We start from the raw sequence: 115,343 nt of genomic DNA, 5'->3' as shown, positions 1-115,343 counted from the left end.
AAATGCCACTGGTTGGGTTGCTCATGGGGATCCAGACGGATTTGCTGATAGTTCGGCTTGGCATCACGTTCATTGGGAATAATCCAGATCTGTAACAGATGGACCTGTTCATCACCCTGGTTCATTTCACTATGTCGTACACCTGTTCCGGCGCTCATGAGTTGCCATTCACCCGCAGAGATTCCGCCATGATTGCCCATGCTGTCCTGATGGGTAATGGTTCCCTTCAGCACACAGGTCAGGATTTCCATATTGTCATGCGGATGTGTGCCAAAACCCTGATGTGCATCAATTAAATCATCATTAATCACGCGTAAGGCACTGACTCCCATGTAGTTCGGATTATACCAGTTACCAAATGAGAAGCTGTGTTTAGACTCCAGCCAGCCCATTTTTACATGACCACGATTTTCACTCGGATGTAGAAAAGCTTTCATGATTTAATCTCGATATTATTTTGAACTTGAGATCATCATACTGTCGTTTTAAAGCTGAAAAAATCTCAAATAGGCGACAGATCATTGCATTTTTGCAACGACACAGCTCAAAGCAAAAACTCAGGAATAAAAAAGCCCGCTCAAAAGCAGGCTATTCTATTTTAACCGGTAGAGAGGTCATTATTCTAGGAAACGGACCGTCACACCAGATTTCACTTTACGGCCTAAGTCATTGGCATCCCAGTTGGTTAGACGGATACAGCCATGCGATGCAGTTTTAGAAATTGCAGACGGGTTTGGCGTACCGTGAATACCAAAGGATTTTTTACTTAAACCAATCCAGATATTGCCGACCGGACCATTTGGACCAGGTGGTAAAGATAACGGTTTCTTGTTATTGCCCTGAACAAAGTTGCTTGGTGAGTAGCTATACCATGGGTTTGGAGCTACTCCAGTCACTTTATAAGTACCGGTAGGAGATGGAGTGTCCGAACTACCAATAGTGGCAGGGAAAGAGCCGATCATCTGGTTACGGTTATTAAATAAATATAACTGTTTGGCACCTTTATGCGCCACAATTAAATGGATGTCTTCAGGAACTTCGTTACGGATATTGGCAACAATCAGTTTTTCCCCGGCTTTTTTAAAGGTCGCTTTCGGATTTAACTTTTTCAAAAAGTCTTCATCCATATGGAACTTTTCGCCCAACATTTCAGATACACGGGTGTAATACAGGCCTTTCATTTTAGCCTGCAAGGCGTAATCATGCGGAATAGACTGGGCATATGGACCTTTCAGGTCATCCTCAGTGATGGTGTATTCAACAAAGGCAGGTTTAGAGCCCTGTTTTGCTACCAGCGCATCCCAGGTTTCTTTAGTCAGTGTGCCAGTAGGCTTGATGCCGTTCATTTGCTGGAAAGAAGCAATCGCTTTCAGCGTATTTTTACCGCTGGTACCATCAATTGCACCTGGAGAAGCATGTGCATTATTCAGCATGACATGAGCACGTGCATAGACAGGAAATTGACCTTTACCGATATTTTCATACCATTCCGCATTATTAAGACCGTCTAAGGTCCAGGAAGCTTTGGCTGCAGCCGAGCTGGCTGGAGTTTTACTGGTTGGAGCGGCGCCAATATCAGCAGTCTGGTCTTCAGTATTTTGTAGTACATTCAGAGCGTCAGAAGCTTTCTTCAGGTCTTGTTGTTCTTGGGCAGTAATTCTGGTTTCAGCCTGGGCTGCCGAAGCTTCAGTCGCCAAAGGATCAATCGGATCCTGTACTGAAACATCAGTTACTACTTGGGGGTTTAATGGTTGTTCAGCAGTAGACGCAGCGAAAACAGTACCTGCGAAAATGCAACCTAGACTCACAGCGAGCATTGTGCGAACGAACATGTAACTCAACCTTAAAATATTTCTTAACTATGTGAAAAAACACTATAAGTATTACAGAAAAAATGTGGAGATGCAGTAGTTGTTTTGTGTAATTGATCACATTTGATCACGACATATGATCGGTTTTAAAAGTCGGCAGAAGTTATTAAAACTGTAGCCTTTTTGCTATGATGTCGGCAATGTCAAAGAAAGATGGGAATGTGAATGACGACCTTAAAAAATGATCGTTTTCTGCGCGCACTGTTGCGTGAGCCTGTAGATGCTACACCCGTATGGATGATGCGTCAGGCTGGCCGTTATTTACCAGAATATCGTGAAACACGTGCCAAAGCTGGAGATTTCCTGTCTCTTTGCAAAAATACAGAATTTGCCTGTGAAGTGACCTTACAGCCTTTGCGCCGTTATGATCTGGATGCTGCGATTTTATTCTCAGATATCTTGACGGTTCCGGACGCTCTGGGATTGGGACTGTATTTTGAAGCCGGGGAGGGTCCTAAGTTTCATAAAACTGTACGTACCGAGCAGGATGTCGCAAACCTGCCTGCATTTAATGCCAAGTCCGATCTCGACTATGTGATGAATGCAGTTTCGACCATTCGTTCAGCCTTGGGTGGTCAGGTGCCTCTGATTGGTTTCTCGGGAAGCCCTTGGACTTTAGCGACATATATGGTCGAAGGCGGTTCAAGCAAAGATTTCCGGTTTACCAAACAGATGATGTATGCGCAGCCTGAAGTTTTGCATGCTTTACTGGACCGTCTGGCTGATGCAGTCACTGAGTATTTGAATGCGCAGATTGATGCGGGTGCGCAAGCGGTACAGATCTTTGATAGTTGGGGTGGGGCATTAGCACATCGTGAGTATATCGAGTTCTCGCTGAACTATATGCAGAAGATTGTCGCTGGCCTGCAACGTGAGAAAGACGGTCGCAAGATTCCGGTGATTCTGTTTACCAAAGGTGGTGGTCAGTGGCTGGAACCGATGGTTACCACAGGTGCAGATGCATTTGGACTGGACTGGACGACACCATTGAATGTTGCTCGTCAGACCATTGCTGGACGTGCAGCACTTCAGGGTAATCTGGATCCTGCCACTTTATATGGTTCATCAGAAACCATCATGAAAGCGACCAAAGCCATGCTGGACGATGCCTATGCCAATGGGGAAAAAACCGGTTATGTCGCCAATCTGGGGCATGGTATTACCCAATGGGTCGATCCGGCCAAGCCTAAGGTATTTATTGATACCGTACATGAGTACAGTGCTAAATATTTTTAGGATGTGAACTTTGATTGACCTACTTAAATCAGGGTTTGAATTTACCTATAAGGCAGCTTCGGCTGCCTTATTTGGGATTTTACTCCTGCTGGCTTTTGCGCTGACCGCTTCTATGGGCAGTGATCGTTTTTTTGGTTTTTACCGCTATGACTATTTACTGTTTTTTGCCCTGATCATTCAGGTATTGCTGCTCTATACCAAACTTGAATCCTGGGCTGAAGCTAAAGTCATTGCCCTGTTTCATTTCATGGCTATGGTCATGGAAATTTTTCTGACCCATCCAGCAATTGCATCTTGGCATTATCCTCAACCTGCAGTCTTTAAAATTATGACTGTGCCTTTATTTGCCGGTTTTATGTATTCTGCAGTCGGCAGTTTTTTTGCCCGTTCTTTGCGCTTATATCAGGTGTCATTCGAAAAGTTACCGCGTTTTAGTCATATGCTGGCTCTGGCGGTCTTGTCTTATATCAACTTTATGAGCAAGTTTTTTATTCCCGACTATCGGGTGATTTTATTTGTCTGGAGCGTGGTCATGTTCTGGAAAACCAAAATCCGCTTTCAGCTGAATCAGCATGCTTTTCAGTTGCCGATGCTACCGGTACTGCTGATTCTGGCATTTGTTATTTGGATTGCCGAGAACATCAGCACCTTTTACCAGATCTGGCTCTATCCAAGCCAAGTAGAAAAATGGCATATGGTGGGGTGGGGCAAACTCGGGTCTTGGTATCTGTTGTTATTGCTGAGTCTGGTGTTGGTATTGAAAATCTTGGGACAGCGTAATTCGCAAGGCAATTGGACGCTCAAAGCGCAGTAAAATTATTCAGGTTATGTTTATGTAAAGCATGTATTTTTTCGATTGCGCCAAACTTGACTTATCGCTACTCTGCTCAGTATGTAATTTAAATTACATAATTAGAGTAATAACAAAGATTGCATGAGAATAATCGGAGAATAAATATGTTGAAAAAAATTATGCTCGCTGTGGTTTTGGCAACGGGTTCTGGTATGGCGATGGCGGATAACGATGTCGGTTGTGGTATCGGTAGTCAGGTCTGGGCGGGCCAGTCAGGCATTATTCCTAAGCTACTTGCAGGTACGACTAACGTTCTGTTTACGAATCAGTGGCTCGGGATTACTTTTGGTACTCTAGGATGTAGTCAAGGTGGTACTGTAACTGCTCAAGTGGTGACCTTTACCAATGAAAATGCTGAAGCACTGGCACGTGATATGGCGGTTGGCGAAGGTGAAAGCCTGAATGTACTGGCGGAACTACTTAATATCAAGTCTGAAGATAAAGCACGTTTCTTTAGCGTTTCCAAGCAAAATTTTTCTGAAATCTATTCTGCGCATAACCAGAATACCTTACAGGTTTTAAACACCTTACAAACTGTGATGGCCAAAGATGAAGTCTTAAAAGCTTACATCTGATTCATACCATAAAAACCCTGCTGTTCTGGCAGGGTTTTCTTATGATTAAAAGAAATTGATGAGAATAAGTTAACTGAATGAAATATGCGTTCTTTGTGCTGGGCCTCACATTCAGCCCTTTAAGTTTTTCCAGTGAAATTAATTCAGACATCCAGCATTATCTGGTTCAGGCCGAAACACAGCATCTGGACCAAAGCACTACCTGGCAACGTCTGATGTATGCCAATCCCAAAGGTCATAGCGAAGTAAGCTACTCAGGATATTTTCTGGCAGAACAGGGAAAAACCGATTTAAAAAAGGAAATGCAACATAACATTCAGGCTTTATTTTTGAGTGCAGAACCGAATCAGTCCGTGCGCTGTAAGTTTCCGGCACGAAGCAGCTGGTTAATGCAGCAACTGGATATTTCTGAACAGCAATTGCCTGCGGTCAGCTGTCCGGATTTGGAGAAATGGCTAGGCGAAGTCAAGCCTTATCAGGCGACCCTGATTTATGCCACGGATTTCATGGGCAATCCCAGCTCCATGTTTGGTCATACCTTGTTGCGTCTGGACCCTAAAGACCAGCAACAACTTAATCTGATTTCTTATGCCGTCAACTATGCTGCAACGGTTAATAGCAATGATAACTGGTCCTTTGCCTGGAAAGGACTAACCGGACAATATCCGGGTGAATATTCACTGATGCCGTATTACCGCAAGGTCAAAGAGTATGGTGACTTCGAAAGCCGGGATTTATGGGAATACGAATTAAACTTAAGCCCGCAAGAAACCAGATTTCTGGTACAGCATCTTTGGGAAATGCAAAATGTAAGTTTCCCTTATTATTTTATCAACGATAATTGCTCCTATCGTTTACTCGGGTTGTTTGATCTGGTTCGTCCCGAGTTAAATCTACAGAAACAGTTTAATTCGACTGCAATTCCGATTGAAACGCTGAAAGTCGTAGAACAACAGGGCCTGGTTAAGCAGAAAGTTTATCGTCCGGCGCTTGAGACTCAATTGCTGGCTCAGTCCAGACAGCATGGCAAAGTTCTGGCAAAAAGTGCACATCAGTTAGCTTATGCAGAAGCAGACACAATGCCTTCAATCTTGCAAGATTATCCGGCAGAGGATCAGGCCAAAATTCTGGAAATGGCCTATGATCATTTATATCTGGATTTCCTCCGGCAGAAAGTCGATGAATCATTTTCCCAGCCACGTTTCCGCAAGCTATTGGGTTTAAGAAGTCAGCTGAATGTCGAGAAACAGCGTAAAGTACCGGAACGTCCAAAAATAGATCCGGTACAAAGCCATCATGCACGCAATATCAGTATTCAGGCCGGACAGGTTCAGGGTGAATCTTTTGTCCAGCTTGGCCATCGGCAAGCCTATCATGATCTTATTGATCCGCAAGGCGGTTTTCGAACCGGCACACAACTGCTGTTTCTAGATGGGGCTTTGCAATATCGTGACAGTGAACTCAAACTGGAGCATCTGGATCTATTGACTGTCAACTCCTATAACCCGATCAATCCGTTTAATACACCCTTGTCCTGGGGTTTTAATCTGGGTTGGCAACAGGAAGCATTAGATGCGCATGGCCAATTTAGTGAAAATGAACAACATGGCGTTGCCAGCTTAAAAACTCAGGTTGGCTATAGCTGGGCAAATGCCAGCCGTGAACATCTATGTTATGCACAAATGCAAACTCAGCTACAGGCAGGCAAGGCACTCGATCAGGGCTGGCGCGTAGGTGCTGGTCCCACCGTGGGTTGTCAGAATATCTGGAGCGATCATATGAACAGTCTGGTACAGGTAGAGCTGCCGTATTGGGAGGATTCGCATCACTGGCACCTGAAATTGAATACCCAGCTCCAATATGCGTTCAATCCACAACATGCGCTTCGGCTGTCTTGGACGTATCAGCAACAGCAATCCAAAGACTGGGATCAATGGAGCCTTGGCTTGATACGGTATTTTTAAAATAGGTTAAAATAGATTTAAACTATTCATCAATCCTTGGTTCTCCATAAGGCTGTCTTTGCGCTTGCCCTTGTCTTGTATAGAGAGTGGCTTGGTCTGATACAAATAATCTGATCAATATTTTAGGAAAAATACCTGATATTTGTTATATTTGTCACATAATGTGAGTGCAAATTTCAGAGTTTTGGGGAACAGGCAGTATGGATAATGAATGCATGGCAAGGTTGGCCGAGCAGTGGAAACAGATCTGTCAAAATTATTCATCAGATAATTTATTGCATGCCTTTCAGTTTATTCAAGACCACTCCCTGATTCTGGTTGAAGAGTTCTATAAAAACATGCTTATCGAAAAGGAATCTGCAGAATTCTTTTCCGATGACCTGATTCAGAAGCGCTTGCGTGACACCTTGAATGCCTGGTTACTTGAAAGCTTTAGTGTAGGAATTAATAAACGTTATGCTGATGCCGTACAGAAACAGGCATTGGTGGGGCATGTGCATGCACGTGTCGGGATTCCATCCTGGTTGATCATGCGCGGTGTACGTGAAATTGAACGTAAAATGTTTGAACTGCTGGATGAAAATCCTGAACAGGGTATGTTGACCACCTGCAGTTATATTATCCAAATTATGGGCTTTGCCACAGAAATAATGTGCCGATCCTATGAAGCCAAAACAGCCCTGAACCAGGAAATCAAACACAGCTATCGTGTTTTTTCAGCAATGCAGGATGTGGCCGTACAAAAAGATAAACAGCGCAGCTCACTGCTGGACTGGGAAAATGAACTCATGTTCAAGGTCTTTTCCGAGCATGAGAAATTGAATCATCCGATGTTGTCCAAGTCGGAGTTCGGTTTATGGTTTGTCCATAAAGCCTCTTATGCTTTTACCGGTTCTGATCAGGTCGATTTAATCATTGAGCGGATTTATCAGGTTGATGAACTCAATCAAGATATTATGAACTGTACGGATAAGAATAATATGCTGGGGTTGATCCAGAAAATCCGGAATCTGAATCGTGAAATTCAGCTATTGGTAGATCAGTTATTTCAGGTCGCCGAGTATATTGAATCAGGCAATGATTCCTTGACTCAATTACTGAATCGTCGTTATTTGAATACGATTATTTCACGTGAAATCACTTTTTCTCGCAAGAATCATACCCCCTTGTCTTTACTTGCCATTGATGCCGACTATTTCAAAAGTATCAATGACAAATTCGGGCATGCTGCAGGTGACCTGGCCTTGAAGTTTCTGGCCGAAGGCTTGCAAAAATACAGTCAGGGCAGTGATTATGTTTTCCGGATCGGCGGTGAAGAATTTTTGCTGTTACTGGTGGATACTGATGAAAAACGCGCCCTGAATATCGCAGAAAGTATTCGTAAATATATTGAAAACGGCATGATTAATTCGGTACAAGGCCATCAATTTAAATTTACCGTCAGTATTGGGTGTGCCCTCTATGATGGACATCCGGATTATCAGCGCTTCCTGAACGCGGCAGATTCTGCCTTGTATATGGCGAAGAATAACGGGCGTAACAGAGTATATATGGCTCATCAGTCCGTAAACCTGGCCGTACAGCCACTTTCAGTCTAAATTATACGCATTATCCAGTTAGAGACCTCTGCTCTATATATTCCTGAAATTTCTGTTTTTGCTCAAGATATGCTGGATGGGTTTTGGCTTCATCCCATTTCTGTTTAAAAATTTCGGCAGCAGCGGCTTTAACCGGATCTTCCTGATGGCGTGGCAGCTCTAAACGGCTATGTGCGCCACTCAAGCCTTTTTTATCTTCTGGAACTGGACCATCGTATTTTTTGCCACCTTTATGGTTGGCATAACGACGCGCACGGGTAAAACCCATCTGTAAAAACTTGCGTGCCATGTCTGCCCCGATAAAATCTTCTTGTTTCAAATATTCTAGGAAAAGCTGGTAGATCTTGTCACTGCTGGCTTGGGCTTTGTCTGCATCGGCAAAGCGCCAGTGCGGCAGGATTTCCGATTTGTAAGGTTCGACCAGTAACACGCCTTGTTCACCACGGCCAATCCGGTACAGTTCTGGTCGTTTGCGGAAATTAATTTTTTTAAAGTCCAGGCTATAGTCAAAACTGTTTGAATAAATACGTGAAGTGCGTTTAAGAGGATCGGGCTGCTTCTTGCTCATGGTAACTTCCAGTATTTGCATACCTGAATCATGCAATCATCTAACAGCAAAATCTGTATTTAAACATGACAGAAAATGTAGTTTAGCAATCCGCAATAGAGGATATGAAACGACTGATTTTCATTTTTTATTTATAAAAGTAAAAGAAAGATTCAGATCATATGCTGAGAAAGTTTTTAGCTAAACAAGCGTTATGCAAAGAATTTCAAAAATGAGAAAGGCCTAAAGAATATTAAAACAGTTAAGAAATTTATTACGAAACTCCTTAACTGTTGAGGAAAATAAAGTGCGAAAAAGCCTTTTAACATTCCACTACTACATAATACTTTTTAACAGCTTCAACCACTTCAAAAGTGCCGATAAAACCAGGAGGAATAATACCGGCTTCACCTGCCTTAATTTCAACAAATGACTGTTTTTGAGTGTCATGTAAACGTACGATGCCTTCAATGACCTGAAAAAATTCCTGTTTATTCTCGGTAAATACAATATTCCAGGCACCAATTTCACATTGCCAGATGCCGCAGTCCATATGAGGATGCTGATAGGCACTCTGAGTCAGACGTTTAGGATTGGCTTTGACCAGACGATCTGGTCGTGGATAATCGACACTTTCCTTCGCCTGACTTAAACCCTGACCCGCAATCCAGATAGATGACATTTTGGTAGCCTCGTCGTGATAAAAAAGCCCCAATATCAATTGAGGCTTCCACTTATGAATTTATTAAAAATTTTCTGGAACTGCACTTAAAAATTCACGACGTGTTTCTTTATCGGTTTTAAAATCCCCAATAAACGATACCGTACGAGTAGTTGATTCCTGCTTGCCTACACCACGCATCATCATACACATATGTGCAGAATCAATCATGACTGCAACACCGCGTGCTTTGGTGACTTCAGCCACTGCTTCTGCAATTTGCTGGGTTAGATTTTCCTGGATTTGCAAACGGCGCGCAAACATTTCTGTAATGCGGGCAAATTTGGATAAACCTAAAACATGGCCTTCCGGTAAATAGGCGATATGCACGCGGCCATAAAATGGCAATAAGTGATGTTCACAGAGCGAATAAAATTCGATGTTTTTGACCAGTACCATTTCACGGTTATCAGAAGGGAAGACCGCCTTGTTGGTTACTTCCTCAAGTGTCTGGCTATAACCCGATGTTAAATATGAAAATGCTTTCGCAGCGCGCACTGGCGTATCTTTGAGACCAGGGCGATTGAGATCTTCGCCAACGGCAGTAAGAATGTTTGCGTAGGATTGCTGCATAGTCATATGACGTATTCACTTAAACTGAGAATGAACAAGGACGGCATTGTAGCAGAAAACTTTTACAATGCCTTGTTTTGGAGCTAAAACCGTTTATTGTTTGAACTTTGGATTCTTTTCCGCACGTTTCAGCAGAACCAGTACCGCACCAGTACCGCCCTGTTTTTCAGGGGCACTGACAAAGGCCAAAACGTCACGATGCTGACGCAGCCAGCCGTTGACATAGGTTTTTAAAATCGCTTCTGGGCCTTTGCCATGTACGATCTTAATCACGTTTTGATTTTCATCTTTGGCGATCTGGATAATCTGCAGCACGGCTTGCCGGGCTTCTTCTACGGTACAGCCATGCAGATCCACAGCTTCAAACCAGCGCAAGTTGCCGGCTTTTAAGTCTTCAAAAACTTTATGTTGCAAGGTCGCAATACGATAGCTCAAGTTGGCCTGACTGCCGACCGGATTCAGCATGGCTTGAGTATCTGAAAGAACGGTTTCATCGGTGTGCATTGGACCTTCGGCAGCGGCACGCTTTGCCAGAATTTGTGCATCCGGCTTTTTCTTGGCAGATTTTTCAATTTTGGCAGTATTGCCGGCATCGATTTTTTGTACGCCTTGCATTTGTTTACGAAACAGGTCGAGGTCTTCAGCCTGTTCTTGCTCCGCTGTTTTCACGACAGGGGCAACAGGTTCAGCCTTAGGCTGACTAATTTGCTTTTTTAAATCTTTCAGTAAGTTGTACTGATCTTTAGAAAGCGAAGAATCATGTTTGCTCATAATCTGAAAATGGGGAGAGAAACGGAATTTAATAGAATTATAGTCTTAAATGGCTGAAAGGAGAAATGAAATGCGTTTATAACCACATAACATAAAAATTGGACTTTAAAATAGCGGCACATTTTTACAATCAAAAGCCGAATCCGCTGTAAATAAAAGATGTTTCGTGATTTTTCTGATTTGATCACTTAAAAAGTTGCTTCTATGGAATATCTCTTTTTAAATATAAGATAATATAATCGCGAAAATAAAAAATGAATTATTCAGGCAGCTGTTTATGCGGCAAGGTAAAATTTAGGGTTAATACAGACATTCATAGCATGTATCACTGTCATTGCAGTTTGTGTCGGAAACAGAGTGGCACGGCCGCCAATGCAGCCACTTTAATTAATCAGCAATATTTTGAATGGACGTCAGTCACGTCCTCAATATCCTGTTATCAAAAAGAGACTGGCTTTCGCTCCCATTTTTGTCAGCGCTGCGGCTCACCCGTTCCCAATCAAGTAGGCACAACTGCATTGATATGGATTCCTTTAGGGTTGTTAGATAATGCACCAAAGATTCAGCAAAAATTAAGTTTTTGCCTGAGCTCTAAAATTACTTGGGCAGACGAAATCAAGGTGAATCAAAGCTATGCTGAACTGCCGGAGTTTGAAGAACTGCTATCTTATTTTGATCAGTAAAATGAAGTTTTCAGTTATAAAAATGCATAAGTCCGATATATATTCTTAATAAAAAGGAAATAAGAATATGTGGCAGCTTCAATATTTTTATAGCTTGAGTATTGTCGGCTTATTTTCGCTCATTTTATTCGATATCCAGTCAGCAAAATTATTCAGTCCAACATTGATTATTTTTATGTTCGCTGCAATGTTTGCAGGATTATATTTTAAGACCAAGGCTCAAAGTGCAGGGGCTCGTGTCGAGGCAGTACTTTGTCAATCTTCGCCTATTTTATTTCCACTCTCTTTAGTTCTGCTTAAAACAATTGCAATGTAATTTGAGTTTATCTGCTGTGAAACTTTGCTGAATAAAATTAAAAAGCCCAATTCTGAGATTGGGCTTTTTTAATGCTTAGGTGAGCATTTACATTTTAAACCGCTTCAGGCTCACCAAACAGATCGCGGAAAGCATGATCCGGATGTGGCTGTTTCATGAAGCTTTCACCGACCAAGAAGGCGTGAATATCATTTTCCTGCATCATGGCCACATCGGCAGGAGTTGCAATACCGCTTTCAGTCACCAGCAGGCGTGAAGGATCCAGTAATTTTTTCAAACGTAATGATGTGTTTAAATCGACATCAAAGGTTTTTAAATTACGGTTATTCACGCCGAGCAGACAACGATCAGAAAGCTTTAAAGCACGTGATAGTTCTTCTTCATCGTGAACTTCAACCAGTACATCCAGGTGATGTTCAAATGCAGTTTTGGACATTTCTTCTAACTGCTGGTCAGACAGACAAGCCACAATCAGTAAGATACAGTCTGCATGCAGGGCACGTGCTTCAATGACCCCATAAGGGTCGATCAGAAAGTCTTTACGCAGTGCAGGCAGATCACAATGTGAACGGGCGATCTGAATATTATCATCATGACCCTGGAAAAAGTCTACATCGGTCAGCACCGATAAACAGGCTGCGCCTACATCCTGGTACTGTGCCGCAATTTCCGCAGGGTTGAAGTTCTCGCGAATAATCCCCTTGGATGGTGAAGCTTTTTTAATTTCAGCAATCACACCCGGACGTTTCGACATTAAAGACTGTGCAAAACCACGTACAGGTGATGCACCCTGAGCCAGCTCCTCCAGATCTTTATAGCTTTTCTGCTTTAAACGCAGGGCAAATTCTTCTTTTTTACGGTCAACAATCTTGCCTAAAATTGTATTTGCAATATCCACCATGATCAAAATTCCTGACCGAATTAAGCTTCGTAATGTTTAATGGTTTTGGTAAATTCAGACAGCACACTCATTTTTTCAAGTGCCTGACCGCCGTAAATAATGTCATGTGCCAGCGCAACACCTTGCTTATAGCTGCTGGTTAAACCGGAGACATAAATACCCGCGCCGGCATTCAGCGCGATCATATTAGCGGCTTTATCACCGATGTCTGATTTTTTCTTGCCCAGTGCATCTTTGATTAAAGCCAGACTTTGCGCAGAATCTTCCACAATCAGTCCAGTCAGGGTTTGCGATTCAATATCGACCGATTCAGGAATAATTTCCCATTCCGTGACTTCGCCATTTTTCAGTTCAGCGACATGAGTTGAAGAGGCAATACTGATTTCATCCAGACCATCACGTGAATGTACTACCATCACATGTTCAGCACCAAGCTGTTTCATGACTTCGGCAATAGGACGGCAGAGTTCATTGGAAAATACACCAATGACTAAACGATTTACTCCGGCCGGATTCGTAAGCGGGCCAAGTAAGTTGAAAATGCTGCGAATCCCTAATTCTTTACGTGGGCCGATTGCATATTTCATGGCTTGATGATGATTAGGTGCAAACAGGAAGCCGACACCGACATCACGGATACAGCGCTCGGTCTGCTGCATATTCAGGTCCAGATTAATCCCGGCCTGTTCCAGTAAATCTGACGAACCTGATTTGGTCGAAACGCCGCGGTTACCATGTTTGGCAATGGTTGCGCCCGCTGCTGCAATTACAAATGCCGAAGCAGTAGAGACATTAAACAGGTTCTGGCCATCACCGCCTGTACCGACGATATCGACCAGATAAGGAATGTCACTGACATCAATTTTGGTGGCAAGTTCACGCATGACACGTGCAGCTGCAGTAATCTCATCAATGCTTTCGCCTTTAAGGCGTAAGCCCATCAGCAGGGCACCAATCTGGGCATCGGTCGCTTCACCTGACATGATGGCACGCATCACGTCTTGCATTTGATCCTGAGTCAGGTGAATGTTTTTAGTAATATTGCTTAAAGCTTGTTGAATATTCATAAGATGTTCTTAGGCATAAATTTCGAGAAAGTTTTTAAAGATTTGATGACCATGCTGGCTCAGAATCGATTCTGGATGGAACTGCACGCCTTCGACCGGCAATGTCTTATGTTTCACACCCATAATTTCTTCCATAGAGCCATCCGCTTCATTGGTCCAGCAGGTGACTTCCAGACATTCAGGCAAGGTAGCTTGATCAATCACCAGTGAATGATAGCGCGTTGCAGGAAATGGAGAAGGAAGATTGCTGAAAATCCCGGTATTACTGTGGTACATATCAGACAGACGGCCATGCATCACACGTTTGGCACGCACGATATCGCCGCCAAATGCCTGACCAATACTCTGGTGACCAAGACAAACGCCCAGTAAGGGAATTTTACCAGCAAAATGCTGAATTGCAGGAATAGAAATTCCTGCTTCACTTGGCGAGCACGGTCCAGGACCAATCACTAAATACTTGGGTTGCCATCGCTCTATATCTTCCAATGTCACGGCATCATTACGGACTACTTTTACTTCTTGATTCAGTTCGCCAAAATATTGGACGATGTTATAAGTAAAGGAGTCATAGTTGTCGACCATTAAAAGCATGAGCTTAACCTATTGAAATTAATGCACTTAACTGTGCTAAAGTTGTCCCGATCGTACTTTAATTCGCGCTTATTGCAAGCACTTGGGTAACACAACTAAATCATTGATTTCATTGTGTGAAAATAAAGCACGCTTCATCATAGCAAAAAATAGCCATATTCGGCGCAACAATTTCATCAAATTTGATGGCTTAGGAAGCCGATCTAAACAGAATGGAAATTATTGAATCATTATTTTAAGTAATAGACTTACCATTAGAAAGTTATAAGTATGATTAGTTTTAGAGTAGAACTTAAAAATTAAAAAGAAAGTTAAAAAAAGATTAAAATTTTTTGGTGAAAAAAACATCACTTGAATCAGACCGCGTGATATAAAATTTTATTTCAAAAGTATAGTTAAAGAAAATGCCTCAAAATAATCAGGTGATCCTAAGTCAATCCGGAAGTTTTCTTTACTGATATCTCATAAAAAATGCTTAATTCTTAGCTAAAACTAAATAAAAACTAAACAAAAGTTGAAAAAAGCAGCATATCCACTATAAAAAATTATGTTTCTAATACATTTTTATTCACCACTGCACTATTTAGGTGCGCTAAAAAATAAAGCTGAAATAAAATAAATGAAGAATGCTTGAATATAGTGCATTTAGTTTTGCAGCTAGTATAATAGCCGCAAAGTATTTTTATTAATTCATGAATTCTTATAAAGAATTCAAGATTTTATCTATACTTTTAAAAGTTGGTATGGTAATTGCTTAATAACTATCAACTGCTAACACGCACTTCACGGGTGCAACAAAAACATCGGAGCAAAATGAGCATGGCGAACAAGGTCCTTCAACTCATACAAGAAAGTGGCGCAAAATGGGTCGATTTTCGCTTTACTGATACCAAGGGTAAAGAGCAACACGTTACTTATCCAGCAGACAGTATTGATGAAGATACATTTGAAGACGGCAAAATGTTTGACGGTTCTTCAATTGCAGGTTGGAAAGGCATCGAAGCATCGGACATGATTTTACGTCCGGACGCGGAAACTGGTTTTATTGACCCGTTCTTTGCAGAGCCAACAGTTGTTGTAACTTGTGACGTAATCGAGCCATCTACTGGTCAAGGTTATGATCGTGATCCACGTTCGATTGCGCGCCGTGCAGAAGAATATTTGAAATCTACCGGTATCGGTGATACAGCATTCTTTGGCCCAGAACCAGAATTCTTCGTATTTGACGAAGTAAAATGGGAAATCGACATGTCTGGCGCGCGCCATACATTGATTGCTGAAGAAGCTGCATGGTCAACCAACAAAGATTATGAAGGCGGCAACTCTGGTCACCGTCCACGCGTAAAAGGCGGTTACTTCCCAGTTCCTCCTGTAGATTCTTCACATGACATGCGTGCTGATATGTGTGCGCGTATCGAAGACATTATGGGGCCAGGTCGTGTAGAAGTGCATCACCACGAAGTTGCTTCTTGCCAGTTAGAAATTGGTGTGAGCTTCAATACTATGGTGCGTAAAGCAGATGAAGTTCAACAGTTCAAATATGCAGTTTGGAACGTTGCACATCAATATGCAAAAACTGCAACCTTTATGCCTAAACCAATGGTGGGTGATAATGGTTCTGGTATGCACGTGCATATGTCGATCTCTAAAGATGGCAAGAACCTGTTTGCTGGTGATGAATATGCAGGCCTTTCAGAAATGGCGTTGTACTTCATCGGTGGTGTAATTAAACATGCGCGTTCTTTGAATGCGATCACTAACCCTTCTACAAACTCGTACAAGCGTTTAGTACCGCACTTTGAAGCACCGATTATGCTTGCTTACTCAGCACGTAACCGTTCTGCGTCTATCCGTATTCCTTACGTATCTAGCCCGAAAGGCAAGCGTATTGAAGCACGTTTCCCAGATCCAATGATGAACCCGTACCTAGGTTTCGCAGCATTGCTAATGGCGGGTATCGACGGTATTCAAAACAAGATTCATCCAGGTGAAGCTGCTGACAAGAACTTGTACGATCTTCCACCGGAAGAAGAAGCAAAAATCCCTACAGTGGCGCACAGCCTGGATATGGCTCTTGATGCGCTTAAAGCGGACCAAGATTACCTGCTTAAAGGTGGTGTGTTCACCAAAGAAATGCTTGATGCATACATCGAGCTTAAAACTGAAGAAGTTCGTCGTCTGAACACGACTACTCATCCAGTTGAATTTGAAATGTACTACAGCTTGTAATTCTTTCCGAATTAAAGCGAAGAAAACCCGCGCATGTCGCGGGTTTTTTTGTATCATCTGTTTATAATTTTAAATGATTGATGGGCTTAAATGGCACAACGTAAAAAGCACACCAGCTTTTATCCATGGATTGATCCAAAAGATCATGACAAAGGTTTCAAACTGAATTTCTCTGAAGTGACTTATGTTGAAGTGGGGCGGACTCCCGAGGGTTATAAGCAGGCTCAATTCGTGGCACTGAAAAATCCGGAAATGGCACTGGATTATGCTTATCCAGAATCATTTTATTTGAGTGCTGAAGGTTTTATTTTAATTAAGACTCCGCAAGGCAAATATGAAATCATTGCAAAAACAGATAACTGTTAACAATGAATAGTCGTTCTAGAAATCAAAATCCGCGTGTGTTGCGGTCAGCTCTGCCGGCTGAGTTAAAACCGTGGCTGTATGCCTCAGGTTCGCTTACGCAGCAATTGACCGATTTGGCGCAGGGACAATTTCATGTCGAGCCAATTCAAGAGCATTTTCAGCGTTTAAGCTTTGCCAATGCCAAATGGATGCAGATGTCACCTCAGCATACTTCCTGGGTGCGTGAAAGTTATCTCTATGGTTCGGAACAATCTCCTTGGGTGAAAGCCAAAAGTATTTTTCCAATTTTAAGCCTGCAAAAAAAAGCCCGAATTTTTCAGCATATTGGCACCAAACCGATTGGCTGGTTTCTGTTTCAACGTACCAATCCACTATGCGAGCGCCGGGTGGTACTTTTAGATGAGGGCTGGACCCGTCAGAGCTGCTATACTTGGCACGGCTGTAAATTTATCGTACAAGAAACATTTTTACCGGCATTTGAACACTTTATACAAAATTCACAGGCTTGATTTTTATGGCAACCGCACAAGCAATCACCTGGCGTGAGCGTCTTAGCGCCTATTATTATCTTTGTCGTTTTGATAAACCGATTGGCACTGAACTGGTCTTTTGGCCCACCATGTGGGCGCTGTGGATTGCTGCTCAGGGCATGCCACGCATTGAAATTTTAATTCCCATGATTTTGGGGGTGATTTTTATGCGGGCAGCAGGTTGTGCCATTAATGATTTTGCTGACCGTAAAGTCGATGCACATGTAGAGCGTACTAAAAACCGTCCGTTAGCGACCGGAGTTATCAGTGCCAAAGAAGCCGTGATGGTATTTCTGGTTTTGGTGGCTGCCAGTGCCTGCCTGCTTCTTTTCCTGCCGATTGAAACCTTTTACTGGTCATTCGGGGCTTTGTTTTTAGCGTTTATTTATCCTTTTATGAAGCGCTATACCCATTTACCTCAAGTCTTTTTGGGTGCAGCATTTTCCTGGTCGATTCCGATGGCCTATACTGCAGTCGGGCAAACGCCGGATTTAACCTGCTGGCTTCTATATTTTGGTAATCTGGCCTGGACCGTCGCCTATGATACCCAATATGCAATTGCAGATCGTGAATACGATTTGAAAATTGGGGTAAAATCGACAGCGATCTTATTTGGTCAGCACGATATTCAGATCATTAGTGCATTGCAGGTAAGTAGTATTTTATTGATAGGTGCTGCATTATGGCTAGAAAATTTACTGGTTCCATTTGGTCTGGCTGCACTAATTGTTGTTGCTCTTGATTTTATTTACCAATGGTTTAAAACTCGAGATAAAAATCCACAGCTGTGTTTCTGGGCGTTTAGGCATAACCGCTGGATTGGATTCATAATCTTTGCTGGAATTTTTCTGGCTCTTTGGTACTAACCGTCTATCGGCTAATAACAAAAGCGTCCTATAAGGATGCTTTTTTTTATGCTTAATTTTGAGTGATCTCGATAAAAAGAGATAGGGAATAACAATAAAAGGATAGAAATATGCAGAACAGTTATAAGAAATTGATGTTGGGCGTACTGTGTTCTTCGGTACTGTTTTTATCTGCGTGTGGAGATGATGATAAAGATGATTTCTTTGTTGCACAGCCCAAGGTTTTTCTAAGTGAGCAAGCATATACCCAAGATGTGATGTCTCAAGCCTCAAGTATCAGGGTAATGCGTTATAACATGCCTAACGTACAAGAAAAAACTGCAGAAGCTACCGCGTTGGTGATCTATCCTAAAACCCCGCAACCAAGAGATGGTTGGCGGGTTGTTGTATGGGAGCATGGCACGGTGGGTAGTGGAGATAGTTGCGCACCGAGTCGAAATAGCTTTAATCCACGTTTTAAGGCTATGGCAGAAAGTTTACTTGCGAAAGGCTATGTCATTGTCGCACCTGATTATGAGGGGCTAGGTACAGAGGGTATTCATCCTTATTTGCATTTAAAAAGTGCGGCGCAGTCTGCAATTTATGCAGTGAAAGGGTTTAAGCAGCAACAAGGAAATAAGTTTAATGGGGCCTGGGTTTCTGTGGGACAATCCCAAGGAGGGCATGCTTCGCTTGCGACTGCAGAGTTTGCAGGGAATGATCCAAATTATAAAGCAGCAGTTGCAGCAGCACCTGCATCTAGTCTGGGCTATATTATTGGTACAGTTGCACCGCAAGCTTTAAATAAATTGATTTTAGGTGAAGGAGCAGGTGCCGTTCAACCAGGAACTGCGAAAGCTGTTTATTCAGAACTTCTTGCCTATGCAGCTTATGTTGGTGTTGGAATAAAAGCCTATGAGCCAAATTTTGCTTATCAAGCTATCTTTGAAAGCACATCTGAGCTGGTTGCAGAACGTGCTGAAGGTACGACTGGTGAAAATGGTCTGTGTTTAGAAGATTTAATCACAGCTTTTAGTACGGATATGGATCAATGGTTACAGCAAAATCCTGGGAAAACAGTGGTGGACTATCCAGGGCTGACTGATAATTTTGATCAAAATTTATCTGTGAAAAATTTCTTAAGGGATAATCAGCCTGCTACCAAAAAAATAAATGTACCGGTAATGATTATTCAGGGTAAAGAAGATAGGGCAGTACCTTATGATGTTACAGATGCCTTGCAAAAGAATTTGGTGGCTTTGGGTACGGATGTGACTTTCCTAGGAGTTGATGGTGCATCACATACTCAAGCAATCGTTTTAAGGAATAGAGAGCTTGTAGAATTCATTGAAGAAAATATGCCAGCGAAGTAAAAATAAAAGCGAAGATATTAAAAGGAGCTACGGCTCCTTTTTTATTCTCGCATTTTCAAAATTTGAGCAAGAGCTTTAATTTGTTATAGTAGGGGCGAAAGTTAAATGATTGTAAAAATAGGTTTGTTATGTCTGAGCAGTCACAGCCCCGCAGTGTCAAAAAACTTTTGATCTTCGGTACGCTTGCCCTCTGTATTCCGGTATTTTTAATTAGTATGGCATTTCTCGCAGTAAATAGTGATGCTAAAAATCAGGAAAAATACAAGCAGCAGCAGGCAGATATGATTGCACGTATTGAAGCACGAGAGGCTGCTGAAAGGCTCAAAGCAGAGCAGGAAACTTTAGCAAATTCAACTCAAGCTGCATCTGAAAGTACAGTAACCGTTCCTTAACTTATCTTAAATCCCTTTGCAGTTGTCTAATAGTTGGAATCTGGGTATATCGAATCACGGTATATCCTGCTGCAATCAGCATTGCATCACGTTCAGCATCTTCCTGTTCTTTGCCAATATGACTCGGATCATCTAATTCAATAATCGCCACCACATTATATTCGCGATCCAGTACCACGAAGTCTGTAACTTTACGATTGAACTGATTGCGCATTTTGATCTGGTCATGCGTAATCAAGGCGCTAAACGCAACTTGGGCCAGAATATGATGATGAGGAAAGGCATCTTTTAGACGGGTAAACATCCTGCTTTCAAAAGCAGTAATCACACGTTTTGGATAGAATTTCTTTTGACGGGTAAACAGATGTGGGAAGAGCAGACAAACTAATGCAAAGGTTGCCAGGCAACCAATCACAAAAAATATAAACTGACTCAAATCAAACATAGATCACAGATAGAGAAAATAAAAAAACCCACTTCGCAATGAGTGGGTTTTTAGAATCCTGGCTCTCCCACCTGGGCTCGAACCAGGGACCTGCGGATTAACAGTCCGTCGCTCTACCGACTGAGCTATGGGAGAATAGATTGGCTCTCCAACCTGGGCTCGAACCAGGGACCTGCGGATTAACAGTCCGTCGCTCTACCGACTGAGCTATTGGAGAATCTGACAGCGATTATAGAGAGATTTGAAAAGGGGTCAAGGCACTTTTAGAAAAAAGCAGCATAAATTGAATCAAGTGTTTTAAAAATAGTCGAAAAGGTTTGTAGTTCAAACTGTTATGTTTATGTAAAGCGGTCCTAACCACAAAATCGCGATCAGCCTTAATTTTTATAAGCGAGCTGGAACATAAGCGATGAGTGGTTGATCGCCTATATAAATCAATATGATCTCAATTTTAAAAACACAGGTATAAAAAAACCCACTTCGCAATGAGTGGGTTTTTAGAATCCTGGCTCTCCCACCTGGGCTCGAACCAGGGACCTGCGGATTAACAGTCCGTCGCTCTACCGACTGAGCTATGGGAGAATAGATTGGCTCTCCAACCTGGGCTCGAACCAGGGACCTGCGGATTAACAGTCCGTCGCTCTACCGACTGAGCTATTGGAGAATCTGATCGGCATTTTAGGGAGGAATCGGCAGGTCGTCAATCAATTAATGTAAAGAAATGAATTGTTTGCTTTATAAATATTCATTTAGAGCCTAAAAATAAAAAAATCACCCAAAATGGGTGATTTTTTTAGCAAAGAAATAAAGAATTATTTCTCAACACCTGCAGGCTGGCCTGCATATTTCGCATTTGCATAATCCCAGTTCACCAGGCTTTCCAGGAAAGTAGAGATGTACTTAGGACGAGCATTGCGGTAGTCGATGTAGTAAGCGTGTTCCCAAACGTCAATCGTCAACACTGCAATTTTACCGTGCGCCATTGGCGTATCAGCATTTGAAGTTTTCATGATTGAAAGCTGGCCGTTTACTTCGTCAGCCACTAACCAAGCCCAACCTGAACCAAATTGAGTAGTTGCAGCAGCAGCAAATTCTTCAGCAAATTTTTCGTAAGAACCAAAAGCTTCGTCAATTTTTGCAGTCAAAGTACCAGTTGCTTTACCGCCACCGTTTTTAGCCATACAGTTCCAGTAGAATGTGTGGTTCCAAACTTGAGCCGCGTTATTGAACACACCTGCTTTAGAAGCATCACCAGCAGTTGCTGTAATAATTTCTTCTAGAGTTTTGCCTTCAAGCTCAGTACCAGCGATCAGGTTATTCAGGTTAACCACATAAGTGTTGTGGTGTTTGTCATGATGGTATTCTAAAGTTTCTTTGCTGATGTGTGGAGCAAGATCTTCGTAGCCGTAAGGTAATGCTGGTAAAGTAATGGTTGTCATGTTCTCAATTCCTTGCATTTTGCTGGGTTTTAACAATAAGTGGCGTTATTGTAATAGATAATCGGGCCGAAATGGGCATCGTGTATAAATAACAATACAGAATAAAGCCTGAAAATATATGAATAAAGCCACTGATCATAACCGTCAGTCGAATTAAATCGGATTGTTTAATTCGAAATAATCATACTCAATATTAAACTGTTCTGAAATAGCCTTGGCCAGGCGTTGCACACCGTATTTTTCAGTCGCATGATGGCCACAGGCATAATAGTGCACATTCAGTTCCTGAGCTTCATAAAAGGTCCGTTCAGACACTTCGCCCGAAATATAAGCATCACAGTCTTGTAGGGCCGCTTTTTGAATATAATCCTGCGCCCCGCCTGTACAGAAACCAACTTTTTGAATCAAGGATTTTTCTGCAGGCAAATGTAGTGCGTCAAAGCCGAGTCTTTCTGATACATAGGCTTTGAAACCTTCTGGAGTCAAGGACTGTTTTAAATAGCCAATATTGCCAATCGGATGTCGTTCGGTTGGATCGAGCTGTTCAATATTTTCCAGTTCAAGCAGATCTGCAATCGCGGCATTATTTCCTAAAACAGGGTGACTGTCTAAAGGAAGATGATATCCGACTAAAGAAATATCATTTTTAATCAGTGTTTTAATGCGTTTTCCACGCATTCCGGTAATTGGGTAAGCTTCACCTTTCCAGAAATATCCATGATGAACCAGCAGCAAGTCTGCACCTTGTTCAATTGCAGCTTCAATGGCACTCTGGGAAGCAGTCACAGCACAGAGGATTTTATTTACCTCGGGTCTGCCCTCAATCTGCAAGCCATTTGGTGCATAGTCCTTAAATTCACGGGTTACCAAGGTCTGGTCACACCAGTGAATAATATCGTTCAAATTCGCCATAAAAGTCCTGTTCGTTTAAAAGCTTGCCCATAGTTAGCTATGGGTCTGATTGTAACTAAAGCTGCACAAATCTCTGTGGATTTTTTTGTGTTTAGTTATGTATTTAGCATTACAATAGAATATAAATTACTTAGTCATCAACGAATTAAAATATTTTAGAGGATAATAACGTGCGCCGCACCTTTACATGGTTACCTTGGGTGTTACTGATTTTAGTCATTATCGGTTTTCTGGGGTGGCAACAACTCCAAAAACCAAAGGCACCAGTTGCGCCAGATGGCGTCAAAATGCCTGCTGAAAAAGTAGAGCCGTTGATTGATATTTCGCGCACAGGAGGCGTTGTCTCCTATAATGCTGCGGTTAAAGTGGCAGCACCGGCTGTGGTGAATATTTTTACCACTCAAAAAGTCAAGCAGCAGGCTCATCCTTTGCTGAGTGATCCAGTATTTCGTGAATTCTTTGGTGATCAGTTACCTGACCAGTATGGACAAAGCCCGAATGAAAACAGCTTGGGTTCTGGGGTGATTGTTCGTCCGGACGGTTATATCCTGACCAATAATCATGTGATCGCGCAGGCGGACCAGATTGTAGTGGCTTTGCAGGATGGCCGTCGTGCTGAAGCCAAGGTCGTCGGGACTGATCCGGATACAGACCTTGCCGTGATCAAGATCGAGCTGGATAAATTACCTGTGCTGCCATTTAAGCTCAGTGGTAACGAAGTCGGGGACGTTGTCCTGGCCATTGGTAACCCATTCGGTGTAGGTCAAACCGTCACTCAAGGAATTATTTCTGCCACAGGCCGTTCTGATCTGGGTATCAATACCTATGAAGATTTTATCCAGACCGATGCCGCCATCAACCCGGGTAACTCGGGTGGTGCACTGATTGATGTCGCCGGTAACTTAATTGGGGTGAATACCGCAATCTTCTCGCAGTCTGGTGGTTCGCTAGGGATCGGTTTTGCCATTCCGGCCAAAATCTGTCAGCAGGTATTGAATGCCATTCTGGAAGATGGCCGTGTCGTTCGTGGCTGGTTGGGGATTAGCTTGTTACCTGCCGAACGCGATGATGTGCTGCAACCTAAAGAAAAAGGTGTCACCGTCGCTGAGGTGCTACCAGATGGACCTGCTGCTAAGGCTGGAATCAAGCGTGGTGATAAAATTATCAAGGTGAATGAGGAAGAGATCAGCTCAGCCTCACATTTGATTAATTTTGTCGCCTTGCAAAAGCCGAACAGTACTATCCAGATTGAAATCGAGCGTGCAGGTAAACCGATGACGCTTGAAGTGGTAGTAACTGAACGTAAGGCACAAAATAGTGCTTCGCAATATATTCCTTTGCCAGGTCAGTAAATTTAAATAAAAAAATCCCTCTTGTTGAGGGATTTTTTTTTGGTTATCTTTTTATATTTAGATTACAAAACAAGAATATTTTATGTGATTTAAATCATTTAATTTCATTGAATAAAATTAAAAAGAGTACACAACAATGAGTTTTATGACTGCTGATCAAGCCAAAATATTATCTGATGTCGCAAATATAAATATTGAGATGTTCAAGCCACGTTTAGCGCAATTGATTGAAGATAATGCCAGACAGGGTAATACAGCGGTACTGACAGTTTTTCCCAAGCATCTGCCACTGGAAGAAATCCACCATCTTTCAGCGGAGTTGACAGAGCTGGGCTATAACGTACGCTTTGAGGTAGAGGAGTTCTATTACAGGTTCAATGTGTACTGGCTATAATTTTACCAACTGTTCAAAAATAGTCTTATTCAGGCATATATCTTGCTGTATTCATCTCATAGTTCAAATATGAGAGTTTTATGTCTTTGTTTATTCACTCTGCAGCACAGGCACATGCGCCTTATGTAGTGCTTTCCTCCGGCTTGGGCGGACATGCCAGCTTCTGGAATCCTCAAATTAAAGCCTTACAGCAAGATTTTCATGTGGTGACCTATGATCAGGAAGGTTGTCATTCGGATTCTGAACTCTTGCCAACGCCTTATTCCGTAGATCATATGGCCCGGCAAATCCTGGATTTATTGATCAATGAGGATATTTGTGAGTTTCATTTTATTGGACATGCGTTGGGTGGGCATATTGGCATGCAGCTCGCAACCTATCAGGCGGAGAAAAAATTTAGGTTGCTGAGTCTGACCATGCTGAATGCCTGGGGAGAACTGGACTCACATACCCAAAAATGTTTTCAGGCAAGGACTTCTTTATTGCTGAATAGTGGGGCAGAAGCCTATGTTCAGGCCCAAGCTTTATTTTTATATCCACCACACTGGATCTCAACACATATTGACCCATTAACCGAAGCAGAAAATAAGCAGCTCCTTGACTTTCCACCGATTCAAAATGTCTTGGCACGTATACAGGCGGTACAAGCTTTTCAACTAGAAGAAGTGCATCAGCAGGCACTCAAAAATGTTCCTGTACATCTGATTGCCAATCGGGATGATTTTCTGGTGCCATATCAACGTTCACAACAACTGCAGCAGTTATTGCCACATAGCCGCTTTAACCTGCTCGAAACGGGAGCACATGCTTCTACGGTGACTGAAACTGCTCTGATCAACCAAAATATACTGCATTTTTTAAAATCAGCTTGATATTTTTAGCCAATAAATCTGTTTATTTAAGTCAGACCTTGGGTCTGACTTTTTATTTTTTCTAATGAATCATTTTTATGGTATGAGCAGGAATTTTACTGCGAATTTATACAGGGTCTGCACACGCATGAATTTTTATAAATGCACTTGAATGAAACATAGTGAGCGAAATTGATTCATGGTTAAAAATATTTATTTTACTAAAAATTCAAAAAAATAAATATTAAGTTATTGAAATAAAATAAATAAATATAGTTGGCACACGGTTTGCAATGTTTATATTGTAGATGAGACTCCCGCAGTGGATTCAAGATTTTGAATAAGTGTTAAAAAATAATGAGGTGTGAAAATGAAAATAGGTGTCTTTTGTCCAATTGGAAACAACGGCTGGTTACTCTCTGAAAATGCACCACAATATATGCCGACTTTTGAGTTAAACAAACAAATTGTGCAGCGCGCTGAACACTATGGTTTCGATTTCGCACTTTCCATGATCAAGTTGCGTGGCTTTGGTGGCAAGACTGAATTCTGGGAACATAACCTGGAAACTTTCACCCTGATGGCCGGCCTTGCTGCTGTTACCAGCAAAATTCAAATTTATGCAACAGCTGCAACTCTAGTCATGCCACCTGCAATTGTTGCGCGCATGGCATCTACCATTGACTCGATTTCTAATGGCCGATTTGGGCTAAATGTAGTGACTGGCTGGCAGCCGCCTGAATACACCCAGATGGGCATGTGGCCAGGCAATGAGTATTTTGGCAAACGCTATGAATATCTGTCTGAATATGTACAAATTTTGCGTGAGCTTTGGGCAACAGGTAAATCCGACTTTAAAGGTGAGCATTTCCAGATGGAAGACTGCCGTGTTAGTCCGCGCCCGCAAGCCGATATGAAAATCATCTGTGCAGGTCAGTCTGATGCCGGTCTGGAATTTTCTGCGCAATATGCCGACTACAACTTTGTTTTTGGTAAAGGGCTGAATACTCCAACGGCTTATGCAGAAATTAATGATCGCTTAAAAGAGAAAACCGCCCTTACTGGTCGTGATGTGCAGACGTATGTGCTGTTTATGGTGATTGCAGCCGAAACTGATGAAGAAGCTCAGGCTAAATGGCAGCATTATAACGATGGTGCCGACATGGAAGCGATTAACTGGTTGATGAATCAGGGTGGGAAAGACACGACTTCCGGTACAGATACCAATATCCGTCAAATGGCTTCTAGCGTATCTCCTGTAAATATCAATATGGGAACCTTGGTAGGTTCTTATAAAAATGTGGCACGAATGTTGGATGAAATTGGCGAAATCAAAGGTACAGAAGGTGTGCTGCTGACTTTTGATGATTTCGTTCAGGGTGTGGAAGATTTCGGTCAGAAAATCCAGCCATTAATGAAGTGCCGTGACCATATTGTGATTGAGGGTGAAGCACCCGTTTTGGAGAAAAGCGCATGAGTGAGCACATCGTATCTGCAGGCTTTACTGAAGCATTAGGCACGGGCAAAGTGCTCAAGGCGGAACCTGAATCGATCCATCTGGCACCAGAACAGACTGCCCTGATTGTGATTGATATGCAGAATGCTTATACCTCGCAGGGTGGCTATCTGGATCTGGCGGGTTTTGATGTCTCAAAGACCAAACCCGTGGTCGAAAACATCAAGAAAGCAGTCGATGCAGCGCATGCGGCCGGTATTCAGGTCATCTATTTTAAAAATGGCTGGGATGCAGAATATAAGGAAGCAGGTGGTACGGATTCTCCGAATTTCCATAAATCCAATGCTTTAAAGACCATGCGCAAATGTCCCGAATTACATGGGCAATTACTGGCCAAAGGGGGCTGGGACTTTGAACTGATTGATGAGTTACAGCCACTGCCACAAGATCTGGTCATTGAAAAACCTCGCTATAGCGGTTTCTTTAATACCGCACTGGACAGCATGTTGCGTGTCCGTGGTATCCGTAACCTGGTTTTTGTCGGAATTGCCACCAATGTCTGCGTGGAGTCGACGCTGCGTGATGGTTTCTTTCTGGAATATTTCGGCGTGGCGCTGGCGGATGCCTGCCATCAGGCCGGTCCAGTCGAAGCCCACGAAGCCAGCCTGTACAACATCAAGACCTTCTTTGGCTGGGTGTCGGATACCGCAAATTTTGTCGATAACTTTCAAAAAGAAAGTGAATAACTTAAAGAAACTGAATTAGCTCAAAGCGCTTAAGAAGTTAAATATCAAGATTAAGGAAAACAGTATGCCTAAAGAAGTCATTATTCCAGCAGGAACTTCAAAACCGTTAGCGCCGTTTGTACCGGCAACCAAGGCTGACAATATTGTCTATGTGTCAGGCACGCTGGCTTTTGATGAAAATAATAACGTTGTGCATGTCGGTGATGCGGCAGCCCAGACCCGTCATATTTTGGAAACCATCAAACGTGTCATTGAAGAAGCCGGTGGCAGCATGGATGACGTGACTTTCAATCATGTATTTGTCAAAGACTGGGCAGATTATGCGGCGATTAATGCCGTTTATGCAGAGTATTTCCCGGGAGATAAACCGGCACGCTATTGCGTACAGACTGGCTTGGTAAAACCGGATGCACTGGTCGAAATTGCTTCGATTGCCCATGTATAAGCCGAACCACCTGATTCAATTTCATCTATATCAGCCCTAAGTCTGTCACTGAAAACTGACTTGGGGCGAAGGAGAACAGCATGAATGCCAAATTGTCTAAAATCATTGCAGAAGCAGTTGCAGATAACAGTGCACTAAATAAGGTGGTAAAGACTGAAAACGCAGCTGAAATGTTTACCCAGGTCGATCAGCAGATTTTCCGTCAGGGTATGTCCAATCTGGGGGCTGCGGTGAACGTGATTACGACAGAAGGTGAGGCAGGTTTGGCTGGCTTTACCGCATCCGCCGTGTGTAGTGTGACTGATACGCCGCCGACTTTGCTGGTCTGTCTGAACCGTTCAGCATCAGTTTATGAAACTTTTAAAAATAATCAGGTGTTGTGTGTGAATACCTTAGCATCACATCAGCAGCATTTATCCAATCTGTTTGGTGGAAAAACACCTATGGCAGAGCGTTTCAGTCAGGGGAACTGGAAAACGTTGCTGACCCAGTCACCTGTACTTGAGGATGCCTTGGTCAGTTTTGACTGTGAGGTGGTGCAGCAAGTATCTGTAGGCAGTCATGACGTGCTGTTCTGTGAAGTGAAAGCCATGTGCCAGCGTCAAGGCAATGCGCTGATGTACTTTAACCGTTCTTACTGTGAGCCACACAAAATGTGCTAAATCAATTCAGTCCTAATCAAGGAGGGGAAGCCCATGCAAGAAAAAGAATCGTGGTTTCCAAAATTTAAGCCTTACCAAGGCAATATCGATTCAACACCAGTGCAAACAGACGAATATCTGCCCGCTGGGAAAAGTATTATTCTCGGGTTACAGCATGTGTTTGCGATGTTTGGGGCAACCGTACTAGCGCCACTTTTAATGGGGTTTGATCCCAATCTCACAATTTTTATTACCGGGATTGGCACCATTTTATTTTTCTTGATCACTGGCGGCCGGTTGCCGAGTTATCTGGGGTCGAGTTTTGCATTTATTGGTGCCGTGGTAGCGGTTACCGGCTATTCAGGAGTAGGTGCGAATTCCAATATTGCGCTCGCACTTGGCGGAACCATTGCCTGCGGTATTGTTTATGCCTTGATTGGTTTGCTGGTCATGAAAACTGGCACAGCCTGGATTGAAAAGCTGATGCCACCCGTGGTTACGGGCGTCATCGTGATGATTATCGGTCTGCATCTTGCACCGGTCGCGATCAAAAGTGTATCTGCTAACCAGTTTGATTCCTGGATGGCATTGGTCACCATTCTCTGTATCAGTGTGATTGCCGTGTTTACCCGCGGAATGGTGCGCCGTCTGCTGCTGTTACTCGGCTTATTGTCTTCCTATCTACTTTATTTTCTTTTCACCAATGTGATGGGCTTCGGGCCTGCAATTGATTTCAATAAAGTCAGCGAAGCGGCATGGTTTGGTCTGCCGACTTTCCAGAGTCCAGTCTTTGAAATGAATGCCATGCTGATGATTGCACCGGTGGCCATTATTCTGGTGGCAGAAAATTTGGGACACTTTAAGGCAGTATCTGCAATGACCGGTAAAAATCTGTCGCCGTATATGGGACGCGGTTTCTTTGCAGATGGTGTTTGTACTTCCTTATCCGCTTCTGTGGGAGGTACGGGAATGACCACCTATGCTGAAAATATCGGTGTTATGGCAGTGACCAAAGTGTATACAACCACTGTGTTTGTCTTTGCCGGGATATTCGCTATCTTGCTCGGGCTTTCACCGAAATTTGGTGCGGTGATCAGTACGATTCCTGTGGCCTTGCTTGGCGGTGCCTCGATTGTAGTATTCGGTCTGATTACGGTTGCAGGTGCTAAAATCTGGATAGATAACCGTATTGACTTTACCAAGAACAGCACAATGATCATTGGCGCAGTGTGTCTGATTATGGGTACAGGTAATTATAGCTTGCAGATTGGTAGCTTTGATTTAGGTGGGATTGGCACTGCGACTCTGGCTGCGATTTTACTCAATCTGTTCCTGAATCGTGGGGAAGATAAAGAATCGCCTGTATCTGCATCAACCGCAACGGACATTGAAGTAAAACCGGTTGCTTAAATATAAGGAGTATCTTTTGAGTCATACAATTGCATTTTTAGGACTTGGCGCAATGGGCTGGCATATGGCTTCCCATTTGCCAAAACTCGGACACCCGGTTTGGGTCTGGAACCGGTCTGAACAGAAAGCTGTAGAGCATGCCACACTTTTCGCCACTCAGGCTGTCAGTATTGAGCAGGCGGTTCAAGCCGACTTTATCTTTTCCTGCTTACCCACCAGTCAGGATGTCGAAAATCTAATCGCTGCACATCCACCCAAGCCAGGTGCAATCTGGATTGACTGTACTAGCGGTGTACCAGAATCGGCCCAAAAACTGGCACAACGATTGGAGCAGCAGGGAAGTTATTATCTGGATGCTCCAGTATCCGGTCAGACCATTGGCGCTGAAAAAGGTACTTTAACCGTGATGGTGGGAGGAAGTGAATCTGCTTTTGCGCAAGCCAAACTGGTCATTGCTGCTTTTGCTGGGTTGATTGAATATGTGGGAGAAAGTGGTTCCGGTTTTGCAGTGAAAGCTATTAACAATACTTTGATGGCTACGCATTTATGGGCACTGGCTGAAGGCTTAATTGTACTGAAAGGGCAGGGAGTTGATTTAAGCAGTGCCTTGAACTGTATTAATCATTCCAGTGGTAAAAGTAGCATGTCGGAAAATATCATGGCGCAGCGTGTACTGAGCCGTGAGTTTCATAAAACCTTTGCGCTGGATTTATTGCAGAAAGATATTGGTATTGCTTTGGAACTGGTGCAGCAACAGCAACTGGATTTATCAATTATGTCATTGGTGCAAGAACAGTTTCAGCAGATTGCCAGACCTCAGGCCAGCCAGCTGGATTTTTCCGCTGCGGTACAAGGATTGGAACAACGTACGCAAATTGAATTAAGGGGTTAAAGTCTTTCTTATAAATTACTATTCATAGAGAACCTATTAATTTTGAATTAAATCCATAACAACAGATTTACTATCAAAAATATGAAAAGCCGGGAATTTAACAACTCTCGGCTTTCTTATTGATCATTACTTTAAATAGCCTAAGCAGTTTTGAACTTAACTCATATTTGAGCAATTTAAATAAATAGATTTCTTTTATAAATCAGAAAAAGATTGTCCATTAATATTTAATATTCCTTCTCCCTTAGGGGTGAGGAGCATGCTCTGCAAGAGGATGAGAGATTTTTTATAAAGAACCTCTCCTCATAGGAGAGGGAATTTCCTTAATAATTTTTAATCATTAAGAATTATTTATGAAAGAGCTCTAATACACTGATATTTATTTCTCTGGATTCGCTTCATATTCCTGAATCACCTCAAGGGCCGCACGAAATGCTTCCTGAGTCGCCGGTGCACCGCAGTAAGGCAGACTATGCAGCAGCACTTCCTGAATTTCCTCAACCGTTGCGCCATTATTCAGCGCACCTCGCACATGGCCTTTCAGTTCAGTGGGACTTTTTTGCGCGGTTAGGAAGGCAATGGTAATTAAAGAACGATATTTACGTGGTAAAACACCTTCACGTTGCCAGGTCGAACCCCAGGCATGTTCATTAATCCAGTCCTGTAGAGGCTGGGTAAAAGGCACGGTATTTTCCTGAGCACGCTGCACAAAACTTTCCCCCATTACTTCGGTACGGACTTTCAAGCCATTTTCATAATCTTGTTGTGACATGCTTTATCCTCAATTTTATTATTGCTTTAGCTTAACGCTTTTAAGCTAAAATACTATCGTGCCATAGTCGTAAAAAAGTGGCAGAAAAGCCACTTGTAAAGCTTCCAGAGTAAAGCAATAAAATGACTTCACTCTGGAATTTATGACACCTTAAATCTAAGTTTTATTTAAGGTGATACTGAGTGTGAAGGATCAGTTTGCACTGAAGTATCCGTTCCTTTGGCATCTTCCTTGATGAGATACGGATTCTCAAGCTCTAATACCTCATTCAAGTGCAAATCGAATACATCGGTCAACATGCTGTCATAACGGCGCGCATTATAGTGCAGCAGTTTTTCTGCTTCCTGATCATTAATAAAGCCTTGTTGATGTGCATCGGCTACATGCTCAGCAAAACTAAGTCCTTTAAATTGTCCTTTATTTTCAGCTTTTTTAAAGCGATCCCAGAGCTTTTCAATCTCCAGTAGCAGATTGAAAGTTGATTCCATACGGCCAGTGACATCATTTTCATTGATATTATAGTAGACATGTTTTTTGAGTGACTGCCGGAATGCATTGTCTTCCATCATACTGTTCGCTACTTGTTGTTTCAGCTGGTCTGATGGTTTCTGTACCGGACGGCCAAATGGGAAACATAACAGTTTTACCATACCTGCTGCTGCACCTGATGGAAAGTTGGCAAACAGATCAAAAAAAGCTTCTTGTGCTGTATACAGAGACTTTTCTACCGCAAGCTGTGCATGTAAACGCTCATCTTCAGTCTTTTTACTATGCTCAAAAAACTTGAGAATTGCTGATGCAATAAACAGGTGAGCATGAATGTCGGCCAGACGACCCGAAAGCATTTCCTTACGTTTGATATCACCCGCGAGTAATCCTAGACACATATCTGCGGTCAGGGCAAAGTTGGCACTCAGCCGGTTAATCACTTTGTAATAAGGACGGGTAAAGTCAACCGCACTTTGCGGTGCTGCACTGGAGCCACCTGTAAAGGCATAGGCAAAAGAGCGGGCAGTCCGGTTAAAGGTGTATCCCAAATGTTTAAAAAGCAGATCATCGAAAGGGTTTAAAGCGGCAGCTCGATCTTCAGCCTGCAAAAGCTGTAATTCTTCATAAAGATAAGGATGGCAACGCATTGAACCCTGACCGAAAATCATCAGGGAACGACTGAGAATATTGGCACCTTCAACGGTAATGGAGACTGGAATTGCCTGATAGTAAGGTGCCAGAAAATTACGCGGACCCATCTGAATGGCGCGGCCACCGACCACATCCATACCGTGATTGACCACTTTACGCATGCCTTCTGTCGCATAGTATTTGGCAATCGCCGTCATTACGGCAGGTTTACCGCCCTGATTCAGACCACAGGTGACCAGATAGCGGAAGGCTTCCAACATATAGGTATCACTGGCGATTTCACTATTAGCTTCCTGTACCCCTTCAAATTTACCGACTGAAATTTTGAATTGCTGACGGATACGAGAGAAAGCACCCACATTTAAATAAGTCATTTCTGCCGTAGACGTAGACAGCGCTGGTAGGGAAATGCCACGACCGACCGCCAGACATTCCATCAGCATGCGCCATCCTTTACCGGCATTTTTGACGCCACCAATAATCCAGTCCAGTGGAATAAAGACATCTTTACCTTCAACCGTACCATTCATGAAGGGTGGTCCCGGATTATGCCGTGGTCCCACTATTACGCCTTCATGACTGGCAGGGAGCAGGGCACAGGTAATGCCGTATTCAGTCTGTTCACCCAGGAGATGATCAGGGTCATACATTTTAAAGGCCAGGCCTACGACTGTTGCAATTGGGGCTAACGTAATCCAGCGTTTGGAAAAATTCATTCTCAAGCCCAGAACTTCCTGGCCTTCAAACTGACCATAGCAGACTACACCGGTATCAGGAATCGCACCGGCATCCGAACCGGCCTCCGGGCTGGTCAGACCAAAACAGGGAATTTCTTCACCGCGCGCCAGACCTGGCAAATAACGGTTTTTCTGTTCTTCAGTACCGTAATGCAACAATAACTCACCCGGACCAAGAGAGTTTGGCACCATGCAACTCACGGCTGTGGTGAGCGAGCGGGAGGAAATCTTGCTCATCACCCGGCTTTGGGCAAAGGAGCTGAAGGCGCGACCACCGTATTCTTTGGGAATAATCAGACCCAGAAAACCATGGTCTTTGATGTATTGCCAGATGTGCTCAGGCAGCGCTTTTTGCTCATGAATTTCCCATTCATCCAGCATGCTGCACAAGATTTCAACTTCATTGTCCAGAAATGCCTGTTCTTCTAGCGACAGCTTTGGATAAGGATAGTTGTTAAAGGTTTCCCAATTCGGTGCACCCATGAACAGCTCTTTTTCCCACCAACTGGTTCCGGAATCCAGTGCTTCGCGTTCTGTCGGACTAATGCTCGGCATAGCATTGGCCAGTGCTTTATAGGCCGGTTTGGAAATAAACGACATGCGCAAAGGTTCGATCATTACTACAAGGCTAATCAGGATGAGTGGGATACCGAGAATAAGTGACCACGGGCTAATAAAGGCACACACTACTGACATAATAATTAGCGTGATTGCACCCGCACTACGCGAGAGCTGAAAATAGAACACAGCCCATAAACTGAGTAATAGCAGTAGTACAGCAAATATAAATAGCATTGTTATATTTCTCCAGATTTATACCAGGCTGGCTTTGCCAAGATCCCTCATGGATATTTGATTATTACAATTCATTCATTTTTGTCACTTGAGGTTTAGATAGCTTCAGCAGTGCAGGTGTGAAAATGATCTTTTCAAGTATTACAACGAATAAGTTAAGTTGTTTATCTGTTTTTGAGATTGTTTGAAAAATGCTCATTCTTCAAGTGAGAACGCGCAAAGAAATGTGAAGATAAGTAATGACTTAATCTTTGTCTAATATAGAAAAATCAGCTTAACGCTGAGTAAAATTTTAATTATAGATATTAAAAAGCCCTCTACTTGAGAGGGCTTTTATTTCATCTATTTAAACCGATTAAGCTTCAATTGTCTGAACTGCAATTTTCTTGGCAGGGTCAACCTTGCGACGCACTGCTGGTACAGGTTCGCCATAGTATTGACGATCGGCAAAATAGCTTGAACGAACCATTGGCGCTGCCCAGATATTGCGGAAGCCCAGTTTTTGACCATGTTCAGTATAACGTTCGAATTCTTCAGGTGTCACGAAGCGGTCAATCGCTGCATGTTCCTTGGAAGGCTGCAAATACTGACCAATGGTTACATAGTCCACGCCATGCGTATGCAGATCATCAAGCAGGGCAAGCACTTCTTCTTCGGTTTCACCAATTCCTACCATTAATCCACATTTGGTTGGAATGTCTGGGCAGTATTCCTTAAACATTTTCAGCAGGTTTAAAGAGTGCTGATAGTCAGAACCTGGACGCATGGCTTTATACAGACGTGGCACTGTTTCGATATTATGGTTAAACACATCAGGCGGACACTCAGTCATGATGCGTAGCGCGATATCCATACGGCCACGGAAGTCTGGCACTAGAATTTCCAGCAGGGTATTCGGGCTTAAGGCACGTGCTTCTTTAATACAATCTACAAAATGCTGAGCACCGCCATCCAGCAGATCATCACGGTCTACTGAAGTAATTACTGCATATTTCAAACCCAGATTGGCAATGGTTTCAGCCATATGACGCGGTTCATCTGCATCGAGTGCATTTGGACGGCCATGAGCCACATCACAGAACGGACAGCGACGGGTACAGATGTCCCCCATAATCATAAAGGTAGCAGTACCGCCACCAAAACATTCAGGCAGGTTTGGACACGCGGCTTCTTCGCACACCGTGTGTAATTTTTGCTGACGTAATGTGGTTTTAATGCGTTGAACTTCTTCCGGTGCCGCCATTTTGACGCGAATCCAGTCCGGTTTGCGTGGCGTTTCAACCGTAGGAACAACTTTTACAGGAATGCGGGCAACTTTTTCCGCACCGCGAAGTTTGACGCCCTGTTCAGGTTTACGGTTTTCAGACATATTCAACTTTTCCACTGTTTTTGAAGGGGGAGATACTCAAAGATAGCCGAGTTATTATAACGGACTTAGCTACAAATGGGGCAAAAAGGACTATTCATTTAATAAATGTTCTTATCAAGTAATATATGTGAGTTAAATACACCAAATCAACAGGATTTACGTCATAATAAGCAGGTAGATTAAAGTAAATTTTTTAATTTTGAGGAGCGTTGAATGCCACGTAAAAAAGAGGTCGTTAGTGGGACTTTCGTTAAATATGATGCGGTAGTTCTAGGTTCGGGCCCTGCGGGCGAAGGCGCGGCAATGAAACTTGCCAAATCAGGTAAGCGTGTTGCAATCGTTGATATGCGTGAACAGCTAGGTGGTAACTGTACCCACGTTGGTACGATTCCAAGTAAAGCATTGCGTCAGACGGTATCGAGCATCATTCGTTATCAACGTGATCCAATGTTTCAAAAAGTAGGTGAATGGAAACAGTTCACCATGAAGCAGGTGCTTCGTAATGCACATAAAGTGATTCAACAGCAGGTTGAAACACACTCGCGTTTTTACGACCGTAATAAAATTGATATTTTCCATGGCCGTGCCTACATTCAGGATGAAAATACCATTTTTGTATTTACCCCGGATGGCATCAAGGAAACGATTCAGTTTAAACAGTTAGTGATCGCGACCGGTTCTCGTCCTTACCGTCCTGAAATTCTCGATTTTAATCACCCGCGTGTATTTGATTCAGACAAAATTCTGGATCTGGATTATACAATCCAAAAAATCATTATTTATGGTGCAGGTGTCATTGGTTGCGAATATGCATCGATCTTTATTGGTCTGGGGCATAAAGTTGACCTGATCAATACACAGCCGAAACTGCTCAGTTACCTAGATGATGAAATTTCTGATGCATTGTCTTATCACTTGCGTGAACAGGGTGTTTTGATCCGTCATAACGAACAGATTGATTATCTTGAAACGTCTGATGAATATGTGGTTCTGCATACTCAGAGTGGCAAGAAAATTAAAGCAGATGCAATTTTGTGGTGTAACGGCCGCTCAGGCAATACCGATGGCTTGGGTCTGGAAAATGTCGGCCTGAAACCGAACAGTCGTGGTCAATTGACTGTAAATGATCAATATCAGACTGACGTTGAAAATATCTATGCTGCTGGTGATGTGATTGGCTGGCCATCTCTGGCTTCTGCTGCCTATGACCAAGGTCGTTGCGCGGGTGCAAACATGAGTGGCGAGAAAGACGTTGCTCCGGTCACTGATATTCCAACCGGGATTTATACCATTCCTGAAATTTCTTCGATTGGTAAGAATGAACAGCAACTGACTGAAGAGAAAATTCCATATGAAGTCGGTCAGGCATCGTTCCGTCACCTGGCACGTGCACAGATTACCGGTGATACTGTGGGTGAATTGAAGATTCTGTTCCATCGTGAAACGCTGGAAGTTTTGGGTGTTCATTGTTTCGGTAACAATGCATCTGAGATTATCCACATTGGTCAGGCAGTCATGAACAGCCCGAACAATACCATCAAGTACTTTGTAGAAACTACCTTTAACTATCCGACTATGGCGGAAGCTTATCGTGTGGCAACGCTGAATGGTATGAACCGTTTATTCTAATTTGACTCATTCAAGTTAGCCAAAAACCCGCAAGATCAATCTTGCGGGTTTTTCTTTTTTAATCTTTATAGCTACTTTTGACCAGTCACCGTGAGGGCTAGGCAGCCATTTTTCGACATTCTTCAGCACAACGGCGGCATGCTTCGGCACATTGCTGACAATGTTCATGTTGGTGCTGACCACATTCTTCTGCGCAGTAGTCACATGCTTTTGCACAAAGTTCACATATCTCATGCATGAAAGGAGACTGCTTTTGTTCCATACGGGCACACAGCTGACAAATATCTGCACAATCCAGACAGCGCTGGATACATTCCCGCATCATCTCTAGCTCTTTTTCTTTAAGACAGGCGCTGGCACAGTTGGCACATGCGAGAGAACAGCTCATACAGGTCTGAACACAATCTGAAAATTGAAGCTGATTCATTGTTGTTTCCTCTTTCCAGGGGTTTATTGCTGATTTTCTAATACGCTAAGCAGAAAAAGGAAAATACACCAGACAGATTAAGTGAGAAAAAGTAAACCGCTACTTTGTTTTGTTAAAGATCGACTGGATCAAAGCTAATATTCAAAGTTAATTTTTTGCTTGAAAATAAAAAACCATTGAGGTGGTCAAAGTCTCAATGGTGGAAGATCGACATGATGAATTGTAATTATTGAAGGTTTAAGCTAGTTCTACCTTTCTCGTTATTCTCGTTTTTATTATTAAAATGGACGGCTACCTGCCAGACTGATACGTTTCAATAAACGGCGCTGATCAGCCGGGAAAGGACGACGGGAGTGCAGAGTCACCTGATTGTCCCAGAACACGATATCGCCCACTTCCCAATGATGTTCATAAGCGAACTCAGGTTTTGAAATATGCTCACGCAATGTTGCAATCAGTTCGCTGCCAGCCTGATCATCATAATTGACCAGTTCAACTTCGGTATGCGTATTCAGCCAAAGTGCTTTACGACCGGATTCGGGATGAGTGCGCACCAGTGGATGTGGATAGGCATGACTTAATATGGGCTGATCTTTAAAGCGATACAGCGGGCTATTGCCATAACCTTGATCCTCAACCTGATCTCTAGTTTTTTGACGGCGCACGAATGGGTTGTAAGTAATCAGTTGTAGCTGATCAATTTGTGCTTTGGTTTCTTTATCGAGTGCATCATAGGCTTTAATGGTATTGATCCAGCTGGTCTGACCGCCGTCCTGAGGCAGTTCAATTGCATACAGAAGGGAACCAAAAGAAGGTAGGGGTGTCCATTGATGATCGGCATGTGGAGTCAGTTCACCATGCCCGGTGTAATCTCCCTGACCAACAGCATTGGACACCGGAACGACATCGGGTGGAACACCGCTATCTGACTGCGCAGCCAGTACCGGTGTATCTGCACCTGGGCGGAAAATGGAACCGAAATAAGTTGAAAACGCCAAGTATTGTAAATCATCCAGACTTTGCTGCTTAAAGATCAAAATCAGGTGCTCGGCCAGCGCCTGTTTTAATTTCAGAATGGTTTCAGATGACTGTGCTTTACGGGCATCCAGACCATAGACCACTGCACCTAAGGCCTGATCTGTTTGCGGAACAATCTTGATTTCAGTCGGATGTTGAAATTGATCTTGCTGATGCCAGCGTGGAGCATCATGAATGGCTTGTGAAAGTTGGGTTAAGCTGGTCATTATCGAGTCTCAGAATTTTTTAATAATCAGAATCTAAGAAAATTCCGGACTGAAATAAAATCAAAAGAAGTGATAAGTTTATGAAGAAGCTTATATTTTTATTATTTTGCTGATTTTACAGCATTTAACTTATTCTGCGATGGATTGCGTGTTTTTTGCTGAGGATATTCCAGCAGATTAGTGGGCACAGAAAGCCTGATTAAAATATTCAAACAGCTCTGGGGTTTGAAACCACAGCCCAATCGACAAAGCCATTAAAAGCAGAAGGACTACAGTAATCGAAATTTTGAGTTTCAGTAGAGAATCAGTCATGGACGATTTGCTCCTCATTGACCCAGAAATGTACCATTACCCCAAAAATGCTGAGGACAATTGACAGCATCCACACCGCATCATAATTGCCACTCAAATCATGGTTGACTCCACCCAGCCAGCCACCGAAAAATGAGCCAACTTGATGGGTGAAAAATACAATACCGCTGAGCATGGTCAGATATTTTACCCCAAACATATTCGCGACAATGCCATTGGTCAGCGGAACGGTCGATAACCAGAGTAATCCCATGATGACACCAAAGGCATAAACTGTCCATGTACTCAGAGGCAGCATGAGAAAGGCAATAATCGCGATCCCGCGCAAACCATAAAGACCCATCAGCAGATGCGGCTTGGAATATTTCCCACCCAACCAGCCGGCAGTATAGGTGCCTACCACATTAAACAAACCGACCAGCGCCAGAAAAATTGTACCTGTTGTGGCATTAAAACCATGATCAATCAGATAGCCAGGCAGGTGGATGCCAATAAATACCACCTGGAAACCACAGACAAAAAAGCCCAGAGCCAGAAACCAGAACGGTTTATGATTTTTCACTACGACCAGAATTTGTTTAAAACTCAATGAGACTATATTTGGGGTAGAGGCTGCGTTGGGATTAACATACATCGGTGCTTTTAGCATCCAGGCCAATGGCACAATCAGTGCAATCAGAATGGCACTGACCACCAATGCTGCTGACCAGCCGACATTCTGTAAGAGTAAAAGGGTTGAAGGCAGCATGATAAACTGGCCAAAAGATCCGGCTGCACTGGCAATTCCCATGGCCAGACTACGCTTTTCTGGCGGTGCTGCACGCCCGACTGCAGACAATAACACCGGAAATGACGTAGCTGACAGGGCGAGACCCAGAATTAACCCTACACTCAGATTGAGCAGTAGCCCGGTCGAGCTGACTGCCATCAGGAGCAGGCCAATTGCATATAAAGCTCCACCTACAGCAACAACAATCTTGCTACCATATTTATCGGCAAATGCCCCGGTAATCGGCTGAACTGCACCCCAGATCAGGTTTTGCATGGCAATGGCCAGGCTAAAAACATGATGACCCCAGCCAAATTCTTCACTCATCGGCACCAGATACAGGCCGAATGCATGGCGTACGCCCAGCGACAATGCCAAAATAATGGCGGAGCCAATCAGCATAAAAACCAGAGCTTTGGAAAATTGACTTTCTGCCATATTGTTATACATGCCTATAAAAGTTGATAGGTATAGTATTCGATTCAAGCAAGAGAGGCGATTAAATAAAAATTGATCAAAAGATAAATTTTTTTTATTAATATCATTCGCAAAAAAAACGGCCGTAGCCGTTTTCTTTAAAAAGTAAAAAATTAACTTAGAAGCGCATTCCAAATCCGGCATAGGCCAGAATCGGATTAATTTCAATATCGGCTTTGGAACGAATCAATTCACCTAAATTCGCATCTGTGACCGTAATTGTGGTGTCATTTTTTAAATGGGCATAAGTAACCGAAGCGACAGCAAACCAGGTGTCATTAAAGTCATAGCTAAAGCCGACCGTGGCCACAGGCGCGAAAGTATCGGATGCCTTAAGATCAACTTTCGGATTGGCGGTGCTTGGTGTTCCGTCCAAGGAAGCACCGGCTTTTCCTTCCTTGATATTGGCAATCATATGTCCTGCAGCAATCAGGTCCTGTTCGGTACGTGAGTTAATTTCCAGTTCATTGAAATAGGCATACATCACACCTAAACCAACATAAGGGCGGAATTTATTGACCCCGGTTTTACCAAAGTGATACTGGAATTCGAATGCGGGTGTCCAGGCACGAGCAGAGGCGGTAGGACCATAAGCTTCCAGGTCGGTAATCAAAATATCATTTTTTAATGAAATACCAGGTAAATCAATTCCACCTGGAATTTGCGGAATCAAATCAATACTTGGAGTCGCAAGTGCAGAAAATGGTGCATAGATTTTACCACTACCTTGTAGATCCACTTTGGGTGGAATGCCGGCTTTCATTTCAAAAGAAATATTATCGGTAAAATAATAGTTGGTTAAAATGCCTAGGGTGGTGACATCATCCGCTACCAGACCTGTACCGGGATTATCCCAGCGTTCCAGTCCATAAATTTCAGCTTGCCCACTTAAGGCTGCAGGTAATGTTTCTGCATTGAATGCATCCAGAAAATTGACAAAAAACGAGGACAGATTGGGGTCCATTTCCGGATCGAGATTATTTTTGACTGAAGCAATTGATATGTCACCTACTTTTGATGTTTCACTTTCTTTGACAGCAGTATTCACCTTAAATGGTTGAGCTTTACCCTGCGGCATTACATGCAATGCACCAACGGATACAGAAAAGCGTTTAAAGCCATCTCCATCCTGCAAGCTAAAATAAGGGGAATCTGCATGAGCGACCATAGGTAAAGTCACCAGCCCTGCCATACACGCCAGCATTTTTTTCATTGATTTGGAACTCCATGTCCAGTGTATTTATTCGTTTTTCTAGTTCATTAATTATGTGAATTAAATTTAAAAATTCAGTTATAGAACAATAGGCTAAAAGTTAATCAATAGTTAATCTTGGTAACGGCTGTATGCTTTATGTGTATCGTAGTTGCTTTTTAAAAGAAAAGTGCTTTGAAAAATGAGGAGTTTGCTGCTTAATTTTAATGTAAATATAAAGAAAGTTTAGCTTGGAATTAACTCAACTATCGAACAGACTCATTTTTGATTATCTACATGATAATTTAAGTAAATTTTAGGCTGAGCTGGTTTATGCAAATGCTGTCTGAACACATTTATTATTTTAAAAAATACGTCGAGATGAATTTATCCAAGATCCTGCTACCCAGTGGGTTGAGTTTTTTTGTACAATAGTTATATATATTATTGAGTGAATCATATGAGCACCCAAACGACTCCCAAAAAAAAGCCCCTGGTCAATTTACCTTTCCCTATTAAACAAGCAGAGCAAAATGCTGCCGAAGAAGTTCTGGAAGATTTAAGACCAAGACCGCAGCGCTATGCTGACCGTACCTGGATGCCGCCACGTGGTACTCGCCGTTCAATGGGCAAACGCTAATTGATCAGACTCAAAAAGCTATGATACATCATGGCTTTTTTTGTGGAAGTTTTTAGCGAGAGTGGTGATCAATATTTCATTTTTGCAGCTTCCTGAGCATGAAAAAGTAAAAAACCGAATGATCCAAATCTATTTTCAATTTTATTTTTAATAAAGCAAACGAAATATTTAAGCTTTCTAAATACCAAACAAAACAAAATCCAGACCTGATCTATTTCATATTCAATATTTGAGTAGCTAAAAAAAAGCCAATTCAGAAATTGGCTTTGTTAAAGATTACGTAGGGGTATTGTAGCGGCATTAACGAATACTTTTACGTGCTTTATTTTCCGGTTTGGGTGGAGCAATTTCTCGCTCACCTTGCCAGACATCAATAAAATCTTTCTCGTTAATATTATAAAGTTCCAGTAGCGCTAAAATCACGCCTCCAAACAACATGGCACCTTCTGTCTGGCTTTGAAAATCGACCAGCTTGGTATTCAGGTTATGCAGGATATCTTCAATTTCAAAAACACGTTCCCGTCCATTGCTGTCGGTCGGGTAGATCTGAGTATTTAAAATAATCCTTGCCAGACTTTTCTCATTTTCAGTCAAAGGCAGTTCTTCAATCAGCTCATCACTAGCCGGAGTTAAAATGACCGAATCACGGAAAATGGTATGCAAGAAATTTGCGGTTAATTTGGGCAAAGGTTTTTCGACAAAAGGACGGAAAGATTGCGGGAAAATGACATTGCGCGAGATGCCTTTGAACATCGGTGCAATTTCCTCGACCTTATAACCTGCGATCCCGCAGCCTATGGAAGTAATAAAATATTTATTTTTAGGATGGTTTTTGGTGTAAATCTTAAAGTCATCAATGTAGTGCTGGATTTGTGAGAGCGGCATTTGTTGCAAATGCTCGTTCATGGTGGGAATGGCATAGCTTTGACCCGCCCAGCCACGACCGACGCCCATGACTGCGCCAAAATGCTCAAGTGCCGTTCTAGCTGCTCCACCACCATGCTGGCCAGCCAGGTTGCTGCCAAACACAAAAACGGTATTTTCTGGAAGGGATTTAACAATACTTTCATCGTGATAGTGGTAAGTCATAATTGTCTATTCTAGGCCATCCTGATCTTCATGTTGCCCGTGAAATGAATAGGGGTCAAGGCATTATTCTGCAGCGCTATCCAAACAGATAAGTCAATATTCCACCCATGCGCCAAAATATGAGGCCGAGTACGCCCAAATAAAGCTGCTGGCTGAAAATGATTGGTTTGTTCTGTATTTATTCGCTTTGTAACTGTATATTTTTTGATGATTTTTCAAACCAGATGGCGATTAAAGTGCTAACAAATAATGAATAGTAATATTGTTTTATTTTACCAAACAGAAACCTAAGCAGGGATTGAGTAATTCCAATTTACCCTCATAATAAATCAAATCTATATCCGCAGCGAAGTCAGCGAAAGCTATGAGTGATAAAAAGCCCTTTGAATTAGTGACCAGTTATCAACCAGCAGGCGATCAGCCACAGGCCATTGAAAAACTTGTCAAAGGCATTGAACAGGGTTTTCATGATCAGCTTTTACTGGGGGTTACCGGGTCTGGTAAAACCTATACCATGGCCAATGTCATTGCACAGACCCAGCGTCCGACCATTGTCATGGCGCATAACAAAACTTTGGCTGCGCAGCTCTACGGCGAATTTAAAGCGTTCTTCCCCAATAACGCCGTTGAGTATTTTGTCAGTTATTATGATTATTATCAGCCTGAAGCCTATGTGCCATCTTCAGATACTTTTATTGAGAAAGATGCCGCAATTAATGACCATATTGACCAGATGCGCCTTTCCGCAACTCGCTCATTATTAGAACGTCGTGATGCGATTATTGTCGCATCGGTATCTGCGATTTATGGTTTGGGTGATCCGAATGCCTATATGAGCATGTTGCTGCATGTGGTGGAAGGTGACCGCATTGGCCGTGATGATATTATTCGCCGTTTGGTCGAAATGCAGTATTCGCGCAACGAACTGGAATTCCTGCGCGGTACTTATCGTATTCGTGGCGAAATTATTGATATTTTTCCGGCAGAATCGGATCAGGATGCGATCCGGATTGAACTGTTTGATGATGAAGTTGACTCTATTCGCTGGTTTGATCCGCTGACAGGGAAAATGGTTCGTAAAGTACCTCGCGTAACCATTTATCCTAAAAGCCATTATGTTACGCCGAAAGACAATTTGTCCCGTGCCATCGAAACCATTCGGGAAGAACTTAAAGAGCGCCTGGTGTTCTTCCGGGAAAATGACAAACTCCTGGAAGCCCAGCGCATCGAGCAGCGCACACGCTATGATCTGGAAATGATGCAGCAACTGGGTTATACCAACGGCATTGAAAACTATTCACGGCATTTATCTGGCCGTCCTGCAGGTGAAGCACCACCGACCTTGTTCGATTATATTCCTGATGATGCCTTGCTGATTATTGATGAATCGCATGTGACGGTGCCGCAGATTGGCGCCATGTATAAGGGCGACCGTTCGCGTAAGGAAAATCTGGTGAATTACGGATTCCGTTTACCGAGTGCGCTGGATAACCGGCCGATGAAGTTTGAGGAGTGGGAACGTATTGTGCCGACGACTGTTTATGTTAGCGCAACGCCCGCACGTTACGAGCTGGAAAAATCCCAGCAGATTGTCGAACAGGTAGTACGTCCGACCGGTCTGATCGATCCGGAAATTGAAATTCGTCCAGTTTTGACACAGGTCGATGATGTGCTTTCAGAAATTAATTTGCGTAAAGATATTAATGAGCGGGTGCTGGTCACAACCTTGACCAAGCGCATGGCCGAAGACTTAACCTCTTATTTGAAAGAATATGGGATTAAGGTCGCCTATTTACACTCGGATATCGATACTGTTGAACGGGTAAAAATCATTCATGAGCTGCGTACTGGGGTTCATGACGTGCTGGTCGGGATTAACCTGCTGCGTGAAGGCCTTGATATGCCGGAAGTATCGTTAGTGGCTATTCTGGATGCAGATAAAGAAGGATTTTTGCGTTCTGAGCGCTCTCTCATTCAGACCATTGGCCGCGCTGCGCGTAACTTGAAAGGTAAGGCGATTCTGTATGCTGATCGTATTACTGATTCGATGCAGAAAGCCATTGATGAAACGGACCGTCGTCGTGCCAAGCAGATTCAGTTTAATGAAGAGCATGGTATTACGCCACGTAGTGCAGTGCGTCAGGTGATCAAGGAAATTGATACGGGTGAAATATTGGATGATGAATCCATTGAATTACACGTATCAGATCAGGCACGGGCGATCAGTGCCGATGAGCGACATATCATGGCAGATCCGAAACTGTTTGCGAAACATATTAACAAACTGGAAAAAGAGATGCTGAAAGCTTCCAAAGAGCTGCAATTTGAGCAGGCCGCACGTATGCGTGATGAAATTTTACGCTTGAAAGCCCAGATGTTTGATTGAGTGGTTTAGTATTTAATTATATTTAAATGATGTAAAATCAATCACAAAGCAAACACAATGTAACAAATTAAGGGCTGTGATAAAGCTATTGTAGGAACAGAATTTTTTAAATAAATATTTTGTGAACATGCAATAGGTATCTTTATGACAACTCAAAAATCTTCACGTACCGGATTAAAGCTGGCAAAAATTGCGGTGGGTAGCGCGGTTCTTCTCGGTTTGGGCGCCGCTACTATGGCTTATGCGAAAGACGAGCCATTACCGACCATTGAGAAAGTTGAACTGGACCGTTATTTGGGGACATGGTACGAAGTAGCACGCAAACCGCTGTACTTTCAAAATAAGTGTGATCGTGACGTCACAGCGACTTATACTTTAAATGAAAATGGCAATATTGTGGTGGATAACCGCTGCATTAAAAAAGATGGTGGACAAACCCAATCACTGGGTGAGGCATTTGTGCAGAATCCACCACAGAATACCAAGTTGAAAGTCAGTTTCTTGCCAGACTTTATTCGCTGGATTCCGGTCGCCCGTGGTGATTACTGGATTTTAAAACTGGATGAGAACTATCAGACTGTGCTGGTGGGCGAGCCTAAACGTAAATACATGTGGATACTTTCCCGTAATCCCCAACTGGATAAAAACGTAGTGAATGAATATTTACAATATGCACAGTCGGTGGGCTATGACCTGAGTGATGTGATTTATACCAAGCAAACTCAAAGATAAGTTTAGCGTTTTTATGTAAACCATGCTTAGGCATGGTTTTTTTATGCTTTGTGAAAACATAGTATCTAATTTTAAATGGAGACCTTTTTATATAGGTGAATTATCAAGCTTTCTATAATGCTAGTCGCTATAATGCAGACGAATCAAAGTAGAGTTTGACTATGTATAAAGGCATTGCGTTATCTGTATTGGCCTCCGTGGTTTTTGGAGTGCTCTATATATTTACGCCCTTTTTACAGCCTTTAGACAGTGAGCAGACCTTTGCCTGGCGTATGCTGGCGACCTTACCATTTCTGACTGCATTTATGTGGTGGTCAGGGGACCTGAAACATATCAGCAGTATCTTTAAGCGGGTATTACGACAGCCTTCATTTTTGATCTGGTTGCTGATTAGTTCGCTGTTATGTACCACACAATTGTGGTTGTTTTTATGGGGGCCTATCAATGGGCGTGGTCTCGAAGTCTCGCTCGGCTATTTTCTCCTGCCTCTGGTAATGGTGTTATTCGGCTGTGTGCTCTACAAAGAAAAATTATCATCTTTCCAGATGGTCGCTGTTGTATTGGCAGTATTGGGAGTAGGGCATGAAATCTGGCGAATTGGTTCAATCGCATGGGAAACAGTCTATGTTGCTTTAGCTTACCCAATTTATTTCTTTATGCGGCGTAAATTCGCTACCGATCACCTGGGTGGATTTTGGTGGGATTTATTTCTGATTTTGCCTGTTGCGTTTTATCTTGGCTTTATTTATAGCGACTCTTTGCCATTAATATTCAGTCATTATCACTTGATATTGGCAGTGCTTGGGTTAGGCTTTTTAAGTGCGCTCGGTTTAGGCAGTTATATCCTGGCCAGTCGATATTTGCCTTTTGTGATTTTTGGGCTATTGAGTTATCTTGAACCGGTATTGCTGGCTTTTGCTTCAATGGCACTTGGGGAACGCGTAGAATCAGGTGAATGGCTGACTTATATCCCAATCTGGTTGGCCGTCTTCGTGCTGGTAGTGGAAGGAATCTTGCATTTACTCAGACAACGTAAACATCAATTAGCCCTTAAGAAAAATCTGGAAAACTATAAAGATCGACTTCAATCTTAAAATTAAGAAGAGATCGCATGAATAAACAACATTTAACAAATTTATGCCTGTGATTAAAAAACAGCTATCTTTAAAATTTTTGGATGCAAAATCATTCAGCTAATTACAATTATTTTTAAAATTTATAGTGAATATACGTTAAAAACTGCCCGTCATAATGAGCTTTTGATTCAAACTTGCCGCCAATTCCATTACAATTGTCGGGTTTAGAAATTTATGCCTAGATTTACAATTAATTAGAGGACGTATCTGTGAGCAAAGACACTATCGTTGCCCTACATGCAGAGCACCAAGGTCGCTGGAAAAACCGTGAAGAACTTGCGGAACGTATGATTGCCCTTGTGGGTCAGTTATATCGTGAAAAAAATATTGTAGCTACAGTTTATGGTCGCTCTTTAATTAACCGTTCTGTGATTCAGATTCTGAAAGCACATCGCCGTACTCGCGTGCTAGACGTTGAACTTTCTGTTGTAGACACTTTCCCAATCCTTGAAGCATTGGCGAAAATTGACAACATCGGTACTGCTGAAGTCGATCTAGGCAAACTTGCTGTTGAGTTCAAAGCAAAAGGTGGGGATGTTAACGCATTCGTTGCTGACGCTGTGAAATCTCTTGAAGGCAATCCAACTTCTGTTGAAGGTAGAGATGTTGTTCTTTACGGTTTCGGTCGTATTGGTCGTATCCTTGCACGTTTGATGATCAGCCAGTCAGGTCTGGGCCGTGGCTTGAACCTGAAAGCAATTGTCGTTCGTAAATCGTCTGATGGTGATCTGGAAAAACGTGCGTCTTTATTGCGTCGTGATTCAATCCACGGTCCATTCGCGGGTACGATTTCTGTTGATGAAGAAAACGAAGCAATTATTGCTAATGGTCAGTTCATCAAAGTGATCTATGCATCAAGCCCATCTGAAGTAGATTACACTGCATACGGTATCGAAAATGCACTTGTTATCGACAATACAGGTAAATGGCGTGATGCGGAAGGCCTTGCTCAGCACCTGAAATGTCCAGGCGCTGCCCGTGTTATTCTGACTGCACCGGGTAAAGGTGACATGAAGAACGTGGTATTTGGTGTGAACCAAGCTGACATTCTGGATGAAGACAAAATCATCTCTGCAGCAAGCTGTACTACAAATGCGATCACTCCAACATTAAAAGTGTTAAACGACAAATACACAGTGATTAATGGTCATGTTGAAACAGTTCACTCGTTCACAAACGACCAGAACCTGATCGATAACTATCATAAAGCTGACCGTCGTGGCCGTGCTGCTACACTGAACATGGTCATTACTGAAACTGGTGCAGCGAAAGCAGTTGCTAAGGCGCTTCCAGCTCTTCAAGGTAAACTGACAGGTAACTCTGTACGTGTACCTACACCAAACGTATCATTGGCGATTCTTAACCTTACCTTGGGTCAGGATGTTGATCGTGATGAAGTGAACGAATACATTCGTCAGATTTCAATCGGATCTAGCCTGCAAGGTCAAATCGGCTATACCAACTCGACTGAAGTGGTATCTTCTGACTTTATCGGTTCACGTACTGCAGGTGTATTTGACGCGCAAGCGACTATCACTTCAGGTAACCGTTTAACTTGCTACGTTTGGTACGATAATGAAGTAGGTTATAGCTGCCAGGTATTACGTATTGCTGAACAGATGGGCGGTGTAAGCTATCCTAAAATTCCTGCTGAAACTAATGCATAATTAGTTTTTAGCTAAAAAAAGAGTCTCATTTGAGGCTCTTTTTTATACGGGATCAAAAAGAGGTAAGTGAAGATTTAACTGTCGTTTCGATTGGGGTGGTAGGACGCTTCAGTAAATTTTCTAAATCTTTACTCTCACTGAAAAATGCACCACGAATTGCTTCAACATCTGCCTCCACCATGGTCTCAGCTAAGCTTTCAGGTAGTCCTGCCTGTAGAAGCATTTGTTTGTAGTCTTCAGCACTCAAGTTCTTATAAATGACAGTTTTCGAGCTAATTTCAGAAATCGTTTTAGCCAAAGTGTCGAAGGTAAATGCTTTAGAACTCGCCAATTCATACGTTTTATTGTCATGATCTGAACCTAGCAGGACATTTGCTGCAGCTTCTGCATAATCCTCACGTGGAGCAGCGCTGATAAGGGCATCCTGAGCCGCACCATAGAAAATACCTGAGTCAATCGTGTGTTGAATATTGGCCAGGTAGTTCTCGATATACCAGTTGTTTCTTAATAAGGTATATCTTAAGCCACTATCATGGATAAATTGTTCTGTTTCACGATGTTCCTGTGCAAGAGTGAGCCGGGAGGTATCTGCACGCAATAAACTGGTGTAGGCAATATAGGGAACTTTAGCCGCAACAGCAGCATCGATTACCGCTTTGTGCTGCGGTGTCCGTCGACCAATTTCACTGGCAGAGATTAAAAGTAATTTATCGATCCCCTGGAGGGCAGGCTGAAGAGATTCGATTTGATCATAATCAAAATGGCGAACTTCGATTCCTTGCTTTTGAAATGATTCAGCTTTTTCTACATTACGCACCAAGGCAACAATATTATTTGCAGATGTTTGAGGAAGTAGGTGTTGAATAACCAGGTGACCGAGATGACCCGTTGCGCCAGTAATTGCAATTTTCATTTTTTATTCTCGCTTTTTTTGATGAATAAATATTAATCTGATAACTTACTCAATTTAAGCCCATATTAAAAAGTAAGCTTATTACTAGAAAGGAAGATTTTTATGTCTGCTTATGAAACCAGTAAATTATTGGGGCAAGTTTTATCTACTGATTGCCCTTCTCGAGAAATATTAGAGCATATCGCCAATAAGTGGTCTGTTTTAGTTTTGCGCTGTCTCAGTGAAGGGGTGCATCGTTTTAGCGAGTTGAAACAGCGAATCGAAGGGGTGAGTGAAAAGATGCTTTCCCAGACTTTAAAAATGCTGGAGCAGGATGGCTTTATTTTAAGGACAGTTTATCCGGTCGTACCGCCAAAAGTGGAATACCAGTTGACGATTACCGGTTCACAAGCAGCTGAAAAAATAATGTACCTAATTGGCTGGATTGAGAAAAGTCTGCCAGATATTGTAGAGAATAAAGCACGCGTAGCAAAATAATATTGCATTGCTTTTGGGGAAGCAATAAATGAAAAAAATCTGAACACTTAATTGCGACCTTATTGGCGGTATATACGATCATCCTGATTTTGTGTATTGCACTTTATGCGATTTTTAAGATATTAAAAGTTGATATTACTTTAGCAACCAATCTCTTGCTTTGGTCTGCAGCGATCTTTGCACCTGTTGCAGTATTGATGACATATAACAGTTGGCGAGAAGAGCAGAAAGGGAGTGAGGTTGTAGCGATCTTAGCTAAAGATATAACCACTGACATATTGGAATTAAGAGCACTTAATAATGAAATATTTAGCGGTTTTTGTGTAAGCAATATCAGCTTCGAAAAGAGTCAGAAAAATGTTAATGAATTTCATGATTTAAGAATACAAATCAAGAAATCTATTATTCTTTTAAATGATAATTTGTATGAAATCACTACAAGTTTTAATCAGCAGACACAAGAACGGAATGTTGAGTATGGGGATATTTTACACAAGAATTCTAATAAATATGCTAGAGAAACGATTAGAAAATCTCAGATAGGATTTGAGCCTATACTAATGCAACTTATTAATTACACCTTATATAAGTAAGAATTATATGATTTTTAATTTTCAAAACAAGGAAATCAGGCTTGTTAAATAAAATTCAGAGCAAGGTGAACGATCTTCATTGATTGTGTCATAAATATAGTCGAGAAATTCTTTAAAATATGGCAGAATATGGGGTTTTAAAGTTTTTAGAGGATTGGCAATATGCGCTTTGTTGATGAAGCAGTCATTACCGTAGAGGCTGGCGACGGTGGCAATGGCGTAGCCAGTTTTCGCCGTGAAAAATTCGTACCATTTGGTGGTCCAGATGGTGGTGATGGTGGTCGTGGCGGCAGCATTTATATTCAGGCTGACGACGACACCAGTACGCTAGTTGATTATCGTTATACACGTAAATTCCGTGCAGAACGAGCAAAAAATGGCCGTGGGGCGAACTGTGCTGGTCGTGGCGGTGAAGATACCGTATTAAAAGTTCCGGTAGGAACAACAATTGTAGATGTAGAGTCTGGTGACATTATTGGCGACTTGATCGAGGACGGTCAACGCGTGAAAGTTGCGGCAGGCGGTGAGGGTGGTTTAGGTAATACCCACTTTAAATCATCGACCAACCGTTCACCACGTAAGTGTACGCATGGTCAAAAAGGTGAATTCCGTGAAATCCGTCTAGAGCTTAAAGTTCTGGCAGATGTCGGCTTGCTGGGTATGCCAAATGCGGGTAAGTCAACCTTTATCCGTGCAGTCTCGGCTGCAAAACCAAAAGTGGCAGATTATCCATTTACCACCATGGTGCCAAACTTGGGTGTGGTCGATGCCGACAGTCACCGTTCATTCGTGATGGCAGACATTCCAGGTCTGATCGAAGGTGCATCTGAAGGTGCAGGTCTTGGGATTCGCTTCCTGAAGCACTTGGCGCGTACCCGTATCTTGTTACACATCGTTGACGTACAACCGATTGATGGTTCAGATCCGGCACATAATGCCAAAGCAATTATGAAAGAGCTGAAAAACTTCTCCCCAACGCTTTCAAAACTGCCGATCGTATTGGTGCTGAACAAAGTCGATCAGTTGGCTGAGGAAACACGTGAAGAATGGTGTACTCATATTCTTGAAGAATTGCAGTGGGAAGGTCCGGTTTTTGAAACTTCTGGCTTAACGGCTGAAGGCACCAAGGACGTAGTTTACTACCTGATGGATCAGATCGAAGAGCAGCGTGAACGCGAAACTGAAGATCCAGAATATGCAGCAGAAATGAAAGCATTCCGTGATCAGCTTGAAGCTGAAACACGTGAACAAACCATCGCTGCAAAAGAAGCGTATCGTGAGATGCGTCGTCAGCAACGTCTTGCCGGTATTCTGGGCGATGACGAAGATGATGAAGATGGCGATGATGATAGTGATGTGGAAGTGTACTACGTACGCTAATCTCTGAGAGAAGAGTCTGAGGACAAGATGATAGAAGTGGTAGATGGGCAACGTCAGCTCAAGGGTTGTAAACGAATCGTTGTTAAAATCGGATCATCTTTACTCACAGCAAACGGACAAGGTCTAGATTTAGATGCCATCTCGCACTGGGCGGGACAAATCGCAAATCTACACAATGCAGGACACGAGATTATTCTGGTGTCTTCCGGTGCTGTGGCTGAAGGTATGGTGCGAATGAAACTTGAGAATCGACCCACCGATCTACCCAGTCTTCAGGCTTGTGCTGCCATCGGTCAGATGGGCCTGATTCATACTTGGTCAAGCGTACTTGAGAAGCACCAGATTCAAACTGCTCAAGTACTATTGACTCATGATGATCTGGCAGATCGTCGTCGCTATCTCAACTCATGTGATGCCTTGCAGCACCTGATTGAATGGCGTGTGATTCCAGTGATCAATGAGAATGACACGGTTTCTACTGACGAAATCCGCTTTGGTGATAATGACACGCTTGCTGCCATGGTGGCTGGTCAGGTGCATGCAGATCTTCTGATTATCTTAACGGATCAGGAAGGAATGTTTGATTCAGATCCACGGTCGAATCCAGATGCCAAACTGTTCCATACCGTACGTGCGATGGATGAAAGCCTGTTTGATATGGCAGGTGGGGGAGGTAAATTTGGTCGTGGCGGTATGCTGACCAAAGTTCGTGCTGCTCGTCTGGCGGCAAAGTCCGGCTGTCCGACCTTAATTGCAAGCGGTGACAGTGATGGTGTTCTATCACGTCTGATGGCGGGCGAGATGTTGGGAACTTTGTTTGTGACTGACAAAGATCGTATGACCGCGCACCAGCAATGGTTGGCAGCACATCTGCAGACTGCAGGTCGGTTGGTGATTGATGATGGTGCAGTGAAAGCCATCAAAGACAATCATCGCAGCTTGTTGCCTGTCGGTGTAAAAGCAGTTGAGGGGCACTTCGAACGTGGCGATGTGGTGGAATGTGTCGATCGACAAGGTCATCGCATTGCTGTAGGGCGTGTCAATTTCAGTTCGCGTTCTGCGGAAATCGTTAAAGGTTTGGCCTCAGATAAGGTTCATCAGGTTTTAGGTGAAGCACGTTCTTTAGAGATGATTCATCGCAATCATATGGCGATCTACTAAGCCATTCGGATTTAAGTTAAGAGATACAAAAAATCCCGCCTTCGAGCGGGATTTTTTAACATTGAAATTTATTTGATCCAGCCCATCCGGATCAATGGCGCAAACAGCGACAGATGAATATTTAAAATAAAGCGCATAAGTTTATCCTGATATTTCCACCACAATGGTAATCCAGCTAAATTTACTGTTATTGCCATCAGGAATGCACCCAGCATATCAATCGGAAAATGTACACCGACATAAACACGCGACCACGCTACCAGCCAAGCTGTCCAGATTAGAATTCGTCCCAAGTCTCGCTGAGGTGAAAAATAATAGGCGAAGGCAATCCCGCTAAAAATACTCATATGGTTGCTGGGAAAAGAACCAGTCGGTGCATGTTCAATCAGGGTGCGACCAACATCCATCACAAACGGGCGTGGGGTATTGAGTACTGCAGACAATACTTCACTCATCAATAAGGTAATAGCTGTAAAGATGAAGGCTTTAATAATCCCTGTTTTTACTTCGTAACTACCACGGAACCAGGCAATAGCAAAAATCAGCAAAAAAAAATAAACCAGATCATGCGCAATCAGGGAGGCATAGTTGATCATCCAGATCGAGGCTTGATCAGGTACATTGAGAAGATGAAACAGGGAAAGGTTCAGTTGATCAAGAGACATGAGCAGAAAGGGCTGGTGCAAATGTCCGTTACTGTAAACCGGTCAAACCTCAATTCCTACCCGAGTTTGTATGAATTTGTAGCTTCGCTTTTTAAAGAATATTCACATGATAAAAAACCACCCAAAAGAGTGGTTCTTAAAAGCCTGAATGAAGTTTTATTTAAACTGAATCGAGCCATTGGCACTGACAGTCATTTGCGATTCACCTGCCGCAACGGCCTGCTCTGGAACCATATCAGACGAAGCTGATTTCATCATGGCCATACGCGGTACGGGCTGTGGTGCATAGTTATTGGTATTGATGTTCAAGTTTACCAGTTGATAACCCGGTTTATTCCAGGTCTGGGTGAGTGCTTGGGCGCGTTGCTGGAAGTTTTTAGTCGCTTCAATCATCAGTTCACTTTCAACTTTTTTGCGCTTTTCATCTGATACCTTGAAATTAATCGACTCGGTCTGGAAATTTTGCTGCAATTCTGCAATGAGCTGCGAAGCCGCTTTAAAATCTTTTGATTCTAGGCGAATTTGGGCACGACCACGCCACTCTTTTAATTTACGGTTGTCATTGTCATAAATAGGGTAAGTACTTTGTGTACCCGTCTCGATTTTCACAGTAGGATATTTTCGTGCTGTAGCAATCGCCTGACTCATGAGTTGGTTGATTTGGGTGGCCAGTTCAGCCGGCTGTTTGTTGGATTTTTCAATATAAAGTACGGCATGCATTTCATCATTTGAAATTTCACGACTGGCCTCTGCTGAAAGATTAACAACATTATAATTCATGGATTCGGCAGGAGCTGCAAATGCGCCTGTGGCGAGTGTGCTGGCAAGGATAAAACTGGTAAGTGCTAAGAGACGCATGAAATTGTCCTGTTATTCTTAAAATTGGCCATCTAAGCCGTTAGGGAAATATTAAATCTCAATTGTGATCTTTTTACGAAATATTTGTGGTAAGAGTGTTAAATTTTCTTTCATTTTAACTTATTATTTAATCTATATTTATTGTTAATAATTAAGTGTTTAATAATAAATTTTAAAATTTATTTTCTGAATGTTAGCTGTGCTACAAAAAAGCATAAAAGAACAGGCTTTCCTTTCTGCTGTCACGCGGTAAGATGATGATTCAGGGGATGGATTGGCACGATGTTTTTTTTCGATAAAGATTAGGACAAAATGTGACTGAAAGTTATTTATTTTCCTGAAAAATTCGGTATCATCCGCCTCCTAGTTATTCGAATACAAAACTGCTAGCTAGAACCTTATAAAGCGCCGAGTCAAAGGACCAAACGTCACCAGACTTATTTCTTTCACCCATATCAGAGATGGTAATTCGATATGAGCGTTACTTCTGTAAACCCTGCCACCAATTCCACAAACGAATACTACTTGACTCGCCAAAGTCAGATGGAATCGAATGTGCGTAGTTATCCACGTAAATTACCGTTAGCGATAGCGAAAGCACAAGGTTGCTGGGTTACCGATGTTGAAGGTACTGAGTACCTTGATTGTTTAGCTGGGGCAGGGACGTTGGCATTAGGCCATAATCATCCTGCAGTCATTCAAAGTATCCAGGATACGATTGCAAGCGGTTTACCATTGCATACCCTGGATCTTACTACTCCTTTAAAAGATGCTTTTACTGAAGCACTTCTTTCTTATCTTCCAGGTGGTCAAGAAGAGTACTGCTTGCAGTTCTGTGGTCCATCCGGTGCAGATGCAACAGAAGCTGCAATCAAACTCGCGAAAACCTTTACCGGTCGTAGCTCTGTAATCAGCTTCTCTGGCGGTTATCACGGTATGACTCACGGTGCATTGGCAATGACAGGTAACCTGTCTGCGAAAAATGCAGTAAACGGTTTGATGCCGGGTGTACAGTTCATGCCGTATCCGCATGAATACCGTTGCCCATTGGGTCTTGGCGGTGAAGCCGGTGTAGATGCCCTGACTTACTATTTTGAAAACTTCATTGAAGATGTCGAAAGCGGTGTGACCAAACCTGCAGCTGTAATCCTTGAAGCAATTCAGGGTGAAGGCGGTGTGGTGACTGCACCAGTAAAATGGTTGCAGAAAATCCGTGAAGTGACTGAAAAGCACAACATCGTGTTGATTCTTGATGAAGTACAGGCAGGCTTTGCGCGTTCAGGCAAGATGTTTGCATTCGAACATGCCGGCATTGAGCCTGATGTTGTAGTGATGTCTAAAGCCGTGGGTGGTAGCCTGCCGCTTGCAGTTCTAGGTATTAAACGCAAGTTCGATGCATGGCAGCCTGCCGGTCATACCGGTACTTTCCGTGGCAACCAGTTGGCTATGGGTACGGGTCTTGCGACAATCAATACGATTAAAGAGCAGAACCTGGCGCAAAATGCACAAGAGCGCGGTGATTATCTACAGTCTGCATTAAAAGAGTTAGCCAATGAATTCCCATGTATTGGCAACGTGCGTGGCCGTGGTCTGATGATCGGGGTTGAGATTGTTGACGAGCGTAAACCAGCGGATCATATGGGCTCTTTGCCTGCTGATGGTCAATTGGCCGCAGCAATTCAGACCGCTTGTTTCAACAACAAACTGTTACTTGAAAAAGGTGGCCGTAACGGTACGGTAATTCGTTTACTTTGCCCACTGATCATCACTCAAACAGAATGTGAAGAAGTTATTGTCCGCTTCAAGAGAGCAGTTGCTGAAGCTCTGATAGCAGTTCGAGGCGTATAATTCATGGTAGATTTTGCAGAACATCGTAAAGCTTTACTCTGCAATGATGCTGCATCCATTGCTGACTATCAGTCAGCAATGGAACAGGCGACCAAAGCGGTTGCAGCATGGTTGCAAGACGACAAAATGTACCCGGGCGGTAGCATCAAGGAATTGCATAGCGCAATTTCTTTCAAGCCTTCTCAAGAAGGTATGGGCCTCCAGAAGTCTTTAGAGCGTATGGTTGAGCTATTCCTCAACAAAAGCCTGAAAGTACATCATCCACACTCACTTGCGCATTTGCATTGTCCTACCATGGTCGCAAGCCAGATTGCAGAAGTGCTGATTAATGCAACTAACCAGTCAATGGACTCATGGGATCAAAGCCCGGCCGGTTCATTGATGGAAGTGCAGCTGATTGACTGGCTGCGTCAAAAAGTGGGTTATGGTTCAGGTCAGGCAGGGGTGTTCACTTCTGGTGGTACACAATCGAACCTGATGGGCGTGTTGCTTGCACGTGATGCCTGCATCGCGAAAAACTGGAAAGACGAAAACGGCAATCCGTGGTCGGTTCAGCGTGATGGTATTCCTGCGGATGCGATGCGTAATGTCAAAGTCATCTGTTCTGAAAATGCACATTTCTCTGTGCAAAAGAACATGGCAATGATGGGCATGGGCTTCCAGTCCGTTTTGACTGTTCCTGTGAATGAAAATGCACAGATGGACGTAGACGCACTGGAAAAAACCATGGCGCACCTTCAGTCTGAAGGCAAAATCGTGGCATGTGTGGTTGCGACTGCAGGTACAACGGATGCGGGTGCGATTGATCCATTGAAAGCAATTCGTGAAATCACCAATAAATATGGCGCGTGGATGCATATCGATGCGGCATGGGGTGGGGCGCTGATCCTGTCGAATGAATATCGTTCAATGCTAGATGGTATTGAATTATCTGATTCGATCACGCTTGATTTTCATAAGCATTACTTCCAGACCATTTCTTGTGGCGCGTTCCTGCTGAAAGATGAGACGAATTACCGTTTCATGCATTATGAAGCTGAGTATCTGAACTCCGCTTATGATGAAGAGCATGGCGTTCCAAACCTGGTATCGAAGTCTCTGCAAACGACTCGTCGTTTTGACGCGTTGAAATTGTGGATGACCGTTGAAGCACTTGGTGAAGAGTTATATGGTTCAATGATTGACCATGGCGTAAAATTGACGCGTGAAGTAGCAGATTACATCAAGGCAACGGATGGTCTGGAACTTCTGGTCGAGCCGCAATTTGCATCAGTTCTGTTCCGTGTAGTTCCAGCGGGCTATCCGGTTGAATTTTTGGATGCCCTAAACCAGAACGTAGCAGACGAACTGTTTGCGCGTGGTGAAGCGAACATTGGTGTGACGAAAGTGGGTCAGGTTCAGTCTCTGAAAATGACCACTTTAAGCCCGGTTGCAACGCTTGATAATGTGAAGAACTTGCTGGCATTAGTGCTTGCAGAAGCGGATCGAATCAAGGATTCAATCGCTGATGGTACTTATACGCCACCCATTGCATAAGTGATTGTGATGTGAAAAAAGGAGATCGAAATGATCTCCTTTTTTTATAATTAAATTTTAGTTTTAGAGGCTAGGATCAAACTAGCCTCAATATATAAATATACCTTTTAAGTCTTTGCTGCGTGTTTTTCAAAATAATAAGCTATTCAAAATAAAATGGAAAACTCGGGAATATGGAGCAAAATATACAGGAAAAATCACTCATCAAAACAGTGATTGATCAAAGAATTTCTAAGTATCAGTGGATGGTCATTGCACTTTGTTTTCTGATTGCATTATTTGATGGTTTTGACACCCAAGCTGTTGCATTTACTGCACCCGCCTTGCTAGTACACTTTGACTTAGAAACAGGTGCATTAGCACCGATTTTAACTGCAGGTATCGTCGGAATGACGATAGGTGCAATGCTCTTAGGACTAGTAGGGGATAAATTAGGACGTCGAAAAACATTAATCATATGTACGGCCATTTTTTCTCTAGCAACTATATTTATTGCGTATGTGACGAGTGTTGATCAAATATTAGTATTGAGATTTATTGCTGGATTGGGGATGGGTGGAGCGACACCTGTGTTGCTTGCATTGGCTGCCGAATATTCTCCGCAACGTTTCAAAGGCACAGTTACTACAGGCGTTTTGTTAGCCTTGCCAGCAGGGGCAATGTTAGGTGGCTTACTGGCTGCCAAGATTTTGCCAGTGCTAGGTTGGCAAGGGATCTATTTGATTGGCGGTGGATTCCCGTTGCTATTGCTGTTTGTCATGTATTTCTTGTTGCCTGAATCTTTGGAATATTTAGCGCAAAACAATAAAAGTTCCTCTTTGAGATCAATTCAAAAAATTCTCAATAAAATTTCTCCGGGGATTGGCGAGATTAAAGTCAAAGACCTACTTCAGCCAAATAAGACACAACAACAAAAAGCCAAGTTGGCGATCTTGTTTCAAAATAATTTGGCTCGTACTACCATTGGCGTATGGGGTACTTATTTCTTTAACTGGATTGCGTGGTTTATGTTGTTATCGTGGTTGCCGACTGTATTGAAACAGGCAGGATTGGCACCGGAAAATGCGCCTTATGCATCCGTTACAGTAAATGCTGCCTTTATCTTATTTGCCTTGCCATTAGCTTATTGGCTACCTAAAGTAAATACAGCTAAAATTCTCACTTTTATGCTAATTACAGGATTGGTGATCGTCGCTGGTTTAGGTTTATTTATTGAAAGTAATCAGTGGGGCTATATCTTCGCTTTGATTGCATTGGCAGGATTTGGAATTGGCGGTCAGCAGTTGGCTTTGAATTACCTGGTGGTCGCTGCATATCCAACTCAAGTTCGAGCAACTGCCACAGGGTGGGCAATTGGAATGGGCCGTATGGGTGCAATTTTAGGATCAGCCATTGGCGGAATTGTACTCACGCAATATGGTGTTTCAGGTTATTTTTATGCGCTTGGCGTACCTCTATTATTGGCTCTCTGCTGTGTCTTCCTGATTAAATATCGCATTCCAAAGGTTCAGGTAGATGCATAATATTTTTGTATAAAATTAGATTGAAATTCTGTATTTAAATAAAAAGGAGATCGAAATGATCTCCTTTTTTTATGGGCTTTAAAAAAACAAAAAAGGTCATTTCCCAGATCAAAATTCACCACAAAAATCCAGAAGGTCTGAATCCCGTTTAGCCTGTTATTTATTTGTCATAGGCTTATGTAAAACTGAGGAGCAGGATTTATCTTGGGTTCGGGTTTATAAAAAATGTTACATGTCATCGGTCTAAATTTTTTATTGAACTGAATGATATAAAGAACTTAATCATTGAAATCCATAAAAATTTAATCAAGAAAAAACCGCTAGATTAAAAATCACTAAATCGTAATAAAGCTGTAACTTATCTGTCATATTCTAAAATCAAAATGCAGGTATCGAAAGAAGTACAAAACTGAATAAAAAGTGGTGTACTCCAAATTTGCATAAATGAGAGAGATACTAGAATGCGCTTTACAAATTTAGCTTTAGCATTAGCAGTAACCGGGGCAGCTGCTGTAACGACTGCACATGCAGCTCGTGACACCATTCAAATTGCAGGTTCTTCAACTGTACTTCCATATGCCAGTATCGTGGCAGAAGAATTCGGTAATACTTTTCCACAGTTTAAAACACCAGTCGTCGGTTCTGGCGGTTCTTCAGGCGGTTTAAAGCAGTTCTGTAATGGTGTAGGGGATAATACCATTGATATCGCAAACTCTTCTCGTCAAATCAAAAGTACTGAACTGGCAGAATGTAAAAAGAATGGCGTTAATCAGGTATTAGAAATCAAAATCGGTTACGACGGTATTGTATTTGCGTCAAATGCCAACAAAGCTGCTTATAAACTGCGTCCACAGCATGTCTTCGCTGCACTTGCTGCAGAGCTTCCATCCAATGGAAAAATGGTTGCTAACCCTTATACGCGTTGGAACCAGATTGATAAAAACCTGCCGAATGAACCGATCACACTGGTAATCCCGGCTTCGAATCATGGTACGCGCGAAGTCTTCCAGGAGAAAATGGTGGATGCAGGTTGTGAAACGTACGCTGCAATTAAGTCTCTAGACAAAGATGCCAAGAAAAAAGCCTGTTCTACATTCCGTAAAGATGGCCGTGTAGTTGAGATTGCCGGTGACTATACCGAAACATTGGCACGTTTGAAAACTTCTCCAAGTGCGGTGGGTGTGTTTGGTTTAGGTTTCTATGACCAGAATCGTGACCGTCTGCGTGTTGCGACGGTGAACAATGTAGCACCTTCTGAAAAGACCATTTTAAATGGTGCTTATCCGGTATCCCGCCCACTGTTCTTCTACGTTAAAGGTGAACACTTAAAATCAATCAAAGGCTTACCGCAGTTTACTGAATACTTCCTGAACAAAAAAGTGTCTGGCAAAGGCTCTAAGCTGGAAAAAGCAGGTCTGATTTCAATGTCTGATAAAGAACGTGCAGCAGTTCTGGCAAATTTCAAGGCGGGTAAAGTGGTTGTAGTGAAGTAATCACTGATTTTGAAAATGCTGGTGGTAGGGTCAACCTGCCATCGGCTTTTTGCGATAAACAAGTTTTTTCAAACCATTAAAATTGAAAAAACAGTGGAGAATACATGAATCTGCTACTTATAGGTGTGTTATTGGCCATCATGGCCATAGCCTATCAAATCGGATTAAGTAAAAGCCGTAACTTAGCAGGTAAGGGAAGCAATTCTGCAAACTTACACTCGCGTCCCGGATATTATGGTGCCCTGGTTGCACTATGGTGTGGTATCCCTGCGTTTTTAATTTTGATTGTTTGGAACATGGTTGAGCCAAGTTTTCTGGAGCAGGTGGTACTTAAGCATTTGCCAGAAAATGTTTCGGCCAGTCTGGATCCGGCCAGTCTGAGTGTTGTCATCGATCGTGTTCAGGCACTAGCTTCAGGTTTTGGGGTGAGTGATACCCCTGCAGCTTATGAGGTCGCAGCGGCAGAACAGCTTGCTAAATTTTCAACCATCGGTACCTTTGCCAAACTGGCAGTAGTGATTTCGGCAGCGCTGGCTGGTCTGGTCTGGGCCAAGAAACATATTAGCCAGGAATTTCGTGCGCGTAACCAGGTCGAGAAAATGATTAATATCGGCCTGGCATTGTGTTCTGGTGTGGCAATTCTGACCACCCTCGGGATTGTGATGTCGATGTTTGGCGAGGCGATGCGCTTCTTCAGCTTTGTCAGCCCACTGGATTTCTTCTTTGGTACCGAATGGAACCCGGGTTTTAGTACCTCAGGCAGTGCTGAGGGCAGTTATGGTTTATTGCCATTGTTATGGGGCACGCTCATGGTCAGCGGGATCGCACTTCTGGTTGCGGTTCCAGTTGGCCTGATGATTGCGATCTATCTGGCAGAGTATGCCTCACCGAGATTCCGCTCTTGGGCAAAACCAACCATTGAAGTGTTAGCGGGTATTCCTACGATTGTCTATGGGGTCTTTGCCTTGATGATTATCGGTCCATTCCTTAAAAGCATGGGTGCTCTGGTTGGACTCGAAATTAATGCCACCAGTGCGCTGACAGCCGGTCTGGTCATGGGCATCATGATCATTCCATTTGTATCTTCTCTGTCAGATGACATTATTACTCAAGTACCACGTGCTTTACGTGATGGTTCTTTGGGTTTGGGTGCCACCAAATCTGAAACGATCCGTCAGGTGGTTTTACCTGCAGCCTTGCCCGGTATTATTGGTGCGTTCCTGTTGGCAGCGTCACGTGCGATTGGTGAGACCATGATTGTGGTCCTGGCAGCCGGTAACAGTCCGCAGCTGCATGCCAATCCGCTTGAAGCCGTATCTACGGTTACGATTACCATCGTCAATCAGCTAACTGGTGATACTGATTTTGCTAGTCCGCAAGCACTGGTGGCCTTTGCACTAGGATTGACGCTATTCGTCATTACCTTAGGTTTGAACATTGTTGCACTGATCATCGTGCGTAAATATCGTGAGCAATACGACTAATGAGTACTTCAAATACAACGCCTGTGGATCAGCGTATTGATCCATCCGTCGCTGCCGAGCTGCGTGAAAAGCGTAAGAAGACCATTCAAAGCTCTTTGGCACGACGTCATCGTAAAGAAAAAACCTTCCGTCTATTTGGTTTCTCTGCGGTACTTGCAGGTTTGTTCTTTGTGGTATTGCTGTTCGGTAGCATTTTGTCCAAAGGTCTTCCTGCATTCTGGCAAAGCAGTATGAATTTGCCGATCTATTTCGATCCTGCCATTGTGAATATTGGCCCGAAACCAAAGCCTCTTGCAGGAGAATCTCCGGTGCAGTTTGAAGATCGCTTTATTGCATGGCAGACCGAAGTGGGCATGGTGGATTGGGATGCCCTGATTATCAACGGCATGATTGCCAAAGACCGCAAGCTGGAAAGTCAACGTGATGAACTGGGTTCTATATATACTAGCTCGGAAGCTTACCGTTTGCGTGACATGGTTATGAAAGATCCAGCTCTGGTCGGTCAAAGCAAAGAAGTGAAAATTCTGGCTGATGCTAATGTTGATGTCTGGTTAGCTGGAAATATTGACCGTGATCTTCCAGATGAACAGCAGCAACTAAGTCCTGAAGTACGTCAGGTGGCGGATGAAATGAAAGCCGCTGGTGTAATCGAGAATAGTTTCAATACCAATATTTTTACTAGCCCGGATTCGCGCAGTTCGCCGGCAACTTCCGGACTGGCAGGTGCCTTCATGGGCTCGCTGTTCATGATGATGATCGTGATCTTTATCTCGATTCCAATCGGGGTAGCCTCTGCGATCTATCTGGAAGAATTTGCACCGAAAAACTGGATTACCGATGTCGTAGAAGTCAATATCAACAATCTGGCAGCCGTTCCCTCAATTGTCTTCGGTCTGTTGGGTGCAGCAATTTTCATTGGCTGGATGCATTTGCCACTCTCAGCACCATTGGTGGGTGGTCTGGTTCTGAGTCTGATGACCTTGCCGACCGTGATTATTACCACACGTGCATCACTTAAAGCTGTTCCACCTTCGATTCGTCAGGCAGCTTTAGGACTCGGCGCTTCCCGTATTCAGACAGTATTCCATCATGTGTTGCCATTGGCTTTGCCGGGTATTTTAACGGGCGCAATCATCGGAGTTGCACAAGCTTTGGGTGAAACAGCACCATTATTATTGATCGGAATGAGTGCTTTTGTTGCCAGCGTTCCAGCTACTCCATTTGATCAGTCAACGGCTTTACCGGTGCAGATTTTCTTATGGCAAGGCAATGAATTGCGTAACTTCTTTGAAGGTCGTACTGCAGCGGCAATTATTGTACTTCTGGCCATGATGATCAGCTTGAACAGTCTGGCTATCTGGCTACGTAAGAAATTTGAAGTCCGTTGGTAATAGGGGGCAGAATCATGAACACAACTATTATTCAAAATTCCTTAGAAAAGGATCAATCCGTGAATTCACAACAGACACAATTTAGCTCGGATGAGGCGACCCAAAAGCCGACAACTCCGTTTGTTTCCCAGTTCGATACGCAAAGCAGCAAAAAAGATGTAAAGGCGACGAATGTGAAACTTAGTACTTCCGATGTGCATGTGTACTATGGTGAAGCGGAAGCGATTAAGGGTATTGACCTGAACATTTATGAAAATGAAGTGATTGCTTTTATTGGGCCCTCAGGCTGTGGTAAATCAACCTTCCTGCGTACCTTAAATCGCATGAATGACACTATCGACAGTTGTCGGGTGAGTGGTAAGGTTATGCTGGACAATCAGGATATTTATGATCCAAACCTGGATGTGGTATTGTTGCGTGCTCAAGTTGGTATGGTGTTCCAGAAGCCGAATCCTTTCCCGAAATCAATTTTTGATAACGTAGCATATGGCCCGAAACTGCACGGTTTAGCACGTGACAAGTATGATCTTGAGGAAATTGTTGAAGGCAGCTTGCGTAAAGCCGGTTTGTGGGAAGAAGTGAAAGACCGTTTGAATCAGCCGGGAACAGGTTTGTCAGGTGGTCAGCAGCAGCGTCTATGTATCGCACGTACAATTGCAGTATCACCTGAAGTGATCCTGATGGATGAACCCTGTTCAGCCCTTGATCCTATTGCAACCGCTAAAGTGGAAGAGCTGATTTCTGAGCTGTCTACGCAATATACCATCGCGATTGTAACTCACTCCATGCAACAGGCAGCGCGTGTATCTGATCGTACTGCATACTTCCATTTGGGTGATTTAATTGAAGTGAACTCGACTGAGAAAGTCTTTACCCAGCCAGATCATCAGTTGACTGAAGCCTATATTACAGGGCGGTTTGGTTAGTTATTACTTTCTGAAAAAAAGAGCTATATAGCTCTTTTTTTATCTCTGGACATAATGAATGTATATAGAATAAAGGAATGGAGTCATTAAATTTTGCAAAAATAAAGAGAATCTAATTTTTTCCAAAATTCCTTTAGCCTACTAAATCTTAGAAAATGGCAAAGCTACCAAAAAATAAATATGGAAAGGGTTATACAGTCTATGGAAATGATAAAAAAGAAGTCCATCTTTCTGATGTTGCTGATTACGTTGAGTGTAATCGTGGGTGGTTTATAGCATCAACTGTAAAAGGATGATCTGCTTGCTGTGTGGGATAAGTCTGAATCTCTATTATAAATAAGACAAAGCAGCACAAAGCTTTATATGCGAATTCTGCCCTGTTAGTGGGTATTATTGCCAAGACGGACTATCAGTAGGGATTAGGCTTTTTGTAATACTAATCAATTAAGCAACAATATTGTATTGAAAAAAACATAAATTGACCTAATCTAAAGTAAGAAGCCCGAATTAATTAAATAGAGAACTGATTTTTTATGTTATTTCATACTCCAAAACTGTCCGCTGAAATCCGTATTAGTCATCTCAATGCGCGTATCAATGAACAAAGAAAAAAAATAGCGCAAACTACTGGCTCTAAACTGGAACTTTTACAGTTGTCACAACAACTGTCAAAAGAGGCGCGTGCGCGTAAGAAAACCAATCAGAAAATCTATGTACTCGATTTTAAAGGTGATATGGCTGCTTCCGCAGTAGAAGGTTTGCGTGAAGAAATCACTTTGATTCTCGCCACTGCCAAAGCAGGCCGTGACCGTGTTGTGGTGCGTCTGGAAAGTCCAGGCGGTATGGTGCATGGTTATGGACTTGCTGCAGCGCAACTGGTGCGTTTACGTGAAGCAGGTTTTCATCTGACCATCTGTGTCGATAAAGTAGCCGCTAGTGGTGGCTATATGATGGCATGTATCGCTAATGAAATTATTTCGGCGCCTTTTGCAATTGTGGGTTCAATTGGAGTGGTTGCTCAGGTACCAAATTTTAACCGTCTATTGAAAGATAACAAAATTGACTTTGAACTCTATACCGCAGGTGAGTACAAACGTACTGTGACTATGTTCGGTGAAAATACCGAAGAGGGTAAAGCCAAGTTTGAGGAAGAATTGCAGCAAACCCATGCTTTATTCAAACATTTTGTTGAAAAGTATCGCCCGCAGCTCAATATTGAAAAAGTAGCAACCGGTGAGCATTGGTATGGCCGGGATGCGCTGGATCTTAATCTTGTTGATACCCTGCAAACCTCGGATGAATACTTGCTTAATGTGTTAACTCAGCATGATATTTATTTATTGCAGACTCGCAAGAAACCAACTTTGGGTGAAAAATTGGGCCTGCAAGCAGCGCAAATTGCTGATTCACTTGTGCCGACTGTCATGAATAAAGTCATGGAAAGCTTAAGCAAAGCCAATGCAAACTTGGTACAAATGCGTGATCCAAAACTGTAATCATTGGTTATAAAAGTTAGTGAATAAAAAAAGCTCACAGAATGTGAGCTTTTTTTATCTATACAATAATGTCCTGCATTGAAGATGTAATCACAGGATATAGATTCAAGATTGGACCATCTGTTCGCCGGGTTATTTGGACAGATGGAAGCGGGATTTAAGAGCTTCCCATTTTGCTTGACGTCTTGCTTTGTGTTCAGCCTTTTTTTGTTCTTTTAGGGTTACATTGGCGATACGCTGCGATTCATGCCAGGCTTCAACGCTCGCTTCAATTTCTGATTGCACATCATCAAAACTCCAGCGATAAATTGTTGCACCAGTTTTGTCAAATAAAGCATCAATAAAATCTTCAGATTCTTCATAAGCATCAATGAGCAAGCCTGTGCTTTCTTCAGGTAAGGCTTGGCTGATTTTTGTCAATACAGCCATATCGTCCTGCTCATGATTAATGTCATAAGACTCACCGAGTAATGCACCCGCGGTAAAGCCTAGAACAATCCCGAGTGGGCCGCCTAATATTCCAATTAAGGCACCAAGCAGGCCTCCGCCTACCAAGCCGCTATCCTGCCTAGGATCTAATTGTTCCTCAATTTTGAAATTTCCATTTTCTTGACGTTTGAGAAGGGTAATTTCGTTAATATTTTGGATAGGTGAATTTTTTAATTTATTAAAACCTTCAAAGGCTTTTGAGGGTTCATCCCATGTGATCAGAATAATATTGTGAGCCATTTCTTATTACCTAGTTTTAATTATTCGATATCGAAGATATGAAGATCATACAATCTCAGGTCTATTAAATGGGTTAATTTTTGTTGATATTAAGGTGTGTTTAGTTATATATGATCATGTATAGTCAAATAAGGAAAATGATGTTCTGGTTTTACTTTTATCTTGCTCAGAATTAAATTGAATTAATAAAGTTAAAATTTTATTTTAACTTTCCATTAATAGAGCATTTTATTATCAGGGAGTCTCCTATAAACATTTTTATACTAAAAATTAATATCAACTTTAAGTCAAATTTAATTGTGGAAAATAAAATTCTATATAAATGATTTTTTTAATAAAATTAGAAGATAGTGTCAGGAAGGCTATTTATTAGACTGTATTAACATGATGCTACCTGTGATTATGGCACCAATGGTTGCAAGTAACATATCTTTATGTGCATCCCAGATATCGCCTTGCTGTCCATTATAGTTTTCCGCATCCTCTGCAGACAGACGAATAGCAATGAACCATTCAAGCCATTCATAAATCAGGCTGCCGGCCATCACAAATTGAATAACCAAAAGAAAAATCGTGAGTGGTTTCTGCTGTGGAATCCAGACTTGAAACAAACGATAAAAAACAGGATAAAGTAATAATCCGTAGGCCAGGTGAACAAAACGGTCAAACATATTGCGTGACCAATGCATCGTTTCATTCAGATTAAAACCAAAAATTTGCTCAATCCACTGGTTATATGGCACATAAGAATACAGATAATGGGCTGCCACCACATGGATCAGCAGAAAAAGAATATAAAGATTAAAACTGAGAAAATTTATTCCGATCTTATATAAGCAGAGGAGTAGCATCAGCACCATAAAAACTGTGCCCGCTTGATGGAGCAAATATGACTCTATTTCTAAAGGTTGAATGCTGGCCACTATAACTGCGATTGCCAGAATCGCTAAACTGACAAAATGCTTGCTACTTAATTGATGATCTATCATCGGCGTCTTATGCAATTATTTTAAACTGATCATAATTATAAATAAAAAAGCGAAGCCGGAGCTTCGCTTTTAGTCTTAATCGTCTGAATTAAATTTTAGCGATCAAGTCCTTAATTTGTTTTGCCTGATCTGCAGCATTACCTGTGTAAGTGGCAGGAGTCATTTCTGCTAAACGCGCACGGTCAGCAGCAGGAACAGCTTCCAACTCGTTACCATTTACGAAATCAACCATCATGTCGCGAGTCATGGCTTGACCACGAGTAAGCGCCTTTAGTTTTTCGTACGGTTTTTCAACGTTGTAACGACGCATTACAGTTTGAATTGGTTCAGCCAATACTTCTTGAGCATTGTCCAGATCTTCATTGATCCGCGCAGCGTTCAACTCAAGTTTACCAATACCTTTTAAGCACGCTTCAAACGCGATTAAGCTTTGCGCAAAACCAACACCCATGTTGCGAAGCACAGTAGAGTCAGTCAGGTCACGCTGCCAGCGAGAAATTGGAAGTTTTTCACCTAAGTGGGCAAGTACAGCATTGGCAAGCCCTAAGTTACCTTCAGAGTTTTCGAAGTCAATCGGGTTCACTTTATGTGGCATGGTTGAAGAACCAACTTCGCCATCTTTCAGCTTTTGCTTGAAGAAACCAAGCGAAATATAACCCCATACATCACGGTTAAAATCGATCAGAATAGTGTTGAAACGACGAAGCGCATCAAACAGTTCTGCCATGTAGTCATGTGGCTCGATCTGAGTGGTGTACGGGTTGAAGTCTAGCCCCAAAGACTCTACAAATGCTTGTGAATGTGCAGGCCAGTTGATGTCTGGGTAAGCAGAGTAGTGCGCATTGTAGTTACCGACTGCACCATTGATTTTGCCAAGTAGCTCAACATTTTTGAACTGTTTGATTTGGCGTGCAAGACGGTAAGCCACGTTCGCCATTTCTTTACCCAAAGTCGTCGGGCTTGCAGTTTGACCATGAGTACGAGACAACATTGGCTGGTCTGCATGTTTTTCAGAAAGCGCAACGATTGAATCAATGATTTGCTGCATAGATGCAATCAGTACATCACGACCACTTTTCAGCATCAAAGCATGTGACAGGTTGTTAATATCTTCAGACGTACATGCAAAGTGAATGAATTCACCGGCATTTTTAAGTTCTTCAATACCAGCGATTTTTTCTTTCAGGAAATACTCAACCGCTTTAACGTCGTGGTTGGTGGTGCGTTCGATCTCTTTGATACGATTCGCGTCATCTTCAGAAAAATCGCTCACAATCGCATCAAGCGCTGCATTAGTTTCGCCTGAAAACGCCGGTACTTCAGTAATTTCCGGGTGGTTTGCAAGCGCTTGTAACCAACGCACTTCAACAGTCACACGAGCATGGATTAAACCAAACTCAGAAAGAAAGGGACGTAGAGCATCACATTTGCTCGCGTAACGTCCATCTAATGGAGAAAGTGCAGTTAAAGCGTTCATATCGATTCCTTAGATTTTGGAATTAAACGTAAAACGAAACACGTGCAGCATCAGTTAAACCACCTGAAACTGTAAACGCGCTAGATTCTGAATATCTTGTAGCAACTTGCGTTTGCCAAATACCATGCCCCAAGAGCTGCCACCGAGCTGACGCCACAGGTGTGCCATTTGCAAACCGGTAAATAATGACGCACGAATGCGATTGGTGTGTCCGGCATCTTTAAAGGCTTCGGCATTGCCACGTACCATAATGCGAGGATTAATCTGTCCGGCAGTATCGACATAGGTTTGAGCTAGATTGGCAATGATGCTGGGGTGCAGATAATTATTATCAAAGAAAGAAAGCTGTCTGAGAATTTTCTGTTGGGACTGTTCAATAATTTCAACAAATTTGGGATTGCTATAGACCTTCTTTTCTAACTGAAGAAGTGCCATTGCATAGGTCATTGGAAGTTTTGTACTGGAAAGTTTTGGAATTCTGGATTTGGGGGAAGTGTTGAAGGGCTGAATAAGGCTGCTTTCTAATGTTTTTAAACCTAAGGAAACATCGGCCAACTGGTTAAAAAAGTCTAATGTCTGGGCGTTCTGATTGCTGCCGGGGCGGATATTAAGACTGGCTTTAATTAACTGTTCAAAATAGAAGTTACCACTTTCACCAATGCTTTGCTGACCTGTCACCGCTGTCATATGGGTTAGCTGGGTGGCCTGAAACACACCCGCTAATGCCAAAGCACGATTTTGACGAGTATTCAACGTTATGGCTGGTTGAAATGGTAACTCCGTCATGCCGAATTCATCCTTTTATAAAATCAGGTTTAGGCGCATTGGTATGATGAATCACACCACCCCCTAAACAAACTTCACCTGAATAGAACACCACGCTTTGACCTGGGGTCACCGCACGTTGAGGTTCATCAAACTCAACACGAACACCATTCGGCGCTTCTGAATCTTGATACACAGTACATGCCTGATCAGTCTGACGGTAACGGGTTTTGGCTGTGCAACGGAAACCTGTTTCAGGAATATCCTGCTCACCTGCCACCCAGTCAATTGCCTCACTCCAAAGTGTAGTACTTTGCATGAGAGGATGTTCATGGCCTTGGCCGACCACCAGACGATTGCCTTCGATATCTTTATGCAATACGAACCAGGCGCCTTCAGCAGCTCCTTTCATACCGCCAATACCAATGCCACCGCGTTGACCGAGCGTATAGTACATTAAGCCGTGATGATCACCAACCTCTTTACCGTCTTCCAGTACGATTTTTCCGGGTTGAGCGGGTAAATATTGCTTCAAGAAGTCATTAAAACGACGTTCACCAATAAAACAGATCCCAGTCGAGTCTTTTTTCTTGGCCGTAACCAGATCTAATTCTTCTGCAATTTTACGGACTTGTGGCTTTTCAATTTCGCCAACAGGGAACAGAGTCTTATTAATTTCACGACCATGGACAGCATGCAGGAAGTAAGTCTGGTCTTTGTTATTGTCCACACCACGCAGTAGCGGTGCATATTCTTCACCACGTGAGTTGGTCATGGTTTCACCACGACGACAATAGTGACCTGTCGCAATAAAGTCTGCACCCAGGTTCACTGCATGATCGAGAAAGGCACGAAATTTAATTTCTTTATTACATAAAATGTCTGGGTTAGGCGTACGTCCGGCTGCATATTCTGCCAGGAAATGCTCGAAGACGCGATCCCAGTATTCCATCGCGAAATTGGCAGTATGCAGTTTAATCCCGATCTTGTCGCAAACGGCTTGTGCATCGGCAAGATCTTCCATTGCCGTACAGTATTCTGTGCCGTCATCTTCTTCCCAGTTTTTCATGAAAAGACCTTCAACCTGATAACCCTGTTGAAGTAGGAGTGCTGCAGACACAGATGAATCTACACCACCAGACATACCGACGATGACACGTTGTTGCATAGGATTAGGCATCCAAATTTGAAATTAAGGGAGAATTTTGGTGCTCGTAAATGAGCGATAAAGGATATTTTTGACCTGAAAGTGCATCTTGCACGGCTTTAATTACCAGTGGGCTACGTGCGCGAGCAGACTCAATCAGTTCATCAAGCGTCATCCACACTGGACCGACAATGCCTGTATCTAAAGTGGCATTCGGATCATAGGCGATGGAATTGGCCAAGAAACAGAAACGGTAATAGGTGCGGTCAGGGAACATCGGTGGAGTATAGGTATATATACCCAACAAGTGTTTTACTTCCACGGTATGACCTGTTTCTTCCATAGTTTCACGAATGGCAGCTTCAATAATGCTTTCACCACATTCGACATGACCTGCTGGCTGATTAAAAACTGTGTGCATCACACCTTCAGCATGTTCTTCTACAAACAGGAACTTTCCGTCTTTTTCAACAACAGTTGCGACAGTGACGTGAGCAGTCCAAGCGGTCATAAGGCAGCACCATGGAAAAGGATGCACTATTGTATAAAATTTTGGGGTGTGTGGCTATGTGAAGGGCAGGATTTCTTTGATTCTGTAAATAATCGAGATTTTAAAAAGGAATCGAGCGGTATAAATAAAGGAAAAACATTAAAATTCTCGCTATTAAATAAGGTTATAGGCTGACACCTGGCTGAAATATGCGAAAATGTGTTTGTAAAAAAGCCCCTTTGAAAAAGGAGCTTTAATATATTTTCAATCGCATCTATGCATTGAGCTCTGACTAGACGGCTCAATACTTTATATTATTTTAGATTACAGTTACTTTGAAATTTCCCTTGGTCCACAGAATTAATAAAGTTGCCAATCAGGGTGGGACTCTGTCTTAGGGAATCACGATGATCTCCACCTTTAACTTCATGGAATTCGATAGGTTTTTTCATTTTACAAATTTGCTGAAAGTAAGCATAAGTTCCACGAGGATCGACCAGTTGATCTTTATCACCTTGTACCAGCATCACAGGTACGGTAGGGATCATATTTTCAATTGACTGTTTTTTTAGATAGGTAATCAAAGGTGTCAGATTGGCATCGGGCTTGAAAACTGTTTTGGGCGCTTGCTTTAAGTCATCTTGCAATTCTGACAAACAACGACTACGTGCAAAAGTAAGAATTTTATTCATCTCGGGGCTAACGAGATTCGTAGGGTTAAGCGTTGGATCTGCTGCTTCAGCACCTAAAAGAACAATAGGAAAAAACGAAGCAACACTCGATGAAATCTGTGGATGAGTTTTTACATATTCAGCAATTCCCTGATATTGATACCCTCCTGGCGCAAGAGCAATTGCTCCCCGAAGCTTGAATTCTGGTGCATATTTTTGCCCATGTGCGGCTACCATAATAGTGGCAGCACCACCTTGGCTATGTCCCATGACATACCAGTCTTTACTAAACTGATAGGGCTTTAAAAAATGGGCCGCTCTTACAGCATCCACTACAGTATGCAACTGGCTCTGGGCATTCATATAGGGATGTAAGGTGGGCGTACCTAAACCTTGATAGTCGGGTGCGACTACTGCATAACCACGCGCAAGCCAGGCATTTAGGGCCGTTGCTGCAATTTGCTGGTAGACATGTACTGGCCCGCCCACATAATCCTCAGAGGGTGCACAGGTATCGGCCACCCCAGTTGTACCATGAGCCCAGGCTAGTACAGGCCAGCCTCCTTTGGGTGCCTTGCCTTTAGGCAATAAAATGAATCCAGAAGTGACGATAGGCTCGGCATTTACTCCACGACTGCGATAATTAATTAAAAACCGTTGTGAAGCATTGGTAAAGAGATCGGGAGTTTGCTCTTTTATAGACAGCAGTGTACCTGGTGTTTTTGCTGCAATATCAGAAAACAGGGTTTTATCCTGATTGGCTGGAGCGGGAGAAGCGAACACATATGCGGAACCCAAGCATATGCAGCTGACTATGGTTTTTGAAATCAGATTTTTTATTTTCAACATGGAAGTATTCTCCACTCTTACTCATATAATTTAAAATATTCTAAATCTTTAGGATGATCTAGGTGAAAATATAGACAATTTCACAATAAGTTTAAACAGTTAAATATTTATTTTTGTAAGATTTAGGCCCCTGAAATGAAGTGTCTTATATTTAATAATTTATGTAAATGAATGGATTAGATTTAATGAATTAATTATCTTTAAAGTAATAAAATGAGGGACTGTAAATAAAATTTTTATTAATTTAAATTTATATTTTATAAAACTATAAAAGATCTAGGAGGGATTGTATTTAATAAAGGGTTAAGAATATGCTTCATGGTTTAAATCACTGGATTTAATTAACCTAAAATGATTGGTGAAAAAAATATAATGATCAATCGTAAAGAGCTAAAAAACAGTAATTAGTTTTAATTACTGTTTTTTATATAAAAAGACAGATGAAGGGCTTATTTTATTTTAGCCCATTCTTTAGCCAAACGTTGTCTAAAGCTTTGTTTTTTATCTTTCTTACACTCTTGAACCATAATAGGTGTAACCTTTTCAATACCTTGTGTATCAATAATCTGATTTTCTACACCTTTATTATTCATATTTAAAGCTATAGTTACGCCAACAGCAGTTGGTTGGTACTTAGCATCCAATACAAGAAAGTCCTCACATGTCCATTGGTTTACCGGTTTTTTTGCGGAAGCAGAATTTACAAAAAATGGAGATAATGCTACGCAAGATAAAATGATAATAGATAATTTTTTCATTTTAATTAATCTCTTATGACGGTTATGAAATTATCTGAGATTATAATATTTAATTATAATCTTATTTGGTGAAATTAACTGATACTTGATAGGATGTATATTAATAATGTGTATCTAATTTTATATAAAATTAATTTAATCATAGTAAGTATTTAATAGATATAATATTAATATTAATTTATTAAATTGTTTGAAAATTAATATTACAATTTTGAGAAATGGTATATTTCAAGTAAATTTTAAGAATTTGATTTTGGATGATGCCGAGATTAATTCTAATATACTTGAAATAACGGTTTCACGCATTACTTCCCCTGATTTCTTATACTTAAATATTCTTGTGAATTGAGATAGTTAAAGCCGGCATTTTCCCACTGTGTTTTGCTTGGCCATTGAGCATAACCCATATAATCACCGGTCTTTTTGTTTTTGTGGAGGCGATAGCCTAAAGAACCTAGAACCAGATGAATCCCTTCTGTACGTGTTTTCCATGCTTGCACGAAAGCTTCATCTGTCGCTGGTTTAATTTTGAAACAATAGACCGCAATAAATATTTTAATTCTCCAGTCATGCTTGTTTTTAAACAAGCATTAAACTAATAGGATTAAAATAATATATTGAGATATAAATATTTTTATTTATCCAAGATAGTTTCGGGAAACTTTTACATAATTTTGTGCTGAATAGGGCAAGAATGCTATTTCTTTTTCAGTTAAAGGTCTTAATTTTTTTGCAGGACTCCCCACATAGAGCCAGCCGCTTTCCAAAACTTTATTCGGTGGTACTAAAGTTCCTGCACCAATCATGACATCATCCGGAATTACCACATTATCCAGAATAATACTATTAATCCCGATCAGAACACGGTTGCCAATGGTACAGCCATGCAGCGTTACGTGATGACCAATTGTCACATTTTCCCCAATAACCAGGGGTGAACCTTCCGGTTGGTCGGCTTTCTTATGGCTAACATGCAGCATGGCATGATCCTGTATATTAGAATTTCTGCCAATATGGATATGGTTAACATCTCCACGAATCACGGCAAAAGGCCAGACTGAGACGTTTTCAGCCAAAATTACATCACCCACGACTACGGCCATGGGATCAATATAACAGGAATCTGCCACTTGCGGAGTGGTATTCAGATAAGAACGAATATTTTGGCTCATGTCAGTACTACCCTGAAAATTTATGATCATTATAAAATAAAAAAGCATACATTCCAGGAATGTATGCTTTGGCTTTAGTCTGAAACAGTATTTATAAATTAATACTTAGAACAGGTTGCTAAAGAATTGCTTGATATGATCCAGCATACGTGCAAAGAAGCCTGCTTCTTCAACTGCCTGTAGTGCAACCAGTGGTTTTTCAGCAATTACTTTGCCATCTAGAGTGGCTACATATTTACCTACTATCTGACCTGGCTGTAAAGGTGCAGTCAGTTTAGGCTGTACCACCAGTTGGGTTTTTATTGCGTTGGCCTGACCTTTTGGCATGGTCACATTAAAGTTCTCAGCCAGGCCAATCTGGACTTCATCTTCTTTGCCGAACCAGACTTTGGCTTTGGCGAGTACCTGTTTGGCAGGCTGAACATTTTTGGTTTCGAAGTTGGCATAACCCCAGGCAAGCAGCTCACGTGTCTGAGTCGCACGTTCCTGCATAGTTGGTGCACCAAAAATTACTGAAATTAATCGGGTAGGGCCACGTTTTGAAGAAGTTGTCAAACAATAACCAGCTTCATTGGTATGACCGGTTTTTAAACCATCTACACTTGGGTCAGTATATAGCAGTGCATTACGATTACCTTGCTTAATCCCATTAAAAGTAAATTCTTTTTCCGCATAAATCGGATAATACTTTGAACTGTCTTTGATGATGTGCTGTGCCAATGTAGCCATATCTTTGGCAGTCGAATAATGTCCTTCAGCAGGCATACCGGTTGAATTGATAAAGCTGGTATTGGTCATGCCAATACGTTTGGCTTCCTGATTCATCATATGTGCAAAGGTACCCTCGTTCCCTGCAATATGTTCGGCCATTGCTTTAGAGGCATCATTACCAGACTGGATAATAATTCCGCGCAGCATTTCCAGCGCAGTTGCCGTACCGTTTAAAGGTACATACATACATGATTCCGCACTGCTACCGCGGCACCATGCAGATTCATTCATACGGACCTGTTCGTCTTCAGTCAGCTCACCACTCAATAGTTTCTGCTCGATGATGTAGCTGGTCATCATCTTGGTCATGGAAGCAGGGGCTAATTTTTCATTTTCATTTTTAGATGCGAGAATTTGCCCTGTTTCGAAGTCCATCAGCACATAAGATTTATTATTCAATTCTGGTGGTGCAGATAAGACAGTTGCTGCAAAGCTGAAACTAGGAATTAATAATAATGCAGCAAGGGCAGTTTTTGGGGTCATTTCTAGTGGGTTCCAATATCTTGATGTAAGCACGAAGAGCCTAGCATTTTAGGACAAAGCTAGGCTGACTTCTATGGGAAACCCAGTCTAATTTCAAAAGTATTGTAAGTAATCGGCACAAATATCGCTTAATTTTAATATGTGGTTAATTCGTCACAAATCACCTGATTTTTTTGCTTCCCAGCTTTTTTGGCATCTGCTTGTGCTTCAGCCAGAATATTGCGGAAATCTTTCTGTTTTGCCATCTGATTTAAGCGTTCCACCGGATTGCTTTGACCCGGCATATATTCTGTCACCAGCTTATTATAGCCTTGATTGAATTGTGACTTGTCTTTAACCACGCTTGGGCAGATTTCTGAAAGAACATAAATTGCAGCCAGTTCCTCTTTGGTCACTTTCTGGGTTGGAGTAACATTAATATTTTCATCGGCTGCGAAGGCGGAAGTTCCGAAAAAAGTTGCTGCGGAAACTGTACAGAAGGCCAAAGCCTGAAATAATGGACTTTTCATTAAAAAACTCAAAAAAAAGATTTAGAACAATAATTTGCCTAGCTTAAACTTATTTTTGCAATTGAAAAGTGGGGAAATGTAGCGAAGCTGTAGAAATGTGAAGAAATCTGTAAGCGAAATAAGATGATGTGCACATCATCTTATTTCTCAAAAGTAAATTACTTAGCCTTGGTAGTCTAGGACCTCTTCACATACTGTTTTTTGCTCGTCCTTTGCAGTTTGTTTGGCACCCTGACGCGCTTCTTCAAGCAAGGATTTATATTCGCTGTCAGCCTGCAACTTGGTATAGCTCATGCCTTTATCTGAATATTCTGCAAGATAAGACTGGATCAATTGTTGAATTGTACTGTCCAATTTTGCATTTTGACCAATCACGGCCGGGCAAACTTCGGTCATGACCTGTGCTGCGGCAATATCTTCTTTGACGATGGTATCGTTTTCTTCAACAGTCAGATCGGTCGCTAGGACGGAAGGGGAAATGAATACTGTCAGGCTTAAAGTTAAAGCACCAAATAAAGGGAATTTTTTAATCATCTTGAGCCACATATTATAAAGATGGATGTCGAGCCATAAATATATATAATTCCTGTACTAATACAATGAAATGTCCTAACTAGTCATTTTTTAAAGTAACGAGATTTTTTCAGTGAATATTTTAGTTTCAAATGATGACGGTGTATTGGCACCCGGTATTCAGGCTTTGGCAAAAGCTTTAAAACCTCTGGGGCGGGTAGTGATTGTGGCACCCGAAAGTGAACGCAGCGGATTTTCCAGTGCTTTAACTCTGGATCGCCCTCTACGCCCCATCCAGATTTCCCCAGATGTCTGGGCTGTCAATGGCACACCGGCAGATTGTGTCTACTTGGCAATGAACGGCCTGTTTGATTTTGAGTTTGACCTGGTGGTCAGTGGAATTAATAGCGGTGCGAATCTGGGCGATGATGTATTGTACTCTGGTACGGTCGGTGCAGCTTTTGAAGGCCGTTTAAGTAAAAACCCTGCGATTGCCGTATCATTGAGTGGGCCGAATGTACGCAGCTATCAATATACGCAGGATTATCAGCTGGCCGCCGAATGGGTACATGATTTTATTGCTCGCGGTTTGCCTGTTCTGCCTGAGCGTCATATTTTTAATATTAATATTCCAGATGTGGCTGAATTACAGGGCGAAAAGGTCACTTATCAAAGTCGTCGCCGTCAGTCTAAACCGGTGATGAATCATGTGGATCCGCGCGGTCGCCAAGTGTACTGGATTGGACTCTCCGGAGAAGCAGTCGCAGAACCTAAACCAGGATATAGCGAGATTGATTCAGACTTCTCTGCAGTAGCCAATGGCTATGTCAGTATTACCCCCATCCAGATGGATGCCACCAATTATGAGAGTTTGCGGAATTTGCAAACACAATTAGCAGAAAATGCATCCTTAGTGTTATAACTTTGTGAAAAACTCGCGATTACAAGTATATTGCCGTAAAACTTTGCTAATCTTAACGAAATTTTGCAACCGTATAGCATTAGAGAGGAAGATAATGTTCTTGGTGTTACCGAAATGTGTCGTAGCTTCACCTGCCGCCCTGATTAAAACCCTGGTTTTATCGACTGTTGTTATTTCTACAGGAATAATTACCGGTTGTGCCACCAAACCTCAGGTGAATAATGCGACACGCTATGCAACGGCTCCTGATTTCTATACGGTGCGTTCAGGAGATACATTGAGTGGTATTGCAGCACGTTATGGGTTGAACTATATCAGTGTTGCCGAGATGAATGACATCAGTGCACCTTACCGGATTTATGTGGGACAGTCGATTCGTCTGAAAAATAATACTGCACGCCGTAGTACTAGTACACAGGCAGTGACACAGGCAGCGCCAATCCAGCGCCAAACAATTGCAGTGCCTGCACCAGCACCAGTCGCGCCCGCAACGACAGTACAGACGACACCACGTGTCAGTACAGCTGCGCCGGTAACACCTGTATCTACCGCAGCAGGCCTGCGTTGGGTAAAACCGTCTAATGGGGCGATTCTACAACCGTATAATCTGGCTTCTAATATCAAGGGCATTCGCTATGCTGGCAATGTCGGTGATCCGGTATTTGCAGCAGCAGACGGGCAGGTGGTTTATGCTGCAGACGGCCTGAAAGAGTATGGTAATCTGGTTTTGATCAAGCATGTCAATGGCTATATCACAGCTTATGCACATAATAGTAAAATGAATGTGAAAAGCGGTCAAAATGTAACTGCAGGTCAAAAAATTGCAGAAATGGGATCGACAGGGACCACCCGGAACATGCTTGAGTTTCAGGTGCGCTTAGACGGCAAACCTATTAATCCAGCTACAGTGCTGCCAAACAATTAAAAAAATAATGCAAACTGAAAATTTCACCGTATAATACAATAAGTTGCTTTTATCAAATGATGGAGCGCCTCATAAGTTTAGAGGGAAATTTATGTTAGATCAGCTTCGAGCAATGGGTGTCTTTGCTTGTGTTGTGGAGAAAAACTCGTTTAGCGGTGCTGCCCGTGAATTAGGAATTACGACCAGCGCCGTTAGTCAACAGATTCGCTCATTAGAACAAGATATGGAAGTCATACTTTTAAATCGTTCGACGAGAAAATTAAGTCTGACCGAAGCGGGACAAGCTTTTTTTCATAGCTGTCAAGAAATGTTATCTGCTGCTGAACGTGGTAAAGTCCGGATCAATGAGTTACGTGATGATCTTGTGGGTGAACTGCGCATTGTATCTTTACCAGAACTGTGTGCAAATCATGTGATTCCTGCACTTTCTCACTGGATATCCGCACATCGTGGCCTGGCAGTACATCTGGAAACAAACAATCATGAGGTTGATTTGTTAGAAGGACGTATTGATATCGCCCTGAGATTCGAACAAAAAATCGATGAGCATAACCTTGAGGTTGTGCCATTGATGCAGATTGAGCAGATTCTGGTGGCTGCACCAAGTTATATTAATCAGAGTACGATTATTTCACGACCTGAGGATCTGCAAAATCATGACGTGATGCCTTTAACGCATATCAAAAACCACCAGTATTTCCATTTTCAGCATGTCAATACCGCGGAAAAAGCAGAGTTTGAATTGAAATCCCGTTTCAGTACCAATAATGGTCTGGTCGCAAAAGCAATGTGCTTGCAGGGGAATGGTATTGCTAAAATTCTATATCTTGATGCTAAGAAAGACTTGCTGAATGGTACCTTGGTTGAAGTTTTGCCTGAATGGAGACTTCCTCAGATTACCCTTTATGCAGTCATGCCGAAACGTGAACAACAACCTACAAAAATTCTTCGTTGCCTTGAAACCTTGAAACAATATTTTGGCCAGATTTCTGGTGGACGTATGTTACAAAATGCCTCATAGAATGCAGAATAATAAAAAAGCCGCTTTAAAGCGGCTTTTTTAATTTCAGGCTGGTGTATTAAGCCAAATAAGCTTTAATCATTGTGACCAGACGTTCAATCAGCTGATCCGCCTGTTCTTGGGTAATGTTCAGGGTAGGCAACAGGCGAACGACATTGCCTGCGGTGACATTGATAATCATCTTGTATTCATCGCGTGCAATATTAACTAGGTCTCCACAGTCTTTAGGCAATTCAATCCCGATCATCAGACCAAAACCGCGTACAGTTACTTGGTGATCTGCAAGCTGGCTACGCAATTGCTCAACAATATAGGCACCTTTTTCAGCAGCATTGGCCACGATATTTTCTTTTTGCATGATGTCGATAATGGTATAGACCACACGCGAACCCAGTGCTGTACCGCTATAAGTTGAACCGTGATTTCCTGCAGTTAGTACACCAACACCACGACCTTGGGTCATGACTGCACCAATCGGGAAACCGTTACCTAAGCCTTTAGCAGTGGTAAGTACATCCGGAACAATATTGGTATGCTGATAAGCAAAGTATTTACCGGTACGACCATTACCGGTTTGAACTTCGTCCAGCATCATTAGCCAGTTGTGCTGGTTACAGATGTGACGAATCTCTTCCAGATAGCTGAAACCTTGAGGTGCGGTATTAACACCGCCTTCGCCCTGAATCGGTTCAATCAAAATGGCTACGATATCCGGATGGTTGATTGCAGCTTCTTCAATCGCTTCGATATCACCAAAAGGTACACGAATAAAACCTTCAACTAGCGGACCAAAGCCATCCTGAACTTTTTTATTACCTGTGGCAGACAGGGTGGCTAGAGTACGGCCATGGAAAGAACGATCCGCTACAATAATTTTTGGAGAAGCGATACCTTGCATATGACCAAATTTACGCGCAATCTTGATTGCACCTTCATTGGATTCTGCACCGCTGTTCGAGAAAAATATTTCTTCCATCCCCGCTACTTCAGCCAGTTTTTGTGCAGCGGCGGTTTGCCAAGGCACTTCAAACAGGTTACTGGTATGAATTAGGGTCGCTGCCTGGTCGGCAATCGCTTCGGCAAGCACAGGATGCGCATGACCTAAACCACATACTGCAATTCCGGTTAAGGCATCAAAATACTCTGTACCATCTTCAGTATAAAGATATGCACCCCGTCCTCGGACAAAGCTGATCGGTTGACGGCCAAAAACGGGCATCAAGTGAGACGGTTGATCAGGTTGTACCGGTGCGAGGGTAATATTATTCATGACTAACTCTTAACTGTTAGGTGGAAAGAAAAACTTATATAAGCAAAAACTCGCTCAGATTTAAAGGGCAATTGTAAATAAAATTGGAAATATATCTTTAGACATACTGTTTTGCTTGGATTTGGGTATAATGCGAGACAGATGAGTTGAGGATTTATCAATGACTGAACAAGCACGCGATACCGAAGCGTTAATTCGTGACCAAATTGCAAAACATGCAGTACTTCTTTACATGAAAGGCACACCGCAATTTCCACAATGTGGTTTTTCTGCTCGTGCAGTAGAAGCACTCAGTCAGATTGGTCGTCCGTTTGCTTATGTAAACATTCTGGAAAACCCGGACATTCGTGCGATGTTACCGCAAATCGCCAACTGGCCGACGTTTCCACAGCTTTGGATCAATGGTGAATTGATCGGTGGTAGTGATATCATGCTCGACATGTTCCAGAAAGGTGAGTTAAAGCCTTTGGTTGAACAGTACAGCCCGGCACCTGAAGCTTAATTTAGATTTAAATTAAGTCCAAGAAATAAAAAAAGCGCTTCATATCAGAAGCGCTTTTTTTATGAGTGAGAAATGCAAGCAGAACAAAATCAGTCTTCTGGCTGTTCCTTAGTCTTTTCAAGTTCTTTTGATTCAGCGGCCAAGGTAGCAGCGAGGACCTCTGAATCGGCCTGGACCTCTTGTACAGGTGCTTTATCTTTTTGCTTTTTCTTCTTCTTTTTTTTCTTTTTCTTTGGTACTTCAACCAGTTCAGCACCATCTTCAATCGCTTGCCAATAATCCAGCTGTGCCATCACTGCGGCATAGATTGAATTTTTGCTATAACGTCCTTTTTTATCCAGCGTACCCACTGGTCGAGCCATCAGGATTTCTAATGCCTGATCAATGGTATCAATTGCATGAATATGGAACTGACCTTCTTCCACGGCAAGGGTGACATCTTTACGCAGCATCAGATGCTGCATATTTTGTCGCGGAATAATTACACCTTGTTTACCGGTCAGGCCTTGTAACTTGCAGGCATCGAAGAAACCTTCAATTTTGGCATTTACGCCACCTACCGGCTGTACTTGACCTAGTTGGTTCATAGAGCCGGTAATGGCCCAGGACTGATCAATTGGTAACTGGCTGATGGCTGAAAGTAGAGCTGAAAGTTCTGCCACTGTGGCACTGTCACCATCAACCTGACCATAACTTTGCTCGAAGGCCAATGCGGCAGAGAAGTGCAAGGTCTGTTCACGACCGAAATGTGCTTTCAGGAAAGACGCCATCAGTAACACACCTTTGGCATGCAGAGATCCACCGAGTTCTACACTGCGTTCGATATCCAGAATATCACCGCCACCCTGATAAACCGAAGCCGTCAGACGTGAAGGCAGACCAAATTCAACATCAGCATAATGAATCACCGACAGGGCATTAATCTGTCCCAGACGATGGCCACGGGTTTCAATCAGTTGGGTACCACGGGTCAGATCCTGCCAGTATAGTTCACGTAAATAGCCGAGACGATATTTGCGGTGATCCAGTGCGGTATTGATGTGTTTTTCTGAAACCATCTTGTCACCTGCCTTGAAAGCATGATGATGTGCTTCACGGATCAGATCACCCAGTGTCAGGGCATGTAATGACAATGAACTTTGATCTTCGGCTTGACGGCTGGAATCTGTAAGCAATGCGGCCAGAGCAGAACGGTCAAAAGGCAATAATTTATCGGATTGCACATAGTCGGCAATCAGTTGCATATAGGCCTGCTCGTTGTCGTCATTACGTTGTAATGTATCGGTAAAGTCAGCACGGATTTTAAAGATGCTGCCCAGTTCAGGTTCAAGCTCTAAAATTTCATAATAAATTTCAGGCTCCGCCAGCAAGATCACCTTGATGTTTAAAGGAATCGATGCAGGTTCGATCGAAATACTGCCGGTCAGCGTGATCATATGCTCAAGTGAAGACAGTTTTAAATGCCCGGATTTAAGCGCGCGTTTCAAACCTTGCCATGCATAAGGTTGTTCCAGTAGTTGTTCTGCTTCCAGCATCAGGAAGCCGCCATTGGCCTTATGCAAACTGCCTGGACGAATCAGGGTAAAGTCAGTCGTGATCGTGCCATTTTGGGTCAGCTGTTCTACATGACCCAGCAAGTTGTAATGGGTTGGAAAATCTTCAAAGATCACCGGCGCACCACTGTTCGGCTTGTGTGTGATAATCACATTGGCCTGATAACGTGCCGGAACGCGACTGAACAGTGCCGGAGTGAAATCGTCTTCTTCCTGTTCCAGCACAATTTCGACATTGTTAATAATATCTTCAGCATAATATTTCAGGTAATTTTCCAGACCTTCCACATGTTTGAATTTTGCCAGAATCTGTTCTACTCGCGGCAGAACCACCTGCTTGGCAATATCACGATTTAGCACCTGTACGCGATCGCGTGCATCATCTTCCAGATCACCCAGATGTAGCCCTAGACGTTCCAGCTTTTTATCCATATAGCGCATGTTGGAAGCGAGTTCGGCACGATCTTTGTTGCTTAATGCGTTTAGATCTTCCTGAGACATTTCCTGCAATTTGTCATCGATCAAATGCACAGGTACAAAACAGTGCTCATCGTGTCGCGAGATCAGCTTCAGATCCAGTTCTGCACCTTCTTTGGTGAGTTCAATCAGTGCCTGTTGTTGTTCATCCCCGGTTTCCTGGCGAATCATTTCAATGCGGTTGTGATAGCTTTCAGCAGTAAAACGGCGCTCAAGCTGTTTCAGGATGGTTTGCCAGCTTTGATTTAACATCGCCTGAAATTTTGGTGCCTGCCCAGGGGGTAGTTCCAGTGCAAGCGGCTGACGCTGGTTTTGAAAGTTATTGACATAGACCCAGTCATTAGGAGTATCCATGGTTTTGGCATGCTGCTGTAGCAAACGTTTCACCATGGTGCGTTTACCAAGACCTGCTGTACCGACGGCAAAAATGTTATAACCGGAATAAGGCAGGGCAATCCCGGCCTCGACTGAAGCACGTGCCCGATCTTGGCCCAGAAAATTATTCAGGGGCTTGATCCGTTTGGTAGACGCAGGAATTTTTTCTAGATTAGGAATATGTGTCAGTTGTATTGATTTTAAGCGGGTATGTTCAAGGGTGTTTTGAATTTCACTTTGTTCAAATGCCGAGATGAGTAAATCTGAGCGGATATTTTCTGGTGTTGTCGTATTGTTGCTGGCGATAGAAGAATTAATTTGATCGAGTCTCTGGGTCACTGTTGAAAATCCAAAACGAAATATTACGTTGATGAGAGTTAAGGTATACAGATTTACTTGAAAAATTCAAGCCAACATGTCGCTTTTCCCAGAAAATAAAAAACCGGAAATGTGATAAATATATAAATCTTGTTGAAAGATACGCTATTACAGGATTGAATAGCAGCAATTGGTTTTTCTGCGGAAAATAATAAAGCAATGACAACACAAACGACGGGTTGGAAATCCGCATTTACAGCATTTTTAGATCGACGTGCCTTGATTATGCTGTTCTTGGGATTTTCGGCTGGTGTGCCGATTCTTCTGATTTTTTCCAGTCTGTCTTTATGGTTAGGTGAGGCCGGAATCAGCAAAAGTGCTGTAACTTTCTTTAGCTGGGCGGCATTGGGCTATTCTTTTAAATTTGTCTGGGCTCCGCTCATTGATGAACTGCCAGTGCCCTTTTTGACCAAGGCCCTGGGACGCCGTCGTGCCTGGTTGCTGATCGCCCAGATTCTGATTGTCTGTGCTATTCTGATTATGGCATTTTCTGATCCTGCGCTAGGAACGACCCATTTACAGCAAATGGCACTGGGGGCAGTGTTGCTCGGCTTTTCCGCAGCAACGCAGGATATTGTGATTGATGCTTACCGGATCGAGCTGGCAGAAACCCAGATGCAGACTGTGCTAGCCGCCACCTATAATGCCGGTTACCGGATCGGGATGATTGTTGCGGGTGCCGGGGCATTATTTTTGGCTGCCTATCTGGGTACAGCGAAAGGCAACTATATTTATGATGCCTGGAAATGGACCTATATGGCGATGGCTGCGGTCATGATGGTGGGTATTGTCACCACACTGTCCATCCGGGAACCACAGGTTAACCGGGTACGCAAGCACTATGTACGCAGTGACTATTTTCGTCTGGTCGCAGTGTTTTTTGTTGCGGTCATCAGTTTTGTACTGAGCTATGTCTATTCGGGCAATCTGGTGGCCAGCGTCACGGAACAGTTTGCCATTCAAGATACCTTTGCCTTGTTCTGTTTTGAAGCTTTACGTTTTATTGGCTCGGGTGCAGTAGCCTTTGCCGTTGGCACCAGCCTGGTAAAAATGGGTGCAGTCAACAAGCAGATGGCCTATGAAACCTGGGTTGATCCGGTTGCCGATTTCTTTAAACGGTATGGTTTGAAGTTGGCTTTGGTGCTGTTATTGCTGATTGGTTTTTATCGGGTTTCCGATATTATTGCCGGGGTGATTTCCAATGTCTTTTATCAGGACCTGAATTTCAGTAAAGAGCAAATCGCTGAGGCGGTCAAAGTTTATGGCGTTATTTTCTCTTTGATCGGTGGATTTCTGGGTGGGTTGTTGGCCCAGAAAATGAATATCATGAAACTGATGTTTGTCGGTGCTCTACTGGCCTGTTTGACCAATCTCATTTTTATTGGGCTGGTCAAGTCAGGTGAACAACTGGCCGCTGTTGAAGTTAGGGTGGCTAATCAGGTTTATCAGGCAGATACAGATGAAGTTGGTTACTGGAAGCTGGAGCTACCGAGTGCCGTGCTGGCGCAAAGCAAGCAGTTACAAGTATCGGCTGCTTATCTGGATGGAGATGTTACTGATCAGGCCCCGGTACAAGTCAGTATGCCGTATTTAACTGAAAAACCGGGCAGCACCCAGTTACAGATCCTGCCGATTACGAGTGATAATACGCTTACAGCTGCTGAACAGGACAAGACCATTGTGGTGCGTGGCCAGTATGTCGGTAAAGCACTGCCAGAAAATCAAAAGATCGTGTTGCAGATTAACGACCAGAATATTGATGCGAAACTGGAAAGTGAGGGCATATTTACTGCCGCGATTCCAGCACAGCAACTGATCCAGTCACCCGCACATATTATCAGTGCAGTCTTGATGCAAGATGGTCAGGCACTGCAACAAACAACCCATGTTTATCAGGTCAATGAACAGTTGACCCATACCCCGAATCTGGATATTGATATCCAACCTTTAGCATTGGTAGATAACAACAGTTCAGATACAGTCGAGGTCAGTGGTAAGGTAATTAAACCTTATAGCGACAAGTGGCTTTATTTTGCCATTATTGTCGATAACCTGGCCGCCGGGCTTGCAGGTGCTGCATTTATTGCGTTCTTGTCGAGCTTGACCAGTGTGTCATTTACCGCTGTTCAATATGCGATTTTTAGCTCTCTCATGACCCTGACGCCTAAGATTTTAGGTGGATATTCGGGTACTATAGTCACCCATATCGGTTATCCGAATTTCTTCCTGATGACTACTCTAATCGGGATCCCCATTCTGATTCTGGTAGTCTGGGTTGCAAAATTGCTCGGTGAACACCAACAACAATCTGTACAAAAGGATGATTAATATGCGCATGCTGCATACCATGTTACGTGTAGGCAATTTAGAACAGTCTCTCAAGTTCTATACTGAAGTACTTGGCATGACTCTGCTTCGTAAGCGTGATTACGAAGAAGGTCGTTTTACCCTGGCTTTTGTCGGTTATGGCGATGAAGAAAATCATACTGTGCTGGAGCTGACGCATAACTGGGATACAGACCACTATGAGCTGGGCAATGGCTATGGTCATATTGCGATTGCAGTTGATGATGCTTACAAGGCATGTGAAGAAATTAAAGCGCGTGGCGGTAACGTCGTACGTGAAGCCGGCCCGATGAAAGGTGGCGTGACTGTGATTGCATTTGTAGAAGATCCAGACGGTTATAAAATCGAGCTGATCCAGCAGGATCAGGATGCACGTAACAACTAAGCGTGGTGTGGTGAAATATATGAAACATATTCATGTATAGATGAAAATATTACATCAAGCTGAATGCGTAGTATCAGCCCGGCATCTGTTAAGATAGCCGGGCATTTTTATATCAAACAATAAAATCTAAAATTTGAGGGATTAAAGGGATATGCTTAAATTCTTGGCATTGGATCGTTTTACGATACTGTTATTTGTGATGGTCTTGCTGGCCAGTGTATTGCCCGTTTCGGGGCAAGCGGCTGAAGTCTTTGGCTGGATAACAACAGGAGCCATTGCCATCCTGTTTTTTTTGCATGGTGCCAAATTATCTCGCGAGGCAGTTGTAGAAGGCATTATGCACTGGAGATTACATACTTTAGTGTTTGCACTGACTTTCGTCATGTTTCCAATCTTAGGACTTTTAGCCAAGCCAATTTTATTGCCGATGCTCGGGCAGGAGCTGTATTGGGGCTTCCTGTTTATGTGTTTCTTGCCCTCTACGGTGCAGTCTTCGATTGCCTTTACCTCAGTGGCACATGGTAACGTCGCCGGGGCTGTGTGTAGTGCCTCTTTTTCCAATCTCATTGGTATGTTTATTACTCCGGTCCTGGTAGCATTTTTTATTCTTGGCCAATCTGAACATGATTTTGATCCGACCACCTCGATTATCCAGATTACATTGCTGCTACTGGTGCCGTTTGTTCTTGGGCAGGTCTTGCGTCCCTGGATTTATCCTTACATGATGAAGGTGCCACAAATCGTCAAGATTTTCGATCAAGGCTCGATTCTTTTGGTGGTTTATGGGGCTTTCAGCAGTGCTGTAGTGGCCGGACTCTGGAATGAGGTTAGCCTGGGTACCCTGTTATTGCTATTACTGGCCTGCTCGGTATTGCTTACCATTGTAATGCTGCTATCACTTTATATTCCGCGCTGGCTGGGCTTTAGCCGCGCTGACCAGAAAACGGCATTCTTTTGTGGTTCTAAAAAAACCCTGGCCAGTGGAGTGCCGATGGCGCAAATTTTATTTATTGGTCAGCCATTAGGTATGATTGTTTTGCCGATCATGATTTTCCATCAGATTCAGCTAATGGTGTGCGGAATTATTGCTAATCTGTGGGCCAAAGAGGATGAATCAGAATTAGCAGCAGAAGCAGAAGAATAATTCGCATATTGCATTCGTTTCACGTATAATAATGCCCACTTGTTGTGCTTAGCTCTGACGGTATCCGTCTCGGTGGGCCAAAAGAATGGTCTGTTGTGGTGTTGATCTGCATGAACATTGTTCCTGCTTCCTCAGTTGAGAGTGATCAATAGCGATGACAGCTAAACCTTCTTGAACCTAATGGAGTAATCGACGATGCGCGCCGATATTCACCCAAAATATGATACTTTAGTTGCTACTTGTTCATGTGGTAACGTAATCGAAACTCGTTCAGCTCTTGGTAAAGAAACTCTTTATCTAGACGTATGTTCAGCTTGCCACCCATTCTATACTGGTAAGCAAAAGAATGTTGACACTGGCGGTCGTATCGACAAGTTCAAACAACGTTTTGCTGGTATGTCACGTTCTGTTAAACGTTAATACCCAAAATGAAAAAAACGGGCTTCAAGCCCGTTTTTTTGTGCCTGAAATTCAGAAAACTATAAGCTCATTTTCTGAATTTCAGGTGTGGAGAAGTAGTTAATGCTCTTGTACATCTATTAAATGATCCAGTTTTTTCTGGAAATAATTACCCTCAATAAAGCGGGCATCCACATTCCAGGCATTGGCAAACAAAGTCATGTCATTTAGTTCACGAATCACGATATTAACTGGCTTAATATCATTATAGCCGGTGATTTTTTCTTGCAGTTGCTCAATGCCAGTGTCACTGTTGAGCATCTGGGTCAATTCGGTGTGCAAGGACAGGGCATTGATATCGAATTCGCGCAATAAAGTTTCGCTATACATAGAATGACCAAAGTCACGCAGTGAAATTCGTGCGCCATGCTCGCGTAAATTTCTCAGGTATTTCTGGGCATCCTGCTGGTTCATCAAGATATCTTCTTCAGAAAACTGTAGGGTGAGCGGATGCTGCTGCTTACTGCGGATGATCGTAATCAGTTTGGAAATAAACTCAGGGAAAGTACGGTCTTTAAACAGTACAGCACGGTTTAAGTTCACGATTAAACGGGCATCTGGATACTGAACAATAAAGTTATGTAGCTGCTTACTGGATTCTACCAGAATCCAGCGGTCCAGTTTAATGGACAGCTCATCATCTTCACGAAGTTCTACAAGATTGGAAATATCCTGCCATTTATTTTCAAAGATAAAGCCGCTGGTCACTTCATACATGTACAGATCAGTATCTTCTTTATCATAAAGCTGTTGATATTTCAGATGAATTTCACCACGTTCCAGACATTCACTTAAAGTTTTTAAAATAGAAGGTGTGGTGCTCGGAAGAGAGGTGACTGCTGGACTGATCGTCGCAACTGTTGGGCTGGCAACTGGTTTGTCAGCAACACTGAAGTCTATACTCGGCATATCTAAAGAGCTTGGAGTGCTCGATGAAGGTGGAATGTCGAGTTTAAATTCAGACGCCACTTCTGCTTGAGGTAATGGAGTAGAGAATGCTTGTGCAATCAATGTATTGCAATGTATTTCATCCTGCAATCCCTGTTCAAGCATGACATAGCCCAAGCGTAAATTCAGAGGGAATGACTTTTGTCCTACTGTAATGAGTTGTGGCTTGCTTAAGGCATTTAAACTGATCAGTTTGGATTCAAGAATTGCTTTAGAATCTGCCTGGAACAAACCAACAATGACGTCATATTCGAGTTTAAATAGTGGAAGTCGGGTCTGCTCCATGAGGAACTCTTTGACTGTATTAAAGTACCCACTAAAAGTGGTCCAGTCAGATTGCAGAAGTTCCGGGTCATAAGCACCGAAGGAGAAAGTGACCAAGGCATTAGCAGGTGCAGACTGCTTGTTCAGTTCGCGCTTAAGTAACTGGAAGGTGCTTGGTTTTCCTGCAGTCTTCTCGGTAGTAACGGCTTGCGACTGGGTATCAATGCTAATTTGCACTGCATCTTCTTCAGAGGTTGAGGGCAAGAATTCCAGTTTTAAAGGACCCGATGCTGATACCTGCGGATTAAGGGATTGGATTTCGACCCGACCTAAATCAAACTGACCTTGAGAAATCTTTTTGAAACGTGTTTTGAAATCATTTAAGTCTGAAGGCTGAAGAAGATCCAGAAGTGGTAACCCAATAATTTCATCTTCATTTTGCAGGCCAAACAGTTTCAGGTAGTCTGCATTGGCTTGAATATGAATCCCTTCCTGAATGGTTGCGACAGCCCGGTTGCTGTCATCTACTAAAGATTGTGCCTGAATCTGTGCCGTTTCCAGTTCATTCATTAAATATTGCTGGGTCTGCGATAAACGGCTGAATGACAATGCTCGAACCAGTCCCACATAAAAGCGTTCCAGGTAATCGAAATTGAGAATGTCATAGATCCCTTTATGGATATATTGTGCATATTGTTCAGCGCGGTAATCATCTGGTTTAAGCAAAATCATCGGCAGATTGGGTTGCTGCGAAAGACGCACCAGACTTAAGGCCTGTTCATATTTAAGGTCATATGCACGGCCAAAAATAATCAGATCCCAGTTGAAATTTAACTGCTTTTCAAAAGATTTCAGGTCATCTAGCAGAACAGCATTGACCTGATAATCATTATTCGTCAGAAGATCACAGATTTGGTTATATCTAATTTGATTATCATCAATAATGAGTAAACGTGTTTCAGTACGTTTTAACTTTTTAGACAATAATGGATTTCTCACTTCAATGCTTCCCATAAATCATGATTTCTGCTTTCATTCATATGCTGATCGATAAAGTTTTCGATCATTTCTTCTTCCTGATCATTGAGTAATTCATAATCGAAACGGATGAAACTTTGTGTAATCAGTTGTGCTTTGGTCAGATAGATTTTGATTTCTTCCTGACCGAGACGTAAATGAATGGTTTGTTTTTCCCTAAACATCTGTGAGCCAGAAACAATAAGACTGGTCGAAACCTCATCTAGTTGCGTCATTTTCACCAGGAGTGCCGGTTGATAATTGACATGATGGCGTTCGGTACGGGTATAGGCAGCACAAGGGAAGAGCTCTTGTGCCAGAATTTCCAGGCCAATTTCCAGGCTTTTATCCGTTGACTGCTTGATCCAGCGAATCACACCGCCACGCCACTGGCTCTGGGTTTTTTCCTGAACCAGGATGAATTCACCGGTTTTCAGGTTGGCAGGGGTAACGTCGGTCCATTTAATCCGGTAACCATTGACACTAATATCCAGAACTTCAGCACTATGGATCTGTTTGGTTTCACGATCGAGCGCCTTAATACTGCTAAAACCACTTGGAATGGAATTTTCCAACGAGCTGACAAAACTACTTTCGCTCTGGAAATTGTAATTGGCACCAAGTTCGAGTGTTTCGTTAAAATTTTTGCCTTTAGACAGGTAAAAATGCGCTACCGTTAAGCCAAAGCAGATGTTGATCTGGGCTGAATACTCATAACGTTCATGACGGCGTTCGACATTATTGGAAAGCAGATTATAGATATGAAAATGCAGAGCAGGGGTCAGAAACAGTTTTTCATTACGTGACAGATACTGGGCATTTTTGCTTTGGGTGCCGGTTAAATGATCCATCAGATTTTGGGTGGAAATATAGAAGCTTGGCTGAAACTGGGCTTCCTGATGGGAATTAAAGATCGGCGGATGGTCTTTGCTGGCATCAACCACATAACGGGATAATGTGGTTTCCTTCGGCAGTATCTGTACCAGTTTGGCCCAGTCAAAACTACACAAATACAGCCCCTGGATTTCTGCAGGCCGGATTTGATGAGTATTGAAAATATCCAGTAAAATCAGTTGTGAATAGGCATGTGCAATATTCTGGATCTCATGCTGGGTGCCCAATACCTGATTGATATTGGTTTGATAGAAATTATTATCTATGGCACATTCAAGCAGTTGGTGAGCGGCCAGCCATTGTCCCAGTCCTGGCGTGCTATAAAGCATATGCTGTTGATATAACAGAAGTGTAAGTTGCTGCAGTGCATAATAAATCGAAACCATCCGGGCAGTTTGAATGCTTTTCTTTTTACCCAGAGAGAACAGCGAAAACTTCTGATGCGTCAGCTGATGATTACAGCGCTTAACGATATCGATATAAATTTTGGCAAAATGACTGCGCAGCAGCATGGCCAGCTCAATAATCTGGTCATTACGATCCGATGTGATCAGTCCCTGGTTGACGAAATGCTTTTCCAGGCTGGTCAGAACATTTTCAAGAGTTGGATGTAAAATCTGAATCAGGTCAAAGCGCTGGGTTTCTGTACATTTCAGCTCAGAAACTTCCAATAGGGCATTAAACAGGGATTTGGATGAATTCCCCAGTTGTAGAATTGAAATTCCTGCAACCCATTCCTGTAAAGCTTTGGCAGTGGTTGGGCAAAAGCTCAACTGCTCTCGTTTTAGTTCAGTCGGTGTCTGAAAAATGTCTGAAGTATGCGTGCTCATCTTTATTATTTAACTCAAAAATGTTGAAACCCCAAAAAGCGGTGTCTTATTCTTCTCGCCCGCTATTTCTCGAACCAGTTTAGGAACCAGATACCCCGGTAGGCTCGCTAAAACTTCTGTATAAATCTCATTAATATGGTCAGATGCCAAATCAAAATGATGGGCACCTTTTACTTTATCAAGTACATGTAAATAATAAGGCATGACCCCGGCATCGAACAAGCGATAGCTTAAATCTACTAAAACCTGAGCAGAATTATTAACCCCATTTAATAAAACCGCCTGATTCAATACAGTAATCTGGTGTTGAACCAGCTGGTTTAAACGCGTGCAAGTGAAGTCGTCCAACTCTGATGCATGGTTTGAGTGTACCACCAGAATAATACGTAGCCTACTGTTTTTTAACATGCTAACTAACTCTTCGTCGACTCGGTTGGGGATTACAATAGGAACTCGTGAATGTATTCTTAAGAATTTGAGATGTGGTACTGATTCCAGTCGTTCAATCCAGGTTTTTAATTTTCGGTTCGATAAGGTCAGTGGGTCACCGCCACTCAAAATCACTTCATTAATATCGGGTTGGCTTTCCAGATATTGCTTGATATTTATCCAGTCTTCATTTTTAGGAAGATTTTCCTGATAGGGAAAATGCCGGCGGAAACAATAACGGCAATGGACAGCACAGGCACCAGTCAGTGTCAGCAAGAAACGGGATTTATATTTGTGCAGTACGCCAGGTTGCTGATTGGCCTGTTCTTCGCCCAGGGGATCAGTGACAAATCCCGGATGCTCTTCCAGTTCCAGATGATGGGGCAGCACTTGTAAAAGCAGGGGGTCTAAAGGGTTTCCGGTCTGCATTTTGCCCACAAAAGCACGTGGTACGCGTAATTTAAACTGCTTGGAAGCCAAGATAGCGCCTGAGAGCAGTTGCTCCGGTGCAAGCTGCAGTACTTCAAGCAGTTCGCGTGGATCAGTGATCAGGTCGCTGAGTTGTGATTGCCAGTTTTGTTCTTGATATAGATAGTTCGTCATGCTGGAAGATTAACAATATTAAGTGGGAGGACACATCCTGATGGAAACAGTTTAACAGTTTGTAAGAAAGCAGAATGACTCGCTGTGCTCTAATATAGGGTGCGATTCAGATATGCTGATCTTAATGATAAGCTGATGACAGTCTAACGTTGAGCAAGACATGAATAAACAAAGGATTTTCATATCTGATTGTAACTTAGACAGCCTGAGCAGGTAAAAGCGGATTTTTTCATTGCGGCAAGACGTATTGCTCATTTAGAATACGCAACATTAAATGAATGTGCATGTGGCAAATCATGTTCGTGTCAGACTTGCTAAATGACATCGCAACAGCCCATAGCATCTATAGATTAAAGTTAGTAAGTTTGGAGTGCGCCAGTCATGGCCTATTATTCTACGAATGATTTCAAGTCAGGCCTTAAGGTTATGCTTGATGGCAACCCATGTTCAATCATGGAAAATGAATACGTAAAACCAGGTAAAGGCCAAGCTTTTAACCGCGTAAAATTACGTAACCTTAAATCAGGCAAAGTGTTAGAAAAAACATTTAAGTCTGGTGACTCACTAGAAGCTGCTGATATCGTTGAAGTAGAAATGGAATACTTGTACAACGATGGCGAAATGTGGAACTTCATGGATCCTGTTACCTTTGAACAGATCGCAGCTGATAAAACAGCAATGAGCGATGCTGCAAAATGGTTAAAAGACGATTCTAACGAAAAATGTACCATCATGTTGTGGAATGGCGTGCCTCTTAGTGTGAGCCCACCAAACTTCGTGGTATTGAAAATCGTTGAAACTGATCCAGGTGTTCGTGGTGATACTTCTGGCGGTGGTGGTAAGCCGGCGAAACTTGAAACAGGTGCTGTAGTACGTGTTCCATTATTCGTACAGCAAGAAGAAAGCGTTCGTGTAGATACCCGTACTGGTGACTATTTAGAACGTGCATAATGGTTTGAAAATAGACTATTATCGAGAGGGATGATTTAGATCATCCCTTTTTTTATGCCAAAGTCTTAGAGGAAAAGCAAAAGAACAGGCGTAAAGTCGCAAGGGAAAACAGCAGTACCTCGAACAACAACAATCACGCTGATTTGTATGCATCACAATATGAGGGATTGAATGGAAACTTTACAAAAGAAGTCCACGCTGACTTCGAAAATGATTTGGCTTTTGGTAGCCATTGTGGGTGCAGTCTCCTTTGGAGTGCTGGCACTGAGTCGGGGTGAGCATGTCAATGCAGTCTGGCTGGTACTTGCCGCCGCCTGCGTCTATAGCATTGCTTACCGTTTTTACAGTTTATTTATTGCCAATAAAGTATTTGAGCTGGATGAACGCCGTTTAACGCCTGCGCATCGTCTGGCTGATGGTCTGGACTATGTGCCGACCAATAAAAGCGTGCTGTTTGGCCATCACTTTGCAGCGATTGCCGGTGCAGGTCCGCTAGTAGGTCCAATCCTGGCAGCGCAGATGGGTTATCTGCCGGGCACGATCTGGCTACTGGTCGGTGTGGTACTTGCCGGTGCAGTCCAGGATTTTCTGGTGCTGTTTATTTCCACCCGTCGTGACGGTCGATCACTCGGTGAAATGGCCAAGCAGGAACTGGGTACTTTTGCCGGGATTGTGGTCATGCTCGGTGCCTTAGGCGTGATGATTATCATTCTGGCAGTACTGGCACTGGTGGTGGTAAAAGCACTGACCAACAGTCCTTGGGGTGTATTCAGTATCGCAGCGACCATTCCGATTGCGATCTTTATGGGCATCTACATGCGTTTTATCCGACCAGGTAAAATTGCTGAAGTCTCGATTATTGGTTTTGTCCTGATGATGCTGGGCATTATCTACGGCGAAAACATCGCACAACATCCATATTGGGGCCCATTCTTTACGCTTTCTGGCACTGAGCTGACTTGGGCATTGATCATTTATGGATTCATTGCATCGGTACTGCCAGTCTGGCTATTGCTTGCTCCACGTGATTATCTGTCGACCTTCCTGAAAATTGGCGTGATTGCAGGTCTGGCTGTGGGTATCCTGTTTGCCATGCCTGAAATGAAACTGCCAGCAATTACCAAATTCGTTGATGGTACTGGTCCTGTATTTGCAGGTTCTATGTTCCCATTCCTGTTTATTACCATTGCCTGTGGTGCGATTTCCGGTTTCCATGCTTTGGTGTCTTCAGGAACGACACCAAAACTGGTCAACAATGAACGCGATATCCGCATGATCGGTTACGGCGGTATGTTGATGGAATCTTTTGTGGCGATCATGGCCTTGATCTGTGCTGCAATTCTGGATCCAGGAATTTACTTTGCCATTAACTCGCCAGCCGCATTACTCGGTACTACAGCCGAAAGTGCAGCAGAAGCAGTACGAACCCTTGGTTTTGTGGTAACGCCTGAAGCTTTGACCTTACTGGCACAAGAAGTTGGTGAAAACTCGATTTTGTCACGTACTGGTGGTGCGCCTACCTTTGCAATTGGTATGGCACATATCATCACCGAAATTTTCAACAGTCGTGAAATGATGGCATTCTGGTATCACTTTGCGATTCTGTTTGAAGCATTGTTTATCCTGACTGCTGTAGATGCTGGTACCCGTGCCTGTCGCTTTATGGTGCAGGATACCGTAGGTATCGTGATTCCTGCGGTGAAACAGTCGCATAACTTCTTCGGAAACCTGTTGGGTACTGCGGTTGCAGTGGCAGGCTGGGGATTCTTCGTCTATCAGGGCGTAGTCGATCCACTGGGCGGGATTAACAGCTTATGGCCACTGTTTGGTATCGGTAACCAGATTCTGGCTGCGATGGCGCTCATTCTCGGTACCGTCATTCTGTTCAAGATGAAAAAACAGAAATATGTCTGGGTGACAATTATCCCGACAGTGTTCCTGTTCATTACTTCCATGACAGCAGGCTGGCAGAAGATTTTCCACGAAAATCCAAAGATTGGTTTCCTTGCGCAAGCTGACCGTTTCAACACGGCAATTGCCAATAATGAAATCCTGGCGCCAGCGAAAACCATGGCTGAAATGCAGACGGTAGCGATGTCGAACCAGATCAATGCTGCACTTTGTGCTTTCTTCATGATTGTAGCTTTTGTGATGTTGTTCGCTGCGATTGGTGTGATTCGCCGTGCCTTGGCAAGTCCTGTACCGACCGTGCATGAGGCAGAAGCGATTTATCGTGATCCAGAAGAGATTCAACCAGCGAAAGGTCATTAAGGAGAATATTATGAATCTGAAGTTTGCCAAAAGCGGGAAAACGATGATTTATAAAATCATCAAGATGACCGTGATGTCGCAGAAGGATTTGATCCTGAACCCGAAAAACTGGTCACGGATTGCAACCCTGTGGCAACGTTTGCAGCAAAGTTTCCGTTTGATGGTCGGTGTGCCAGATTATCAGACTTATGTGGAGCATATGCGCAAGCATCACCCGGATCTGGAACCGATGGATCCTAAGACTTTCTATCGCCACTGTGTAGATTCCCGTTATCCATCCGCGGGCGGTGGTATGAAGAAATGTCCATGTTAATGGTTAAGTAATAGCAAGCGCCTTTCGGGGCGCTTTTTTTCTCTACAAGAATAGGCCATCTAATAACCCTGATTGCATGAGTTGAGCTATTTCCAAAAAAATTATAAAAATCGAAAAAATGATCTGGGTGTATATACCTTTTAAGTATGATTTTTTATGTATAAGTCTTTTCAAGAGACGGCAAAGTCTTATAAGTATTTTTATATTTGATCAAAAAAGATCTCTGTCTGTGGCGGTCATTTTTATTTTCTAGATCTCATTTCTGTATGTTCTTTCTATCCCGGTATTTTCTAGTGAGTGTATTTATTCAGTTACACAGACAGATGATTGATCTTTTGGGAAAATTTAAATTTCAGTGTATGTTAATCCTAGACCATGTTTTATTAAGGAATTTACTGTGATCTGGGGCATGAAACAAAAGGAAAATAACGACATTGCATACATCAATACAGGGCTTGAACAAAAGATTGCAAGTTATTCACCCAAGATCCAGCATTTTTTTGAAGAAGTTAATGCCATTGTGCTGGACAAGCAGGCTCAGACCAAACTGGCACTTTGTTGCCTGATTGCGGGTGGACATGTCCTGTTTGAAGATTTACCCGGGCTGGGAAAAACCACGTTAGCCAGCAGTCTGGCACATCTGGCAGGATTGAAGTTCCAGCGGATCCAGTTTACCAATGACATGCTGGCCAGTGATGTGATCGGCATTAATATGTTTAACCAGAAAGAACACCGGTTTGAGTTTAAACAAGGCCCAATTTTTACCCAGATTTTACTGGCAGATGAAATTAACCGTTGTAGTCCCAAAACCCAGAGTGCCTTACTTGAAGCCATGGAAGAAGGCTATGCCACCATTGATGGCGTGCGCTATGCCTTGCCTAAACCTTTCTGGGTGATTGCGACACAAAACCCGCTGTTTCAAAGTGGTACTTATGCTTTACCTGAATCCCAGCTTGACCGTTTTCTGATGCGTTTGTCCTTGGGTTATCCATCACGCCATGCAGAAAAACTTTTATTACAGCAGGAATCCCGTTTTGCCCTGATTGCGAGTCTGACCCATATTTTTACTGAAGATGAGATACTGGAACTGCAAAGCCTGACACATCAGGTATTTATCAGTGAAGCGATTCAGGAATATCTGCTCGATCTGGCAGAAGAAACCCGTAAAAAACGACATGGACTTTCCACACGTGGCTTATTGGCCCTGAAGCGTGCAGCACAAGCACATGCCCTGATTCAGCAACGTGCCTTTGTCACGCCCGATGATGTACAGGCCGTATTTGTTGCGGTGACTTCACATCGTCTGGGTTTAAGTGAGGCTGAAGCTTTTAATGTCATGCAACAGGTTGCGGTTAGCTAAAGGAGTTTTCTCTTGGATAGAACCTGGCAAAAATGGCTGGCCAAACGCTTTCAATTTTCACAGCAGAAACAGCTCTCACAGAAAGATGTTCTGGTATTTATTTATCGGCAGGGCTATCTGTATCTTGTTTTGATCTTGATCACCTTTGTGGCCGGAGTGAATTATGCCAATAACCTGATTTTAGGTTTTTGTTTTTTAATCAGTGCCGTGCTGTGTGTCAGTTTTTATCTGACTTTCAAACAATTGCATGACCTGAAAATTGAATTGATTGCAGATGATATTGGTCAGGTAGGGAATAGCCTGAATCTACATTTTTATTTTCAACAGCAGCAGCTTCGTCCGCGATATGTATATATCAAGGCAGGAGATCAGATAGCAAAATTTTATCTGAATGCAGCAAAGCAGCAATTTATCCTGCCATTTTACACAGAGCAACGTGGCAAGTTTGATTACCCGATCATTCAGATTTATTCGGTTTATCCCTTTGGTCTGGTTCGAGCCTGGACCTATCTTTATCATCAGCATTCTGCTTGGATTGCTCCTAAGGCTGAAGCTTTTACGGCTGAAAATAAATATTACTTTAACCGCTTTGAACCGGATATGGATGAATTTCGTGAATTACGCAATTATCAGTCTGGGGATTCCTTGCAGGCTGTCTCCTGGAAGCAGTTTGCGCGTGGGCAAGGCCTGTATGTCAAAGTCTTTGAACAATATCAGGATGAACACAGTATCGAGATTCATTATGAGCATATGCCAAGCCAGTCACATGAAGAAAAACTTGAATTTGTAATGGGGCTGGTCGAGCAGTGCGAGCAGCAGCAATGTGCCTATAGCCTGCATTTGCCACAGGCTGAGTTGCCACAGGGAGCAGGGGAAGAACAACTACGGAAAGCCAAACAATTGTTGGCGCAGGCCTAAAGTGGATAAAGAAACGATGAACGCAAAAATCTGTACCTCGATTGTACTGACTCTGGGGCTGATTCTCATCGCCCAAATGGCATTTATTCCTGTGCTACTCAGTATAATTTTTGCCATCAGTATTCTGTGTATCTGGATTTATCAGAAGCGTCAGCAGCCATTTCCAAAAATCGGTACTTTTCTGCTGACGGCGTTGGCACTGGGCAGTATTTATTTGAATTATCAAAGTTTTATTGGCGTAGATGCAGGAGTGGCTGTTTTATCTACATTTTTATTTGCCAAATCACTGGAAAGCAAAAATAAACGAGACCTGATTATCCTGTTTAATTTTGCCCTGTTTGTCGCTGCAAGTTCATTCTTATACAGTCAGTCATTTGGGATGGCAATCGTGATTGTACTGTGTTTAATCAGCTGTCTGATTGGCCTGTACCGGATTCAGACCAGCGAATTTGAACAGGAACAGACCACTCTGGGCACAGCATTGCAACAGGATGCCAAACATGTGGGCCAGTTTGTCTTCTACGCCGTTCCATTTTTCATACTGTTATTTATTTTCTTCCCGCGCTTGCCTCCGCTTTGGTATATTCCTATTCCAGAAAACAAAGGTGTAACAGGCATTAGCGACAGCATGTCGCCCGGTGATATTGCCGAATTGTCCCAATCCAGTGCCCTTGCTTTCCGGATTATCGGTGATGTGAGCAAGCTCCCATCACGTTCAGAGTTGTATTGGCGAGCCCTGGTACTAGATGAATATGATGGGCAGCGCTGGACCAGCAATTTCAGCAATCAACAGCCTTTAATGCAACCATCGATGGATACATCTGCAGTGTCTACAGGCTGGAATTATCAATATCTGGCTGCAGATCCTTCGGTGTTCTGGATCATGGGGCTGGAAAAATCGATACCTGTGGAACGCCGTTATTATAACCGTCAGGACTGGAGTATTGTACCGCGACGGCTTACGCAACGCGTTGAACCGATTACATTACAATGGGTCGGTACAAAATACGAGCCTCAAACACTGCCAAGCCAATATATCGAGCGAATGAATACTCAAGTGCAGCGTAGCCTAGACCCTCGAGCACAGAAATTGGCATTACATCTATATGAACAAAGTGCTAAAGAGCCACGTCGTTATGTGCAACAAGTCTTGAACTGGTATCAGCAGAATAATTTTGTTTATACCTTAAAACCGGGTCAATTGGGACAAAACCGGATTGATGAATTCCTGTTTAATTCCCGTCAGGGATTTTGTGAACACTATGCATCGAGTTTCGTAATGTTGATGCGTTATGTTGGAATTCCTGCACGGGTGGTCACAGGTTATCAAGGGGGAGAGTTGGCCCCGGATCGGATGAGTTGGGAGGTTCGGCAAATGGATGCCCATGCTTGGACAGAGGTTTGGATTGATCAGAAATGGCAGCGCTTTGATCCAACCGCTAAGATTGCTCCACAGCGTATAGACAACGGAATGCAAAATCTAATGTCTCAAGATGAACGTGTATCGGCAAATAATTTAACCTGGGCATCACAGAATAATCAGTGGATGACGAAGATGCGCGTTTGGAGCGATTATGCCAGCTACCAATGGCAAAGTAAGGTGGTGGGTTATAATGCAGAATCACAACAGGGCTGGTTAGCGAAATTGGGCCTAGATTCAATCTATTCCAGCGTCGTTATACTAATATCTGGTATCAGCATACTAATATTCCTCTACATCTTGAGAATTTATTTGAAGGCAAGACAAGCTCAAGCTCCATATGATCGTATGATTCAACAGTTGAATCAATCTTTAGCTGACGATTTCAAAAAACAGCCAGCTGAAACCTTTCATCAGTGGATGTTACGTTTATCCCAGCAGGTTCAGGTTGAAAACCAGACTGCCTTTATTCAAGCCATAAAGGTTTTTGAAAAAAATCTGTATTCAGGAATAACAATGACGGAGCAAGAAATGAAAAAATTCAAGGATTTGCTTAAAACTTGCGCGGATGTTTTAAAAACTAAATGAAAAGGCTTGTCTTCATGAGAAAAAATTTATAATATGCCAAGCATTCTAGGTGTATAGCTCAGTTGGTTAGAGCGCTACGTTGACATCGTAGAGGTCTCCAGTTCGAGTCTGGATATACCTACCAAGATTCTAAACATTAAGTTATAAGGGTTTTAAGCAAAAACAGTAGCTTAAAGCCATTTTTTATATTTCATAGTCACTAATTCTTCCTAGCACGCCCACGCTTAGCCACTGGCTTAGCAGTCAAAATCAAATTTGCCTGCTCTGGGTCGTAAAGACATTTGCCTCGAGTGCCTTTGTTAATCTCTGCACAGCGATCACGTACAGCATCTACACTAATGCCATAGTGCTGAGCCAATTCAGCTGCTGATACCAGTTTTGGGCTTACATCCTTAATCGATATGATCTTTGCACCGCCAATCTCAGATCCTATAAATAATTGAGGTGCTTCACTTTGTACAGTAATTTGAAAAATATCCATTTAAGACACCTCCTTTAAGCTCTGTACGACTCCAGATCGGTCATGCTTCGCAATATAGCTTGAAAGCATATGGGTAAATTGCATTGGCATTTTCATTATCAACTGGAACGGTTGTTATGCCTAATTTATAGGAAATAGATAGCCTAAAATTACCTTGAAATTCTTCTACTACCCAAAAGAAACATCGGCTTGTTGTTAGTTCGGTGCCAGATTAAAAGCCTTGTCCTTGTGCAGCTCGTCAATGATGAAGTTGGGTACTGCAATTGTGCTCATTTCAATCATTAAGCTGCCCCTTTATAAATATTTTTATGTTTAAAGTTTGCTTCAACTAAAGCGCGTGATAAATGAAGGTAAACAGAATTACCCACCATTCATGTTTGCTCTGTTTTGGTTATACGGCAGTTCAAATCATAAAAAAACTCTTGCTGAGATACTGGTTGAACAACATCAGCAGTCTGTCTGAGTAGATCTGATCGATGCTGATTTTAGACCGTACCAACATGGTGACAAATTCCCGAGTGAGCTGAAAGAGCCAAGAGATTTTTTGATCTCTCTATATTTGTCACTATAGATTTCGGGTCATCTTCCGACGAAGTTCTATAACAGCTCGTATAGAGAAAGGGTACTAATAGAATTTGGAGAATTTTTCTTTTCATCATGTCTGCTTCTCGTAATGAGCAGATGGGATTATAGGTATTATTTTTTTAAAGTAAACAAATAATTAGATTATAAAATATAAAGATATAAAGTGTTTTAAAAAGCAATAATTATGAAGTTTTGAGATGGGAAAATCATAAGTTTTTTGACCAGAGATAAAAATATTTGGGCAAAATCGCGTATCAGATTGTGTGAAGTGCATGTGACTATTTCAATTGCATATCTTCAGATTGTAGATAGGACCTTAACAGATACAAAGAATACATCGTGCAAGTAGTTTAATTAATGGCTACTTGATTTGACCATAACTTTATTCTGATACATCTTTGCATCTGCTTCTTTGATAGCTTCAGCTAACCCAAAGGTTGGATTACGCATTGCAAGACCAATTGCAGCACTAATTCCAACTTTTGCAAAAGTATTTTGAATTCTTGATGCAAGCTTTTTAGCATGCTCTAAGTTAGTTTCAATAGTCATCACAGCAAACTCATCACCCCCTAAGCGAGCGATAATATCATTACTACGTACCGTATTTTTGAGAGCTAAAGCCATTCTTTGAATGAGCTCATCACCTGCAGCATGACCCAGAGTATCATTTGTGATCTTAAGATCATTAAGGTCTATCATAAGAATAGCAGTAGGATGCCCATAGCGCTTACAGCGCTCTTCCTCTTTGATAATCAGCTCATCCCAGGCACGACGGTTGAAAAGTCCAGTCATTGGGTCGGACATTGCTTCCATTTCAAAACGCTCAGCTTTACGTATGTACTCAGCAGCTTTTATATCGGCTTGAATCGTATAACTGAGTACCTTTGCTATCAGCTCGAATAATGGAGCATCTTCAACAAGAATTTTAGGTTGAGGTTCGGGATCAATTGCACATAAAGTACCAAAAAGAGAGCCATCTTCTTTATACAGAGGTTGGCCGATATAGGCTTTAATTGGGACTAGGTGATTTATAGGTGCGTCTGCGTAAACTTGAATATCTGGTGAATAGGGAGCAATACGGGGCGCATTGCTTTGCACCATGTGTGAGCAGAATGAGTCTGCCCAATGAAATACTTGTCCAGGCTTAACGTTATAACCATTATCTTCACTTAGTAACACGATCCAGTCATCACCCTCTGTACGAGTAATCATCCATAATTTAAAGCCAAATCGTTGAGATAAGAATTTTAAAATGGCTTGGCCAGCTTCTTCAAAGTTCTTAAAGTTAATATTATTCATGAAGTGAACCTACTGCAATAGTAAGAATATATATGTGAAATACACAACATATGAATAATTCTTATAAAAGGGAGTCAAAATAGGTATTATATAGAAATGTGTGAAATTTATACCAAAAATAATGCTTAAAGAAATGTATTTTTATAATGAAATTTAAAATTAACCAGCGAAGAAGAATACCAAGATGTAGTTTTCTTATTACTTATGAAAAAATGCAATCACTGCCATTATGGCTGCGATATTCATAAGGATTAAAAATATATAAAAAGTCATAATGAAGCGAAGCTACCAAAAAATTTTCAAAATTATAGGCCTAAAGAAACCTTCAATATGTATCGTTATTATTAATAAGGAAAGGAAATTGTAAAGTCGAGAGGAAAATTATCTAACCCTTTATATTAAAATAAAATTTATATTTATTTGGTGATTTATTTAAATCATTCAACAGTTTATCTTCATTGTGTGCATTGGGGGACAATCTTATAAGAACTGATAGATAGTTTCCTTTAAATTTTTTGGTATAAGCTTCACATAAGATTTGAGTTCTTCACTAATGAGAGTATGTGGGTTTTCAAGCTTTTCTAAGTAATTATTAACTGTTTTATTAGCCCCTATGAGTTTTATATTAGATTAAACGACCACCTGATATCTTTGTCTAATGATTTCATTTCATAATTTAATTTTGAAGAATTATCACAGCCAGTAAGAAAAAAATATAAAGTTCCTTGTGTTTATGACTATATCTCTTATAAGAGAGTACATTATTTTTGGACCACATATTTTACATAAAAAGGTCAAGAATTATATGGATGCACAAGCTGCTGGCTTCTTATATATGTTACCAGGTGTATTTCTATTTTGTCTTGGATCTTATTTAAGATAAAACCCACTGCTAGGGTGGGTTAGGTGTCTCAATTCTAATTTAAAAAACTTCGTAATTACATACTTCTATTCTTGAAATAAAATCGAGAGGCATGGTTAGTCTCTCAGCTGTAATAGTTTCAAAATGAACCCAGATAGCAGCATCTCTATTCTCAAAACTAATACTCACAAGTTTTACCAAGTCGTAAGGTTCAACATTATGGGTCAAGATAATATTATAGAGGTGATCTGAGCGGACGTACGAAATAAGCGTTTGATGGATAGTTAGTTGCTCTTTACTACTTAACTCACTGTAATTACTTAATTCTGATAAATCATTTTGAATATTCACTTCAATCCTTAACAATCTTAAATTTTCTGTAGCAAACGGCGATTTTATCAATTTAGACAACGCTGAATATGTTGGCTTTTGTTAATTCCCTCTAACTCTTATTCTCGCTCGATAAACATGCGTGTGCCAGTCAACTACCTGAGCTACCAATATACATTGGTCGTCTAACTCATTAATTTGGCTTGAGTTCTATATTTAGAGCCTGAAGATATCTTTAGATGACCTTAAAAGCCTATGATGGTACTTGGAAACAATATGAAAAATTGATGACGCTAGCGATTGACTCTGCAATAGATGAAGCAGCCAAAGCCATTAAAAAGCATAAGAAAAATACCTATAAAGAATTCGAAGCATAATGCTAGTAATATTTTTCTGATTCAAGTATGATTTTTCTATAATGGTCGTATTACGGCTTGATCAAAAATTTAAAGAATTTCAATACCTGCAAACTTTTAGTTTGTGGGTGTTTTTTTATGTATTTAATAACAAATGGATTTGAATTATGAAGGGTATTATTGCTATTGGATTATTAGGGTTATCTAGCTTTGCGTTTGCTTATCAAAATCCGACCAAAGAAGGTGAGTGTTTCTTTGTGGATGGGGCGAAACAATCTTATGCTTGTATGATTCTCTCAGGCGGAGATGTGGGGGCGTCATACATCGATTTACAATTTAATAAGCAAGAATACCTTATCGAACAGTCTGTAGCTGTAGCTTGTGGTGGGAAATGCGTGCCTCATCTTGGAACTATTCCTGAAGATGTGCGTGAAGCCAAAAAATATTTTCGAAACTATAAAACTAAAAATATTATTGCTAACCAAGCCAAAGGTGACTGGACCTGTTATAAGCAGAATAAAGGAAAATTAGATGTATGTTATATCTCTAATTAATAATTGATTGTTTGTGTCTATATATAAGATCGATCACAGATTGAGCTTTTTTGTTATTTTGTTTAAACAAATGGGTGTCATACTAAGGCTTAAGTTTAAATCAAGAAGAATCCTTATGACCAGCCAAAGGGTTGTGATTTTAGGCGGAGTATTATTAGCACTTATATTCTTGTTGTGTTTCCACATGTATAGTCTTTCAAAGCAAGAAAGATTAGAGAGTCTGGAAAAACTGTCTGAAAAGTTTAAAATATCCCAATAGCTAATTTTTATAAGAATAAAATAAAAGCTCGTCGAAAGATGGGCTTTTTTGTTGTCCATAAAAAGAAAATCTATTCCTGCTCGAGTACTGACCAGTGGAACAAGTCTTCGAGTAAACTTACCTTCTTGGGATCTAGATCAGGGTTTGGCATCCCGCCCTACAAAGGATTGAAAGCAATTAAAGCAGACTGTGCATGTTAGGTGGGTGTGATTGTGAGTAGCGTCTATCCCCGCGAAGAGGGATTTTTAAATATTAATCATAGATTAAAACTATACAACAATATGATTTAATTATTATTGTTGGTATGTTTTGCCACTGGAAAATATATGATTAGTGTAGAAAATAACCGGTAGAAACTGCTGTAGTTTCTTCGTGACCCTCAATGGTCCTTAGTTTATAAGCCCACTTCACCTTTCCATGAGTGGGCTTTTTTTATCAGGAAAAACATGCTCCAATTCATATACTGTTTATTCGGCCTAGACGGTGTGACTGAGAACAGGAATGGCAAGAAAGAATACCGGGATTGCTTGAAGGAAATAGATGCTATTTGAAAGTATAAAATTATTCTTACATTAGGTGTTTTGCTTCTCAGTTATAATTGTATTTTTGGTAATCACTGGTGACCAAAATGACTAATAGCATAACCCTAACATACGAAGAATTGTTTATTAAGCTTCATCAGGCTATTGCTAAGCGAAAGGAAAATCCAATTCTTTTGAAAGTACCTTTACATACTATTGATAAGGATGATATTTTAGAATTGGGTGAATATTTCCGCAAACATGCTTTTAATTTTGAAACTTATTTAGAGGGCGAGAACACCTTTGTGATTGCCGTGGAATATTAGGCTGATACAGTTTTTACTAGCCTCACATTTTCTGTATATATGAGCCTATTATGGCAAACAAAATCCCTTGCATTTTAGATGTACAGGGATTTTTCTTTTCTTATTGGTGGTGAAAATGGACATAATAGAAGCAAAACATAACATTGAGAAGTACGAAACCGAAATCACTAATATGGCAAGCACTATCATGCGGATTAATGTCACGCGATGAAATGAGCATGATGGATCGGAAAATTGCCCAATCAAAAGAATGATCAAAAAGCTTTGAGAAATATGCTTAATGCATGATGCAAAGCGAATGGCTATGATTATATAATATTTTCTTTATCATATTTTGCAGAATATGCTACTACCGACTCAGAATAATTTTTCTTATCCTTATCCGTATAATTAATACTTATTGAGTCTTCCGTATCAGAATAATGTATTTCATATTGGTACGAAGCATTTGGCTCCAAGTCACCTATAAAATCTATTCTTTTTGAATGGGTATATTTGAAATTAACGTTATAAACCGGCTTATCAGTTTTATTGTTTACGCTGATAATTCCGTGATCTTAAAAATTGATTAGATCATAGGGGGGGCTTCAGGCTGAAACCTAAATGCTGGTACAACTTAACTTAGGTGTGGTTCAATGTAATTCTAAAGGAAAGAATGTCGGAATGTTTGAAGGAAATTAAATAATTAGCAATTCGTCTAAAGAGGTTAAATAATTCTATTTGGACAGATAACTTATTTGCTAGAATGTTTGTTCATAAAAAGAACAAAAAAGATAGCTGAATGGACATGTACCTGCTTAATTTGGGAGAGTTAAGTAGGTTTTTTTTAAATCTCAATATTTAAAGAAGTGTATTAACATTGTTGATATGGCTAGGCTTGCCCAAGCCGACCTAGGTATCATCCTGCTTTTATATGTCAAAGATAGAAGCTTATGAAAATTATTTATAATTTGTCACTTATTCTTGCTGCAGTAGCGTTGACTGCTTGTGCCGGTACTCCCGAAACTGAAGTGGTTAACAAACCAGAAATGATGAAGAAATGCGTGCCTGAAAGTGCAGCAAAATTAGCACGTACGACATTATCGAGTGAAGCTGATATCAAATCAAAAACAAATGCTGAGGTTGTAAGACTTGTTGCACCTGGTCAGCCTATAACTAAAGATTATAATCCAGGACGAGTCACGGTTATTGCAGATCCAAAAACTCAAACAATCCTGAAGGCATTCTGTGGTTAAAAACTGAAAAGAGCAATAACGTACAGAACCTCCTTCGGGAGGTTTTTTTAATGGGTGCAAGTTATGGATCCAAAATGCTATAAAAGCTTGACTGCCAAAGGTCCAGTTAAAAAATAAACCTCGTAATAGGCCACTACCTAAAGCTGGTGAAAAATACTCAGAAGTCTTCAATCGATTGAAAGAGGGCCTTGATCGGATGGAAATCAAATATGAAGAGTATTTTTATTTCAAAAGTGCCAAACACTGGCATTTTGATTTGTATGTTATTGAATATCAGTATTTATAGAAATTGCTGGCGGTCCATGGTCCGGCGGAGGTAAAGGCAAGTTAGCTACAGAAGCATGGCGTATTGATCGTTATGAACATGCGGAAGAAATAGGTTATCGCTATCAGTGCTTTGAAGTTAATGACATCAACATGGGCCAGTTAAAAATTGCCTTGCGTGGGGCGGTCAGCAGCATAATCCGGATCACGATCATATTGTCGAGCTGCTTCTCGACAATGAAGAGTTTCTTGCATTCGCTTGGACTTCATCTGCCGCCGTAGCGAAAAATGTATGGTGCTACGACATTTCAACAAGTTGCAGCGTATCAAGTTGAGCAGATAGTTCAACTAAATGCGCCCTTTGCTGATGGCTGATACAGGTTCAGACCTCGTGATTAGAGTTGAGAATGCAAAGTTCTTCGTTTAGAACGAACTAAAAGTCTCCTGAAATAACCCTTCCATTAATTTATGAATAATGAGATCAATATGAAATTTCAGGGCAGACTTTATTTAATGTAGGTAAAGAAACAGATTCAACACATGGCTAGTATATTTATATTGTGACGATTCCGGCAGCGTAATTCCCTCTACAGGCACAAGAAATCCACCGCGCAATAGCGTCTTTTTTTGTGCCTGTATTATGCATTTAGCCCTTCATTACGTAGAAAGTGAATAAAAAATTGAGTATGAAAAAATTATTATGATTGATTATATGCCTAGTATTTTATATGGTAGGACAGATATTTAATTAAATCTTTTTTTAGAATGGCTTTTTTATATAAACCACAATATTTTTACCTTTTTAATCAATTGATATCTAATTATTTTTTATTGAAAATTTGATTTCTATAATATATAAATGCGTAAAATTTGAAGGATTCACCATGGTAACTAAAGTAGAATTTATGATGATTGTACTAATGGTAATTACCTTAATATATGTAATTTGTAAAATAGGGCAACGTTGTATTTGGATTCTCTGATAGCTTTCAATTCAGTGTTTAAAAAATAACCTCCTTCGGGAGGTTTTTAATAAAGTGACTTTTCAGTTTCAAAATAATTAAAAAATTAATGTAAAGTTCTAGCCCATCTACGGGAGGGAATTATGAAAAATCTAGGGATTTGGATATTCATATTAGTACTGGCAGGATGCAGCAAACAAAAGTTTAAAGACCTTGAAGCAGATCCTGAGGTATTAAATGAAAAACAGCTGAGAGAATCAAGAGAACAGGTTAGAACCTTTATTCCGAATGCAGATTCATCTAAATTTCGCAATCAAGTGGGAGATTGTGGGGAAGTTAGCTATAAGAATAAAGACAATAAATATATTCCTTACCAGCGTTTTATTATTCTTGAGATGAATTTAGTACTTATAGAAAATCAAACGGAACAGAAGCAGTTTGAACTGTCTTGGAAAAGTGCTTGTATGGCAAGTTGGAACAAGTGATTATTAAGCTCCATCACTTGATGGCATCTTTTGTCACTTAAATATAAGTGAAGGTTTTTTCGTTATTTTAAATAACTAATATATATACGGTTTCGTATTTTTTTGATTATAAGGCTAACTTTAATGAAATATTTAGTGGGTAGCTTCCTTTTAGCTTTAGCACTAACAGGATGTAACTCTTACCCTGCTCATGAATCTGCTTTATCGGCATCTAATGTTAACACCGTGGTAGCAACGCAAGTTATAAACTTTGTTGGACCCATGGATTTGACCATTCAACTTAAGTCATCTGATAATTTTGAAACAGCAGAGATGATGGATAACTCTGGTAAAGTCCATCGTTTAAAACAAACTGTGGCAGCTAGTGGTGTACGTTTAGCAAATGATAAGGGTGTGTCTATTCACTTTAAGCGTGGCGAAGGTGTGGTGGAATTGGTTAAAGGCAAGCCGATTAGTATTACTGAATACAAATAAATGTGATGCATGGATGTAATTTTTAAACACCCTCTGAGGTGGTTTTTAATGATTGAAATTTGTACAAAAAAGGCCAAAACTCAGTATTCGTACCATAAAAGGAGCAAGTATGAAAAAAGTTATATTGTTAAGTCTCTTGCTTTGCAACTACAGCTTTTTCTCATGGCGGACGAACTGATAAGGAGGGTTGTCACAAAGAAACTAAGACTGGCAAAAGCCATTGCCACTGAAGCGGATAACTTAAAAAATGAGCTAACTCCAACCCCTATTTTTTACCATTCAATAAAATTTTTGTAACTGTTGTATTATTAACTATTTAGTTTGTTTAACATATGTATGTTGGATAGTTGGAGAATTCAGCGTGCCTACTAAAGCGGAAGCCATCGTGATTGCGCTCATGATATTTTCCTTGATCCTCATTATTTATGAAATGGGACAAGGATTAAATTGGAAGTACTAAAATATCTCCAAGTGTTGAAACAAGCCCTCATTTGAGGGCTTCAGTTTATTCATCAGAAGAATCAGATTTTTGTCCTTGTCCATCTCCATATTCTAAAGCAATTTGTTGCGCTTCGGCCGCGGCGGTAGCCTCTAGAGGTACGGATTCATCTGCGATAGCTATTGTTCCAGTAAATCCGAACAAAGTTAGTAATAGAACTTGCGAAAACTTTTTCATTTGAATTTCCTCTACGTTTCTAAGACTTAATTTCAGTGTAGAGGTGAGACTAAGCCAGCCGTGTATTGGCTATGTCCCTATATGTAAGATGATCAAGCTTTTAGTTATGGCGCTACAGGCTTATGTAAGCGCAATTATCAGATGATTTTTTTTGTTGAGTTGATTAACGAAAAGTTAAGAACTATTGCTTGAAAATATATATCCTCGGATATAAATTAACCGCAAATGATAATAAGAGCCAGGCTATGGTTGATTACAATAAAATCCAACAAGAAATAGAAAATATGAAATCTGGTGCTATTAAGTGGATTGGTAGTAATTTCGAACTAAATGACATGCAGGAAATTTATCATCTATTGTTAAATTTAGAGAGCGAGGGCGTTATTGATATTATTGCTGTAGGTCATGAATCTTATACGGGGCATCGACTCGTACACAAAGTTAAAGTTGAAAAAAATTAGAATTCATATTGAGAGTCTTTCATTAAAAGAAAACCCTCTTCAGGTGGTTTTTTAATACCCGGAACCCAATCATGAATGACTTTTTTCCTAGCAACAAATCGAAGCATCAAAATTAATGGCATTGAAGTGCGCTAGATCCAGATGAAAGATTTTGATACCTAGGTAATGCATGCTGAAGTATTGAACAACTTTATTAAAGACTAAAATCATTCAGATGAGATTTTGACAGGGCTATTTAAAGCTCATGATGTGCAGGTCATTTCAACGATGTCATGCATCACTGAGCTGGATAATGAATCACTGGTAGAGCTAGCTGCTGATGAGCAAGCTTTTAAAGAGCTGCTTAAGGCAGTGCATCTGATCAATCAGGCTTGTTTTAAATATGAAAAGCCTAAAAAGAAAGATGACCAACCTAGTTTGATTCATTTCAGTTTCTGGTAGTAATGGGCCATCAGCACAGTGAAATCATTGCAATGACTTAAGGCGCATTTCAGAACTACGTTAAGGCAGCAAACAAAATGTATTAGCTTAAAACTTTTTTCGGCAATTTAGCTTGCTGCAACAATGAACTGGGTTAATTGATGACAGGCTTAAAAAACATCACACGACTCAAGGTTTGTCATCTGCGACGCATAGAATGTCATTGAATGAAACATAAATTGTCATAAAAAAATTCTCAGTAAAGGACAGGTTTTTTATAACACCGACTTTTTTAGAAAATTTATATTTTCTAGATTTTGATAGGTTGTAATTTTTAAAAGGATTATCAAAAGAGTTAAGTAATTAAAATACCTTATCGTAATTGTGGAACATTGCTCAAAGAATAGGTAGAAAACATAAAAAATCAATAAAGAGCCGTTCCAGTGTGCTGAACCCTGAAAAGACTCAAGTTAAGCATATGATTTATAGAAGATAAAATAAAGCATTTCATATAACATGTATTATGTTGATTTTAGCTAAAATACTGTATTTTGAATTTTTTCCTGTTCTCGATGATGCTCTATAGCCAATTCGATTAAACAAGTGATCAAGTCTGAATAGCTCAATCCACTTTCTTCCCATAACTTAGGGAACATACTTATATTCGTGAAACCCGGTAAAGTGTTTATTTCATTAATAAATACAGTTTCATCTTTTGTTAAAAAAACATCAATTCTTGCAAGTCCTGTACATTCCAGAATTTCATATGCACTGATAGCTATATCTTGAATTTTTTTACTTAATTCAGTTGATATATTGGCTGGTATTGTTACCTTTGCGCCTTTTTCATTAATGTATTTTGTTTCATAAGAATAGAAACTATCTGATAACTCGATCTCACCACAGACACTAGCGATAGGTTTGTAATTTCCAATAACAGCACATTCTATTTCTCTACCATTAATACCTTTTTCAATTAATACCTTATGATCATAGTTGAATGCTGTATCCAGAGCTATTTCAAACTCTTCTATAGTATTTACTTTACTAACACCAACTGATGATCCTTGATTAGCAGGCTTCACGAATAATGGTAAACCTAACTTGGAGCAAGCAACTTCAAAATCTATATTTATTCTATTTCGTTTGGTTAATTTTATATATGGTGTAACGTTTAATCCTGCATCTCGTAATAATCTCTTTGATACATCTTTATCCATACATATAGCAGAACTTAATACTTGAGAGCCTACAAATGGCAAATTTACCATTTTTAATAGCCCTTGCAATGAACCATCTTCTCCAAGTGTTCCATGAACAATAGGAAAAATTACATCTAACTGTGATATAGCTTTATTTTGAAATTCAATAACTTGTTTTTCACTTTTTCCAGGAATAAAAGCTAAATTTCTTCCAGATGGATGTAAGGCTATAAGGTTTGGATCATCTGAGTTTAATAGAAATTGAGTACTTTCATTAAGGTGCCAAATTCCATCTTTATCTATTCCTATCAGTGTCACATCAAATTTTTCTTTATCTATAGCATCAACAATATTTCTTGCAGATTGAAGGGATACTTGAATAGCCACCAAAATTCTAGACACACATAACCATCTTTTGATGGGCCTTTTCATAATCTAATGGAGAACGTTGTCCATTGGA

At 41.9% G+C, this 115,343-nt stretch carries 108 protein-coding genes, 5 tRNA genes and 2 pseudogenes (1 of these 115 running past the window's edge); 64 read left to right on the top strand and 51 right to left on the bottom strand.

Annotation, left to right across the window (positions count from 1 at the left end; genetic code table 11):
- Both AY605_RS06020 and AY605_RS06015 read right to left on the bottom strand, forming a co-directional pair.
- On the bottom strand, positions 1 to 437 hold the 5' portion of the coding sequence (locus AY605_RS06020; RefSeq protein ID WP_064095547.1) for a pirin family protein. The gene continues 262 nt to the left of window position 1, outside the view; only the first 437 of its 699 coding nucleotides appear in the window; the start codon lies at positions 435 to 437; its stop codon lies off the left edge, out of view.
- A 180-nt stretch (positions 438 to 617) separates the two neighbouring features.
- Positions 618 to 1,832, bottom strand: coding sequence for a L,D-transpeptidase family protein (locus AY605_RS06015; protein ID WP_064095546.1), 1,215 nt, complete (start codon positions 1,830 to 1,832; stop codon positions 618 to 620).
- 204 nt (positions 1,833 to 2,036) lie between these two features.
- Between AY605_RS06015 and hemE the strand changes: the two genes are divergently transcribed.
- From hemE to AY605_RS05990, 5 genes are all read left to right on the top strand, one after another.
- The gene (gene hemE, locus AY605_RS06010; RefSeq protein ID WP_064095545.1) at positions 2,037 to 3,107 is read left to right on the top strand and encodes a uroporphyrinogen decarboxylase; all 1,071 of its coding nucleotides are present in this window, start codon (positions 2,037 to 2,039) and stop codon (positions 3,105 to 3,107) included.
- A 10-nt stretch (positions 3,108 to 3,117) separates the two neighbouring features.
- Positions 3,118 to 3,921, top strand: coding sequence for a DUF817 family protein (locus AY605_RS06005; protein ID WP_064095544.1), 804 nt, complete (start codon positions 3,118 to 3,120; stop codon positions 3,919 to 3,921).
- A 143-nt stretch (positions 3,922 to 4,064) separates the two neighbouring features.
- Positions 4,065 to 4,535: a DUF3015 family protein gene (locus tag AY605_RS06000; RefSeq protein ID WP_064095543.1), complete on the top strand. Its 471-nt coding sequence runs from the start codon at positions 4,065 to 4,067 to the stop codon at positions 4,533 to 4,535.
- 77 nt (positions 4,536 to 4,612) lie between these two features.
- Positions 4,613 to 6,499 carry a DUF4105 domain-containing protein gene (locus AY605_RS05995; protein ID WP_064095542.1) on the top strand — a complete coding sequence of 629 codons (1,887 nt, stop codon included), beginning with the start codon at positions 4,613 to 4,615 and terminating at the stop codon, positions 6,497 to 6,499.
- A gap of 200 nt (positions 6,500 to 6,699) precedes the next feature.
- Positions 6,700 to 8,097, top strand: coding sequence for a diguanylate cyclase (locus tag AY605_RS05990; protein ID WP_064095541.1), 1,398 nt, complete (start codon positions 6,700 to 6,702; stop codon positions 8,095 to 8,097).
- A gap of 10 nt (positions 8,098 to 8,107) precedes the next feature.
- Here the strand turns inward: AY605_RS05990 and AY605_RS05985 are convergent, their stop codons facing one another.
- The 4 genes from AY605_RS05985 to AY605_RS05970 all read right to left on the bottom strand — a co-directional run bounded on the left by AY605_RS05985 (position 8,108) and on the right by AY605_RS05970 (position 10,709).
- A complete protein-coding gene (locus tag AY605_RS05985) occupies positions 8,108 to 8,665 on the bottom strand; it encodes a DUF4385 domain-containing protein (protein WP_155857661.1) in 558 nt (185 codons plus the stop codon).
- 301 nt (positions 8,666 to 8,966) lie between these two features.
- Entirely contained in the window at positions 8,967 to 9,326 is a 360-nt protein-coding gene (locus tag AY605_RS05980; RefSeq protein WP_064095539.1) for a cupin domain-containing protein, read from the bottom strand.
- A gap of 63 nt (positions 9,327 to 9,389) precedes the next feature.
- A complete protein-coding gene (gene folE, locus AY605_RS05975) occupies positions 9,390 to 9,938 on the bottom strand; it encodes a GTP cyclohydrolase I FolE (RefSeq protein ID WP_171254931.1) in 549 nt (182 codons plus the stop codon).
- A gap of 93 nt (positions 9,939 to 10,031) precedes the next feature.
- Positions 10,032 to 10,709: a Smr/MutS family protein gene (locus AY605_RS05970; protein ID WP_064095537.1), complete on the bottom strand. Its 678-nt coding sequence runs from the start codon at positions 10,707 to 10,709 to the stop codon at positions 10,032 to 10,034.
- A 254-nt stretch (positions 10,710 to 10,963) separates the two neighbouring features.
- On the opposite strand from AY605_RS05970, the gene AY605_RS05965 reads away from it, so the two are divergent.
- Positions 10,964 to 11,392 (top strand): GFA family protein, encoded by a 429-nt coding sequence (locus tag AY605_RS05965; protein WP_064095536.1) that lies wholly within the window; start codon positions 10,964 to 10,966, stop codon positions 11,390 to 11,392.
- A 67-nt stretch (positions 11,393 to 11,459) separates the two neighbouring features.
- Positions 11,460 to 11,708 carry a hypothetical protein gene (locus tag AY605_RS05960; protein ID WP_064095535.1) on the top strand — a complete coding sequence of 83 codons (249 nt, stop codon included), beginning with the start codon at positions 11,460 to 11,462 and terminating at the stop codon, positions 11,706 to 11,708.
- A 94-nt stretch (positions 11,709 to 11,802) separates the two neighbouring features.
- Here the strand turns inward: AY605_RS05960 and trpC are convergent, their stop codons facing one another.
- From trpC to AY605_RS05945, 3 genes are read right to left on the bottom strand one after another with little or no spacing between them, the layout of a single operon-like run.
- Positions 11,803 to 12,609 (bottom strand): indole-3-glycerol phosphate synthase TrpC, encoded by an 807-nt coding sequence (gene trpC / locus AY605_RS05955; protein ID WP_064095534.1) that lies wholly within the window; start codon positions 12,607 to 12,609, stop codon positions 11,803 to 11,805.
- Positions 12,610 to 12,629: 20 nt separating this feature from the next.
- Positions 12,630 to 13,676: an anthranilate phosphoribosyltransferase gene (gene trpD, locus AY605_RS05950; RefSeq protein WP_064095533.1), complete on the bottom strand. Its 1,047-nt coding sequence runs from the start codon at positions 13,674 to 13,676 to the stop codon at positions 12,630 to 12,632.
- Between the two features lie 9 nt (positions 13,677 to 13,685).
- Entirely contained in the window at positions 13,686 to 14,270 is a 585-nt protein-coding gene (locus AY605_RS05945) for an anthranilate synthase component II (RefSeq protein WP_064095532.1), read from the bottom strand.
- A gap of 813 nt (positions 14,271 to 15,083) precedes the next feature.
- Between AY605_RS05945 and glnA the strand changes: the two genes are divergently transcribed.
- The 6 genes from glnA to AY605_RS05915 all read left to right on the top strand — a co-directional run bounded on the left by glnA (position 15,084) and on the right by AY605_RS05915 (position 20,005).
- Positions 15,084 to 16,499: a type I glutamate--ammonia ligase gene (gene glnA / locus AY605_RS05940; protein ID WP_171254921.1), complete on the top strand. Its 1,416-nt coding sequence runs from the start codon at positions 15,084 to 15,086 to the stop codon at positions 16,497 to 16,499.
- A gap of 90 nt (positions 16,500 to 16,589) precedes the next feature.
- Entirely contained in the window at positions 16,590 to 16,865 is a 276-nt protein-coding gene (locus AY605_RS05935; RefSeq protein ID WP_064095530.1) for a hypothetical protein, read from the top strand.
- A 2-nt stretch (positions 16,866 to 16,867) separates the two neighbouring features.
- Positions 16,868 to 17,374, top strand: coding sequence for a chorismate--pyruvate lyase family protein (locus AY605_RS05930; RefSeq protein ID WP_064095529.1), 507 nt, complete (start codon positions 16,868 to 16,870; stop codon positions 17,372 to 17,374).
- Between the two features lie 5 nt (positions 17,375 to 17,379).
- The gene (gene ubiA / locus AY605_RS05925) at positions 17,380 to 18,261 is read left to right on the top strand and encodes a 4-hydroxybenzoate octaprenyltransferase (RefSeq protein WP_064095528.1); all 882 of its coding nucleotides are present in this window, start codon (positions 17,380 to 17,382) and stop codon (positions 18,259 to 18,261) included.
- Between the two features lie 110 nt (positions 18,262 to 18,371).
- Positions 18,372 to 19,613: an alpha/beta hydrolase family protein gene (locus AY605_RS05920; RefSeq protein WP_064095527.1), complete on the top strand. Its 1,242-nt coding sequence runs from the start codon at positions 18,372 to 18,374 to the stop codon at positions 19,611 to 19,613.
- A gap of 128 nt (positions 19,614 to 19,741) precedes the next feature.
- Positions 19,742 to 20,005 carry a hypothetical protein gene (locus AY605_RS05915; RefSeq protein WP_064095526.1) on the top strand — a complete coding sequence of 88 codons (264 nt, stop codon included), beginning with the start codon at positions 19,742 to 19,744 and terminating at the stop codon, positions 20,003 to 20,005.
- Between the two features lies 1 nt (position 20,006).
- Here the strand turns inward: AY605_RS05915 and AY605_RS05910 are convergent, their stop codons facing one another.
- The 7 genes from AY605_RS05910 to AY605_RS05880 form a co-directional block, all read right to left on the bottom strand.
- Entirely contained in the window at positions 20,007 to 20,450 is a 444-nt protein-coding gene (locus tag AY605_RS05910; RefSeq protein ID WP_064095525.1) for a DUF2726 domain-containing protein, read from the bottom strand.
- 59 nt (positions 20,451 to 20,509) lie between these two features.
- A tRNA-Asn gene (locus tag AY605_RS05905) sits at positions 20,510 to 20,585 on the bottom strand.
- A gap of 6 nt (positions 20,586 to 20,591) precedes the next feature.
- A tRNA-Asn gene (locus AY605_RS05900) sits at positions 20,592 to 20,667 on the bottom strand.
- A 289-nt stretch (positions 20,668 to 20,956) separates the two neighbouring features.
- Positions 20,957 to 21,032, bottom strand: a tRNA-Asn gene (locus AY605_RS05895).
- A gap of 6 nt (positions 21,033 to 21,038) precedes the next feature.
- A tRNA-Asn gene (locus AY605_RS05890) sits at positions 21,039 to 21,114 on the bottom strand.
- 148 nt (positions 21,115 to 21,262) lie between these two features.
- Positions 21,263 to 21,889, bottom strand: coding sequence for a superoxide dismutase (locus AY605_RS05885; protein ID WP_064095524.1), 627 nt, complete (start codon positions 21,887 to 21,889; stop codon positions 21,263 to 21,265).
- Between the two features lie 153 nt (positions 21,890 to 22,042).
- Positions 22,043 to 22,801, bottom strand: a complete 759-nt coding sequence (locus AY605_RS05880) for a Nif3-like dinuclear metal center hexameric protein (RefSeq protein ID WP_064095523.1) — start codon at positions 22,799 to 22,801, stop codon at positions 22,043 to 22,045.
- A gap of 170 nt (positions 22,802 to 22,971) precedes the next feature.
- Here AY605_RS05880 and AY605_RS05875 point away from each other — a divergent pair, with 170 nt between their 5' ends.
- From AY605_RS05875 to AY605_RS05835, 9 genes are all read left to right on the top strand, one after another.
- Entirely contained in the window at positions 22,972 to 24,153 is a 1,182-nt protein-coding gene (locus tag AY605_RS05875) for a S1C family serine protease (protein WP_064095522.1), read from the top strand.
- Between the two features lie 136 nt (positions 24,154 to 24,289).
- Positions 24,290 to 24,547: a hypothetical protein gene (locus AY605_RS05870; RefSeq protein ID WP_064095521.1), complete on the top strand. Its 258-nt coding sequence runs from the start codon at positions 24,290 to 24,292 to the stop codon at positions 24,545 to 24,547.
- Positions 24,548 to 24,627: 80 nt separating this feature from the next.
- Positions 24,628 to 25,419: a pyrimidine utilization protein D gene (rutD, locus tag AY605_RS05865; protein WP_064095520.1), complete on the top strand. Its 792-nt coding sequence runs from the start codon at positions 24,628 to 24,630 to the stop codon at positions 25,417 to 25,419.
- Between the two features lie 349 nt (positions 25,420 to 25,768).
- Positions 25,769 to 26,875, top strand: coding sequence for a pyrimidine utilization protein A (rutA, locus tag AY605_RS05860; protein ID WP_064095519.1), 1,107 nt, complete (start codon positions 25,769 to 25,771; stop codon positions 26,873 to 26,875).
- Complete coding sequence (rutB, locus tag AY605_RS05855; RefSeq protein ID WP_064095518.1) at positions 26,872 to 27,600, top strand: pyrimidine utilization protein B; 729 nt, start codon at positions 26,872 to 26,874, stop codon at positions 27,598 to 27,600. Before rutA ends, rutB begins: the two co-directional genes overlap by 4 nt.
- A 64-nt stretch (positions 27,601 to 27,664) precedes the next feature.
- The gene (rutC, locus tag AY605_RS05850) at positions 27,665 to 28,045 is read left to right on the top strand and encodes a pyrimidine utilization protein C (protein ID WP_064095517.1); all 381 of its coding nucleotides are present in this window, start codon (positions 27,665 to 27,667) and stop codon (positions 28,043 to 28,045) included.
- A gap of 170 nt (positions 28,046 to 28,215) precedes the next feature.
- A complete protein-coding gene (gene rutF / locus AY605_RS05845; protein WP_416202338.1) occupies positions 28,216 to 28,707 on the top strand; it encodes an NADH-dependent FMN reductase RutF in 492 nt (163 codons plus the stop codon).
- Positions 28,708 to 28,740: 33 nt separating this feature from the next.
- Entirely contained in the window at positions 28,741 to 30,096 is a 1,356-nt protein-coding gene (gene rutG / locus AY605_RS05840; RefSeq protein ID WP_064095515.1) for a pyrimidine utilization transport protein G, read from the top strand.
- A 16-nt stretch (positions 30,097 to 30,112) separates the two neighbouring features.
- Positions 30,113 to 30,988, top strand: a complete 876-nt coding sequence (locus tag AY605_RS05835; protein WP_081406338.1) for an NAD(P)-dependent oxidoreductase — start codon at positions 30,113 to 30,115, stop codon at positions 30,986 to 30,988.
- 379 nt (positions 30,989 to 31,367) lie between these two features.
- Here AY605_RS05835 and AY605_RS05830 read toward each other — a convergent pair whose 3' ends face one another.
- The 3 genes from AY605_RS05830 to lipA form a co-directional block, all read right to left on the bottom strand.
- The gene (locus tag AY605_RS05830) at positions 31,368 to 31,760 is read right to left on the bottom strand and encodes a carboxymuconolactone decarboxylase family protein (protein ID WP_064095513.1); all 393 of its coding nucleotides are present in this window, start codon (positions 31,758 to 31,760) and stop codon (positions 31,368 to 31,370) included.
- A 167-nt stretch (positions 31,761 to 31,927) separates the two neighbouring features.
- On the bottom strand, positions 31,928 to 34,432 hold the full coding sequence (locus tag AY605_RS05825) for an acyl-CoA dehydrogenase (protein WP_064095512.1): 2,505 nt from the start codon (positions 34,430 to 34,432) through the stop codon (positions 31,928 to 31,930).
- A gap of 355 nt (positions 34,433 to 34,787) precedes the next feature.
- Positions 34,788 to 35,801 carry a lipoyl synthase gene (lipA, locus tag AY605_RS05820; protein WP_064095511.1) on the bottom strand — a complete coding sequence of 338 codons (1,014 nt, stop codon included), beginning with the start codon at positions 35,799 to 35,801 and terminating at the stop codon, positions 34,788 to 34,790.
- Between the two features lie 213 nt (positions 35,802 to 36,014).
- On the opposite strand from lipA, the gene sthA reads away from it, so the two are divergent.
- A complete protein-coding gene (gene sthA / locus AY605_RS05815; RefSeq protein WP_064095510.1) occupies positions 36,015 to 37,430 on the top strand; it encodes a Si-specific NAD(P)(+) transhydrogenase in 1,416 nt (471 codons plus the stop codon).
- A 97-nt stretch (positions 37,431 to 37,527) separates the two neighbouring features.
- Here the strand turns inward: sthA and AY605_RS05810 are convergent, their stop codons facing one another.
- From AY605_RS05810 to AY605_RS05795, 5 genes are all read right to left on the bottom strand, one after another.
- Positions 37,528 to 37,857, bottom strand: a complete 330-nt coding sequence (locus tag AY605_RS05810) for a four-helix bundle copper-binding protein (protein ID WP_064095509.1) — start codon at positions 37,855 to 37,857, stop codon at positions 37,528 to 37,530.
- A gap of 278 nt (positions 37,858 to 38,135) precedes the next feature.
- Positions 38,136 to 39,101: a TauD/TfdA dioxygenase family protein gene (locus tag AY605_RS05805; RefSeq protein WP_064095508.1), complete on the bottom strand. Its 966-nt coding sequence runs from the start codon at positions 39,099 to 39,101 to the stop codon at positions 38,136 to 38,138.
- A 177-nt stretch (positions 39,102 to 39,278) separates the two neighbouring features.
- Positions 39,279 to 39,413, bottom strand: coding sequence for a hypothetical protein (locus AY605_RS15305; RefSeq protein WP_263600624.1), 135 nt, complete (start codon positions 39,411 to 39,413; stop codon positions 39,279 to 39,281).
- Positions 39,406 to 40,620: an MFS transporter gene (locus AY605_RS05800; protein WP_064095507.1), complete on the bottom strand. Its 1,215-nt coding sequence runs from the start codon at positions 40,618 to 40,620 to the stop codon at positions 39,406 to 39,408. The genes AY605_RS15305 and AY605_RS05800 overlap by 8 nt, the downstream gene beginning before the upstream one ends.
- A 157-nt stretch (positions 40,621 to 40,777) precedes the next feature.
- Positions 40,778 to 41,872, bottom strand: a complete 1,095-nt coding sequence (locus tag AY605_RS05795; protein WP_064095506.1) for an OmpW/AlkL family protein — start codon at positions 41,870 to 41,872, stop codon at positions 40,778 to 40,780.
- A gap of 439 nt (positions 41,873 to 42,311) precedes the next feature.
- On the opposite strand from AY605_RS05795, the gene AY605_RS05790 reads away from it, so the two are divergent.
- Positions 42,312 to 42,491, top strand: coding sequence for a hypothetical protein (locus tag AY605_RS05790; RefSeq protein WP_064095505.1), 180 nt, complete (start codon positions 42,312 to 42,314; stop codon positions 42,489 to 42,491).
- Between the two features lie 300 nt (positions 42,492 to 42,791).
- On the opposite strand, the gene AY605_RS05785 is transcribed toward AY605_RS05790, so the two are convergent.
- Complete coding sequence (locus AY605_RS05785) at positions 42,792 to 43,580, bottom strand: hypothetical protein (RefSeq protein WP_064095504.1); 789 nt, start codon at positions 43,578 to 43,580, stop codon at positions 42,792 to 42,794.
- Between the two features lie 364 nt (positions 43,581 to 43,944).
- On the opposite strand from AY605_RS05785, the gene uvrB reads away from it, so the two are divergent.
- The 4 genes from uvrB (at position 43,945) to AY605_RS05765 (ending at position 49,501) form a co-directional block, all read left to right on the top strand.
- Positions 43,945 to 45,966 (top strand): excinuclease ABC subunit UvrB, encoded by a 2,022-nt coding sequence (gene uvrB / locus AY605_RS05780; protein ID WP_064095503.1) that lies wholly within the window; start codon positions 43,945 to 43,947, stop codon positions 45,964 to 45,966.
- A gap of 144 nt (positions 45,967 to 46,110) precedes the next feature.
- Entirely contained in the window at positions 46,111 to 46,698 is a 588-nt protein-coding gene (locus AY605_RS05775) for a lipocalin family protein (protein ID WP_064095502.1), read from the top strand.
- 161 nt (positions 46,699 to 46,859) lie between these two features.
- Complete coding sequence (rarD, locus tag AY605_RS05770; protein WP_064095501.1) at positions 46,860 to 47,792, top strand: EamA family transporter RarD; 933 nt, start codon at positions 46,860 to 46,862, stop codon at positions 47,790 to 47,792.
- Between the two features lie 251 nt (positions 47,793 to 48,043).
- On the top strand, positions 48,044 to 49,501 hold the full coding sequence (locus AY605_RS05765; RefSeq protein WP_064095500.1) for a glyceraldehyde-3-phosphate dehydrogenase: 1,458 nt from the start codon (positions 48,044 to 48,046) through the stop codon (positions 49,499 to 49,501).
- A 52-nt stretch (positions 49,502 to 49,553) separates the two neighbouring features.
- On the opposite strand, the gene AY605_RS05760 is transcribed toward AY605_RS05765, so the two are convergent.
- Complete coding sequence (locus AY605_RS05760) at positions 49,554 to 50,414, bottom strand: SDR family oxidoreductase (protein ID WP_064095499.1); 861 nt, start codon at positions 50,412 to 50,414, stop codon at positions 49,554 to 49,556.
- Positions 50,415 to 50,516: 102 nt separating this feature from the next.
- On the opposite strand from AY605_RS05760, the gene AY605_RS05755 reads away from it, so the two are divergent.
- The 4 genes from AY605_RS05755 to proB all read left to right on the top strand — a co-directional run bounded on the left by AY605_RS05755 (position 50,517) and on the right by proB (position 54,025).
- Positions 50,517 to 50,891, top strand: a complete 375-nt coding sequence (locus tag AY605_RS05755; protein ID WP_064095498.1) for a winged helix-turn-helix transcriptional regulator — start codon at positions 50,517 to 50,519, stop codon at positions 50,889 to 50,891.
- A gap of 62 nt (positions 50,892 to 50,953) precedes the next feature.
- Positions 50,954 to 51,484 (top strand): hypothetical protein, encoded by a 531-nt coding sequence (locus tag AY605_RS15200; RefSeq protein ID WP_228138642.1) that lies wholly within the window; start codon positions 50,954 to 50,956, stop codon positions 51,482 to 51,484.
- A 162-nt stretch (positions 51,485 to 51,646) separates the two neighbouring features.
- Positions 51,647 to 52,864, top strand: coding sequence for an Obg family GTPase CgtA (gene cgtA, locus AY605_RS05740; protein ID WP_064095497.1), 1,218 nt, complete (start codon positions 51,647 to 51,649; stop codon positions 52,862 to 52,864).
- 27 nt (positions 52,865 to 52,891) lie between these two features.
- Complete coding sequence (proB, locus tag AY605_RS05735) at positions 52,892 to 54,025, top strand: glutamate 5-kinase (RefSeq protein WP_064095496.1); 1,134 nt, start codon at positions 52,892 to 52,894, stop codon at positions 54,023 to 54,025.
- 68 nt (positions 54,026 to 54,093) lie between these two features.
- Here proB and AY605_RS05730 read toward each other — a convergent pair whose 3' ends face one another.
- Positions 54,094 to 54,690: a phosphatase PAP2 family protein gene (locus AY605_RS05730; protein WP_064095495.1), complete on the bottom strand. Its 597-nt coding sequence runs from the start codon at positions 54,688 to 54,690 to the stop codon at positions 54,094 to 54,096.
- A gap of 156 nt (positions 54,691 to 54,846) precedes the next feature.
- Positions 54,847 to 55,548 (bottom strand): SIMPL domain-containing protein, encoded by a 702-nt coding sequence (locus AY605_RS05725; protein ID WP_064095494.1) that lies wholly within the window; start codon positions 55,546 to 55,548, stop codon positions 54,847 to 54,849.
- A gap of 474 nt (positions 55,549 to 56,022) precedes the next feature.
- On the opposite strand from AY605_RS05725, the gene AY605_RS05720 reads away from it, so the two are divergent.
- From AY605_RS05720 to sohB, 8 genes are all read left to right on the top strand, one after another.
- Complete coding sequence (locus AY605_RS05720; RefSeq protein ID WP_064095493.1) at positions 56,023 to 57,396, top strand: diaminobutyrate--2-oxoglutarate transaminase; 1,374 nt, start codon at positions 56,023 to 56,025, stop codon at positions 57,394 to 57,396.
- Between the two features lie 3 nt (positions 57,397 to 57,399).
- Positions 57,400 to 58,932 carry a pyridoxal phosphate-dependent decarboxylase family protein gene (locus AY605_RS05715; RefSeq protein ID WP_064095492.1) on the top strand — a complete coding sequence of 511 codons (1,533 nt, stop codon included), beginning with the start codon at positions 57,400 to 57,402 and terminating at the stop codon, positions 58,930 to 58,932.
- 173 nt (positions 58,933 to 59,105) lie between these two features.
- Positions 59,106 to 60,455 (top strand): MFS transporter, encoded by a 1,350-nt coding sequence (locus AY605_RS05710; protein WP_064095491.1) that lies wholly within the window; start codon positions 59,106 to 59,108, stop codon positions 60,453 to 60,455.
- A gap of 461 nt (positions 60,456 to 60,916) precedes the next feature.
- A complete protein-coding gene (locus tag AY605_RS05705; RefSeq protein WP_064095490.1) occupies positions 60,917 to 61,948 on the top strand; it encodes a substrate-binding domain-containing protein in 1,032 nt (343 codons plus the stop codon).
- A 104-nt stretch (positions 61,949 to 62,052) separates the two neighbouring features.
- Positions 62,053 to 63,432 (top strand): phosphate ABC transporter permease subunit PstC, encoded by a 1,380-nt coding sequence (pstC, locus tag AY605_RS05700; RefSeq protein WP_064095489.1) that lies wholly within the window; start codon positions 62,053 to 62,055, stop codon positions 63,430 to 63,432.
- Positions 63,432 to 64,823: a phosphate ABC transporter permease PstA gene (gene pstA, locus AY605_RS05695; protein ID WP_064095488.1), complete on the top strand. Its 1,392-nt coding sequence runs from the start codon at positions 63,432 to 63,434 to the stop codon at positions 64,821 to 64,823. The genes pstC and pstA overlap by 1 nt, the downstream gene beginning before the upstream one ends.
- Positions 64,824 to 64,837: 14 nt before the next feature.
- Complete coding sequence (gene pstB / locus AY605_RS05690; protein ID WP_064095487.1) at positions 64,838 to 65,749, top strand: phosphate ABC transporter ATP-binding protein PstB; 912 nt, start codon at positions 64,838 to 64,840, stop codon at positions 65,747 to 65,749.
- Between the two features lie 533 nt (positions 65,750 to 66,282).
- Positions 66,283 to 67,245 carry a protease SohB gene (gene sohB, locus AY605_RS05685; protein ID WP_064095486.1) on the top strand — a complete coding sequence of 321 codons (963 nt, stop codon included), beginning with the start codon at positions 66,283 to 66,285 and terminating at the stop codon, positions 67,243 to 67,245.
- A 132-nt stretch (positions 67,246 to 67,377) separates the two neighbouring features.
- On the opposite strand, the gene AY605_RS05680 is transcribed toward sohB, so the two are convergent.
- The 13 genes from AY605_RS05680 to AY605_RS05620 form a co-directional block, all read right to left on the bottom strand.
- On the bottom strand, positions 67,378 to 67,974 hold the full coding sequence (locus AY605_RS05680) for a DUF1269 domain-containing protein (RefSeq protein ID WP_064095485.1): 597 nt from the start codon (positions 67,972 to 67,974) through the stop codon (positions 67,378 to 67,380).
- A 362-nt stretch (positions 67,975 to 68,336) separates the two neighbouring features.
- Positions 68,337 to 68,963, bottom strand: a complete 627-nt coding sequence (locus AY605_RS05675; RefSeq protein ID WP_064095484.1) for a DUF2238 domain-containing protein — start codon at positions 68,961 to 68,963, stop codon at positions 68,337 to 68,339.
- Between the two features lie 88 nt (positions 68,964 to 69,051).
- Positions 69,052 to 70,440 carry an adenylosuccinate lyase gene (purB, locus tag AY605_RS05670; RefSeq protein ID WP_064095483.1) on the bottom strand — a complete coding sequence of 463 codons (1,389 nt, stop codon included), beginning with the start codon at positions 70,438 to 70,440 and terminating at the stop codon, positions 69,052 to 69,054.
- 54 nt (positions 70,441 to 70,494) lie between these two features.
- Positions 70,495 to 71,226 carry a high frequency lysogenization protein HflD gene (gene hflD / locus AY605_RS05665; RefSeq protein WP_064095482.1) on the bottom strand — a complete coding sequence of 244 codons (732 nt, stop codon included), beginning with the start codon at positions 71,224 to 71,226 and terminating at the stop codon, positions 70,495 to 70,497.
- Positions 71,227 to 71,233: 7 nt separating this feature from the next.
- Positions 71,234 to 72,373, bottom strand: a complete 1,140-nt coding sequence (gene mnmA, locus AY605_RS05660) for a tRNA 2-thiouridine(34) synthase MnmA (protein ID WP_064095481.1) — start codon at positions 72,371 to 72,373, stop codon at positions 71,234 to 71,236.
- A 4-nt stretch (positions 72,374 to 72,377) separates the two neighbouring features.
- A complete protein-coding gene (locus tag AY605_RS05655) occupies positions 72,378 to 72,863 on the bottom strand; it encodes an NUDIX hydrolase (protein ID WP_064095480.1) in 486 nt (161 codons plus the stop codon).
- Between the two features lie 293 nt (positions 72,864 to 73,156).
- Positions 73,157 to 74,362 (bottom strand): alpha/beta hydrolase family protein, encoded by a 1,206-nt coding sequence (locus tag AY605_RS05650; RefSeq protein ID WP_064095479.1) that lies wholly within the window; start codon positions 74,360 to 74,362, stop codon positions 73,157 to 73,159.
- A gap of 449 nt (positions 74,363 to 74,811) precedes the next feature.
- Entirely contained in the window at positions 74,812 to 75,120 is a 309-nt protein-coding gene (gene hdeA / locus AY605_RS05645) for an acid-activated periplasmic chaperone HdeA (RefSeq protein ID WP_064095478.1), read from the bottom strand.
- A 305-nt stretch (positions 75,121 to 75,425) separates the two neighbouring features.
- On the bottom strand, positions 75,426 to 75,707 hold the full coding sequence (locus AY605_RS05640; RefSeq protein WP_081406337.1) for an antibiotic biosynthesis monooxygenase: 282 nt from the start codon (positions 75,705 to 75,707) through the stop codon (positions 75,426 to 75,428).
- 51 nt (positions 75,708 to 75,758) lie between these two features.
- Positions 75,759 to 76,292: a gamma carbonic anhydrase family protein gene (locus AY605_RS05635; RefSeq protein ID WP_064095477.1), complete on the bottom strand. Its 534-nt coding sequence runs from the start codon at positions 76,290 to 76,292 to the stop codon at positions 75,759 to 75,761.
- 105 nt (positions 76,293 to 76,397) lie between these two features.
- Positions 76,398 to 77,546, bottom strand: coding sequence for a D-alanyl-D-alanine carboxypeptidase PBP5/6 (gene dacC, locus AY605_RS05630; RefSeq protein ID WP_064095476.1), 1,149 nt, complete (start codon positions 77,544 to 77,546; stop codon positions 76,398 to 76,400).
- Positions 77,547 to 77,680: 134 nt separating this feature from the next.
- On the bottom strand, positions 77,681 to 78,055 hold the full coding sequence (locus AY605_RS05625) for an MCR_0457 family protein (protein WP_064095475.1): 375 nt from the start codon (positions 78,053 to 78,055) through the stop codon (positions 77,681 to 77,683).
- Between the two features lie 162 nt (positions 78,056 to 78,217).
- Complete coding sequence (locus tag AY605_RS05620; RefSeq protein ID WP_064095474.1) at positions 78,218 to 78,589, bottom strand: MCR_0457 family protein; 372 nt, start codon at positions 78,587 to 78,589, stop codon at positions 78,218 to 78,220.
- Between the two features lie 112 nt (positions 78,590 to 78,701).
- Between AY605_RS05620 and surE the strand changes: the two genes are divergently transcribed.
- The 3 genes from surE (at position 78,702) to AY605_RS05605 (ending at position 81,436) form a co-directional block, all read left to right on the top strand.
- On the top strand, positions 78,702 to 79,490 hold the full coding sequence (gene surE / locus AY605_RS05615) for a 5'/3'-nucleotidase SurE (RefSeq protein ID WP_064095473.1): 789 nt from the start codon (positions 78,702 to 78,704) through the stop codon (positions 79,488 to 79,490).
- Positions 79,491 to 79,584: 94 nt separating this feature from the next.
- The gene (locus AY605_RS05610; RefSeq protein WP_064095472.1) at positions 79,585 to 80,415 is read left to right on the top strand and encodes a peptidoglycan DD-metalloendopeptidase family protein; all 831 of its coding nucleotides are present in this window, start codon (positions 79,585 to 79,587) and stop codon (positions 80,413 to 80,415) included.
- A gap of 91 nt (positions 80,416 to 80,506) precedes the next feature.
- Positions 80,507 to 81,436, top strand: a complete 930-nt coding sequence (locus AY605_RS05605; RefSeq protein ID WP_064095471.1) for a LysR family transcriptional regulator — start codon at positions 80,507 to 80,509, stop codon at positions 81,434 to 81,436.
- 58 nt (positions 81,437 to 81,494) lie between these two features.
- On the opposite strand, the gene AY605_RS05600 is transcribed toward AY605_RS05605, so the two are convergent.
- On the bottom strand, positions 81,495 to 82,706 hold the full coding sequence (locus tag AY605_RS05600) for an aspartate aminotransferase family protein (RefSeq protein ID WP_064095470.1): 1,212 nt from the start codon (positions 82,704 to 82,706) through the stop codon (positions 81,495 to 81,497).
- A gap of 160 nt (positions 82,707 to 82,866) precedes the next feature.
- Here AY605_RS05600 and grxD point away from each other — a divergent pair, with 160 nt between their 5' ends.
- On the top strand, positions 82,867 to 83,208 hold the full coding sequence (grxD, locus tag AY605_RS05595) for a Grx4 family monothiol glutaredoxin (protein ID WP_064095469.1): 342 nt from the start codon (positions 82,867 to 82,869) through the stop codon (positions 83,206 to 83,208).
- Between the two features lie 89 nt (positions 83,209 to 83,297).
- Here grxD and AY605_RS05590 read toward each other — a convergent pair whose 3' ends face one another.
- Complete coding sequence (locus AY605_RS05590) at positions 83,298 to 85,952, bottom strand: Lon protease family protein (protein WP_064095468.1); 2,655 nt, start codon at positions 85,950 to 85,952, stop codon at positions 83,298 to 83,300.
- A gap of 198 nt (positions 85,953 to 86,150) precedes the next feature.
- On the opposite strand from AY605_RS05590, the gene AY605_RS05585 reads away from it, so the two are divergent.
- The 4 genes from AY605_RS05585 to rpmE all read left to right on the top strand — a co-directional run bounded on the left by AY605_RS05585 (position 86,151) and on the right by rpmE (position 90,286).
- A complete protein-coding gene (locus AY605_RS05585) occupies positions 86,151 to 88,319 on the top strand; it encodes an AmpG family muropeptide MFS transporter (protein WP_064095467.1) in 2,169 nt (722 codons plus the stop codon).
- Between the two features lies 1 nt (position 88,320).
- Entirely contained in the window at positions 88,321 to 88,722 is a 402-nt protein-coding gene (gene gloA, locus AY605_RS05580; RefSeq protein ID WP_064095466.1) for a lactoylglutathione lyase, read from the top strand.
- A 151-nt stretch (positions 88,723 to 88,873) separates the two neighbouring features.
- Complete coding sequence (locus tag AY605_RS05575; protein WP_064095465.1) at positions 88,874 to 89,866, top strand: bile acid:sodium symporter family protein; 993 nt, start codon at positions 88,874 to 88,876, stop codon at positions 89,864 to 89,866.
- A 195-nt stretch (positions 89,867 to 90,061) separates the two neighbouring features.
- On the top strand, positions 90,062 to 90,286 hold the full coding sequence (gene rpmE / locus AY605_RS14840; protein WP_081406336.1) for a 50S ribosomal protein L31: 225 nt from the start codon (positions 90,062 to 90,064) through the stop codon (positions 90,284 to 90,286).
- Between the two features lie 99 nt (positions 90,287 to 90,385).
- On the opposite strand, the gene AY605_RS05570 is transcribed toward rpmE, so the two are convergent.
- Genes AY605_RS05570 through epmB form a run of 3 tightly spaced genes read right to left on the bottom strand, consistent with a single transcriptional unit; the run spans position 90,386 to position 95,310 of the window.
- Positions 90,386 to 92,551: an EAL domain-containing protein gene (locus tag AY605_RS05570; protein ID WP_064095464.1), complete on the bottom strand. Its 2,166-nt coding sequence runs from the start codon at positions 92,549 to 92,551 to the stop codon at positions 90,386 to 90,388.
- Positions 92,533 to 94,278, bottom strand: a complete 1,746-nt coding sequence (locus AY605_RS05565; RefSeq protein WP_064095463.1) for a hypothetical protein — start codon at positions 94,276 to 94,278, stop codon at positions 92,533 to 92,535. Before AY605_RS05565 ends, AY605_RS05570 begins: the two co-directional genes overlap by 19 nt.
- A gap of 9 nt (positions 94,279 to 94,287) precedes the next feature.
- Positions 94,288 to 95,310, bottom strand: a complete 1,023-nt coding sequence (gene epmB / locus AY605_RS05560) for an EF-P beta-lysylation protein EpmB (protein WP_064095462.1) — start codon at positions 95,308 to 95,310, stop codon at positions 94,288 to 94,290.
- 381 nt (positions 95,311 to 95,691) lie between these two features.
- On the opposite strand from epmB, the gene efp reads away from it, so the two are divergent.
- From efp to AY605_RS05525, 7 genes are all read left to right on the top strand, one after another.
- Positions 95,692 to 96,261, top strand: a complete 570-nt coding sequence (gene efp / locus AY605_RS05555) for an elongation factor P (protein WP_064095461.1) — start codon at positions 95,692 to 95,694, stop codon at positions 96,259 to 96,261.
- 171 nt (positions 96,262 to 96,432) lie between these two features.
- Entirely contained in the window at positions 96,433 to 98,532 is a 2,100-nt protein-coding gene (locus tag AY605_RS05550) for a carbon starvation CstA family protein (RefSeq protein WP_064095460.1), read from the top strand.
- Positions 98,533 to 98,539: 7 nt separating this feature from the next.
- Entirely contained in the window at positions 98,540 to 98,845 is a 306-nt protein-coding gene (locus AY605_RS05545) for a YbdD/YjiX family protein (protein ID WP_171254926.1), read from the top strand.
- 397 nt (positions 98,846 to 99,242) lie between these two features.
- Complete coding sequence (locus tag AY605_RS05540) at positions 99,243 to 100,205, top strand: AAA family ATPase (RefSeq protein WP_171254920.1); 963 nt, start codon at positions 99,243 to 99,245, stop codon at positions 100,203 to 100,205.
- A 12-nt stretch (positions 100,206 to 100,217) separates the two neighbouring features.
- On the top strand, positions 100,218 to 101,123 hold the full coding sequence (locus tag AY605_RS05535) for a DUF58 domain-containing protein (RefSeq protein ID WP_064095458.1): 906 nt from the start codon (positions 100,218 to 100,220) through the stop codon (positions 101,121 to 101,123).
- A gap of 16 nt (positions 101,124 to 101,139) precedes the next feature.
- A complete protein-coding gene (locus tag AY605_RS05530; protein ID WP_064095805.1) occupies positions 101,140 to 103,131 on the top strand; it encodes a transglutaminaseTgpA domain-containing protein in 1,992 nt (663 codons plus the stop codon).
- A gap of 47 nt (positions 103,132 to 103,178) precedes the next feature.
- Positions 103,179 to 103,255 (top strand) — tRNA-Val (locus AY605_RS05525).
- Between the two features lie 75 nt (positions 103,256 to 103,330).
- Here the strand turns inward: AY605_RS05525 and AY605_RS05520 are convergent.
- From AY605_RS05520 to AY605_RS05510, 3 genes are all read right to left on the bottom strand, one after another.
- The gene (locus AY605_RS05520; RefSeq protein ID WP_064095457.1) at positions 103,331 to 103,612 is read right to left on the bottom strand and encodes a hypothetical protein; all 282 of its coding nucleotides are present in this window, start codon (positions 103,610 to 103,612) and stop codon (positions 103,331 to 103,333) included.
- A 939-nt stretch (positions 103,613 to 104,551) separates the two neighbouring features.
- Positions 104,552 to 105,496: a sensor domain-containing diguanylate cyclase gene (locus AY605_RS05515; protein ID WP_064095456.1), complete on the bottom strand. Its 945-nt coding sequence runs from the start codon at positions 105,494 to 105,496 to the stop codon at positions 104,552 to 104,554.
- A 922-nt stretch (positions 105,497 to 106,418) separates the two neighbouring features.
- Positions 106,419 to 106,709, bottom strand: coding sequence for a hypothetical protein (locus AY605_RS05510; RefSeq protein ID WP_064095455.1), 291 nt, complete (start codon positions 106,707 to 106,709; stop codon positions 106,419 to 106,421).
- A gap of 218 nt (positions 106,710 to 106,927) precedes the next feature.
- Between AY605_RS05510 and AY605_RS15060 the strand changes: the two are divergent.
- The 7 genes and pseudogenes from AY605_RS15060 to AY605_RS15375 form a co-directional block, all read left to right on the top strand.
- Positions 106,928 to 107,065 (top strand): annotated as a pseudogene (locus tag AY605_RS15060) (hypothetical protein); the annotation flags it as partial.
- Positions 107,066 to 107,211: 146 nt separating this feature from the next.
- Entirely contained in the window at positions 107,212 to 107,598 is a 387-nt protein-coding gene (locus tag AY605_RS05505) for a hypothetical protein (protein WP_064095454.1), read from the top strand.
- A gap of 887 nt (positions 107,599 to 108,485) precedes the next feature.
- The gene (locus AY605_RS05500; RefSeq protein WP_064095453.1) at positions 108,486 to 108,704 is read left to right on the top strand and encodes a hypothetical protein; all 219 of its coding nucleotides are present in this window, start codon (positions 108,486 to 108,488) and stop codon (positions 108,702 to 108,704) included.
- 932 nt (positions 108,705 to 109,636) lie between these two features.
- Positions 109,637 to 109,939 (top strand): I78 family peptidase inhibitor, encoded by a 303-nt coding sequence (locus tag AY605_RS05495; protein ID WP_064095452.1) that lies wholly within the window; start codon positions 109,637 to 109,639, stop codon positions 109,937 to 109,939.
- A gap of 1,369 nt (positions 109,940 to 111,308) precedes the next feature.
- Entirely contained in the window at positions 111,309 to 111,650 is a 342-nt protein-coding gene (locus AY605_RS05485) for a hypothetical protein (RefSeq protein ID WP_064095451.1), read from the top strand.
- A 123-nt stretch (positions 111,651 to 111,773) separates the two neighbouring features.
- On the top strand, positions 111,774 to 112,124 hold the full coding sequence (locus AY605_RS05480; RefSeq protein ID WP_064095450.1) for a hypothetical protein: 351 nt from the start codon (positions 111,774 to 111,776) through the stop codon (positions 112,122 to 112,124).
- Between the two features lie 185 nt (positions 112,125 to 112,309).
- Positions 112,310 to 112,354 (top strand): annotated as a pseudogene (locus tag AY605_RS15375) (hypothetical protein); the annotation flags it as partial.
- 275 nt (positions 112,355 to 112,629) lie between these two features.
- Here AY605_RS15375 and AY605_RS15055 read toward each other — a convergent pair.
- Positions 112,630 to 112,800 carry a hypothetical protein gene (locus AY605_RS15055; protein WP_171254919.1) on the bottom strand — a complete coding sequence of 57 codons (171 nt, stop codon included), beginning with the start codon at positions 112,798 to 112,800 and terminating at the stop codon, positions 112,630 to 112,632.
- Positions 112,801 to 112,988: 188 nt separating this feature from the next.
- Here AY605_RS15055 and AY605_RS05470 point away from each other — a divergent pair, with 188 nt between their 5' ends.
- Both AY605_RS05470 and AY605_RS15195 read left to right on the top strand, forming a co-directional pair.
- Entirely contained in the window at positions 112,989 to 113,261 is a 273-nt protein-coding gene (locus AY605_RS05470) for a hypothetical protein (protein ID WP_064095448.1), read from the top strand.
- A 267-nt stretch (positions 113,262 to 113,528) separates the two neighbouring features.
- Positions 113,529 to 113,702, top strand: coding sequence for a hypothetical protein (locus AY605_RS15195; RefSeq protein WP_155857660.1), 174 nt, complete (start codon positions 113,529 to 113,531; stop codon positions 113,700 to 113,702).
- Between the two features lie 515 nt (positions 113,703 to 114,217).
- Here the strand turns inward: AY605_RS15195 and ddlA are convergent.
- On the bottom strand, positions 114,218 to 115,270 hold the full coding sequence (gene ddlA / locus AY605_RS05460; protein WP_228138641.1) for a D-alanine--D-alanine ligase: 1,053 nt from the start codon (positions 115,268 to 115,270) through the stop codon (positions 114,218 to 114,220).
- Between the last annotated feature and the right edge of the window lie 73 nt (positions 115,271 to 115,343).

Source organism: Acinetobacter sp. SFD (assembly GCF_001647575.1).
Classification (GTDB): Bacteria; Pseudomonadota; Gammaproteobacteria; order Pseudomonadales; family Moraxellaceae; genus Acinetobacter; species Acinetobacter pecorum.
The sequence above is the reverse complement of the archived record's forward strand: the minus strand, read 5'-3'. Positions and strand labels throughout refer to the sequence as shown.

Excerpts from the sequence above, each read along its gene's own strand:
- trpC (WP_064095534.1), bottom strand. The coding sequence starts at position 12,609 with ATGGTGGATATTGCAAATACAATTTTAGGCAAGATTGTTGACCGTAAA.
- cgtA (WP_064095497.1), top strand. The coding sequence starts at position 51,647 with ATGCGCTTTGTTGATGAAGCAGTCATTACCGTAGAGGCTGGCGACGGT.
- ubiA (WP_064095528.1), top strand. The coding sequence starts at position 17,380 with ATGGCAACCGCACAAGCAATCACCTGGCGTGAGCGTCTTAGCGCCTAT.
- pstA (WP_064095488.1), top strand. The coding sequence starts at position 63,432 with ATGAGTACTTCAAATACAACGCCTGTGGATCAGCGTATTGATCCATCC.
- grxD (WP_064095469.1), top strand. The coding sequence starts at position 82,867 with ATGACTGAACAAGCACGCGATACCGAAGCGTTAATTCGTGACCAAATT.
- rarD (WP_064095501.1), top strand. The coding sequence starts at position 46,860 with ATGTATAAAGGCATTGCGTTATCTGTATTGGCCTCCGTGGTTTTTGGA.
- hdeA (WP_064095478.1), bottom strand. The coding sequence starts at position 75,120 with ATGAAAAAATTATCTATTATCATTTTATCTTGCGTAGCATTATCTCCA.
- AY605_RS05960 (WP_064095535.1), top strand. The coding sequence starts at position 11,460 with ATGTGGCAGCTTCAATATTTTTATAGCTTGAGTATTGTCGGCTTATTT.
- AY605_RS05930 (WP_064095529.1), top strand. The coding sequence starts at position 16,868 with ATGAATAGTCGTTCTAGAAATCAAAATCCGCGTGTGTTGCGGTCAGCT.
- AY605_RS05610 (WP_064095472.1), top strand. The coding sequence starts at position 79,585 with ATGTTCTTGGTGTTACCGAAATGTGTCGTAGCTTCACCTGCCGCCCTG.
- AY605_RS05680 (WP_064095485.1), bottom strand. The coding sequence starts at position 67,974 with ATGGCTCACAATATTATTCTGATCACATGGGATGAACCCTCAAAAGCC.
- glnA (WP_171254921.1), top strand. The coding sequence starts at position 15,084 with ATGAGCATGGCGAACAAGGTCCTTCAACTCATACAAGAAAGTGGCGCA.
- gloA (WP_064095466.1), top strand. The coding sequence starts at position 88,321 with ATGCGCATGCTGCATACCATGTTACGTGTAGGCAATTTAGAACAGTCT.
- AY605_RS05550 (WP_064095460.1), top strand. The coding sequence starts at position 96,433 with ATGGAAACTTTACAAAAGAAGTCCACGCTGACTTCGAAAATGATTTGG.
- AY605_RS05785 (WP_064095504.1), bottom strand. The coding sequence starts at position 43,580 with ATGACTTACCACTATCACGATGAAAGTATTGTTAAATCCCTTCCAGAA.
- dacC (WP_064095476.1), bottom strand. The coding sequence starts at position 77,546 with ATGACCCCAAAAACTGCCCTTGCTGCATTATTATTAATTCCTAGTTTC.
- hflD (WP_064095482.1), bottom strand. The coding sequence starts at position 71,226 with ATGACGGAGTTACCATTTCAACCAGCCATAACGTTGAATACTCGTCAA.
- AY605_RS05505 (WP_064095454.1), top strand. The coding sequence starts at position 107,212 with ATGAAGGGTATTATTGCTATTGGATTATTAGGGTTATCTAGCTTTGCG.
- AY605_RS05805 (WP_064095508.1), bottom strand. The coding sequence starts at position 39,101 with ATGACCAGCTTAACCCAACTTTCACAAGCCATTCATGATGCTCCACGC.
- AY605_RS05655 (WP_064095480.1), bottom strand. The coding sequence starts at position 72,863 with ATGACCGCTTGGACTGCTCACGTCACTGTCGCAACTGTTGTTGAAAAA.
- AY605_RS06000 (WP_064095543.1), top strand. The coding sequence starts at position 4,065 with ATGTTGAAAAAAATTATGCTCGCTGTGGTTTTGGCAACGGGTTCTGGT.
- AY605_RS05500 (WP_064095453.1), top strand. The coding sequence starts at position 108,486 with ATGACTAATAGCATAACCCTAACATACGAAGAATTGTTTATTAAGCTT.
- AY605_RS05650 (WP_064095479.1), bottom strand. The coding sequence starts at position 74,362 with ATGTTGAAAATAAAAAATCTGATTTCAAAAACCATAGTCAGCTGCATA.
- sthA (WP_064095510.1), top strand. The coding sequence starts at position 36,015 with ATGCCACGTAAAAAAGAGGTCGTTAGTGGGACTTTCGTTAAATATGAT.
- AY605_RS05635 (WP_064095477.1), bottom strand. The coding sequence starts at position 76,292 with ATGAGCCAAAATATTCGTTCTTATCTGAATACCACTCCGCAAGTGGCA.
- AY605_RS05985 (WP_155857661.1), bottom strand. The coding sequence starts at position 8,665 with ATGAGCAAGAAGCAGCCCGATCCTCTTAAACGCACTTCACGTATTTAT.
- AY605_RS05795 (WP_064095506.1), bottom strand. The coding sequence starts at position 41,872 with ATGAAAAAAATGCTGGCGTGTATGGCAGGGCTGGTGACTTTACCTATG.
- AY605_RS05990 (WP_064095541.1), top strand. The coding sequence starts at position 6,700 with ATGGATAATGAATGCATGGCAAGGTTGGCCGAGCAGTGGAAACAGATC.
- AY605_RS05830 (WP_064095513.1), bottom strand. The coding sequence starts at position 31,760 with ATGTCACAACAAGATTATGAAAATGGCTTGAAAGTCCGTACCGAAGTA.
- rpmE (WP_081406336.1), top strand. The coding sequence starts at position 90,062 with ATGCGCGCCGATATTCACCCAAAATATGATACTTTAGTTGCTACTTGT.
- AY605_RS05565 (WP_064095463.1), bottom strand. The coding sequence starts at position 94,278 with ATGAGCACGCATACTTCAGACATTTTTCAGACACCGACTGAACTAAAA.
- AY605_RS05720 (WP_064095493.1), top strand. The coding sequence starts at position 56,023 with ATGAGCGTTACTTCTGTAAACCCTGCCACCAATTCCACAAACGAATAC.
- AY605_RS05570 (WP_064095464.1), bottom strand. The coding sequence starts at position 92,551 with ATGGGAAGCATTGAAGTGAGAAATCCATTATTGTCTAAAAAGTTAAAA.
- AY605_RS15305 (WP_263600624.1), bottom strand. The coding sequence starts at position 39,413 with ATGACTGATTCTCTACTGAAACTCAAAATTTCGATTACTGTAGTCCTT.
- AY605_RS05620 (WP_064095474.1), bottom strand. The coding sequence starts at position 78,589 with ATGATTAAAAAATTCCCTTTATTTGGTGCTTTAACTTTAAGCCTGACA.
- AY605_RS05920 (WP_064095527.1), top strand. The coding sequence starts at position 18,372 with ATGCAGAACAGTTATAAGAAATTGATGTTGGGCGTACTGTGTTCTTCG.
- folE (WP_171254931.1), bottom strand. The coding sequence starts at position 9,938 with ATGCAGCAATCCTACGCAAACATTCTTACTGCCGTTGGCGAAGATCTC.
- AY605_RS05800 (WP_064095507.1), bottom strand. The coding sequence starts at position 40,620 with ATGGCAGAAAGTCAATTTTCCAAAGCTCTGGTTTTTATGCTGATTGGC.
- AY605_RS05790 (WP_064095505.1), top strand. The coding sequence starts at position 42,312 with ATGAGCACCCAAACGACTCCCAAAAAAAAGCCCCTGGTCAATTTACCT.
- hemE (WP_064095545.1), top strand. The coding sequence starts at position 2,037 with ATGACGACCTTAAAAAATGATCGTTTTCTGCGCGCACTGTTGCGTGAG.
- AY605_RS05730 (WP_064095495.1), bottom strand. The coding sequence starts at position 54,690 with ATGTCTCTTGATCAACTGAACCTTTCCCTGTTTCATCTTCTCAATGTA.
- AY605_RS05485 (WP_064095451.1), top strand. The coding sequence starts at position 111,309 with ATGAAAAATCTAGGGATTTGGATATTCATATTAGTACTGGCAGGATGC.
- AY605_RS05675 (WP_064095484.1), bottom strand. The coding sequence starts at position 68,963 with ATGATAGATCATCAATTAAGTAGCAAGCATTTTGTCAGTTTAGCGATT.
- epmB (WP_064095462.1), bottom strand. The coding sequence starts at position 95,310 with ATGACGAACTATCTATATCAAGAACAAAACTGGCAATCACAACTCAGC.
- AY605_RS05575 (WP_064095465.1), top strand. The coding sequence starts at position 88,874 with ATGCTTAAATTCTTGGCATTGGATCGTTTTACGATACTGTTATTTGTG.
- AY605_RS05495 (WP_064095452.1), top strand. The coding sequence starts at position 109,637 with ATGAAAATTATTTATAATTTGTCACTTATTCTTGCTGCAGTAGCGTTG.
- sohB (WP_064095486.1), top strand. The coding sequence starts at position 66,283 with ATGTTATTTCATACTCCAAAACTGTCCGCTGAAATCCGTATTAGTCAT.
- trpD (WP_064095533.1), bottom strand. The coding sequence starts at position 13,676 with ATGAATATTCAACAAGCTTTAAGCAATATTACTAAAAACATTCACCTG.
- uvrB (WP_064095503.1), top strand. The coding sequence starts at position 43,945 with ATGAGTGATAAAAAGCCCTTTGAATTAGTGACCAGTTATCAACCAGCA.
- AY605_RS15055 (WP_171254919.1), bottom strand. The coding sequence starts at position 112,800 with ATGAAAAAGTTTTCGCAAGTTCTATTACTAACTTTGTTCGGATTTACT.
- AY605_RS06015 (WP_064095546.1), bottom strand. The coding sequence starts at position 1,832 with ATGTTCGTTCGCACAATGCTCGCTGTGAGTCTAGGTTGCATTTTCGCA.
- rutB (WP_064095518.1), top strand. The coding sequence starts at position 26,872 with ATGAGTGAGCACATCGTATCTGCAGGCTTTACTGAAGCATTAGGCACG.
- AY605_RS05760 (WP_064095499.1), bottom strand. The coding sequence starts at position 50,414 with ATGAAAATTGCAATTACTGGCGCAACGGGTCATCTCGGTCACCTGGTT.
- AY605_RS05600 (WP_064095470.1), bottom strand. The coding sequence starts at position 82,706 with ATGAATAATATTACCCTCGCACCGGTACAACCTGATCAACCGTCTCAC.
- pstB (WP_064095487.1), top strand. The coding sequence starts at position 64,838 with ATGAACACAACTATTATTCAAAATTCCTTAGAAAAGGATCAATCCGTG.
- AY605_RS05880 (WP_064095523.1), bottom strand. The coding sequence starts at position 22,801 with ATGGCGAATTTGAACGATATTATTCACTGGTGTGACCAGACCTTGGTA.
- AY605_RS05870 (WP_064095521.1), top strand. The coding sequence starts at position 24,290 with ATGAGTTTTATGACTGCTGATCAAGCCAAAATATTATCTGATGTCGCA.
- AY605_RS15195 (WP_155857660.1), top strand. The coding sequence starts at position 113,529 with ATGTCATGCATCACTGAGCTGGATAATGAATCACTGGTAGAGCTAGCT.
- purB (WP_064095483.1), bottom strand. The coding sequence starts at position 70,440 with ATGAACGCTTTAACTGCACTTTCTCCATTAGATGGACGTTACGCGAGC.
- AY605_RS05980 (WP_064095539.1), bottom strand. The coding sequence starts at position 9,326 with ATGTCATCTATCTGGATTGCGGGTCAGGGTTTAAGTCAGGCGAAGGAA.
- AY605_RS05810 (WP_064095509.1), bottom strand. The coding sequence starts at position 37,857 with ATGAATCAGCTTCAATTTTCAGATTGTGTTCAGACCTGTATGAGCTGT.
- AY605_RS05825 (WP_064095512.1), bottom strand. The coding sequence starts at position 34,432 with ATGCTATTTATATTTGCTGTACTACTGCTATTACTCAGTTTATGGGCT.
- AY605_RS05515 (WP_064095456.1), bottom strand. The coding sequence starts at position 105,496 with ATGAATAATATTAACTTTAAGAACTTTGAAGAAGCTGGCCAAGCCATT.
- pstC (WP_064095489.1), top strand. The coding sequence starts at position 62,053 with ATGAATCTGCTACTTATAGGTGTGTTATTGGCCATCATGGCCATAGCC.
- rutF (WP_416202338.1), top strand. The coding sequence starts at position 28,216 with ATGTTTACCCAGGTCGATCAGCAGATTTTCCGTCAGGGTATGTCCAAT.
- AY605_RS05715 (WP_064095492.1), top strand. The coding sequence starts at position 57,400 with ATGGTAGATTTTGCAGAACATCGTAAAGCTTTACTCTGCAATGATGCT.
- AY605_RS05480 (WP_064095450.1), top strand. The coding sequence starts at position 111,774 with ATGAAATATTTAGTGGGTAGCTTCCTTTTAGCTTTAGCACTAACAGGA.
- AY605_RS05775 (WP_064095502.1), top strand. The coding sequence starts at position 46,111 with ATGACAACTCAAAAATCTTCACGTACCGGATTAAAGCTGGCAAAAATT.
- AY605_RS05945 (WP_064095532.1), bottom strand. The coding sequence starts at position 14,270 with ATGCTTTTAATGGTCGACAACTATGACTCCTTTACTTATAACATCGTC.
- AY605_RS05725 (WP_064095494.1), bottom strand. The coding sequence starts at position 55,548 with ATGCGTCTCTTAGCACTTACCAGTTTTATCCTTGCCAGCACACTCGCC.
- AY605_RS05625 (WP_064095475.1), bottom strand. The coding sequence starts at position 78,055 with ATGAAAAGTCCATTATTTCAGGCTTTGGCCTTCTGTACAGTTTCCGCA.
- AY605_RS05915 (WP_064095526.1), top strand. The coding sequence starts at position 19,742 with ATGTCTGAGCAGTCACAGCCCCGCAGTGTCAAAAAACTTTTGATCTTC.
- rutG (WP_064095515.1), top strand. The coding sequence starts at position 28,741 with ATGCAAGAAAAAGAATCGTGGTTTCCAAAATTTAAGCCTTACCAAGGC.
- AY605_RS05520 (WP_064095457.1), bottom strand. The coding sequence starts at position 103,612 with ATGGATATTTTTCAAATTACTGTACAAAGTGAAGCACCTCAATTATTT.
- AY605_RS05970 (WP_064095537.1), bottom strand. The coding sequence starts at position 10,709 with ATGAGCAAACATGATTCTTCGCTTTCTAAAGATCAGTACAACTTACTG.
- rutA (WP_064095519.1), top strand. The coding sequence starts at position 25,769 with ATGAAAATAGGTGTCTTTTGTCCAATTGGAAACAACGGCTGGTTACTC.
- AY605_RS05605 (WP_064095471.1), top strand. The coding sequence starts at position 80,507 with ATGTTAGATCAGCTTCGAGCAATGGGTGTCTTTGCTTGTGTTGTGGAG.
- AY605_RS05755 (WP_064095498.1), top strand. The coding sequence starts at position 50,517 with ATGTCTGCTTATGAAACCAGTAAATTATTGGGGCAAGTTTTATCTACT.
- efp (WP_064095461.1), top strand. The coding sequence starts at position 95,692 with ATGGCCTATTATTCTACGAATGATTTCAAGTCAGGCCTTAAGGTTATG.
- AY605_RS05530 (WP_064095805.1), top strand. The coding sequence starts at position 101,140 with ATGAACGCAAAAATCTGTACCTCGATTGTACTGACTCTGGGGCTGATT.
- AY605_RS05935 (WP_064095530.1), top strand. The coding sequence starts at position 16,590 with ATGGCACAACGTAAAAAGCACACCAGCTTTTATCCATGGATTGATCCA.
- rutC (WP_064095517.1), top strand. The coding sequence starts at position 27,665 with ATGCCTAAAGAAGTCATTATTCCAGCAGGAACTTCAAAACCGTTAGCG.
- AY605_RS05910 (WP_064095525.1), bottom strand. The coding sequence starts at position 20,450 with ATGTTTGATTTGAGTCAGTTTATATTTTTTGTGATTGGTTGCCTGGCA.
- AY605_RS05965 (WP_064095536.1), top strand. The coding sequence starts at position 10,964 with ATGAATTATTCAGGCAGCTGTTTATGCGGCAAGGTAAAATTTAGGGTT.
- rutD (WP_064095520.1), top strand. The coding sequence starts at position 24,628 with ATGTCTTTGTTTATTCACTCTGCAGCACAGGCACATGCGCCTTATGTA.
- mnmA (WP_064095481.1), bottom strand. The coding sequence starts at position 72,373 with ATGCAACAACGTGTCATCGTCGGTATGTCTGGTGGTGTAGATTCATCT.
- AY605_RS05710 (WP_064095491.1), top strand. The coding sequence starts at position 59,106 with ATGGAGCAAAATATACAGGAAAAATCACTCATCAAAACAGTGATTGAT.
- AY605_RS05995 (WP_064095542.1), top strand. The coding sequence starts at position 4,613 with ATGAAATATGCGTTCTTTGTGCTGGGCCTCACATTCAGCCCTTTAAGT.
- AY605_RS05585 (WP_064095467.1), top strand. The coding sequence starts at position 86,151 with ATGACAACACAAACGACGGGTTGGAAATCCGCATTTACAGCATTTTTA.
- proB (WP_064095496.1), top strand. The coding sequence starts at position 52,892 with ATGATAGAAGTGGTAGATGGGCAACGTCAGCTCAAGGGTTGTAAACGA.
- AY605_RS05705 (WP_064095490.1), top strand. The coding sequence starts at position 60,917 with ATGCGCTTTACAAATTTAGCTTTAGCATTAGCAGTAACCGGGGCAGCT.
- AY605_RS05885 (WP_064095524.1), bottom strand. The coding sequence starts at position 21,889 with ATGACAACCATTACTTTACCAGCATTACCTTACGGCTACGAAGATCTT.
- lipA (WP_064095511.1), bottom strand. The coding sequence starts at position 35,801 with ATGTCTGAAAACCGTAAACCTGAACAGGGCGTCAAACTTCGCGGTGCG.